This is a genomic window from Streptomyces sp. bgisy130 (assembly GCF_057708345.1).
The window spans coordinates 1-115,343 of the sequence record NZ_JBYISA010000021.1 but is presented as its reverse complement, the minus strand read 5'-3'; the positions used below and the strand labels follow the sequence as shown (position 1 = coordinate 115,343).

General features: G+C 71.8%; 92 protein-coding genes, 2 pseudogenes and 1 riboswitch (1 of these 95 running past the window's edge). Of the genes and pseudogenes, 62 read left to right on the top strand and 32 right to left on the bottom strand.

Annotated features, from left to right (window positions below; all coding sequences use genetic code 11):
• Both AC3EUV_RS25115 and AC3EUV_RS25110 read right to left on the bottom strand, forming a co-directional pair.
• Positions 1–568 carry the 5' portion of an Fpg/Nei family DNA glycosylase gene (locus tag AC3EUV_RS25115; RefSeq protein ID WP_432143986.1) on the bottom strand. It extends 242 nt beyond the left edge of the window, so 568 of the gene's 810 nt are visible here — the first part of the coding sequence; the start codon lies at positions 566–568; the stop codon falls past the left edge of the window.
• A 62-nt stretch (positions 569–630) separates the two neighbouring features.
• Positions 631–5,400 carry an Lhr family helicase gene (locus AC3EUV_RS25110; RefSeq protein ID WP_432143985.1) on the bottom strand — a complete coding sequence of 1,590 codons (4,770 nt, stop codon included), beginning with the start codon at positions 5,398–5,400 and terminating at the stop codon, positions 631–633.
• Between the two features lie 135 nt (positions 5,401–5,535).
• Between AC3EUV_RS25110 and AC3EUV_RS25105 the strand changes: the two genes are divergently transcribed.
• The 3 genes from AC3EUV_RS25105 (at position 5,536) to AC3EUV_RS25095 (ending at position 7,689) form a co-directional block, all read left to right on the top strand.
• Entirely contained in the window at positions 5,536–6,417 is an 882-nt protein-coding gene (locus AC3EUV_RS25105; protein ID WP_432143984.1) for a helix-turn-helix transcriptional regulator, read from the top strand.
• Between the two features lie 130 nt (positions 6,418–6,547).
• Positions 6,548–7,384, top strand: a complete 837-nt coding sequence (locus AC3EUV_RS25100; protein WP_432143983.1) for an AzlC family ABC transporter permease — start codon at positions 6,548–6,550, stop codon at positions 7,382–7,384.
• Positions 7,381–7,689, top strand: coding sequence for an AzlD domain-containing protein (locus AC3EUV_RS25095; protein WP_085925237.1), 309 nt, complete (start codon positions 7,381–7,383; stop codon positions 7,687–7,689). Before AC3EUV_RS25100 ends, AC3EUV_RS25095 begins: the two co-directional genes overlap by 4 nt.
• Positions 7,690–7,704: 15 nt before the next feature.
• Here the strand turns inward: AC3EUV_RS25095 and AC3EUV_RS25090 are convergent, their stop codons facing one another.
• A complete protein-coding gene (locus AC3EUV_RS25090) occupies positions 7,705–8,625 on the bottom strand; it encodes a hypothetical protein (protein ID WP_432143982.1) in 921 nt (306 codons plus the stop codon).
• Between the two features lie 77 nt (positions 8,626–8,702).
• Here AC3EUV_RS25090 and AC3EUV_RS25085 point away from each other — a divergent pair, with 77 nt between their 5' ends.
• From AC3EUV_RS25085 to recX, 4 genes are all read left to right on the top strand, one after another.
• The gene (locus tag AC3EUV_RS25085) at positions 8,703–8,897 is read left to right on the top strand and encodes a DUF3046 domain-containing protein (protein ID WP_432143981.1); all 195 of its coding nucleotides are present in this window, start codon (positions 8,703–8,705) and stop codon (positions 8,895–8,897) included.
• A gap of 114 nt (positions 8,898–9,011) precedes the next feature.
• Entirely contained in the window at positions 9,012–10,250 is a 1,239-nt protein-coding gene (locus tag AC3EUV_RS25080) for an AI-2E family transporter (RefSeq protein ID WP_432143980.1), read from the top strand.
• 265 nt (positions 10,251–10,515) lie between these two features.
• Entirely contained in the window at positions 10,516–11,634 is a 1,119-nt protein-coding gene (gene recA / locus AC3EUV_RS25075; RefSeq protein ID WP_432143979.1) for a recombinase RecA, read from the top strand.
• Positions 11,635–11,640: 6 nt separating this feature from the next.
• Entirely contained in the window at positions 11,641–12,297 is a 657-nt protein-coding gene (gene recX, locus AC3EUV_RS25070) for a recombination regulator RecX (RefSeq protein WP_432143978.1), read from the top strand.
• A gap of 123 nt (positions 12,298–12,420) precedes the next feature.
• Here the strand turns inward: recX and AC3EUV_RS25065 are convergent, their stop codons facing one another.
• From AC3EUV_RS25065 to AC3EUV_RS25030, 8 genes are all read right to left on the bottom strand, one after another.
• On the bottom strand, positions 12,421–12,810 hold the full coding sequence (locus AC3EUV_RS25065; protein WP_432143977.1) for a rhodanese-like domain-containing protein: 390 nt from the start codon (positions 12,808–12,810) through the stop codon (positions 12,421–12,423).
• Positions 12,807–13,349 carry a cupin domain-containing protein gene (locus AC3EUV_RS25060; RefSeq protein ID WP_432143976.1) on the bottom strand — a complete coding sequence of 181 codons (543 nt, stop codon included), beginning with the start codon at positions 13,347–13,349 and terminating at the stop codon, positions 12,807–12,809. The genes AC3EUV_RS25065 and AC3EUV_RS25060 overlap by 4 nt, the downstream gene beginning before the upstream one ends.
• A 78-nt stretch (positions 13,350–13,427) precedes the next feature.
• Complete coding sequence (locus AC3EUV_RS25055) at positions 13,428–13,514, bottom strand: putative leader peptide (protein ID WP_311044721.1); 87 nt, start codon at positions 13,512–13,514, stop codon at positions 13,428–13,430.
• Complete coding sequence (locus tag AC3EUV_RS25050; RefSeq protein ID WP_432143975.1) at positions 13,507–15,303, bottom strand: FAD-dependent monooxygenase; 1,797 nt, start codon at positions 15,301–15,303, stop codon at positions 13,507–13,509. Before AC3EUV_RS25050 ends, AC3EUV_RS25055 begins: the two co-directional genes overlap by 8 nt.
• Positions 15,304–15,486: 183 nt before the next feature.
• Complete coding sequence (locus AC3EUV_RS25045) at positions 15,487–16,422, bottom strand: amino acid ABC transporter permease (protein ID WP_432143974.1); 936 nt, start codon at positions 16,420–16,422, stop codon at positions 15,487–15,489.
• Positions 16,423–16,495: 73 nt separating this feature from the next.
• The gene (locus AC3EUV_RS25040; protein ID WP_432143973.1) at positions 16,496–17,143 is read right to left on the bottom strand and encodes an amino acid ABC transporter permease; all 648 of its coding nucleotides are present in this window, start codon (positions 17,141–17,143) and stop codon (positions 16,496–16,498) included.
• Between the two features lie 132 nt (positions 17,144–17,275).
• Positions 17,276–18,184, bottom strand: coding sequence for a glutamate ABC transporter substrate-binding protein (locus AC3EUV_RS25035; protein WP_432143972.1), 909 nt, complete (start codon positions 18,182–18,184; stop codon positions 17,276–17,278).
• 56 nt (positions 18,185–18,240) lie between these two features.
• Positions 18,241–19,026 (bottom strand): amino acid ABC transporter ATP-binding protein, encoded by a 786-nt coding sequence (locus tag AC3EUV_RS25030; protein ID WP_432143971.1) that lies wholly within the window; start codon positions 19,024–19,026, stop codon positions 18,241–18,243.
• A gap of 278 nt (positions 19,027–19,304) precedes the next feature.
• Between AC3EUV_RS25030 and AC3EUV_RS25025 the strand changes: the two genes are divergently transcribed.
• From AC3EUV_RS25025 to AC3EUV_RS25015, 3 genes are all read left to right on the top strand, one after another.
• Positions 19,305–20,045 (top strand): response regulator transcription factor, encoded by a 741-nt coding sequence (locus tag AC3EUV_RS25025; RefSeq protein WP_432143970.1) that lies wholly within the window; start codon positions 19,305–19,307, stop codon positions 20,043–20,045.
• A 16-nt stretch (positions 20,046–20,061) separates the two neighbouring features.
• Positions 20,062–21,477: a sensor histidine kinase gene (locus tag AC3EUV_RS25020; RefSeq protein ID WP_432143969.1), complete on the top strand. Its 1,416-nt coding sequence runs from the start codon at positions 20,062–20,064 to the stop codon at positions 21,475–21,477.
• 212 nt (positions 21,478–21,689) lie between these two features.
• Positions 21,690–21,893 carry a cold-shock protein gene (locus tag AC3EUV_RS25015; RefSeq protein WP_327224273.1) on the top strand — a complete coding sequence of 68 codons (204 nt, stop codon included), beginning with the start codon at positions 21,690–21,692 and terminating at the stop codon, positions 21,891–21,893.
• Between the two features lie 92 nt (positions 21,894–21,985).
• On the opposite strand, the gene AC3EUV_RS25010 is transcribed toward AC3EUV_RS25015, so the two are convergent.
• Positions 21,986–22,981, bottom strand: a complete 996-nt coding sequence (locus tag AC3EUV_RS25010; RefSeq protein WP_435603946.1) for a TAXI family TRAP transporter solute-binding subunit — start codon at positions 22,979–22,981, stop codon at positions 21,986–21,988.
• Positions 22,982–23,366: 385 nt separating this feature from the next.
• Between AC3EUV_RS25010 and AC3EUV_RS25005 the strand changes: the two genes are divergently transcribed.
• The 3 genes from AC3EUV_RS25005 to AC3EUV_RS24995 all read left to right on the top strand — a co-directional run bounded on the left by AC3EUV_RS25005 (position 23,367) and on the right by AC3EUV_RS24995 (position 26,297).
• Positions 23,367–23,909: a DoxX family protein gene (locus AC3EUV_RS25005; RefSeq protein WP_432143967.1), complete on the top strand. Its 543-nt coding sequence runs from the start codon at positions 23,367–23,369 to the stop codon at positions 23,907–23,909.
• 94 nt (positions 23,910–24,003) lie between these two features.
• Complete coding sequence (gene miaB / locus AC3EUV_RS25000; protein ID WP_432143966.1) at positions 24,004–25,518, top strand: tRNA (N6-isopentenyl adenosine(37)-C2)-methylthiotransferase MiaB; 1,515 nt, start codon at positions 24,004–24,006, stop codon at positions 25,516–25,518.
• Between the two features lie 68 nt (positions 25,519–25,586).
• A complete protein-coding gene (locus AC3EUV_RS24995; protein WP_432143965.1) occupies positions 25,587–26,297 on the top strand; it encodes a class III extradiol dioxygenase subunit B-like domain-containing protein in 711 nt (236 codons plus the stop codon).
• Positions 26,298–26,367: 70 nt separating this feature from the next.
• On the opposite strand, the gene AC3EUV_RS24990 is transcribed toward AC3EUV_RS24995, so the two are convergent.
• Positions 26,368–26,748, bottom strand: coding sequence for a hypothetical protein (locus AC3EUV_RS24990; RefSeq protein WP_435603945.1), 381 nt, complete (start codon positions 26,746–26,748; stop codon positions 26,368–26,370).
• A 181-nt stretch (positions 26,749–26,929) separates the two neighbouring features.
• Between AC3EUV_RS24990 and miaA the strand changes: the two genes are divergently transcribed.
• The 7 genes and pseudogenes from miaA to AC3EUV_RS24955 all read left to right on the top strand — a co-directional run.
• Positions 26,930–27,868, top strand: a complete 939-nt coding sequence (gene miaA / locus AC3EUV_RS24985) for a tRNA (adenosine(37)-N6)-dimethylallyltransferase MiaA (RefSeq protein ID WP_432143963.1) — start codon at positions 26,930–26,932, stop codon at positions 27,866–27,868.
• 108 nt (positions 27,869–27,976) lie between these two features.
• Entirely contained in the window at positions 27,977–28,504 is a 528-nt protein-coding gene (locus tag AC3EUV_RS24980; protein WP_432143962.1) for a hypothetical protein, read from the top strand.
• Positions 28,505–28,717: 213 nt separating this feature from the next.
• A complete protein-coding gene (gene dapF, locus AC3EUV_RS24975; RefSeq protein WP_432143961.1) occupies positions 28,718–29,593 on the top strand; it encodes a diaminopimelate epimerase in 876 nt (291 codons plus the stop codon).
• A 196-nt stretch (positions 29,594–29,789) separates the two neighbouring features.
• Entirely contained in the window at positions 29,790–31,982 is a 2,193-nt protein-coding gene (locus AC3EUV_RS24970; protein WP_435603944.1) for a RelA/SpoT family protein, read from the top strand.
• Between the two features lie 143 nt (positions 31,983–32,125).
• Positions 32,126–33,754 (top strand): M1 family metallopeptidase, encoded by a 1,629-nt coding sequence (locus tag AC3EUV_RS24965; protein WP_435603943.1) that lies wholly within the window; start codon positions 32,126–32,128, stop codon positions 33,752–33,754.
• Positions 33,755–33,934: 180 nt separating this feature from the next.
• On the top strand, positions 33,935–35,422 hold the full coding sequence (hflX, locus tag AC3EUV_RS24960) for a GTPase HflX (RefSeq protein ID WP_387239601.1): 1,488 nt from the start codon (positions 33,935–33,937) through the stop codon (positions 35,420–35,422).
• 121 nt (positions 35,423–35,543) lie between these two features.
• Positions 35,544–36,260 (top strand): annotated as a pseudogene (locus AC3EUV_RS24955) (IS30 family transposase); the annotation flags it as partial.
• Between the two features lie 113 nt (positions 36,261–36,373).
• Here the strand turns inward: AC3EUV_RS24955 and AC3EUV_RS24950 are convergent.
• On the bottom strand, positions 36,374–37,558 hold the full coding sequence (locus AC3EUV_RS24950) for a trypsin-like serine peptidase (RefSeq protein WP_435603942.1): 1,185 nt from the start codon (positions 37,556–37,558) through the stop codon (positions 36,374–36,376).
• A gap of 281 nt (positions 37,559–37,839) precedes the next feature.
• On the opposite strand from AC3EUV_RS24950, the gene AC3EUV_RS24945 reads away from it, so the two are divergent.
• From AC3EUV_RS24945 to AC3EUV_RS24925, 5 genes are all read left to right on the top strand, one after another.
• Entirely contained in the window at positions 37,840–39,228 is a 1,389-nt protein-coding gene (locus AC3EUV_RS24945; RefSeq protein ID WP_432143957.1) for a diaminobutyrate--2-oxoglutarate transaminase family protein, read from the top strand.
• Positions 39,225–41,249: an IucA/IucC family protein gene (locus AC3EUV_RS24940; RefSeq protein WP_432143956.1), complete on the top strand. Its 2,025-nt coding sequence runs from the start codon at positions 39,225–39,227 to the stop codon at positions 41,247–41,249. The genes AC3EUV_RS24945 and AC3EUV_RS24940 overlap by 4 nt, the downstream gene beginning before the upstream one ends.
• 108 nt (positions 41,250–41,357) lie before the next feature.
• Positions 41,358–42,065 carry a GNAT family N-acetyltransferase gene (locus AC3EUV_RS24935; protein WP_432143955.1) on the top strand — a complete coding sequence of 236 codons (708 nt, stop codon included), beginning with the start codon at positions 41,358–41,360 and terminating at the stop codon, positions 42,063–42,065.
• Positions 42,066–42,170: 105 nt separating this feature from the next.
• A complete protein-coding gene (locus AC3EUV_RS24930; RefSeq protein WP_432143954.1) occupies positions 42,171–43,937 on the top strand; it encodes an IucA/IucC family protein in 1,767 nt (588 codons plus the stop codon).
• Between the two features lie 41 nt (positions 43,938–43,978).
• The gene (locus AC3EUV_RS24925) at positions 43,979–45,955 is read left to right on the top strand and encodes an ATP-dependent DNA helicase (protein WP_432143953.1); all 1,977 of its coding nucleotides are present in this window, start codon (positions 43,979–43,981) and stop codon (positions 45,953–45,955) included.
• 79 nt (positions 45,956–46,034) lie between these two features.
• On the opposite strand, the gene lexA is transcribed toward AC3EUV_RS24925, so the two are convergent.
• Positions 46,035–46,832, bottom strand: coding sequence for a transcriptional repressor LexA (lexA, locus tag AC3EUV_RS24920; RefSeq protein ID WP_432143952.1), 798 nt, complete (start codon positions 46,830–46,832; stop codon positions 46,035–46,037).
• A gap of 546 nt (positions 46,833–47,378) precedes the next feature.
• On the opposite strand from lexA, the gene nrdR reads away from it, so the two are divergent.
• The gene (nrdR, locus tag AC3EUV_RS24915; RefSeq protein ID WP_432143951.1) at positions 47,379–47,909 is read left to right on the top strand and encodes a transcriptional regulator NrdR; all 531 of its coding nucleotides are present in this window, start codon (positions 47,379–47,381) and stop codon (positions 47,907–47,909) included.
• Positions 47,910–48,033: 124 nt separating this feature from the next.
• Positions 48,034–50,898 carry a vitamin B12-dependent ribonucleotide reductase gene (locus tag AC3EUV_RS24910; protein WP_432143950.1) on the top strand — a complete coding sequence of 955 codons (2,865 nt, stop codon included), beginning with the start codon at positions 48,034–48,036 and terminating at the stop codon, positions 50,896–50,898.
• A gap of 263 nt (positions 50,899–51,161) precedes the next feature.
• On the opposite strand, the gene AC3EUV_RS24905 is transcribed toward AC3EUV_RS24910, so the two are convergent.
• Together AC3EUV_RS24905 and AC3EUV_RS24900 are read right to left on the bottom strand one after the other, a co-directional pair.
• The gene (locus AC3EUV_RS24905) at positions 51,162–51,704 is read right to left on the bottom strand and encodes a TerD family protein (protein WP_432143949.1); all 543 of its coding nucleotides are present in this window, start codon (positions 51,702–51,704) and stop codon (positions 51,162–51,164) included.
• A gap of 184 nt (positions 51,705–51,888) precedes the next feature.
• Positions 51,889–52,476, bottom strand: coding sequence for a TetR/AcrR family transcriptional regulator (locus tag AC3EUV_RS24900; protein WP_432143948.1), 588 nt, complete (start codon positions 52,474–52,476; stop codon positions 51,889–51,891).
• A 139-nt stretch (positions 52,477–52,615) separates the two neighbouring features.
• Between AC3EUV_RS24900 and AC3EUV_RS24895 the strand changes: the two genes are divergently transcribed.
• A complete protein-coding gene (locus AC3EUV_RS24895; RefSeq protein ID WP_435603941.1) occupies positions 52,616–54,028 on the top strand; it encodes an amidase in 1,413 nt (470 codons plus the stop codon).
• A gap of 69 nt (positions 54,029–54,097) precedes the next feature.
• On the top strand, positions 54,098–54,703 hold the full coding sequence (locus tag AC3EUV_RS24890) for a YdbC family protein (RefSeq protein ID WP_042159834.1): 606 nt from the start codon (positions 54,098–54,100) through the stop codon (positions 54,701–54,703).
• A 12-nt stretch (positions 54,704–54,715) separates the two neighbouring features.
• On the opposite strand, the gene AC3EUV_RS24885 is transcribed toward AC3EUV_RS24890, so the two are convergent.
• Positions 54,716–55,426 (bottom strand): TetR/AcrR family transcriptional regulator, encoded by a 711-nt coding sequence (locus tag AC3EUV_RS24885; protein ID WP_435603955.1) that lies wholly within the window; start codon positions 55,424–55,426, stop codon positions 54,716–54,718.
• 83 nt (positions 55,427–55,509) lie between these two features.
• On the opposite strand from AC3EUV_RS24885, the gene AC3EUV_RS24880 reads away from it, so the two are divergent.
• The 5 genes from AC3EUV_RS24880 (at position 55,510) to AC3EUV_RS24860 (ending at position 60,628) form a co-directional block, all read left to right on the top strand.
• A complete protein-coding gene (locus AC3EUV_RS24880) occupies positions 55,510–57,156 on the top strand; it encodes an ABC-F family ATP-binding cassette domain-containing protein (RefSeq protein WP_435603954.1) in 1,647 nt (548 codons plus the stop codon).
• 163 nt (positions 57,157–57,319) lie between these two features.
• Positions 57,320–57,979 (top strand): histidine phosphatase family protein, encoded by a 660-nt coding sequence (locus AC3EUV_RS24875; RefSeq protein ID WP_432143945.1) that lies wholly within the window; start codon positions 57,320–57,322, stop codon positions 57,977–57,979.
• An 11-nt stretch (positions 57,980–57,990) separates the two neighbouring features.
• A complete protein-coding gene (locus tag AC3EUV_RS24870; protein ID WP_432143944.1) occupies positions 57,991–58,902 on the top strand; it encodes an ADP-ribosylglycohydrolase family protein in 912 nt (303 codons plus the stop codon).
• A 310-nt stretch (positions 58,903–59,212) separates the two neighbouring features.
• Positions 59,213–59,914, top strand: a complete 702-nt coding sequence (gene rnhB, locus AC3EUV_RS24865) for a ribonuclease HII (protein WP_085925276.1) — start codon at positions 59,213–59,215, stop codon at positions 59,912–59,914.
• 66 nt (positions 59,915–59,980) lie between these two features.
• Positions 59,981–60,628 (top strand): hypothetical protein, encoded by a 648-nt coding sequence (locus AC3EUV_RS24860; RefSeq protein ID WP_432143943.1) that lies wholly within the window; start codon positions 59,981–59,983, stop codon positions 60,626–60,628.
• A 152-nt stretch (positions 60,629–60,780) separates the two neighbouring features.
• Here the strand turns inward: AC3EUV_RS24860 and AC3EUV_RS24855 are convergent, their stop codons facing one another.
• Positions 60,781–61,482: a hypothetical protein gene (locus AC3EUV_RS24855; RefSeq protein ID WP_432143942.1), complete on the bottom strand. Its 702-nt coding sequence runs from the start codon at positions 61,480–61,482 to the stop codon at positions 60,781–60,783.
• Positions 61,483–61,697: 215 nt separating this feature from the next.
• Positions 61,698–63,863, bottom strand: a complete 2,166-nt coding sequence (locus tag AC3EUV_RS24850) for a RecQ family ATP-dependent DNA helicase (protein WP_432143941.1) — start codon at positions 63,861–63,863, stop codon at positions 61,698–61,700.
• Positions 63,864–63,988: 125 nt separating this feature from the next.
• Here AC3EUV_RS24850 and AC3EUV_RS24845 point away from each other — a divergent pair, with 125 nt between their 5' ends.
• The 6 genes from AC3EUV_RS24845 to AC3EUV_RS24820 all read left to right on the top strand — a co-directional run bounded on the left by AC3EUV_RS24845 (position 63,989) and on the right by AC3EUV_RS24820 (position 73,427).
• Positions 63,989–65,638, top strand: coding sequence for a DUF4192 domain-containing protein (locus AC3EUV_RS24845; protein ID WP_435603940.1), 1,650 nt, complete (start codon positions 63,989–63,991; stop codon positions 65,636–65,638).
• A 215-nt stretch (positions 65,639–65,853) separates the two neighbouring features.
• Positions 65,854–67,857 carry a glycogen debranching N-terminal domain-containing protein gene (locus AC3EUV_RS24840; RefSeq protein ID WP_432143939.1) on the top strand — a complete coding sequence of 668 codons (2,004 nt, stop codon included), beginning with the start codon at positions 65,854–65,856 and terminating at the stop codon, positions 67,855–67,857.
• Positions 67,858–67,905: 48 nt separating this feature from the next.
• Positions 67,906–68,667 (top strand): NUDIX hydrolase, encoded by a 762-nt coding sequence (locus AC3EUV_RS24835; protein WP_181018681.1) that lies wholly within the window; start codon positions 67,906–67,908, stop codon positions 68,665–68,667.
• A gap of 827 nt (positions 68,668–69,494) precedes the next feature.
• Entirely contained in the window at positions 69,495–70,496 is a 1,002-nt protein-coding gene (locus AC3EUV_RS24830; RefSeq protein ID WP_432143938.1) for a FadR/GntR family transcriptional regulator, read from the top strand.
• 403 nt (positions 70,497–70,899) lie between these two features.
• A complete protein-coding gene (locus AC3EUV_RS24825) occupies positions 70,900–72,453 on the top strand; it encodes an RNA polymerase sigma factor (protein WP_435603939.1) in 1,554 nt (517 codons plus the stop codon).
• Positions 72,454–72,587: 134 nt separating this feature from the next.
• Complete coding sequence (locus AC3EUV_RS24820) at positions 72,588–73,427, top strand: serine protease (protein WP_432143936.1); 840 nt, start codon at positions 72,588–72,590, stop codon at positions 73,425–73,427.
• Between the two features lie 92 nt (positions 73,428–73,519).
• On the opposite strand, the gene AC3EUV_RS24815 is transcribed toward AC3EUV_RS24820, so the two are convergent.
• A complete protein-coding gene (locus AC3EUV_RS24815) occupies positions 73,520–73,750 on the bottom strand; it encodes a DUF7455 domain-containing protein (RefSeq protein ID WP_003981845.1) in 231 nt (76 codons plus the stop codon).
• 442 nt (positions 73,751–74,192) lie between these two features.
• Here AC3EUV_RS24815 and AC3EUV_RS24810 point away from each other — a divergent pair, with 442 nt between their 5' ends.
• The 6 genes from AC3EUV_RS24810 to AC3EUV_RS24785 all read left to right on the top strand — a co-directional run bounded on the left by AC3EUV_RS24810 (position 74,193) and on the right by AC3EUV_RS24785 (position 81,038).
• Positions 74,193–76,313, top strand: coding sequence for a DNA gyrase/topoisomerase IV subunit B (locus AC3EUV_RS24810; RefSeq protein ID WP_432143935.1), 2,121 nt, complete (start codon positions 74,193–74,195; stop codon positions 76,311–76,313).
• Between the two features lie 156 nt (positions 76,314–76,469).
• Entirely contained in the window at positions 76,470–76,958 is a 489-nt protein-coding gene (locus AC3EUV_RS24805) for a DUF1453 domain-containing protein (protein WP_432143934.1), read from the top strand.
• Between the two features lie 30 nt (positions 76,959–76,988).
• The gene (locus tag AC3EUV_RS24800) at positions 76,989–78,155 is read left to right on the top strand and encodes a sensor histidine kinase (protein WP_432143933.1); all 1,167 of its coding nucleotides are present in this window, start codon (positions 76,989–76,991) and stop codon (positions 78,153–78,155) included.
• Positions 78,152–78,826 (top strand): response regulator transcription factor, encoded by a 675-nt coding sequence (locus tag AC3EUV_RS24795; protein ID WP_432143932.1) that lies wholly within the window; start codon positions 78,152–78,154, stop codon positions 78,824–78,826. The genes AC3EUV_RS24800 and AC3EUV_RS24795 overlap by 4 nt, the downstream gene beginning before the upstream one ends.
• Before the next feature lie 107 nt (positions 78,827–78,933).
• Positions 78,934–79,437 carry a DUF485 domain-containing protein gene (locus AC3EUV_RS24790; RefSeq protein ID WP_432143931.1) on the top strand — a complete coding sequence of 168 codons (504 nt, stop codon included), beginning with the start codon at positions 78,934–78,936 and terminating at the stop codon, positions 79,435–79,437.
• Entirely contained in the window at positions 79,434–81,038 is a 1,605-nt protein-coding gene (locus AC3EUV_RS24785; RefSeq protein WP_432143930.1) for a solute symporter family protein, read from the top strand. Before AC3EUV_RS24790 ends, AC3EUV_RS24785 begins: the two co-directional genes overlap by 4 nt.
• A 109-nt stretch (positions 81,039–81,147) precedes the next feature.
• Here AC3EUV_RS24785 and AC3EUV_RS24780 read toward each other — a convergent pair whose 3' ends face one another.
• The 4 genes from AC3EUV_RS24780 to AC3EUV_RS24765 all read right to left on the bottom strand — a co-directional run bounded on the left by AC3EUV_RS24780 (position 81,148) and on the right by AC3EUV_RS24765 (position 87,036).
• Positions 81,148–81,822, bottom strand: a complete 675-nt coding sequence (locus AC3EUV_RS24780; RefSeq protein ID WP_432143929.1) for a DUF7342 family protein — start codon at positions 81,820–81,822, stop codon at positions 81,148–81,150.
• Positions 81,819–83,474: a sensor histidine kinase gene (locus AC3EUV_RS24775; protein WP_432143999.1), complete on the bottom strand. Its 1,656-nt coding sequence runs from the start codon at positions 83,472–83,474 to the stop codon at positions 81,819–81,821. The genes AC3EUV_RS24780 and AC3EUV_RS24775 overlap by 4 nt, the downstream gene beginning before the upstream one ends.
• A 1,123-nt stretch (positions 83,475–84,597) precedes the next feature.
• The gene (locus AC3EUV_RS24770) at positions 84,598–85,599 is read right to left on the bottom strand and encodes a ferredoxin family protein (RefSeq protein WP_432143928.1); all 1,002 of its coding nucleotides are present in this window, start codon (positions 85,597–85,599) and stop codon (positions 84,598–84,600) included.
• Between the two features lie 189 nt (positions 85,600–85,788).
• Complete coding sequence (locus AC3EUV_RS24765; protein WP_432143927.1) at positions 85,789–87,036, bottom strand: citrate/2-methylcitrate synthase; 1,248 nt, start codon at positions 87,034–87,036, stop codon at positions 85,789–85,791.
• A 113-nt stretch (positions 87,037–87,149) separates the two neighbouring features.
• Between AC3EUV_RS24765 and AC3EUV_RS24760 the strand changes: the two genes are divergently transcribed.
• Both AC3EUV_RS24760 and AC3EUV_RS24755 read left to right on the top strand, forming a co-directional pair.
• Positions 87,150–88,319 (top strand): citrate synthase/methylcitrate synthase, encoded by a 1,170-nt coding sequence (locus AC3EUV_RS24760; RefSeq protein ID WP_435603938.1) that lies wholly within the window; start codon positions 87,150–87,152, stop codon positions 88,317–88,319.
• 114 nt (positions 88,320–88,433) lie between these two features.
• Positions 88,434–89,558 (top strand): CobW family GTP-binding protein, encoded by a 1,125-nt coding sequence (locus AC3EUV_RS24755; protein WP_435603937.1) that lies wholly within the window; start codon positions 88,434–88,436, stop codon positions 89,556–89,558.
• 64 nt (positions 89,559–89,622) lie between these two features.
• On the opposite strand, the gene AC3EUV_RS24750 is transcribed toward AC3EUV_RS24755, so the two are convergent.
• A complete protein-coding gene (locus AC3EUV_RS24750) occupies positions 89,623–92,070 on the bottom strand; it encodes a DNA gyrase/topoisomerase IV subunit A (RefSeq protein WP_435603936.1) in 2,448 nt (815 codons plus the stop codon).
• Positions 92,071–92,369: 299 nt separating this feature from the next.
• Between AC3EUV_RS24750 and AC3EUV_RS24745 the strand changes: the two genes are divergently transcribed.
• The 4 genes from AC3EUV_RS24745 (at position 92,370) to AC3EUV_RS24730 (ending at position 97,263) form a co-directional block, all read left to right on the top strand.
• On the top strand, positions 92,370–93,710 hold the full coding sequence (locus AC3EUV_RS24745) for a M16 family metallopeptidase (protein ID WP_435603953.1): 1,341 nt from the start codon (positions 92,370–92,372) through the stop codon (positions 93,708–93,710).
• Between the two features lie 38 nt (positions 93,711–93,748).
• The gene (locus AC3EUV_RS24740) at positions 93,749–95,131 is read left to right on the top strand and encodes a M16 family metallopeptidase (protein WP_432143997.1); all 1,383 of its coding nucleotides are present in this window, start codon (positions 93,749–93,751) and stop codon (positions 95,129–95,131) included.
• Between the two features lie 211 nt (positions 95,132–95,342).
• Positions 95,343–95,498: riboswitch (cyclic di-AMP (ydaO/yuaA leader) on the top strand.
• A gap of 12 nt (positions 95,499–95,510) precedes the next feature.
• On the top strand, positions 95,511–96,311 hold the full coding sequence (locus AC3EUV_RS24735; protein ID WP_432143923.1) for a M23 family metallopeptidase: 801 nt from the start codon (positions 95,511–95,513) through the stop codon (positions 96,309–96,311).
• 262 nt (positions 96,312–96,573) lie between these two features.
• The gene (locus tag AC3EUV_RS24730; protein WP_435603935.1) at positions 96,574–97,263 is read left to right on the top strand and encodes a GntR family transcriptional regulator; all 690 of its coding nucleotides are present in this window, start codon (positions 96,574–96,576) and stop codon (positions 97,261–97,263) included.
• Positions 97,264–97,584: 321 nt separating this feature from the next.
• Here AC3EUV_RS24730 and AC3EUV_RS24725 read toward each other — a convergent pair whose 3' ends face one another.
• Positions 97,585–97,866, bottom strand: a complete 282-nt coding sequence (locus tag AC3EUV_RS24725) for an HPr family phosphocarrier protein (RefSeq protein ID WP_026170334.1) — start codon at positions 97,864–97,866, stop codon at positions 97,585–97,587.
• Positions 97,867–98,072: 206 nt separating this feature from the next.
• On the opposite strand from AC3EUV_RS24725, the gene AC3EUV_RS24720 reads away from it, so the two are divergent.
• The 4 genes from AC3EUV_RS24720 (at position 98,073) to AC3EUV_RS24705 (ending at position 103,605) form a co-directional block, all read left to right on the top strand.
• On the top strand, positions 98,073–101,057 hold the full coding sequence (locus AC3EUV_RS24720) for a bifunctional acetate--CoA ligase family protein/GNAT family N-acetyltransferase (protein WP_435603934.1): 2,985 nt from the start codon (positions 98,073–98,075) through the stop codon (positions 101,055–101,057).
• A gap of 38 nt (positions 101,058–101,095) precedes the next feature.
• Entirely contained in the window at positions 101,096–101,686 is a 591-nt protein-coding gene (locus AC3EUV_RS24715) for a DUF5998 family protein (protein WP_006602644.1), read from the top strand.
• The gene (locus tag AC3EUV_RS24710) at positions 101,686–102,876 is read left to right on the top strand and encodes an alkaline phosphatase family protein (protein ID WP_432143920.1); all 1,191 of its coding nucleotides are present in this window, start codon (positions 101,686–101,688) and stop codon (positions 102,874–102,876) included. Before AC3EUV_RS24715 ends, AC3EUV_RS24710 begins: the two co-directional genes overlap by 1 nt.
• A 63-nt stretch (positions 102,877–102,939) precedes the next feature.
• The gene (locus AC3EUV_RS24705) at positions 102,940–103,605 is read left to right on the top strand and encodes a thymidine kinase (RefSeq protein ID WP_432143919.1); all 666 of its coding nucleotides are present in this window, start codon (positions 102,940–102,942) and stop codon (positions 103,603–103,605) included.
• A 50-nt stretch (positions 103,606–103,655) separates the two neighbouring features.
• On the opposite strand, the gene AC3EUV_RS24700 is transcribed toward AC3EUV_RS24705, so the two are convergent.
• Positions 103,656–104,441 carry a VOC family protein gene (locus AC3EUV_RS24700; RefSeq protein ID WP_435603933.1) on the bottom strand — a complete coding sequence of 262 codons (786 nt, stop codon included), beginning with the start codon at positions 104,439–104,441 and terminating at the stop codon, positions 103,656–103,658.
• 249 nt (positions 104,442–104,690) lie between these two features.
• On the opposite strand from AC3EUV_RS24700, the gene AC3EUV_RS24695 reads away from it, so the two are divergent.
• Positions 104,691–105,530 carry a sulfurtransferase gene (locus AC3EUV_RS24695; RefSeq protein ID WP_435603932.1) on the top strand — a complete coding sequence of 280 codons (840 nt, stop codon included), beginning with the start codon at positions 104,691–104,693 and terminating at the stop codon, positions 105,528–105,530.
• Between the two features lie 90 nt (positions 105,531–105,620).
• Here AC3EUV_RS24695 and sepH read toward each other — a convergent pair whose 3' ends face one another.
• Entirely contained in the window at positions 105,621–106,685 is a 1,065-nt protein-coding gene (gene sepH, locus AC3EUV_RS24690) for a septation protein SepH (protein ID WP_432143916.1), read from the bottom strand.
• A 495-nt stretch (positions 106,686–107,180) separates the two neighbouring features.
• Between sepH and AC3EUV_RS24685 the strand changes: the two genes are divergently transcribed.
• Positions 107,181–108,380, top strand: coding sequence for a hypothetical protein (locus tag AC3EUV_RS24685; RefSeq protein WP_435603931.1), 1,200 nt, complete (start codon positions 107,181–107,183; stop codon positions 108,378–108,380).
• A gap of 135 nt (positions 108,381–108,515) precedes the next feature.
• On the opposite strand, the gene AC3EUV_RS24680 is transcribed toward AC3EUV_RS24685, so the two are convergent.
• Together AC3EUV_RS24680 and AC3EUV_RS24675 are read right to left on the bottom strand one after the other, a co-directional pair.
• The gene (locus AC3EUV_RS24680; RefSeq protein WP_435603930.1) at positions 108,516–109,859 is read right to left on the bottom strand and encodes a D-arabinono-1,4-lactone oxidase; all 1,344 of its coding nucleotides are present in this window, start codon (positions 109,857–109,859) and stop codon (positions 108,516–108,518) included.
• Between the two features lie 357 nt (positions 109,860–110,216).
• The gene (locus AC3EUV_RS24675; RefSeq protein WP_432143913.1) at positions 110,217–111,494 is read right to left on the bottom strand and encodes an MFS transporter; all 1,278 of its coding nucleotides are present in this window, start codon (positions 111,492–111,494) and stop codon (positions 110,217–110,219) included.
• A 175-nt stretch (positions 111,495–111,669) separates the two neighbouring features.
• Between AC3EUV_RS24675 and AC3EUV_RS24670 the strand changes: the two genes are divergently transcribed.
• Positions 111,670–112,824 carry a ferrochelatase gene (locus tag AC3EUV_RS24670; protein WP_435603929.1) on the top strand — a complete coding sequence of 385 codons (1,155 nt, stop codon included), beginning with the start codon at positions 111,670–111,672 and terminating at the stop codon, positions 112,822–112,824.
• A gap of 41 nt (positions 112,825–112,865) precedes the next feature.
• Positions 112,866–113,711, top strand: coding sequence for an inositol monophosphatase family protein (locus AC3EUV_RS24665; protein WP_432143911.1), 846 nt, complete (start codon positions 112,866–112,868; stop codon positions 113,709–113,711).
• 81 nt (positions 113,712–113,792) lie between these two features.
• On the opposite strand, the gene AC3EUV_RS24660 is transcribed toward AC3EUV_RS24665, so the two are convergent.
• Positions 113,793–113,966: a hypothetical protein gene (locus AC3EUV_RS24660; protein ID WP_432143910.1), complete on the bottom strand. Its 174-nt coding sequence runs from the start codon at positions 113,964–113,966 to the stop codon at positions 113,793–113,795.
• A gap of 322 nt (positions 113,967–114,288) precedes the next feature.
• On the opposite strand from AC3EUV_RS24660, the gene AC3EUV_RS24655 reads away from it, so the two are divergent.
• Both AC3EUV_RS24655 and AC3EUV_RS24650 read left to right on the top strand, forming a co-directional pair.
• A complete protein-coding gene (locus AC3EUV_RS24655) occupies positions 114,289–114,942 on the top strand; it encodes a response regulator transcription factor (RefSeq protein WP_006602630.1) in 654 nt (217 codons plus the stop codon).
• Between the two features lie 5 nt (positions 114,943–114,947).
• A pseudogene (locus AC3EUV_RS24650) lies at positions 114,948–115,343 on the top strand (two-component sensor histidine kinase); the annotation flags it as partial.

Below are 115,343 nucleotides of genomic sequence, written 5' to 3'. Positions count from 1 at the left end.
CCGGCCGGGGGAGTGCCCCTATGGGGAGCCAGGGCGAGGCGTGCAGCAGGAAGCACAGCTCGCATTTGTAGACATTGCCGAGGCCGGCGAGATTGCGCTGGTCGAGCAGGGCCTCGCCGAGGGGGCGCTCCGGGTCGGCGAGCAGCCTGCGCAGCGCTTCGGCGGGGTCCCAGTCGGGGCCGAGGAGATCGGGTCCCAGATGGCCGACGACCCGGGGCTCGTCGGCGGTGCGCAGCAGGTCGAGCACGGGGAGGCGGTAGCCGACGGCGGTGTGGTCCGCGGTGCCGAGGATCGCCCGGATCTGGTGGGCGGGGCCGCCGCGCCAGTGCTCGGCCGGGGCGTAGATCTGCCATGCGCCGTCCATCCGCAGATGGGAGTGCAGGGTCAGACCGCCCTCGAAGCGGGTGAGGAGGTGCTTGCCGCGGGGGACGACGCCCAGCACCCCGCGGCCGGTCAGGTCCACCGCCGCCAGCCGGGGCATGCGAAGGTCGCAGCGGGTCAGCGGACCGCCGGTCAGTGCGTCGTGGAGCCGCTGGGCCACGCGCCAGACGGTGTCACCTTCGGGCATGCCACCATCATGCCGGGAGCCTTCGGCCAGTGGGGCGGGCCTTGCGCGGGGCGCCGCTGGTGTCATCCGCGCAGGCGCAGTCCCCGTGGGGTGGGGTGGAAGCCGGCGGACTCCAGGGTGACGGCGTAGGGGGAGGTGAGGGCCGCGACGCCGTTGATGCGTTCGGTGGTGATCGTGCCCAGGGCGCCGGCGCGGGCGGCGTCCGTGAGGGCCTCGACGGCGAGCTGGAGGCGGGGGGCCGTGGCGGGCCCGTCCGGTGCGGGGCCGAGCGGCCAGATGAGCAGGGTCTTGCCGCCGCGCTCCATGTAGAGCGTCAGCTCGCCGTCGACGAGGACCACCAGGGAGCCCGCCTTGCGGCCGGGCTTGTGGGTAGAGCCCTCGGGCGGCTCGGGCCAGGACAGGGCGGCGCCGTAGGCGTTGGCGGGGTCGGCGGCGGCCAGGACCACGGCGCGCTGCGGGCCGCCGCGCCGGGACTGCGCCGGGCCGCTCTCCGGCAGCGCGGCATCGGCGGTGCGCTCCCGCTGGGTGCTGACCGCGCGCAGCCGGTCCACCGCCCCGTCCATCGCGAACTGGGCCGCGCCCAGCCCCTCCACCACATAGCCGCGACGGGCCTGACCGGACTCCTCGAAGGCGGCCAGTACCCGGTACGCGGCGGAGAACCCGCCCTCGACGCCCTCGGCGGCGACCGCGCCCCGGGTGACGACGCCGTGCCGGTCCAGCAGCGCACGGGCCAGGGCGTGGGCGCGGTGGGTGGGGTCCGGCTCGGTGGTGGGCAGCAGCGACCAGCGGCCACCCACTGTCGGCGGGCCGGAGCGGGAGGCGGTGGGCCGGCCGCCGCGGCCCGGGGCCGCGGTCAGCGAGCCGTACCGGCCCCGGGGGACGGCGCGGCGGGCACGATGGGCGGTCGAGCCGGCCGTACGGCCCGAGCCGAGAAGGGCGCGCAGCGGGGCGAGGGTGTCGTTGGTCAGCCGGCCCGACCAGGCCAGGTCCCACAGCGCGTCGGCCAGCTGCGGATCGGTGGCTTCCGGATGGGTGGTGGCGCGGACCTGGTCGGCGAGCTGGCGGAAGAACAGCCCGTAACCGGGGGCGAGGGCGGTCAGCAACGACTCGTGCAGCGCGGTCAGTTCCAGCGGGAGCGGTGGCGGGAGCAGCAGCGGGGCGGAGTCGGCGAGATGGAGCGAGAGCCAGCCGTCCTTGCCGGGGAGCGCGCCGGCGCCGGCCCACAACACCTCACCGGTGGCGGTGAGTTCATCCAGCAGGGCGGGACTGTAGCCGCCGACACGGGACGGCAGCACCAGCTTTTCCAGGGCGGAGGCGGGTACCGGGGCGCCCTGGAGCTGCTCGATGGCGCGCACCAGACCGTCGATGCCGCGCAGGCTGTGCGAGGCGCCGCCAAGGGGCGCGGACATACCGCCGGCCGGCGCCGGGCGCGGTGCGCCGACGTGCTGCCACTGGGGGAGGAAGGCGGCGAGCGCGGCGGGCGGCACCGGCTCCAGCTCCTCGCGCAGCGCGGCCAGGGAGCGGCGGCGCAGCCTGCGCAGCACCTGGGCGTCACACCACTCCTGGCCGATGCCCGCGGGGTGGAACTCGCCCTGGACCACCCGGCCGGCGGCGGCCAGACGCTGGAGCGCCCCGTCGGCGACGGCTGTACCGAGGCCGAAGCGGGCGGCGGCCTGCTCGGAGGTGAACGGGCCGTGGGTGCGGGCGTAACGGGACAGCAGATCGCCGAGCGGGTCCTTGACCGGTTCGGTGAACGACTCCGGGACACCGACCGGCAGCGCGGTGCCCAGCGCGTCACGGAGCCGGCCGGCGTCCTCGACGGCGGCCCAGTGGTCGGCGCCGGCGATCCGTACCGAGAGGGCCCGGCGGGTGGCGGCCAGCTCCCGGGGCCAGGCCGGGTCCGCGCCGCGCTCGGCCAGCTCGGCATCGGTCAGCGGCCCCAGCAGCCGCAGGACGTCGGCGACGCCCTCGACGTCCTTGACCCGCCGGTCGTCCGTACGCCACTGGAGCTCGCGCTCCAGCTCGGCCAGCACCTCGGCATCCAGCAGCTCGCGCAGCTCGGCCTGGCCGAGCAGCTCGGCGAGCAGCCGGGAGTCCAGGGAGAGGGCGGCGGCGCGGCGCTCGGCGAGCGGGGAGTCGCCCTCGTACAGGAACTGGGCGACATAGCCGAAGAGCAGCGACCGGGCGAACGGTGACGGCTCGGGGGTGGTGACCTCCACCAGGCGGACCCGGCGGGCCTCGATGTCCCCCATCAGCTCCGCCAGGCCCGGGACGTCGAAGACGTCCTGAAGGCATTCGCGGACGGCCTCCAGCACGATCGGGAAGGAGCCGAACTCGCTCGCCACCTGGAGGAGCTGGGAGGCCCGCTGGCGCTGCTGCCACAACGGGGTGCGCTTGCCGGGGCTGCGCCGCGGCAGCAGCAGGGCACGGGCGGCACATTCCCGGAACCGGGAGGCGAACAGCGCGGAGCCGCCGACCTGGTCCGTGACGAGCTGGTCGACCTCGCCCTGGTCGAAGGCGACATCGGCGGCGCCCACGGGGGACTGCTCGGGGTCGTACTCCGCGCCATGGCCGGCCGGGCCGGCCAACGGGTCGAAGGCGCCGTCGCCGTCGAGGAGATCGAGGCCCATCAGTTCGGCGTCGGGCAGCCGCAGCACGATGCCGTCGTCGGCATGCATCACCTGGGCGTCCATGCCGTGGCGCTCGGCGAGGCGGGCGCCGAGGGCCAGCGCCCAGGGGGCGTGCACCTGCGCGCCGAACGGGGAGTGGATGACCACCCGCCAGTCGCCCAGCTCGTCGCGGAAGCGCTCCACGACGATCGTGCGGTCATCGGGGACATGGCCGCAGGCCTGCTTCTGCTCGGCGAGATAGCTCAGCACATTGGCCACCGCCCAGTCGTCCAGCCCGGCGGCGGACAGCCGGGCCCCGGCGTCCTCCGGCGCGAGCGAGCCGATCTCGCGGAGGAACGCGCCGAGCGCGCGGCCCAGTTCCAGGGGGCGGCCCAGCTGGTCGCCCTTCCAGAAGGGCAGCCGCCCCGGCACCCCGGGGGCGGGAGTGACCAGCACCCGGTCGCGGGTGATGTCCTCGATGCGCCAGGACGTCGTGCCGAGCGTGAAGACATCGCCGACGCGGGACTCGTAGACCATCTCCTCGTCGAGCTCTCCGACCCGGCGCCCGCCGCCCTTCCCGGAGTCGCCGCCCGCCAGGAACACCCCGAACAGGCCGCGGTCGGGGATCGTGCCACCGGAGGTGACGGCCAGCCGCTGGGCCCCGGGGCGGCCCGCGACGGTGTGTGCGACGCGGTCCCACACCAGGCGCGGCCGCAGCTCGGCGAAGGCATCGGACGGATAGCGGCCGGCGAGCATGTCCAGCACGGCCGTGAACGCCGACTCGGGAAGCGCGGCGAACGGGGCGGCCCGCCGGACCAGGGCCAGCAGCTCCTCGACGTCCCAGGTGTCCATCGCGGCCATGGCGACGAGCTGCTGGGCGAGCACGTCCAGCGGATTGGCCGGCACCCGCAGCGCCTCGATGGCGCCGGAGCGCATCCGCTCCGTCACCACGGCGGCCTGCACCAGATCGCCGCGGTACTTGGGAAAGACGATGCCCGTCGAGACCGCGCCGACCTGATGCCCGGCCCGTCCGACGCGCTGGAGCCCGGATGCGACCGAAGGCGGCGACTCCACCTGGACGACCAGATCGACCGCGCCCATGTCGATGCCCAGCTCCAGACTGGAGGTGGCGACCACGGCCGGCAGCCGGCCCGCCTTCAAGTCCTCCTCCACCTGGGCGCGTTGCTCCTTGGACACGGAACCGTGGTGGGCACGGGCCAGCACCGCCGGTGCGCCCTTGGCGGCCCCGGCCTCGGCCATCAGCTCGGCGGGGGAGTGGTGTTCCGGGAGCGCCTCGCCCGTGGTCCGCTCGTAGGCGATCTCATTGAGGCGGTTGCACAGACGCTCCGCCAGACGGCGGGAGTTGGCGAAGACGATCGTGGAGCGATGGGCCTGGACGAGATCGGCGATCTTCTCCTCGACCTGCGGCCAGATGGACGGCTTCTCACCGGTGTCGCCCTCCTGGACGGGCGAGCCGCCCAGCTCGCCCATGTCCTCCACCGGGACGACCACCGAGAGGTCGAAGCGCTTCCCGGACGGCGGCTGGACGATCTCCACCCGGCGCCGCGGCGACAGATAGCGGGCCACCTCCTCCACCGGGCGGACCGTCGCCGACAGCCCGATCCGTCGCGCCGGGCGGGCCAGAAGCTCGTCCAGTCGCTCCAGGGACAGCGCCAGATGCGCCCCGCGCTTCGTGCCGGCCACCGCATGGACCTCGTCCAGGATCACCGTCTCGACGCCCGCCAGCGCCTCCCGGGCCGAGGACGTCAGCATCAGGAACAGCGACTCGGGGGTCGTGATGAGGATGTCCGGCGGGCGGTTGGCGATCGACCGGCGCTCGGCGGGCGGGGTGTCCCCGGAGCGGATGCCGACCGTGATGTCCGGCTCCGGCAGCCCGAGACGGACCGACTCCTGGCGGATGCCCGTCAGCGGACTGCGCAGATTGCGCTCGACATCGACGGCCAGCGCCTTCAGCGGGGAGACGTACAACACCCGGCAGCGCTTCTTCGGCTCGGCGGGCGGCGGGGTGCTCGCCAGCGCGTCCAGCGACGCGAGGAAGGCGGCGAGCGTCTTGCCCGAACCCGTCGGCGCCACCACGAGGACATCGGAGCCCGCGCCGATCGCCCGCCAGGCACCCTCCTGCGCGGCCGTGGGCGCGCTGAAGGCCCCGGCGAACCAACCGCGGGTCGCGGGGGAGAACGTCTCGAACGCTGCCTCGGCCATGTCCCCCATCGTGCACCGGACCACTGACAACGCGGACCCGCGCGCCGCGCCCACCGCCGCCGACCGGGCCTTTTGCGGCCGTCCACGCTTCGGACGGGCGGGCCGGCCGCCGTCCGGCGGACGCAGAATGGCGGCATGGTCATGGTCAGCGGGGAGAGCGCGGCCGACGCCGGGCCCGGCGCGGCGGCCGTGCCGCGGGCACGCGGCGAGTGGGCGCGGCACTGGCGCTACGACGGGCTGCCCGGCCTCGACCTGCTGCGCGCCCGCTATGTCCGGCACTCCTTCCCCCGCCACGCGCACGACGGCTATGTGGTCTGCGTGGTGACCTCCGGCATCGAGGAGGTCGGGCTCCGTCAGGGCACCGTCCGGGTCGGCCACGGGGGCATCATGATGCTCAACCCGGAGGTCGCGCACACCGCGCGGGCGGGCGCACCCGAGGGCTGGACCTACGCCACGCTCTACCCGTCCTACGGGCTCGTCGCCGAGATCGCCGGGGAGACCACGGCGCTGCGCGGCACCCCGGGCTTCGACCGCACGACCGCCGAGGAGCCACAGCTCGGCCACCTGATCACCGAGATCCACCGGGCCGCCGAGACCGGCAATGCCCTGGCCGCCGACACCCTGCTGCGGACCGTCGTCGCCCGCCTGCTGCGCCGCTACGGAGGCCCGCTCCCGGCGCGTACGCCCCGCACCGCGGGCGCCCGGACCGCCGCCCGCGCCCGGACCGTCCTGGAAGAGCGGATGGCCGACCCGCCCTCCCTGGAGCGGCTGGCTCAAGAGCTCGGTACCAGCCCGTTCGCGCTGCTGCGGGCCTTCAAGAGCGCGTACGGCATGCCACCGCACACCTGGCTCACCGACGCCCGGGTGCGCCGGGCCCGCAAGCTCCTGGAGGCGGGCCGCACGCCCGCCGATACGGCCGTCACCGTCGGCTTCACCGACCAGCCGCATCTGAACCGGCACTTCACCCGGATCGTCGGCGTACCGCCCGGCGCGTACCGGAGGGAGCGGTCGGCCTAGGGGCGGGGGAGCGAGCGGGCGAGCCTCGCGAGGGCGGTGCGGGCGGTGCGGTGCATGGTCTGGGCGGTGCGTGCGCCGGGCGCAAGAACGTACAAGACCCGCGGCCGTCCTGGAGCCTAAGGTCCGGGGCGTGCCAGAACAGACAGAGATACGCACCACGGAGCGGGCCGCGCCACCGCCGCCGGCACCGCCCGCGACCTCCGACGCCGCCGTCATCAGGGACGCGCTCGGCGTCGGCATCGCCGTCGGCCTCTCCGGATTCGCCTTCGGCGTAACCTCGGCCGGCGTCGGGCTCAGCCTCTTGCAGACCTGCGCGCTCAGCCTGCTGGTGTTCACCGGGGCCTCACAGTTCGCCCTGGTCGGCGCGCTGGCGGCGGGCGGCAACCCGCTCACCGCCGCGGCCGGCGCGTTCTTCCTGGGGGCCCGTAACGCCTTCTACGGGCTGCGGCTGTCCGCCGTCCTCGGGTACCGGGCCACGGTCAAGCCGTTCGCCGCCCACTGGGTCATCGACGAAACCTCGGCCGTCACCCTGGCCCAGCCCGACCGGCGCACCGCCCGGCTGGGCTTCACCGTCACCGGGCTGAGCCTCTACGTCCTGTGGAACCTCACCACCCTCGCCGGTGCCCTGGGCGCCGAGGCGCTCGGCGACACCGAGGCCTGGGGCCTGGACGCGGCCGGCCCCGCGGTCTTCCTGGCGCTGCTCGCGCCGATGCTCGAGGAGACCGTCGAGCGGGTCGCGGCCGGTCTCGCCGTGCTGCTGGTCATGGTGACGCTGCCGCTGCTGCCCACCGGTGTACCGGTGCTGGTCGCGGCGCTCGCCGCACCCGCCGTCCTCCTCGTCCAGGGGCGCCGCGGGCGGGGGACGGCACCGGAGCCGGGCGTCGTCCGGGCTGGCCACGACGGGCCGCCCGCGCGCCCGGACGGAACCCCCGAGAACCGTCCCGCCACCGAGGAGGACCGGGCATGAACGTCTGGATCGCGATCGCCGTCACCGCCGTCGGCTGCTACCTGGTCAAGTACCTCGGGCTGGCGGCCCCCGCCGGCCTGCTGGAGCGCCCGCTGGTCAAACGGCTGGCCGCGCTGCTGCCGGTGGCTCTGCTGGCCGCGCTCACCGCTCAGCAGACCTTCAGCGACGGCCGGCACCTGATGCTCGACGCCAAGGCCGCGGGGGTGGCCGCCGCGGCCGTCGCGCTCGTCCTGCGGGCGCCGTTCCTCCTGGTCGTCGGCGTCGCCGTGGCCGTCACCGCGGGGGTGCGGGCCCTGGGAGGGTGAGCGCGGCGGGACGCCCTAGAGGCGGCGCCCGTACGCCCGGAGGGTGAGCAACGCCTTGAGCGTCACCATCGGACGGCTCTCCAGCGCTGTCCCGGGTGCCCACACCCGCCAGTTCACCGGCCAGCCGCCGTCCTCCTCCTGGAGCGCGACGAGATGATCCAGGGCCCGCTCCATCTCCTCGTCGGTGAACCAGTCCCGGGCCAGTGAGCCGGGCGCGGGCGCGAAGTCGTAGGCGAGGTGGTGCTCCCCGGGGGCGTACCCGGGTGCCACGGGGACGTCCGCGGCCTGGTCCGGGTCCAGCAGCACCAGACGCCGGTCCCGTACGAGCCGGCCGAGCCGCTGCGCCGCCGCGGCGGCCCGCGGCCGGTCCGGGGCGCCGTCCAGGAAGGCCACCGCCGCCTCGACCTCGTACGGGTGGGTCTCCTCCATCGACTCCACGGCCGCCCAGCAGTAGTCCGTGGCCCGGAACAGCCAGGCGTGCCACACCTCGTTGCGGTGCAGGACACCCACCACGGGACCGGTGGCCAGGAGGGCGCTCGGCGGATCGTCGACCACCGGGATCCAGGGCGCGGACGGATAGCCGCGCAGCGAAGGGTGCAGCGCGGGCAGCGCGCCCTCCGGGGTGGAGATCTTCGTCAGATAGCGGCAGATCCGCTCCACCTGGCGGCCGTCGCACCGCCCGATCAGATCGAGGACCTTCAGGGCGTGCGCGGTGTGCAGCGGCTGGCTGACCGGGCCGCGAAGATCGGGCTCCAGGGCGTGGCCGAAGCCGTCGTCGTCGTTGCGGTACGCGGCGAGCGCGGTCTCCACGGGGTCGGCCCCGCCGCCGAGGAAGTGGTACTCGAAGAGCCGCTGCTCGAGCACCCGGGCGGTCAGCCAGACGAATCGCTCGGCTCGCGCCAGAGGAGTCGAAAGTGAGCTTACGTTTTCGGCCATGGGCTGACCGTAGGGCCGTTTTCTCCTGGTGGCACCGGCTCGCGACCGCTGCCCTCCCAGGGCGGGATACTGAAGGCATGCGGTTGACGGTCTTCTGGCAGCGGATGGCGGATCACTTCGGTGCGGCGTATGCCGACTCCTTCGCGCGCGATCATGTGATGTCCGGCCTCGGCGGCCGGACCGTGCACGAGGCGCTGGACGCGGGGTGGAGCGCCAAGGAGGTGTGGCGGGTGGTCTGCGCGGTCATGGAGGTGCCGCCGGACCGACGCTGAACGGGGCCTTCGCAGGGCTCTGACCTGCGCGGAAGAGGGCCTGAGGGTCGAGCGGGGACGGCCGGGCACGGCCCAGGACCGGGAATGTCCTGACCGTACGCGACACTTGGCTTCGTGCCCGAGTCAGATGAGATCCCCAGCAACGACGTCCCACCTCCCCAGGACCGGTCCGATGCGCGGATGCCGCGCTGGCTGCCGCGCGCCATGGTGCTCGCGCTCGCCCTGGTGGCCTGCTACCAGCTCGCCACCTGGGGATTCCACCAGCTGATCACGCTGCTGCTGAACGTGCTGATCGCGTTCTTCCTCGCGCTGGCCGTCGAACCGGCCGTCGACTGGATGGCGGCCCGGGGCATGCGGCGCGGGCTGGCCACCGGTCTGGTCTTTCTGAGCATCCTCGTCGTCGCCGCCGGATTCTTCGCGCTGCTGGGCTCCATGCTCGCCGGCCAGATAGCCAACATGGTCGAGGAGTTCCCGCAGTACTTGGACTCCGTGATCAGCTGGATCAACAACACCCTGCACACCCACCTCTCGCGGGTCCAGGTGCAGAACAACCTGCTCAAGTCGGACTGGCTCCAGAAGTACGTCACGGACAGCGCCAACAACGTGCTGGCCGTCTCCGCGACGGTGCTGGGCAGTCTGTTCAACCTGCTGACGGTGGCGCTGTTCTCGTTCTACTTCGCCGCCGACGGCCCCCGGCTGCGCCGCGCGCTGTGCTCCGTGCTGCCGCCGCACCGCCAGACGGAGGTGCTGCGGGCCTGGGAGATCGCGGTCGCCAAGACCGGCGGATACCTCTACTCGCGCGGCCTGATGGCACTGATCTCCGGCGTCGCTCACTACGTGCTGCTGGAGATCCTGGGGGTCCCGTATGCCCCGGCACTGGGCATGTGGGTGGGCCTGGTCTCCCAGTTCATCCCGACCATAGGGACCTATCTCGCGGGCGCCCTGCCGGTCCTGATCGCGTTCACCGTCGATCCCTGGTACGCCCTGTGGGTCTTCGGCTTCGTCGTGATCTACCAGCAGTTCGAGAACTACCTCCTCCAGCCGCGGATCACCGCCAAGACCGTGGACATCCACCCCGCCGTCGCCTTCGGCTCGGTCGTCGCCGGCACGGCCCTGATGGGCGCGGTGGGCGCACTGATCTCGATCCCGGCGACGGCGACCCTGCAAGCCTTCCTCGGCGCGTACGTGAAGCGGTACGAGGTCACCGACGACCCGCGGGTACACGGCAGACGCGAGCGCGGGGTCCGGGCCCTGGCCCGGATGCGGCGGAACCTGCACGACGCGCAGCCGTCGGCTCCGCTGGAGGACCGGAAGGCGGACGACGCCCGGGCCGAGGGCCAGGACGCCGGCTGACGCAGGCGCACCATCGAAGGGGCGGGAGCGGCGTTGCCCGGGGCGGTTCCCCGCCCGTCGCGCGGGGCGTTCCCCGCCGACGACGCATGGGCGAGGCCGCTTGACACCAAAATCGAACATCCATTCTCATGGGAGTTCCGGCCGCTGTCCTCGGGCTTTTCGCGGAGTTATCCACAGGCCGGAGCCGGGTCCGGGCGCATTGTCAGTGGCAGGCGTTAGCGTCATGGACGTGAAGCGATCGACTCAAGCAAATCGGGTGGAACCCATGGCAGGCACTGACCGCGAGAAGGCGCTGGACGCCGCGCTCGCACAGATTGAACGGCAATTCGGCAAGGGCGCCGTGATGCGCATGGGGGAGCGGTCGAAGGAGCCCATCGAGGTCATCCCCACCGGATCCACCGCCCTCGACGTCGCGCTCGGCGTCGGCGGCCTCCCCCGCGGCCGCGTCATCGAGGTCTACGGCCCGGAATCCTCCGGTAAGACGACCCTGACCCTGCACGCCGTCGCGAACGCCCAGAAGGCCGGCGGCTCCGTCGCGTTCATCGACGCCGAGCACGCGCTCGACCCGGAGTACGCCAAGAAGCTCGGCGTGGACACCGACTCCCTGATCCTGTCCCAGCCGGACAACGGCGAGCAGGCACTGGAGATCACGGACATGCTGGTCCGCTCCGGCGCGCTCGACCTCATCGTGATCGACTCCGTCGCCGCCCTGGTGCCGCGGGCCGAGATCGAGGGCGAGATGGGTGACTCCCACGTCGGCCTCCAGGCCCGGCTGATGAGCCAGGCACTGCGCAAGATCACCAGCGCACTCAACCAGTCCAAGACCACCGCGATCTTCATCAACCAGCTCCGCGAGAAGATCGGCGTGATGTTCGGCTCGCCGGAGACCACGACCGGTGGCCGTGCGCTGAAGTTCTACGCCTCGGTGCGTCTCGACATCCGCCGCATCGAAACCCTCAAGGACGGCACGGACGCGGTCGGCAACCGCACCCGCGTCAAGGTCGTCAAGAACAAGGTCTCCCCGCCCTTCAAGCAGGCCGAGTTCGACATCCTCTACGGCCAGGGCATCAGCCGCGAGGGCGGCCTGATCGACATGGGCGTGGAGCACGGCTTCATCCGCAAGTCCGGCGCTTGGTACACCTACGAGGGCGACCAGCTCGGCCAGGGCAAGGAGAACGCCCGCAACTTCCTCAAGGACAACCCGGATCTCGCCAACGAGATCGAGAAGAAGATCAAGGAGAAGCTCGGCATCGGCGTGCAGCCGAAGGACCCGGCGGCGGAGCCCGGCACGGACGCCGCGGTGGCGGCGGCCGACCCGGCTGCGGCTCCGGCACCGGCGGCCAAGACCGCCAAGGGCTCCAAGGCCACCGCGGCCAAGAGCTAGCCCGCCATGACGCGGCGAACGGAATGGCCGGGCAGCGAGGACGAGACCGACAGCGCTGCCGGCGACGCCGAGACCCGTAGCGGCCGCAGGGGCCGTCATGGCCGTGAGGACAGCGGTGGCCCCTCCTCGTCGAGGGCCGAGTCGGGGCCACCGCGTACACCCGAGGAGCAGGCGCGGGCCATCTGCCTGCGCCTGCTCACCGGGAACCCGCGTACGCGCAAGCAGCTCGAGGACGCCCTGCGCCGGCGGGGCATCCCCGAGGAGGCCGCGGACGAGGTGCTGTCCCGCTTCGAGGACGTCGGGCTGATCGACGACGCGGCCTTCGCCGACGCCTGGGTGGAGTCCCGCCACCATGGACGCGGCCTGGCCCGGCGCGCCCTGGCCCGCGAACTCCGCACCAAGGGAGTGGATTCCGCCCTCATCGATGTGGCCGTCGGCCGCCTCGACTCCGAGCAGGAGGAGTCCACCGCCCGCGAACTGGTCGACCGCAAACTGCGTGCCACCAGGGGCCTGGACCGCGAAAAGCGCCTTCGCCGTCTGGCCGGAATGCTGGCCCGCAAGGGATACCCGGAGGGCCTCGCCCTCCGCGTCGTCAAACGGGCGCTGGAGGAGGAAGGCGAGGATCCGGATTTCCTGGAGCAGCACGGTCTGCCGGATGTGTGAGGGGCGACGGCCGGCCCCGTAGCCGTCAGCGAATCCGGCCGGCCGGTGACCGGGCGGCCGTGCACCGGGCTCGGCGGGGCACTGGGGCTGCCGGGGCACTGGACTCAAGGGCGACTGACCCCCTCAGCCTCCCCACCCCCTCACCCCCAACCCCGCCCCCCTCCACGCCTGGAACCCCCCTGCCAAATCGGTGGCCCGGTGCAGCCCCAGCTGGCGTAGGGAGAGGGCGGCGAGGCTCGATGCGTAGCCCTCGTTGCAGATGACGACGACCGGCAGATCGTGGTGCGTGGCTTCCGGGGCGCGGTGTGCGCCCGTCGGGTCGAGCCGCCATTCCAGCTCGTTGCGCTCGATGATCAGGGCGCCGGGGATGGTGCCGTCGCGCTCCCGCAGCTCCGCGTAGCGGATATCCACCAGCAGTCCGCCCGCTTCCTGGAGGGCGGCGGCCTCCAGGGGGTCCACCCGGTGCCCCAGTTGGCGCCGGGCGTGTTCCAGCAGTGCGTCGACCGCGCTCATGCCCACTCCTCCGGCTGCTCGACCGCTTCGAGCCGCAGCACCGGCCCGGTGCGGCTGTAGCGGCGCATCAGCGGCAGCGGCGGGTAGTAGGCGTGCACCGACACCGCATGGGTGTCCGCGGAGAGGTTGAGTACCTGATGCACATGGTGCGGGCCGAACGCCCGCCCGTGCCCGTCGCTGAGCCGGCGTTCCCGGTCCACGTCGTCGGCGAGTTCCAGGGTCTTCCAGCCCTCGGTGGGCAGGGCGGCGGTGAGCGACTGTTCCGTCAGCTCACCCGCGGCCGCCGCGAAGGCGCCGCGCGAGCCGCCGTGGTCGTGCCAACCGGTGCCGGTGCCGGGCGGCCAGCCGATCAGCCAGGCCTCGCTGCCGCCCGGCCCGTCCAGCCGGAGCCAGGTACGTCCTTCGGGGTCGAGCGGGAGGGAAGCGACCAGGGCCCGGTCGGTGGCGGCCCGGCGGGCGAAGTCGAGGAGTTCGGAGGCGCTGGGCCCGCCGTCCTTGCCGAGGGCAGGCGGGCGCGCAGGGGTGTGTACGTCGGGCACGGAAACCGTCCTGAGTGATCGCGAAGAGGCGCGGCTGCCGGTCGGAGGCGGGCGGCCGCGCGGGGCAGAAGATGCGGATCAGCAGGACGGACGACACATGCAGCCCGCGTAGCGGACCAGGTCGAGATGGACCCTCCGCCAGAATCGCGAGCTGTGATCAGTCATTCTCGGAGTGAAGCACGGAGCTTCCCACAGGGTCAACCGCGGCGGAGTCCCCCTCTCCGGCCGCGTCGCCCCCGGGTGCCGCGGCGTTACGGCCGGCCCCGGTCACCGGCCCGTGTGCCCCGCCCCGTACGGCGTTCGCGCACGCGGCCATCTCGGCCGGGCGGACGCCGGACAGCGCGGTGACCAGATGGCCGTCCGGCCGTACGAGCAGCACGGTGTGCGCGGAGGCACCCGGATAGGACTCGGTGACCAGGATCTCGGCGTCCATCGGCAACGCGTCGACCGCATCGGCCAGTCGGGGCATCAGGCCGGCCGACTGCCAGTGCCGACGGTCCCAGACGCCGGTGCCGGGGGCCACCAGCACCACGAGCAGACCGCGCCCGAGCCGGTCGCGCAGCCGCACCACCGAGCCGTCCGACGCGGTCACCGCCACATCCGTGACCGGCGCGCCGGGCGGTGTCTCGACGAGGATTCCGCCGGTCTGCCCGTCGGGCGGTCCCAGCGGGGTGCGGGCATAGACCGGCGGTGCGCCGAGCGGGCCGCGGCCCAGGTGGCCGTCGGTCAGCAGGGTGCTGCGGCCGCGCGCCGCGCCCGGAAGGACGGTGCGCCACCGGGCCGCGCCGCCGTCCCGCAGCAGCGGCAGCGCCTGGTCCGCGGCGCGCAGCCGGGCCGCGACCGCGCCCCGGCGCTCGGCCTGGTAGCTGTCGAGCAGCACCTCGGACGCGCCGTGATGCCAGGCCAGGCCCAGCTTCCAGGCGAGGTTCTCGGCGTCCCGCAGCCCCTCGTCCAGGCCCTGGGTGCCGAGCGCGCCCAGCAGATGGGCGGCGTCCCCGGCGAGGAAGGCCCGGCCCTGCCGCCAGTCCCGGGCCAGCCGGTGGTGGACGGTGTGCACGCCGGTGTCGAGGAGTTCGTACGGCGGGACCAGCCGACCGTGGCCGCGCCCGCGGGGGAGTGCGCCGTCGTTCTCGGCGCCGGGCTCGTCGGCGGGGCCGGCCGGGGACTCGCTGGTCCAGCCGGCCAGCGAGTCCCGGATCCGGGCGACCAGGGCGTCCGGGGTGACCAGTTCGCGCCCGGGCGGCAGCAGCCAGTCCAGCCGCCAGACATGGCCGGCCAGCGGGCGGGCCGAGACCTCGTCGCCCGGCCCGCCGCCCGGCCGGGGCGGCGAGCGGTGCAGCAGGGCCTCGCCGGGCCAGGGGAGCTCGCAGCGCAGCGCGGCCACCGCATGCCGTTCGACGGCCGTACGGCCCGGGAAGCGGACGTCCAGCAGCTTGCGGACGGTCGACCGGGGCCCGTCGCAGCCGATGAGGTAACTCCCGCGCCACCACGTGCCGTTGGGGCCGCGGGTGTGGGCGCTGATGCCGTGCTCGTCCTGTTCGAGGTCGGCGAGCCGGCTGCCGGTGACGATCTCGGCGAGCTTCTCGTGGGCGAGTGCGGTGCGCAGGGCGCGGGTGAGCGCGTGCTGCGGGAGGTGGAGCGGGGACGCGGTGGCGGGGGCGGCCGCGCCGTCCGGGGTCCGTGGTGGAGCGAAGGCGACGCGTTCCCGCAGGCGCCGGCGGCGCATGGTGCGCCAGGCGGTCCAGTGGGCGCCGTCGCTCTCCAGGGTGCCGGCGCAGCCGAGCCGGGCGACGAAGGCGGCGGTGTCCGGGCGGAGCACGACGGTGCGGGCGGGCCGGGCGTCCTCCTGGCCGGTGGTCTCGTCGAGGACGACGGTCGGGACGCCGAGGCGGGCGAGGGCGAGCGAGAGGGAGAGGCCGACCGGGCCGGCCCCGACGACGATCACCGGGTCCACGGCGCAGCTCCCCGGGGCCGCTGGTACGTACGGGACATGCGGGAACTGGCAGTTGGAGCCCGGTGCGTGATCACACAGCGTATGCAACCCACTGCGACCGCTCGCGTCAAGTGACGGAGGCGGTGGCGGGGGTGCCACCGCCTCCGGACGGATCGATATCGGCCGCGGGCGGCCTGGGGTGCGTCAGTCCTTCGTGGCGGCCGGGCCGTCCGGCACCGCGTCGGAGACCTCCATCGCGTCGGTGGCCGTGACCGGCTCACCGGCCGTGGCGACACCGATGCCCGTCTTGGCCCGCCGGCCGCGCCGCTCGATCCAGTTGGCGAGGGCGGACAGCGCCAGGCACATCGCGACGTAGATGGTGCCGGTGACGATGATGAACGGCACGTAGGTGTCATTGCCGTTGACGATGATGTTGGTGCTCATCTGGCGGGCGGTGAAGAGCAGTTCCTCGAAGGTGATGATGTAGCCGAGGGAGGTGTCCTTCAGCGTCACCACGAGCTGGCTGATGATCGTCGGCAGCATCGCCCGCACGGCCTGCGGGATCAGCACCGTCGTCATGACCTGCGTCTTGCTCATGCCCAGGGCGTACGCGGCCTCGCGCTGCCCCGTGGGCACGGAGTTGATGCCGGCCCGCAGCACCTCGGCCTGGACCGAGCCGTTGTAGACCGTCAGTCCGATGACCAGGGCCCAGAACTGCGGCTGGTCGCCGGTCAGACCGAGGCTTCCCCGGTTGCTGAGCAGGATCACCCACAGGGCATAGATGGTGATCAGCAGCGGTACGGCGCGGAAGAGCTCGATGAAGCCGGTCGCCAGCCAGCGGACCGGCCGGTGGTCCGAGAGCCGCGCCACCGCGAGCAGCACGCCCAGCGCCAGTGACAGCACCGCGGCGACCGCGAAGACCTGAAGCGTGGTCACCAGGCCGTCGCGGATGTTGGTCCGCACACCGGCGTTGTTGAAGATGTTCCACACCTCGGGCTCCAGCTGGCCCTGGGTGTTCAGCCGCAGCACGGTGAAGACGATCAGGGCCAGCACCGCGAGCGAGCCGGCCACGGAGTAGACGAGGTTGCGTGTCCTCGCCTTCGGTCCTGGTACGTCGTAGAGAACGCTGGCGCCGCTCATGCCCTTACCTCGCTTTGTTCCGCCGCGCCTGCGCGTGGCACCCACGTCGTGCTGATCCGCCCCTCGCGTCCGCTCATCGGGCCACCCCCATACGGCGCTCCAGTAGCCGGAAGAGGGCGCTGATGGCGAAGGTGATGATCAGGTAGGCGAGCGCGGTCCACAGGAAGATCCAGGCGATCGCGTAGCCCTTGTCGTTGAGCAGCTTGGAGACGTTGAACAGTTCGCCGTAGCCGAACGCTCCGGCGATCGCGGAGTTCTTCGTCAGCGCGATGAAGATGCTGCTCAGCGGGGGCAGTACGGTGCGCGTGGCCTGCGGGAGCACGATCTGGCCCAGCGTCTGGGAGAACGTCATACCCAGGCTGCGCGCGGCCTCCGCCTGTCCCAGCGGCACGGTGTTGATGCCGGACCGCACCGCCTCGCACACGAAGGAGGAGGTGTAGAAGCCGAGCGCCAGTGTGGCGAGCACGTAAGGGCTCGCCCCCTGGAAGAGGACCTGCGGTACGACGAAGAAGGCGACGAGGAAGAGCAGCGTCAGCGGTGTGTTGCGCAGCACCGTGACCCAGGCCGTCCCGAAGGCGCGCAGCGGCGGAATCGGAGAGACCCGGAAACCGGCTATGAGCACGCCGAGTACCAGCGCGAGCAGGGCGCTGGACGCGGTGATCGCCAGGGTTCCGAGGAATCCGTCCCGGAACTCGGGCAGATAATCGAGGAGTACGTTCATGGGGTCTCCGCGGTAGCGGTCATCGGGTCGACGGCGGGAAGTGGATCAGCAGCGGGCGAAGACACCGCGCGCCCCGCACACCCGCCGCGGCGGGCGTACGGGGCGGCATGGTCCGGTGGGTTCGCGGGCGCCTCAGTAGCGGGGCAGCGGCGTCTCCGGGGCGACGTACTTCGACCCGGACTTGCCGAGCGTGCCGTCGTACGCCTTCTTGTAGTCGTTGTTCTTGATGTGGTTCTCCAGCGCGTCGGTGATCGCGTCGCGCAGGGCCTTGTCGTCCTTGTTCATGCCGACGCCGTAGGGCTCCTTGGTGAAGGACTTGCCCACGACCCGCAGCTTCTCGGGGCGCTGTGCGGCGTAGCCCTTGAGGATCGCGTCGTCGGTGGTGACCGCGTCGACCTGGCCGTCCAGCAGAGACTTCACGCAGTCCGAGTACTTGGACTGCTCGCTGGTGTCGGCGCCGTACTTCTTCTTCTTGATCTCCTGGAGCGGAGTGGAGCCGACGATCGAGCAGACCTTCTTGCCCTTGAGGGTGTCCGGTCCGGTGATGGCCTTGTCGTCCTTGCGCACCAGGAGGTCCGCGCCGGCCGTGTAGTACGGGCCCGCGAAGCCGACCTGCTTCTTGCGCTCGTCGTTGATCGTGTAGGTACCGACGTAGTAGTCGACCTGTCCGTTGGAGATGGTGGTCTCACGGACGTTGGAGTCGATCGTCTTGAACTCGATCTGCTTCGCCGAGAAGCCGAGGTCGGCAGCGACCATCTTGGCGATCTCGATGTCGAAGCCGGAGTACTTGCCGGTGGTGTCCTTGAAGCCCAGGAACGGCTGGTCGGCCTTGACGCCGACGACGATCTTCTTGGCCTTCTGCGCCTTCTTCAGCACCGGCGAGTCGATCTTGGGCGCCGAGGCGACCTTGTACTCGCCGCTGAAGACATCCCCGCCGGCCGGCTTGTCGCCCGCCGCACCCTTGTCGCCGCCACAGGCGGTCGCCGTCGCCGCCAGCGCGAGCACCACCGCACCGGCCGCAGCCGTCTTACGAATCCTCATGGTGAACATCCTTTGGTTCAACAGGTGTTGGCAATGATGGTGGCCCGACTGCGGGCTCAGTGATGGAGGATCTTCGACAGGAAGTCCTTGGCGCGGTCGCTGCGCGGGTTGTTGAAGAACTGGTTCGGCTCGGCCTCTTCGACGATCCGGCCGTCCGCCATGAAGACGACCCGGTTCGCCGCGGAGCGCGCGAACCCCATCTCATGGGTGACGACGACCATCGTCATGCCGTCCCGGGCGAGCTGCTGCATGACATCCAGCACCTCGTTGATCATTTCCGGGTCGAGCGCGGAGGTCGGCTCGTCGAACAGCATCACCTTCGGGTCCATCGCCAGCGCACGGGCGATCGCCACCCGCTGCTGCTGACCGCCGGAGAGCTGCGCGGGGTACTTGTCCGCCTGGGTGCCGACACCGACCCGGTCGAGCAGGGCGCGGGCCTTCTTCGCGGCCTCCGCCTTGTCCGTTTTGCGGACCTTGGTCTGGCCCAGCATCACATTCTCGAGCACGGTCTTGTGCGCGAAAAGGTTGAAGGACTGGAAGACCATGCCCACGTCGGCGCGCAGCCGGGCCAGTTCGCGGCCCTCCTGCGGCAGTGGCTTCCCGTCGATCGAGATGCTGCCGCTGTCGATGGTCTCCAGGCGGTTGATCGTGCGGCAGAGCGTCGACTTGCCCGAGCCCGAGGGCCCGATCACGACGACGACCTCGCCGCGGTTGATCGTCAGGTCGATGTCCTGGAGCACGTGCAGCGCGCCGAAGTGCTTGTTCACGTTGTCCAGCACGACCAGCTGGTCCGCTGCCGGCGCGGGACCGTCGGCGTTCTTGGTCACCGATACTTCGCTCATCGGCGTGTAGCTCCGTCCTCCTCGGTTGGGAGGACCCTAGTAACGCCCCGCGACCAGCGTCATTACATCTGAGGGGAACTTGAGCATAACGATCCGGCCGCGACGGGACCCCGGGCGCGCAGCGCGGCATCCGCGGTGGACACGACGCCATGGTGGTGTGCGCGGAGTACCGGCTGGGTAACGGATGGCGGCGCGGAGGTGGCCACCTCTTGACGCATGGGCCTTCCATCGCCGTAGATGCCCTGTGGCCTGTACGCATGCACCCGGAAGGAGGCCAGATGAGACTGCTGCTCGTCGAGGATGACGATCATGTCGCCGCGGCCCTGTCCGCGGTGCTCGCCAAGCACGGCCTGGCCGTCGTGCACGCGCGCAACGGCGAGGACGCGCTCAAGGCCCTGCTGCCCGACGAGGGGGAACCGTTCGCGGTGGTGCTGCTCGACCTCGGGCTGCCCGACCAGGACGGCTTCGAGGTGTGCGGCCGGATCCGCAAGCTCTGCGCCACCCCCGTCATCATGGTCACCGCGCGCTCCGATGTGCGCTCGCGCATCCACGGGCTCAACCTCGGCGCGGACGACTATGTCGTCAAGCCGTACGACACCGGTGAGCTGCTGGCCCGTATCCACGCGGTGAGCCGGCGCAACGCCCCCGGCGGCGGTGAGCAGCCCGCCGAGGAGAGCACCGCCGATGAGGCGCTGCGCCTGGGTGCGGTCACCGTCGAACTCTCCACCCGCCAGGTGGCGGTGGACGGCGCCGCGGTCCCGCTCACCCGCAAGGAGTTCGACCTGCTCGCGCTGCTCGCCCAGCGCCCCGGTGTGGTCTTCCGCCGGGAGCAGATCATCAGCGAGGTGTGGCGCACGAGCTGGGAGGGCACCGGCCGGACCCTGGAGGTGCATATCGCCTCACTCCGGGCCAAACTGCGCATGCCCGCACTGATCGAGACGGTGCGCGGGGTCGGCTACCGCCTGGTCGTCCCGGCCGCCGGCCCGGGGGTGCGGACGTCTGCCGCCCCGGCCTCCTGAAGGCCGCCGCGACCACGTGCGCACCCGACTCCTCCCGCTCCTCATCGTCCTCATGGCCGGTGTCCTGCTCGCGCTCGGCATCCCGCTCGGCGTCATCACCGCCGGGGTCGAGCAGCAGCGGGTGGTCGTCGACCGGATCGACGACGCCGCCCGCTTCGCCTCCCTCGCCCAGTTCGTCACCGCCCGTCCCGACGCGGACGCCCACCACAAGACCCCGGAGGAGGACGAGCGGCGCGCCACCCTCCGTACCGAGCTCGCGCGCTACTACGACCTCTACGGCATACGTGCCGGTGTCTTCTACCGCGATCGCACCCCCATGGCCGCCGCCCCCGTCGGCCTGCCGGTACCCCAGGACGGTGAGGCCGCACGAGCCTTCAGCGAGGCGCTGGCCGGCCGCCGCAGTCATGACCCGCACCAGGTCTGGCCCTGGGACGACAAGGGCCGCATCCCGGTCGCCTCACCGGTGATCCGCGACGGCGACGTGGTAGCCGTCGTGATGACCGACTCGCCCACGGGGCAGCTGCGCTCGCACGTCCTGCGCGGCTGGCTGCTGATCGCGGCCGGCGAGTGCGCGGCGATGCTCGTCGCCGTCGCCGCGGCCTTCCGCCTCACGGGCTGGGTGCTGCGGCCCGTACGGGTGCTGGACGCGGCCAGCCACGACATCGCCACCGGCCGGATGAACGCCCGGGTCGCCGCCACCGCGGGCCCGCCCGAACTGCGCCGGCTGGCCCGCTCGTTCAACGAGATGGCCGACAATGTCGAGGACGTCCTGGAGCAGCAGCGCGCCTTCGTCGCCGACGCGTCCCACCAGCTGCGCAACCCGCTGTCCGCGCTGCTGCTGCGGATCGAGCTGCTGGCCCTCGAACTCCCCGACGGCAACGCCGAGATCGCCTCGGTCCGCACCGAGGGCAAGCGGCTGGCCCGGGTCCTGGACGATCTGCTCGACCTCGCCCTCGCCGAACACACCGCCGCCGACCTCCAGCTCACCGATGTCGCGGCGCTGGCCGCCGAACGCGTCGACTCCTGGCGCCCGCTGGCCGACGACAAGGGCGTCGGCCTCACCTATGAGGGGCACAGCGCCGTCACCGGCTGGGCCGACCCGGTGGCCCTCTCCAGCGCCCTGGACGCCGTGATCGACAACGCCCTGAAGTTCACCCCGGAGGGCCGTCCGGTCACCGTCGGCGTCGCACCGGACGGCGAGCGTGTCCACATCACCGTCGCCGACCGGGGCCCCGGCCTCACCGACGACGAGCTCGCCCGGGTCGGCGACCGCTTCTGGCGCAGCAGCCGCCACCAGAACGTCTCCGGGTCGGGACTCGGCCTGTCGATCACCCGCGCGCTGCTCACCGCGGGCGGCGCCGGCATCACCTACGCCCCGCATCCGCCGCACGGGCTGAAGGTCACCGTCACCGTGCCGCGCACCGCGCCGTGAGGGAGCCGGTGCGGAGGAGCCGGCGGCCCCGCCGACTGTGCTACCGTCGACGGCGTTGCAGTTGTGGTACCCATGAACTATGTGCGCGCCCGGAGGCTGGATGCCCCGGGCGTTCCTTGTTTTCCCGGACCTGTTCCGGTGTGGGGCAATCATCTCGGCGACAAGGAGGCCGTGCAGTACGGTCTCCCGTTTGCCCCATGAAGGAGAAAAACATGGCTTCCGGCACCGTCAAGTGGTTCAACGCGGAAAAGGGCTTCGGCTTCATCGAGCAGGACGGCGGCGGCCCCGACGTCTTCGCCCACTACTCGAACATCAACGCGCAGGGCTTCCGTGAGCTCCTCGAGGGCCAGAAGGTCACCTTCGACGTGACCCAGGGCCCCAAGGGCCCGCAGGCGGAGAACATCGCCGCTGCCTGACGCACCGCGTCCCGTGAGCGGGGCCCGCACCGGCACGTCCGGTGCGGGCCCCGCTCCGTTCGCGGGTCGGCCCCGGCGGACGCCTCAGGGCTTCAGGGCTTCTGCGACACGTAATAGCGCCGGGCCCCGGTGTGCAGCTCCAGCGGGTCGGTGAACACCGCTGTCCGCAGATCCACCTTCTGCGCGGCATGTACCTGGCGTCCGATCCAGTCCCGGCTGTCGATGACGGTCCGGGTGATGCCCTCGGTCAGCGCGGCGTCCTGGCGATCGGTCGTCACCAGCAGATTCGCCACCGCGATCGTCTTCACGGCCTGCCCGCCCTGGGCCCTCGGGTAGGCGTCGGCGGGCATCACCGCGGCCCGGTAGTAGCGGGTGCGCTCGCCCTGCCGGTGCAGCGCCTCGCTCAGATCCCCGAGCGGGACCAGCCGCACCGGGAAGCGCTGCGCCAGCTGCTGCACCGCCGTCGTCGGCAGCCCGCCGGACCAGAAGAAGGCGTCCAGCTTGTGCTGCTCCAGCAGCTGCGGCATCCGGTCGATGCCGACCCGCACCGGCTTGATGTCCGTGGCGAAGTCCAGCCCGGCCGCCTCCAGCAGCCGCCGGGTGATCAGCTGGACGCCGGAGCCGTCGGTCCCGACCCCGACCCGCAGCCGCCGCAGATCCTTCGTCGAGCGCACCGGGGAGTCCTTCGGCACCACCAGCTGCACGTAGTCGTCGTACAGCCGCGCGCAGGCCCGCAGCCGGTCCGCGCCCGGCTCGCCCCTGATCTTGTACGTGGCGACCGCGTCCGCCGTCGCGATGCTGTACCCCGCGCGCCCGGCGACGAGCTGCCGCAGATTGTCGATCGAGCCCTCGCTGCGGGCCAGCCGCAGATCCACCTCCGGCAGGTCACGGGCCAGATCCTGCTTCAGCAGCTCCCCGTAGCGCGCATAGACGCCGGTCGGGACGCCCGTCGCCAGCGTCACCCGGCCCCCGGGAGCCGGCGCAGCGCCCGTCGACATCAGCCACCACAGCACCGGCCCGAGGACGACCAGTGCCGCGATCGCCGCCTGGACGGCCCGGCGACCGGTGCGGGGGAGTGCTGTGACCATGGGCGGGATCCTGCCAGGACCGCGGCGGGAAAGGGAGGGGTGGGGCCCGTTCTGTGAGGTCACCGGTGTCCGGACCGGCTCTCCTGGCTGCCGGCGCGGTACGGTCCGCCGCCCTGGGGAGCCGGGAACGGACGGCGTCACGGCCCAGGGACCCGACCGCGCTTGCGCCCACCACAGCAGGAGTTACGGTGGCGACGTGGCGCCCGGTCCGCTCCGGCGGCAGCGGGCAGCCCCTCCCTACCTGGATCCAGCGGGGACCCGGCACGTCCCCCCACCGCGCGCCCGGCGGCGCGCACGCCAAGAGAATTCCTCCACCCTCAGCGCACCGGCGCCGGTGCCCCCACACCACGGCCCCCTGATGCGCCGGTGCGGGAAGCGACATCTCATGAAACCGCCCACCGCACTGCGGCCCGACACCCGTGCCCGGTCCGAGGCCGTCCGCCCACCCCCGGCTGCCGCCGATGCCGGGCTGCTCCTCCTGCGGCTGGCCGTGGGACTGATCCTGGCCGGCCATGGCGCCCAGAAGCTCTTCGGATTCTTCGGGGGCCGCGGGCTCGAAACCACCGGCAAGGGCTTCGAAGCCCTTGGATACCGCCCCGGCACCTTCTTCGCCGGCCTCGCCGGAGTCTCGGAGGTCCTCGGCGGCCTCGGCCTCGCCCTTGGACTGCTCACCCCCCTGGCAGCCGCCGCACTGATCGGCGTGATGATCAACGCCATGGTCCTCGCGGCGCCCAAGGGACTCTGGGCGGAGGCCGGCGGCCTCGAATATCCGCTGACCATAGCCGTCGTCGCGCTGGCCGTCGCGGCCACCGGCCCCGGCCGCTACGCCCTCGACCGGCCCTTCCGCTGGGGACACGGCGGCTGGCGCAGCGCCGCCTTCGCCCTGGGAGCCGGCGGCCTCGGCGCCGCCCTCGTACTGGCCCTCTGAGCGGACCGCCGGGCCTTCCCGCGCCCGGTGCCGGATGATCCCGGCCACGCCTCCGGCGTCCGGAGGTACTTCCGGCACCGCCTACCCTTGTGGCATGAGCAGCAGCGACCGGAGCCAGGCAGTGGGCGTCAGCAAGAGTTACGAGATCCGCACCTACGGGTGCCAGATGAACGTCCACGACTCCGAGCGGTTGTCCGGCCTGCTGGAAGAGGCCGGATACGTGCCCGCGCCAAAGGACGGCGACGGCGCCGATGTGGTGGTCTTCAACACCTGCGCGGTGCGGGAGAACGCCGACAACCGGCTCTACGGCAATCTCGGTCAGCTCGCTCCGAAGAAGGCCGCGCGGCCCGGCATGCAGATCGCCGTCGGCGGCTGCCTCGCCCAGAAGGACCGCGACACCATCGTCAAGAAGGCCCCCTGGGTCGACGTGGTCTTCGGGACCCACAACATCGGCAAGCTGCCGGTGCTGCTGGAGCGTGCCCGGGTCCAGGAAGAGGCGCAGGTCGAGATCGCCGAATCGCTGGAGGCGTTCCCCTCGACCCTGCCCACCCGGCGGGAGAGCGCCTACGCGGCCTGGGTCTCCATCTCCGTGGGCTGCAACAACACCTGCACCTTCTGCATCGTGCCCGCGCTGCGCGGCAAGGAGAAGGACCGCCGGCCCGGCGACATCCTGGCCGAGATCGAGGCGCTGGTCTCCGAGGGCGTCAGCGAGATCACCCTGCTCGGCCAGAACGTCAACGCCTACGGCTCCGACATCGGCGACCGTGAGGCCTTCAGCAAGCTGCTGCGCGCCTGCGGCGCGATCGAGGGCCTGGAGCGGGTCCGCTTCACCTCCCCGCACCCCCGCGACTTCACCGACGACGTCATCGCCGCCATGGCCGAGACGCCGAACGTGATGCCGCAGCTCCACATGCCGCTCCAGTCCGGCTCCGACCGCGTCCTGAAGGCGATGCGCCGCTCGTACCGCCAGGAGCGCTTCCTCGGCATCATCGAGAAGGTGCGCGCCGCCATGCCGGACGCCGCGATCTCGACGGACATCATCGTCGGCTTCCCGGGCGAGACCGAGGAGGACTTCGAGCAGACCCTGCACACGGTCCGCGAGTCCCGTTTCGCCCAGGCCTTCACCTTCCAGTACTCCAAGCGCCCCGGCACCCCGGCCGCCGACATGGAGGGCCAGATCCCCAAGGCCGTCGTCCAGGAGCGCTATGAGCGCCTGGTCGCCCTCCAGGAGGAGATCTCCTGGACGGAGAACAAGAAGCAGGTCGGCCGCACCCTGGAGGTCCTGGTCGCCGAGGGCGAGGGCCGCAAGGACGAGGCGACCCACCGTCTGTCCGGCCGTGCCGCCGACAACCGGCTGGTCCACTTCACCCGCCCCGAGGAGCCGGTCCGCCCCGGCGATGTGGTGACCGTCGAGGTCACCTACGCCGCTCCGCACCACCTCCTGGCGGAGGGCCCGGCCAAGGCGGTCCGCCGCACCCGCGCCGGGGACGCCTGGGAGAAGCGCAACGCCGCCCCGGCGGACAAGCCCCAGGGCGTACTCCTGGGCCTGCCCACCATCGGTGCCCCGGCACCGAGCCCGGCGCCCGCCGCCGGCTGCGGCTGCGACTGACCCGGTCCCGCGCAGGCGGCCCCAGGGCACGGCGACCGCCCCGCACCAGGGGCGTTACGCTGCGTGTCATGCTCGTAGCCGCCGCCCTCTGCCCCTGCCCGCCGCTGCTCGTCCCGGAGGTGGCCGCCGGGGCGGCGCCCGAACTCGACGCGCTGCGCGCCGCTTGTCTCGACGCGATCGGCGTGCTCGCCGCGGCCCGCCCCGACCTGCTGGTCGTCCTCGGCCCCACCGACGAAGCCGGCCAGGGCCGGTACCCCCAGGGCACCTTCGGCTCCTTCCGCGGCTTCGGGGTGGACCTGGAGGTGCCGCTGGGCGCCGCGGAGACCGTGCCGGACCGGGAACTCCCGCCGTCGCTGTCCGTCGGCGCCTGGCTGCTGTCCCGTACGGACTGGGACGACGCCCCCGTGGAGGGGCTGGGAGTGGCCGTGTCGACGCCCCGCGACCGCTGTCAGGGGCTGGGCCGGAAGATCGCCGCGGCCGCTCCCCGGGTCGCCCTGCTGGTGCTGGGCGACGGCAGCGCCTGCCGGACGGTGAAGGCGCCCGGCTACTTCGACGAGCGGGCCGAGCCCTTCGACGCCGAGGTGGCCGCCGCCCTGGGCGGCGCCGACACCGCCGCACTGGCCGCTCTCGACGAGCAGCGCGCCGCCGGCCTCCAGGCGTCCGGACGGGCCTGCTGGCAGGTCCTGGCGGGCGCGGCGGAGAACGCGGACCGGAGCGGCCGGCTGCTCCGTGAGGAGGCCCCCTACGGGGTGGGCTACTTCGTGGCGGCCTGGTCGTAGCGCACCCGCACGAGGGGGACGCCCACGGCCGCGGGGCGCCTCGCCCGCGGCCGTCGTGGTCGTGCTCCGGTCAGCGCGCCTGGTGCCGCGCGCCGTCGCTGTCCGCGGCGGCCTCCGCCGACTGCTGCCGGGGGATTCCGGCGCTCTCACCGGCCTGCTCCGCGCGCGGTGTCCCGGCGTCCGCCGCCTCCGCTGCCGCGTCGCCGGACGCCTCCGGAGCAGCCGCGGCCTCCTCCGCTTCCGGCGCCTCTCCGGCTTCCGGCGCGGCCGCCGCCGGGCGCTCGGCGCCGTCCGCGGCCTCTTCGGCGCGCTCGGCGGTTCCGGCGTCCCCGGTCTCCGCCGGAACCGCCGACGCCGTCGGCTCCGCCGCCTCGGCCGCCTCCGCCGTAGCGGCACTCTCCTCCGTCAACGCGTCGGACTGACGGCGGCGAAACCGCGAAAACACACCCATAACTGCTCCTACGCTCTTCATGTGGCGACATCCCGGCCCGCCCGGGAGCGGACCGTTGCGCCGCCCGCGGGCGCCGGGTGCTGCGCCGGCTCTCGGGACCTCGCAACAGGCAACGAGGTCATCGGTGGCCCGTCACGTCGCTCGTTCGGGATGGGGGCGTGATGTTTGCGAGACTGACGGGGTGAACACCGCCGTTCCCGCTCCGCGGGTCATCGCCGTCGTCGGCCCCACCGCGGCCGGAAAGTCCGATCTGGGCGTCGCGCTCGCACAACACGTGGGGGGCGAGGTCATCAACGCCGACTCCATGCAGCTCTACCGCGGCATGGACATCGGCACCGCCAAACTCACGCCCGAGGAGCAGCAGGGCGTCCCGCACCGCCTCCTGGACATCTGGGACGTGACCCGCGCCGCCAACGTCGCCGAGTACCAGCGGCTGGCCCGCGCCGAGATCGACCGGCTGCTCGCCGAGGGCCGCACCCCGGTCCTGGTCGGCGGCTCCGGCCTCTACGTACGCGGCGCCATCGACGCGCTCGACTTCCCCGGCACCGACCCGGAGGTGCGCGCCCGACTGGAGGCCGAACTCGCCGAACTGGGCAGCGGCCCCCTCCACGCCCGGCTGGCCGCCGCCGACCCCGAGGCCGGCCGCGCGATCCTGGCGAGCAACGGCCGCCGCATCGTGCGCGCCCTGGAGGTCATCGAGATCACCGGCCGCCCCTTCACCGCCAACCTCCCCGGCCATGAAGCGGTCTACGACACCCTCCAGATCGGCGTCGATGTCGCGCGCCCCGAACTCGACGAGCGGATCGCGCTGCGGGTCGACCGAATGTGGGAGGCGGGTCTGGTCGACGAGGTGCGCCGGCTGGAGGGCGCGGGGCTGCGCGAGGGCCGTACGGCGTCCCGGGCGCTCGGCTACCAGCAGGTGCTCGCCCAGCTCGCGGGGGAGTGCACCGAGCAGGAGGCGCGTGACGAGACGGTGCGCGCCACCAAGCGCTTCGCGCGCCGCCAGGACTCGTGGTTCCGCCGGGACCCGCGGGTCCACTGGCTCAGCGGCGCCGCCGAGCACCGGGGAGAACTTCCGGGACAGGCACTGGCGTTGCTCGAACGACCGGTCACAGCCTGATCACGTCATGGCATCGGGACGCTCCGGCCGTCATCCGGGCCCCTGAGGGCGTGTCATCATCGACCTTCGATCGAGGCATGCAGTCTGTAGTGGGGAGGGCGCGTGGCAATGGAGGCCGGCCCTCGCAACGGAGCGCAGCAACCGGACAGCGGCGCCGACACGGCTCCCCTGACCGACGACGGTCCCGACACCGACGACGGCTTGTCCGGCCCTGACGGCGTCGGCGGCGGACCGCTCACCGACCCGGACACCCTGGACGACTCCGACGCCCCGGCCGACGGTCCCGGGGAGGGCGGCGAGTCCTTCCGCGAGCTGCGCCCGCCGCGCCGGCTGCGGCTGTGGCAGCTGGCCCCGATCGTCGCGCTGGCTGCCCTCGGCTCGCTGATGTTCGCCTTCCCGCTCGCCTTCGAGCTGGGCGGCGACGGCGGCGCGATGATCGCGATGCTCGGTCTGCTGCTGTGCTGCTGCGCCGCGGGCTGGGGCATGATGGCCGCCCGCCGCGTCGGCTACACCTGGCCCGGCCTCCCCGCCCAGGGCTCCGGCCGCCGCGCCTGTTGGCGCGTGGTGCTGATCTACACCGTCCTGGTGGCCATCCCGGCGTCGCTGGCCATATGGCGCGTGGCCCGGCTGCGCTAAGGCGTGGCCTGGGGGAGCTTTGGCCCCTCCCGTTGTTTCCCCGCCGCCCACCCCCCTTCGGGGGGTGGGCGGGTACGGGCGAGCAGCCGGTACGGGCGAGCCGCGTGTTCGGCCGAGCAGTGGGTACGGGCGAGCACCTGGCCCCAGCGCCCCAACGCACCAGGCCCCCACACCCGCACACCCCCTCCCCCGCCCTCCCCGTACGATGCAGGGGTGACCAGCACGCAGCGCCTCGCCTTTCTCAAGGGCCACGGCACCGAGAACGACTTCGTGATCGTCCCCGACCCGGACGGGCGGCTCGACCTGCCCGCGGCCGCCGTCGCCAGGATCTGCGACCGGCGGGCCGGCGTCGGTGGCGACGGTGTGCTGCGCGTCGTCCGGTCCGCCGCGCACCCGGAGGCGCGTGCCCAGGCCGGCGAGGCCGAGTGGTTCATGGACTACCGCAACGGCGACGGTTCGATCGCCGAGATGTGCGGCAACGGCGTCCGCGTCTTCGCGCGCTATCTGCTGCACGCCGGCCTGGTCGAGGCCGGTGACCTCGCCATCGCCACCCGCGCCGGCGTACGCCGGGTACACCTCGACAAGGCCGGCGATGTCACGGTCTCCATGGGCCGGGCCGAACTCCCCGAGGAGGGTGTCGTCGTCACCCTCGGCGGCCGCAGCTGGCCGGCCCGCAACGTGAACATGGGCAATCCGCACGCGGTCGCCTTCGTCGAGGACCTGGCCCACGCCGGCGACCTGCTGGCCGTACCGCCGTTCAGCCCAGCGTCGGTTTATCCCGACGGCGTGAATGTGGAGTTCGTCGTCGACCGGGGTCCGCGCCATGTGGCGATGCGGGTCCACGAACGCGGTTCGGGCGAGACCCGCTCCTGCGGCACCGGCGCCTGTGCGGTCGCCGTCGCCACCGCCCGCCGGGACGGTCTGGACCCCGCCGAGACCGGTACGCCCGCCACGTACCGGGTCGATGTGCTCGGCGGCAGCCTGTCGATCACCGAGCGGCCCGACGGCACGGTCGAGATGACCGGCCCGGCCGAGATCGTCGCCGAGGGCACCTTCGACGCCGCCTGGCTGGCCGCCGCGCTCGCCTGACGCGCCCCGCTGCGCACCGCCTCCCGGGCCCGCTCCGGGAAAGGGTTCCGGCCAAAAGATTCGCTCGAACGGGTGATCCGGATCACGCTGAGCGAGAGGCGGACAGCGGTGCGTGATGGGCTCGGTAGCATCAAGCACCGGCCCGGGCGCCCGAACTGACGCGTTCCACCGCCGGTCGACGCTGCCGGAGGTGCCCATGAGCGCAGAGGCCACTAACCCTGGTAATCCTGGAGCAGCGGGCCGCCGGCGCGGCCGCCGCCGACTGGAGCTCAGCGGGCTGCGCCGCATCGGCCGCGCCGCACTGCTCGGCCCGGCCCCGCGCGACGGCCTCCCGCACGCCCTCGAACACGTCGCCAAGGTGCACCGCGGCCACCACCCCGACGCCGATCTGGACACCCTCACCAGGGCCTATCTGCTCGCCGAGTCCTCGCACCGCGGCCAGCTGCGCAAGAGCGGCGAGCCGTACATCACCCACCCGCTCGCGGTGACCCTGATCCTCGCCGAACTCGGCGCGGAGACCACGACCTTGACCGCCTCCCTGCTCCACGACACCGTCGAGGACACGGAAGTGACGCTGGATCAGGTCCGGGAGCTGTTCGGCGCCGAGGTCTGCTATCTCGTCGACGGGGTCACCAAGCTGGAGAAGGTCGGCTACGGCGCGGCCGCCGAGCCGGAGACCTTCCGCAAGATGCTGGTGGCGACCGGCAACGACGTCCGGGTGATGTCCATCAAGCTCGCCGACCGGCTGCACAACATGCGCACCCTCGGTGTGATGCGCCCCGAGAAGCAGGCCCGGATCGCCAAGGTGACCCGCGATGTGCTGATCCCGCTCGCCGAACGCCTCGGCGTCCAGGCGCTGAAGGCCGAGCTGGAGGACCTGGTCTTCGCGATCCTGCATCCCGACGAGTACGCCACCACCCGCGCCCTGGTCATGGAGTACACCTCCCGGCCCGACCCGCTCACCGCCCTCGCACAGCGGGTGCGTACGGTCCTCGACGAGGCCGGTATCGACGCCGAAGTCCTCGTCCGGCCCCGGCACTTCGTCTCCGTCCACCGGGTGCGCCTCGCGCGCGGTGCGCTGACCGGAGCGGACCTGGGTCGGCTGCTGGTGCTGGTGGCCGAGGACGCCGACTGCTACGCGGTCCTCGGCGAACTGCACACCTGCTTCACCCCGGTGATCTCCGAGTTCAAGGACTTCATCGCGGTTCCCAAGTTCAACCTCTACCAGTCGCTGCACACCGCGGTCACCGGCCCGTCCGGCGAGGTCGCCGAGACCCTGATCCGTACGCACCAGATGCACCGGGTCGCCGAGGCCGGGGTGATCGCGCTCGGCAACCCCTACGCCCCGACGGACGACGTGGACGCCCCTGAGGGCGAGCGGGCCGACCCGACCCGCCCCGGCTGGCTCTCCCGGCTGCTGGAGTGGCAGCGCACCACCCCCGACCCGGACACGTTCTGGACCTCGCTGCGCGACGATCTCGCCCAGGACCGGGAGATCACCGTCTTCTGCACCGACGCCCCGCCGGACGGCTCGTCCGGCGGCTCGGGGGGCGTGATCGGTCTGCCCGCCGGGGCGAGTTGCGTGGACGCCGCGTACGAACGGCACGGCGAGGGGGCGCACTGTTGCATCGGCGCGCGCGTCAACGGCCGGCTCGCCACCCTCGCCACGGTCCTGCACGACGGCGACAGCCTGGAGCTGCTGCGGGCACCGGAATCCGCGGCCGGTCCCTCGCCCGAATGGCTGGAGCATGCCCGGACCCCCGCCGCCCGGCTCGCCATCGCCCGGTGGCTGGCCGGGCCACGGGAGTCCGGCGCCCGCCCGGCGGCCCCCGGCGAGGGGCACGGCGCGGCGCCCCCCGACCGCCGCGCTGCGGGGCCCGACCACCCCGGAGCGGACCCGGTCGCCCCCGCCTCGGTCCTCGCGGTGGCGGATCTGCCCGGCGCCTCGGTCCGGCTGGCCCGCTGTTGTACCCCGGTGCCGCCGGACGCCGTCACCGGCTTCGCCGTGCGCGGCGGCACGGTCACCGTGCACCGCGCCCTGTGCCCCGTCGTGGCGCGGATGGCGGCCACCGGCCGGCAGCCGGTCGGAGTGCGCTGGCGCGGTGCCGGCCAAGGGGGCCACGGCTGCCGGGTCACCCTCCTGGCCGAGGCGTTCAGCCGGCCGCAGCTCCTGGCCGACCTCACCGAAGCCATCGCCTCCCAGGGCGCCGCCGTGGTGTCGGCCGCCGTCGAACCCCCGCACGAACAGCGGGTCCGCCACACCTACACGCTGCATCTGCCGAACGCCGCCGGGCTGCCGTCCCTGATGCGCGCCATGCGCCAAGTGCCCGGTGTCTTCGATGTGTTGCGCGCCGGACGGGCCCGGCAGCCCGCGGCTCTGCGTCCCTGAAGGGCCCGGGGGCCCGGAAGCTGACGCCCCGTCGGAGGCTCCTCCGTCCGGCGGCGTAAGACGGGTGGGCGATCCGCCGCCCGTTCGGGTGCCGTTTGCCCCGTCACCCGCGGGGGAGGGGGCCGCGTTGGTAGCCGTAGTTCATGTCCCTTCCCTTGCGCCGACCGTCCCGCGACCCCGACCGCCCCGCCCCCGTCCTGCCCCGTGGCCCGAGCGGGCGGGGGCGGTGGACCGGTCTGCGGGCCGCCGCCCTCGGGCTGGCCGCCCTGGCCACCCTCGGCGTGGCCGAGCCGCCGGCCGTGGGGCCGCAGGGCCTCGGCGACCGCCTCTTCCCCACCCTCGGCAACACCGGCTACGACGTCACGTCCTACGACGTCTCCCTGGACTACTCCGGCCACAACGACCGGCCGCTGAACGCCCTCACCGAGATCTCCGCCCGCGCCACCGGCGAGCTCGACCACCTCAACCTCGACTTCGCCCGCGGCGCCGTACGCTCCGTGAAGATCGGCGGCCTGCCCGCCCGGCACGAGCAGCACGGCGAGGACCTGGTGCTCACCCCGGCCTTCCACATCTCCCGGGGGCAGGACCTGAAGATCTCCATCGCGCACACCAGTGACCCCGGCAGTAAGAGCGACGGCGGCTGGATCCGCACCGCCGACGGGCTGGCGATGGCCAACCAGGCCGACGCCGCACACCGGGTCTTCCCCTGCAACGACCACCCCTCCGACAAGGCCCTCTTCACCTTCCACATCACCGCGCCCCGGCAGCTGACCGCCGTCGCCAACGGGCTGCCGCTGCGCTCCGGCGCCCGCGCGGGACGCCGCACCTGGACCTACCGCACGGACCACCCCATGGCCACCGAGCTGGCACAGGTCTCCATCGGGAAGTCCAGCGTGCTGCTGCGGCACGGGCCGCACGGCCTGCCGATCCGCGATGTCGTACCGACCGCGGACCGGGCCTCCCTGGCGCGCTGGCTGGCCAAGACCCCCGGCCACGTGTCCTGGATGGAGCGCAAGGTCGGTCCGTACCCCTTCGAGGCGTACGGGGTGCTGATCGCCAATGCCAGGACCGGCTTCGAGCTGGAGACCCAGACCCTGTCGCTCTTCGAGAAGGCCATGTTCACCACCGACCAGCTGCCCGCCTGGTACGTCGAGTCCGTGATGGTGCACGAACTGGCCCACCAGTGGTTCGGCAACAGCGTCAGCCCGCGCCGCTGGTCCGACGTCTGGCTCAACGAGGCCCACGCCACCTGGTACGAGTCCCTCTACGCCCAGGAGAAGGGCGACCACCGGGCTTCGCTGGAGACCCGTATGCGGCACGCCTACGAGCAGTCCGACGGCTGGCGCGCCGAGGGCGGGCCGCCCGCCGCGCCGAAGTCCCCCAGCCCGGGGGAGAAGATCAGCATCTTCCGTCCGATCGTCTACGACGGCAGTGCGCTGGTCCTCTACGCCCTGCGGCAGAAGATCGGCCCCGCTGCCTTCGACCGGATCGAACGCGAGTGGGTGGCCCGGCACCGCGACGGTGTCGCCGGCACCTCCGACTTCGTCGAGCTGGCCTCCCAGGTGGCCGGGCAGGACCTCACCGCCTTCTTCCAGGGGTGGCTCTACGGCGAGCGGACCCCGCCGATGCCTGGGCATCCGCAGTGGCAGCCCAGGAAGGCCGGGGACAAGCCCGGCGCCAAGGGAGCGACCCCCGCTCCCGGCGCCAAGAAGCCCGCTCCGCCCCCCGGCGGCCCCAAGGCGGCCGCCGGAAACCCCGGGAAACCCGCGTGACGGCCCTCTCCGGCCGTGGGACCATCGTCAGGTCGGCACCCGCCCGGCCCGGGAATCTCCCGGACCGCTCGGACGTTGACACCAGCGACGGTCGCGGCATCACCGCGGCGGTCGCCATGACGACAGTCCCGGTGGGGCCGCCAGGTCCCGTGAGGGCTTCCCAACGACGCGAAGGATCAAATGACCTCCTCTTCTTCCCTTCCGCAGGACCGGCAGCGCCTCCCCGAGAGCCTTCGGGCGAACGCCCTGATGGAAGAGGACGTCGCCTGGAGCCACGAGATCGACGGGGAGCGTGACGGCGACCAGTACGACCGCTCGGCACGCGCCGCACTACGCCGCGTAGCGGGCCTTTCCACCGAGCTCGAGGACGTCACCGAGGTCGAGTACCGACAGCTCCGCCTGGAGCGCGTGGTGCTCGTCGGTGTCTGGACCACGGGCACGGTCCAGGAAGCGGAGAACTCGCTCGCCGAGCTCGCCGCCCTCGCCGAGACCGCCGGCGCGATGGTGCTCGACGGCGTCATCCAGCGCCGGGACAAGCCCGACCCGGCCACCTACATCGGCTCGGGCAAGGCCCTGGAGCTGCGGGACATCGTCCTCGAATCCGGGGCGGACACCGTGGTGTGTGACGGTGAGCTCTCCCCGGGCCAGCTGATCCACCTGGAGGATGTCGTCAAGGTCAAGGTGGTCGACCGGACCGCCCTGATCCTCGACATCTTCGCCCAGCACGCCAAGTCCCGGGAGGGCAAGGCGCAGGTCTCGCTGGCACAGATGCAGTACATGCTCCCCCGCCTCCGTGGCTGGGGTCAGTCGCTCTCCCGGCAGATGGGTGGCGGTGGCTCCGGTTCGGCGGGCGGCGGGATGGCCACCCGTGGTCCCGGTGAGACCAAGATCGAGACGGACCGGCGGCGGATCCGCGAGAAGATGGCGAAGATGCGCCGGGAGATCGCGGAGATGAAGACCGGCCGGGACATCAAGCGCCAGGAGCGCCGGCGCAACAAGGTCCCCTCGGTCGCCATCGCCGGCTACACCAACGCCGGCAAGTCGTCCCTGCTCAACCGCCTGACCGGGGCCGGCGTCCTGGTGGAGAACGCCCTGTTCGCCACCCTGGACCCGACCGTCCGGCGGGCCGAGACCCCCAGCGGACGGCTCTACACCCTCGCCGACACCGTCGGCTTCGTCCGCCACCTTCCGCACCACCTCGTCGAGGCGTTCCGCTCCACGATGGAGGAGGTCGGCGAGTCCGATCTCATCCTGCATGTGGTCGACGGCTCGCACCCGGTGCCCGAGGAGCAGCTGGCCGCCGTACGCGAGGTGATCCGCGACGTGGGCGCGACGGACGTGCCCGAGATCGTGGTGGTCAACAAGGCCGACGCGGCCGATCCGCTGGTGCTCCAGCGGCTGCTGCGCCAGGAGAAGCACGCCCTCGCGGTCTCGGCCCGTACGGGCCAGGGCATGGCGGAGCTGCTGGAGCTGCTCGACGAGGAACTCCCCCGGCCGCAGGTCGAGATCGACGTCCTGGTGCCCTACACCCAGGGCGCCCTGGTCTCGCGGGCGCACGCCGAGGGCGAGGTCATCTCCGAGGAGCACACCGCTGAGGGCACGGTCCTCAAGGCGCGGGTGCACGCGGAGCTGGCCGCCGAGTTCGAGCCCTTCGTGCCGGCTGCCTGACGGGCCCGCACACCGCGACAGAAGGCCCGCCCCCGGGGAGCTTCCGTTCTAGTGGTCGTCGCAACACCCCAGTTCAAGGGGTGGGATGGACTTCAAGGTTCGAGAGATCCGGACGGCTCAGGGGCCGGAGCAGATCTGCCAGGCTCTGCGCGCCCAGTTTCCCGACCGGCCGGAGATGCACGTGGTCCACGAGACCGTCTACCAGGCCCTCTACGTCCAAGGCCGGGGTGAACTGCGCCGCGAGCTGGCCACCGCTCTGCGCACCGGCCGCGTCCGGCGCAAGCCCCGGCGCCTGGCCCAGCAGCGCCGGCCACGCTTCCGCGATCCGATGGTCATGATCAGTGAGCGCCCCTCAGAGGTGGAGGACCGGGCGGTGCCCGGCCACTGGGAAGGCGACCTGATCATCGGCAAGGACGGCGCCTCGGCCATCGGCACCTTGGTCGAACGGTCTACCCGATACGTGCTGCTGGTCCACCTGCCCGCCGGCCGGGGCACCGAGCTGGTCCGCGACGCGCTGGTCGAGACGGTCCAGACGCTGCCAACCCATCTGAAGCGGTCGTTGACCTGGGACCAAGGAGCGGAGATGGGACGCCACCGCGAGTTCACCGTCGCGACTGACATCCCGGTCTACTTCTGCGACCCGGCTAGTCCCTGGCAGCGCGGTTCGAACGAAAACACCAACGGCCTGCTGCGGCAGTACTTTCCCAAGGGCACCGATCTCAGGGCCCACGCCCCAGAGCACCTGGCCGCCGTCGCCGCCGAGCTCAACGGCCGCCCACGCAAAACGCTCGGCTGGGAAACCCCAGCCGAGCGCCTGCATAAACTGCTCGTGGCCTGACCAACACGACCACGTGTTGCGACGACCCCTGGAAAGCGCCGACCAGGGGCGGGCCTTCGTCCTGCGCACGGGCGGAGCGGGTGATGCCGTCGGGCACCACCCGCCTCAGGCGACTACTGCTTGCTCGCCTTCTTGCTCATGTTGTCGAACAGGCTCTTGGCCTCGGGGCCCAGGTGCGGACCGGCCGACCAGCGGGCCGGGCGCGGCCCCATCGACATGTTGGAGATCAGCACCTGCTTGCCGCTCGCGTCCTTGGCGAACCAGGGGCCACCGGAGGAACCACCGGTCATGGTGCAGCCGATCCGGTACATGGTCGGCTTCTTGGCGTCCATCGACAGCCGGGTCGGCTTGTCGGTGCACTGCTGCTGCGCCGCACCGTCGAACGGCGGCTCGGCCGGGTAGCCCTGCGCGGTCAGGCTCGGGATCTTGGCCATCGCCGGGGCGTTGAAGTCGACCTCGTAGGCGCCGCCGGCCGTCTCCTCCAGCGACTTGCCGCCGGTGCCCTGCTCCGGCTTCACATGCATCAGCGCGTAGTCGTACGGCGCCATCGGCACACCCGGGACGGCGCCGCCGGCCTTGATCCACTGCTGGGACGTCGCCATGTCGTCCGCCCACCACTTGCCCGACGGGACCCGGTCCTCGAAGGGCTTGTTCTTCAACTCACCGGCGGAACCACCGGTCTTGTTGAAGTTCGGCACGAACATCATGTTGCGGTACCAGCCGCCGCTCTTGCCGGCGTGCACACAGTGCGCTGCGGTCCACACCAGGTTGGACTTACCGGGGTGCGCCGGGTCCTTGACGACCGTGGCGGAGCAGCGCGAATCGCCCTGGGGGGTGCTGAACAGCAGCAGGCCCACGCCGGGGGCGGTGGAGGTGTACGGGGTCTTGACGGGCTGTGCCGGGACGGCGGACGGCTCGGGGTCGGTCTTCCCCTGGTCCTCGGAGATGTCCTCAGGCTTGCTGGGGTCCTGGGGCGGCTTGACCTTGTCGATCTTGTCCTTGTCCCAGAAGTCCTTGATGATCGGGTTGATGAACTCCCCGGCTTCCCGGAGCCACTTGTCGCGGTCCCAGTTCTTCCACTCGCCGTTCTTCCACTTGTCCAGGTCGACGCCGTGTTCCTTGAGCTTGTCCTGGATGTCCTGAGGGATCTTGAAGTCACCCCCGCCCGCTTCCTGGCCGGCGCCCTGGGTGGGCTTGGCGTCCGCGTTGTCGCCCTCCGGCCCGCAGCCGGTGGCGGTCAGCGCCATGACGGCGGTGAGAGCGGCGGCGGCCAGGAGTGGCCGACGTATGGATCGCATGGGTGAGTTCCCCCTGGTGAATCGGGCTGAGCCGGTGTGACGTGAGGTGATCTTGCGCCGGTCCGTTCTTTGTCATGAACCTCAAGATCCCGGCGCAACACCCCACTATGCCGGTGACGATGGGGACGGCGGTACTCGGGTACCCGGTTCCAGGCCGCCAAGGATCTTGGCGACAACCGTGATCCCACGTCGCCGCCGTCGTTGGTACGGACGGGGGACGGCCGGGCCGCCCGCAGGGCCCGCGGCCTTCCGCAGCTCACCAGCAGGAGGACACAACTGCCGTGGCGTTGACCGAAACCGTGCCGGCCGCGCCGGCCCACGAGGGGATCCTGCGCCGGCAGTCCCTGCGTGAGTCCGCCGCCCGCACCTACGCGCGCTCGCTGCCCATCGTCCCGGTCCGCGCCCGCGGGCTCACCATCGAGGGCGCCGACGGCAGGCGCTATCTCGACTGTCTCTCCGGCGCCGGCACCCTGGCGCTCGGCCACAACCACCCCGTGGTGCTCGAAGCGATCCGCACGGTCCTCGACTCCGGTGCGCCGCTGCACGTCCTCGACCTGGCCACGCCCGTCAAGGACGCCTTCACCACCGAGCTCTTCGCCACGCTGCCCGGAGAGTTGGCCGAAAAGGCGCGCATCCAGTTCTGTGGCCCGGCCGGCACGGACGCCGTCGAGGCCGCCTTCACACTCGTCCGCACCGCGACCGGGCGGGACGGCCTGATGGCCTTCTCCGGCGCCTACCACGGCATGACCGCCCAGGCGCTGGCCGCCTCCGGGGGAGCGCAGCACACCGGCGTGGCCCGGCTGCCCTATCCGTACGACTACCGCTGCCCCTTCGGGACCGGCGGCGAACGCGGTGCCGAACTCGCCGCGCGCTGGACCCAGAACCTCCTCGACGACCACAAGAGCGGGGTGCCCCGCCCGGCCGGGATGATCCTGGAACCCGTCCAGGGCGAGGGCGGGGTGATCCCCGCACCGGACGGCTGGCTGCGCCGGATGCGGGAGATCACCGCCGCCCGGCAGATCCCGCTGATCGTGGACGAGGTGCAGACCGGCGTCGGCCGCACCGGTGCCTTCTGGGCGGTGGACCACAGCGGCATCGTGCCCGACGTGATCGTGCTGTCGAAGGCGATCGGCGGCAGCCTGCCGCTCGCCGTGATCGTTTACCGCGAGGAACTGGACGCCTGGCAGCCCGGCGCGCACGCCGGCACATTCCGCGGCAACCAACTCGCCATGGCCGCCGGCGCCGCCACCCTCGCCTACGTCCGTGCGAACGGCCTCGACCGGCGGGCCGGGGAGCTCGGCGCCCGGATGCTCGCCCGGCTCAACTCCCTCGCCGCCGCCCATGACTGCATCGGCGACGTCCGCGGCCGCGGTCTGATGCTCGGCGTCGAACTCGTCGACCGCGACGCCGACGCCGATGCCACCGGCGCCCGCCCCGCCGCCCCTGAGCTCGCCGCCGCCGTCCGGGACGCCTGTCTGGACCGCGGCCTGATCGTCGAACTGGGCGGCCGGCACTCCGCCGTCGTCCGGCTGCTGCCACCCCTGACCATCACCGATGAACAGGCGGACGCGATCCTCGACCGCCTCGCCGACGCCATTACGGCGGCGGTCCGCACCACCCCCGGGCCGATGGGCTCATCCCCCACGACAATGCGAGGCACCACCCCATGAACGAACGCCCCGGTCCCGACGGCGGTCAGCCCGCCGAGCGCATCCCCGCCCACCAGGGCGCGGGCATCATCGAGTCGGTACCGCGCCAGCAGCGGCGGGCCCCGGACGAGACCTGCCACCAGCAGCCCCAGGAGCCCCCGGACCGCCTTGTGCCCCAGGGCGCCGCAGGCCCGCACGACCGCGCCCGCGGTGACCACGACCCGCTCGACCACCCGGACCCGGCGGTCGCCGCCGACGCCGCGGGCATCGAGCACCTCCTGCGCTGCTGGCTCCGGGAGAGCGGCACCCACCACCCAACCGAGGGCCGGCTGCGCGTCCCGCTGCGGGCCGCCGCCGCGCGCGCCCTGATCATCCCCGTCCGCTACTGGTCCCCCACGGGCTGGCACCGCCTGGGCGCCCCCACCCTCGAAGGCGCCCCGGCCGGCGCCGCCCCACTGGACGCCGTCACCCTCGCCGCGATGCTGCGCCGGGAGGCCGCGCACGGTGACCGGCGAGCCTCCGACGGTGGCGAGCACCGGGTGGCGGACGGCGGGGAGCGGCCGGAGCCGGACGCCACACCGCAGCAGGCACCGGACGGCGACGGCGCCGAACTCGTCGGCCGGGTCGCCGACTCCGTCCGCAAGGTCGCCGTCTTCCTCACCGACCGGCGCGCCCGGCCCGCCGACGACCACGGCGCCCTCTTCCTCGAAGCCGAACAGTCCCTCCTCCTAGGCCACCCGCTGCACCCCACACCCAAGAGCCGGGAGGGTCTCTCCGACGCCGAGACCCGCGCCTATTCGCCCGAACTGCGCGGCGCCTTCCCGCTGCACTGGATGGCCGTGCACCGCTCCGTCCTGGCCGCCGACTCCGCCTGGACCGTACGCGGCAAGCCCGTACCGGCCGACCGGCTCACCCGGGAGTTCGCGGGGAGCGGCTGCCAACTCCCGGACGAGACCGTGCCGTTGCCGCTGCACCCCTGGCAGGCCAGGGAACTCGCCGACCGCTCCGACGTCACCGCCCTCCGCGAGGCCGGTCTGCTGCACGACCTCGGTGTCCACGGCCCGCTCTGGTACCCCACCTCCTCCGTCCGCACGGTCTACCGCCCCGACGCGGACGCCATGCTCAAGCTCTCCCTCGGGCTGCGCATCACCAACTCCCGCCGGGAGAACCTCCGGAAGGAACTGGCCCGCGGGGTCGAGGTGCACCGGCTGCTGCGCACCGGCCTCGCCAAGCAGTGGCAGACCGTGCACCCCGGCTTCGACATCGTCCGCGACCCGGCCTATCTCGCCGTCGACGGCTTCGACGGCGAACCCGTCCAGGGCCTGGACGTCGTCATCCGCCACAACCCCTTCAGCACCACCGATGACGCCGTCTGCATCGCCGGCCTCACCTCCCCCCGGCCCTGGCCCGGCCGCTCCGGCGTGCGCTCCCGGCTCGAAGACCTTGTCGGCACGCTCGGCGCCCGCACCGGCCGCCCCCTGGGCGCGGTGGCCACCGAGTGGTTCCTGCGCTACCTCGAAGCGGTCGTCCGGCCCGTGCTGTGGCTCGACGGCACGGCGGGCGTCGTGCTGGAAGCCCATCAGCAGAACACCGTGGTGCTGCTGGACCCCGACGGCTGGCCGGTCGGCGGCCGCTACCGCGACAACCAGGGCTACTACTTCCGCACCTCGCGCCGCGCCGAACTGGAGCGACGGCTGCCCGGCATCGGCGCGGCAAGCGACTCCTTCGTCGCCGACGACGTCACCGACGAACGCTTCGCCTACTACCTCGGCATCAACAACGTCCTCGGCCTCATCGGGGCCTTCGGCTCCCAGCGCCTGGTCCGCGAGGAGATCCTGCTCGCCGCCTTCCGCCGCTTCCTCGCCGACGCCGCCACGGCCCCGCCGGCCCACCGCTCGCCGCTCCCGGGGCAGTTGCTCGCCGCCCGCACCCTGCGCTGCAAGGCCAACCTGGCGACCCGGCTGCACGGCCTGGACGAACTCGTCGGCCCGGTCGAAACCCAGTCCGTCTACGTCACCCTGCCCAACCCCCTCGCCCCGTAGCCGCCCACCACGGCCCCCGACAGCAGACCCCCGCATCCCGTCCCCGGCGCCGGCGCCCCGCGACCCATACGGCCACGCGGCACGCGGCCACGAGAGGAGAGCGTCGCCGTGCCACCCACCGACCCCGGCCTCAGCCTCAGCATCGGCTCCGACGACACCCCCGGCCGGCAGCACCCACCGGAACGCGGCGCGCGGTCCGACGGCGGCCCCCGGCCGGCGGTGTCCCCGGACGCCCCGGCCGCCGGCCCGCTGCTCGACAACCTGGCGGGCTGGGGCGCGGCCGAGACCTCCGCCGGGCCGTTCGCGCTGGTGCCCGTCCGGCCGGACCGCGATCTCGACCGGATCAGCGGCTGGATGAACGATCCGGCCGTCGCGGCCTTCTGGGAGCTGGCGGGTCCCCCGGAGATCACCGCCGCCCATCTGCGCGCCCAGCTCGACGGCGACGGCCGCAGCGTGCCCTGCCTGGGGGTGCTGGCCGGGGTCCCGATGAGCTACTGGGAGATCTACCGCGCCGACCTCGACCCCCTCGCCCGCCACTACCCGGCCCGGCCCCAGGACACCGGTGTCCACCTCCTCATCGGCGGGGCCGGCGACCGGGGGCGCGGACTGGGCGGCACCCTGCTGCGGGCCACCGCCGATCTCGTCCTCGACCACCGCCCGCGGTGCACCCGGGTCGTCGCCGAGCCCGATCTGCGCAACACCGCCTCCGTCGCGGCCTTCCTGAGCGCGGGGTTCCGCTACGCCGACGAGATCGAACTGCCCGCGAAACGCGCGGCGTTGATGGTCCGCGACCGCGCCCGCCGCCACCTGCTCTGACCCCGGGGTCGTCGGTCGACGGCCCCGCTCCGGTCCGCCGTCCACCACGCTGCCCCGGTTGTCCCCCGTACGAGCCGGGGCGGACCCGCTTCGAGGAGTCCCGCCTTGTCTCCTGAGCACCAGCCCTCGCACCGCGCCTGGCAGCACGCCGCGCGCCGACTGTTCGCCAAGATCCTGGCGGAGTTCGCCTACGAGGAAGTCCTCACCCCCGAGCCCGACGGCACCGCCCCCGACGGCACCCCGCAATACCGCCTGCCGGTCACCGAGGCCCTGGTCTACCGCTTCCGTGCCCGGCGCGGCGCCTACGGCCACTGGCGCGTCGACCCCGCCTCGATCACCCCGGACACCGACCCCTTCCACTTCCTCACGCATGCCCACGACACCGTGCTGGGCCTGTCCGGCGACACCACCGGCCACCTCATCCGCGAGCTGACCGCCACCCTCGCCGCGGACACCCGCCTCGACGCCACCGCGCTCAGCGCCGCCGAACTCGCCGACCTGGACTACGCCTCCCTCGAAGGCCACCAGACCGGCCACCCCTGGCTCGTCGCGAACAAGGGCCGGCTCGGCTTCTCCGCCACCGACGCGGCGACCTGGGCCCCCGAGGCCCGTACCGCCCGCCGCCTGCCCTGGCTCGCCGCGCACCACAGCATCGCCCACTACCGCGGTATCCCCACCCTGGCCACCCCCGACCGTCTCTACGGCGAGGAACTCACCCCCGCCACCCGGCACGCCTTCGCCCGCACCATCAGCCACGAGGGCTTGGACCCCGACGACTACCTCTATCTCCCCGTGCACCCCTGGCAATGGGACGAGACCATCGCCCCGCTCTTCGCCCCGCAACTCGCGGACAGATCCATCATCGCGCTGCCCACTGACAACGACCTCCGCCTGCCGCAGCAGTCGATCCGCACCTTCCTCAACCTCAGCCGGCCCGACGCCCGGACGGTCAAGCTGCCGCTGTCCATCCTCAACACCCTCGTCTGGCGTGGCCTGCCCACCGAGCGCACCCTCGCCGCGCCCGCCGTCACCCGCTGGGTGCACGGCCTGCGCGACGCCGACCCGTATCTGCGCGACGAGACCCGGGTGATCCTGCTCGGCGAGACCGCGTCCGTCACCGTCGAGCACCCCCTCTACGACCGGCTGCCCGGCGTCCCGTACCAGTTCAAGGAGCTGCTCGGCTGTATCTGGCGCGAGCCGGTCACCGGCCATCTGGACCCCGGCGAACGCGCCCGCACCCTGGCCGCGCTGCTTCAGACCGACCCCCGGGGCCGGGCCCTGACCGCGGAGCTGGTGCGCCGCTCGGGGCTGGCCCCGCGCGCCTGGCTGGCCCGGCTGTTCGCCGCGCTGCTGCCGCCGCTGCTGCACTTCCTCTACCGGTACGGCACGGTCTTCTCCCCGCACGGCGAGAACGCCATCGTCGTCTTCGACGAGCACGACGTCCCCACCCGCCTCGCGGTCAAGGACTTCGTCGACGACGTCAACACCAGCTCCGTGCCGCTCCCGGAGCACGACTCCATGCCGGACGACGTACGGGCGGTGCTGCTGACCGAACCGCCCGACTTCCTCACCCAGTTCATCCACTCCGGCCTGTTCGTCGGCGTCTTCCGCTACCTCGCACCGCTGTGCGCGGACCAACTGGGCGTGCCCGAGGCCGAGTTCTGGTCACTCGTACGGGCGGAGATCCTGCGCCACCATGAACGTTTCCCCGCCCTCAAGGAGCGGCACGAGACCTTCGACCTGCTCACCCCGCGGATCGAGCGGCTGTGTCTGAACCGCAACCGTCTGCATGTGGACGGCTACCGGGACCGCACCGACCGCCCGCACGCGGCCGTGCACGGCACCGTCCCCAATCCGCTCCACATGCCGTGACGGACCCGGCTGTCAGTGGTCCCGCGTAGGCTTGCAGCGCTATGACAAAGCCCTCCCTCCCCGATCTGCTCCACGCCGCCGTCACCGCCGTCGGCGGCACCGAGCGCCCCGGCCAGGTGGCGATGGCCGAGGCCGTCGCCGGGGCCGTGGACGAGAACTCCCACCTCCTCGTCCAGGCCGGCACCGGCACCGGCAAGTCCCTCGGCTATCTGGTCCCGGCGCTCGCCCATGGCGAGAGAGTGGTGGTCGCCACGGCCACCCTGGCGCTCCAGCGCCAGCTCGTGGAGCGCGATCTGCCGCGGACGGTCGAGGCCCTGCATCCGCTGCTGCGCCGCCGCCCGGAGTTCGCCATGCTCAAGGGTCGCTCGAACTACCTGTGTCTGCACCGCCTCCATGAGGGCGTCCCGCAGGAAGAGGAGGACGGCCTCTTCGACGTCTTCGAGCAGGCCACGCCGACCAGCAAGCTCGGCAAGGACCTGCTGCGGCTGCGCGACTGGGCGGACGAGACCGAGACCGGCGACCGCGACGCACTGACCCCCGGGGTCTCCGACCGCGCCTGGGGCCAGGTCTCGGTCTCCTCCCGGGAGTGCCTGGGTGCCTCGAAGTGTGCGTACGGGGCGGAGTGCTTCGCCGAGGCCGCCAGGGAGCGCGCCAAGCTCGCCGACGTGGTCGTCACCAACCACGCGCTGCTCGCCATCGACGCGATCGAGGGCGCCCCGGTCCTCCCGCAGCACGAGGTCCTGATCATCGACGAGGCCCATGAGCTGGTCTCCCGGGTCACCGGCGTCGCCACCGGCGAGCTCACCCCCGGCCAGGTCAACCGCGCCGTCCGCCGGGCCGCCAAGCTCGTCAACGAGAAGGCCGCGGACCAGCTCCAGACGGCGTCGGAGACCTTCGAACGCCTCATGGAGCTGGCTCTGCCCGGCCGCCTGGAGGAGATCCCCGAGGACCTCGGCTACTGCCTGATGGCGCTGCGGGACGCGGCCCGTACGGTCATCTCGGCGCTCGGCTCGACCCGCGACAAGTCGGTCCAGGACGAGGACGCCGTCCGCAAGCAGGCCCTCGCCTCGCTGGAGAACGTCCACGCCGTCGCCGAGCGCATCGCGAACGGCTCCGAGTACGACGTGGTCTGGTACGAGCGCCATGACCGCTTCGGCGCGTCCCTCCGGGTGGCGCCGCTGTCCGTCTCGGGCCTGCTGCGCGAGAAGCTCTTCGACGACCGCTCGGTGACTCTCACCTCCGCCACCCTCAAGCTGGGGGGCGACTTCAACGGGGTCGCCGCCTCCCTGGGGCTGGCCCCCGAGGGCACGGAGGGTGAGGACGTCCCGCCCTGGAAGGGCCTGGACGTCGGCTCCCCGTTCGACTACTCGAAGCAGGGCATCCTGTACGTCGCCAAGCATCTGGCCCAGCCGGGCCGGGAGGGCAGCCGTACGGACATGCTCGATGAGCTCACCGAGCTGATCGAGGCGGCGGGCGGCCGCACCCTCGGCCTCTTCTCCTCCATGCGCGCCGCCCAGGCCGCCGCGGAGGAGCTGCGCGGCCGGCTGGATCTGCCGATCCTCCTCCAGGGCGAGGAGACCCTCGGCGAGCTGATCCGCGCCTTCGCCGAGGACGCCCGCACCTGCCTGTTCGGCACGCTGTCCCTCTGGCAGGGCGTCGATGTGCCGGGGGTGAACTGCCAGCTGGTGGTGATGGACCGGGTGCCGTTCCCGCGTCCGGACGACCCGTTGATGAGCGCCCGGCAGAAGGCCGTGGAGGAGGCCGGCGGCAATGGCTTCATGGCGGTCGCGGCGACCCATGCGGCCCTGCTGATGGCCCAGGGCGCCGGCCGTCTGGTCCGCGCCACCGGCGACCGCGGTGTGGTCGCCGTCCTCGACCCCCGGGTGGAGCGGGCCCGCTACGGCTCCTTCCTCCGCAAGTCGATGCCCGAGTTCTGGTACACCACCGACCGCAACCAGGTCCGCCGCTCGCTGGCCGCCATCGACGCAGCGGCGAAGGCCGCAGACACCGACGCCTAGGCGGCGCCGGCTCAGGCGCACAAACAGAGCCCCGGAACCGGCGCAGTGGTTCCGGGGCTCGGTCGTGAGGGGCGGTGGGTCAGATGCGGCGCAGTACCGCCACCACCTTGCCGAGGATGGTCGCCTCGTCGCCGGGGATCGGCTGGTACGCGGAGTTGTGCGGCAGCAGCCACACATGGCCGTCCTCGCGCTTGAAGCGCTTGACGGTGGCTTCGCCGTCCAGCATCGCGGCGACGATGTCACCGTTCTCGGCGACCGGCTGGCGGCGGACCGTGACCCAGTCGCCGTCGCAGATGGCGGCCTCGATCATGGAGTCGCCGACGACCTTCAGCACGAACAGTTCGCCGTCGCCGACGAGCTGGCGAGGGAGCGGGAAGACGTCCTCGACCGACTCCTCGGCGAGGATCGGGCCGCCGGCGGCGATCCGGCCGACCAGCGGGACATAGGACGCGGCGGGCTTGCCCGCGGTCTCCGTCGCGGCGCTGCTGGCCTGGTCCGAGCCGCGGACCTCGTAGGCCCGGGGGCGGTGCGGGTCGCGCCGCAGGAAGCCCTTGCGCTCGAGCGCCATGAGCTGATGGGCGACGGACGAGGTGCTGGACAGCCCGACGGCCTGGCCGATCTCGCGCATGGACGGCGGGTAGCCGCGCCGCTGCACGGAATCCCGGATCACCTCGATCACCCTGCGCTGGCGGTCGGTGAGCCCCGAGCTGTCGGCGCGGATCCCCGGGGGGCGGCCGGGCAGGGCGCGGGGGGGCTTCTGCTCTTCGGAGTCCAACGTGGCGTCGTCCATCGGCCGCTGTGCCTTCTGCGGGTGCTCGAACCGGCTCTGGGAGTGGCTTTGTGCGGTGATGGTCGCGCTGTCTGCGGTGGTGGTCACGTCGGCCCCTCTCGAAATGTTCTCCCTAGTTAGCCAACGGTAGTTGCTTTCGAAAGGTTGCGCCAAACACACGTTCGAGTGAAATATTCGGCTATTGCCTACCCGGATCAAGTGGCTGGGTGTATGGCCGAGTGGCGTTCCGGGCCGCGACGGACCGCGTGCACCGGGTTTTCCGGCCGGGCGGCGGGCCGGACCGTCATCGCGCGAAGGGCTCGGCGGCCGGTCCTCCCGACCCGCTCGATTCTGTCATCCCGGCCCCGCCGCACCGCCGGCCGGGTGGCTTCCCGTACTCTCATGGGCGACCGCCCGGCCCGCCTCCGCCGCGACACGCGGTAGGCGGATGTAAGCGGGCCGACACCACATCTAGTGGTTTGATGCGGTCGGGTCCCCAGAAGTTGTGGTGCCTGGTCCCTCGGAGGGCCGGGAATCGCCTATGCTGGTGACTGCTCCGAAGGGCCCGTACGGACCGGCCAGAGGTCTGTCGCCGTACGTGGGGCTCGTTGGCGTACGTACGTCCGTATATCACAGGGTGAGGAGGGTGGAGCCATGCACTGCCCCTTCTGTAGGCACCCGGACAGCCGGGTCGTCGACAGCCGCACCACCGATGACGGGACGGCGATCCGCCGGCGCCGCCAGTGCCCCGACTGCTCCCGCCGTTTCACGACCATCGAGACGGCGTCACTGATGGTGATCAAGCGGAGCGGGGTCACCGAGCCCTTCAGCCGCAACAAGGTCATCGCGGGAGTGCGCAAGGCATGCCAGGGCCGGCCGGTCACCGAGGACGCCCTCGCCAAGCTCGGCCAGCGGGTCGAGGAGGCGGTGCGCGCCACCGGCAGTGCCGAGCTGTCCACCCATGACGTCGGGCTCGCCATACTGGGGCCGTTGCAGGAACTCGACCTGGTCGCGTACCTGCGCTTCGCCTCCGTTTACCGGGCCTTCGACTCGCTCGAGGACTTCGAGGCGGCCATTGCCGAGCTGCGCGAGCAGCGCGAGCTGGGACCGCCCGGGCAGGAATGCGGGACCGAGGGGGAGGCCGGCGGCCCGGCCGTCCCCGTGCCCGCCACCGCCGCCGACTGAGCTCGGCGCGCATCCAGGACCTGTACCGGGGCGAGAGCAGGGCGTCCCGGTATCGGAAAGACATACACCGTGCCACGGAATGCGTGCGCACATATGGGCGTTTGCCCGTATACAGGGAGGCGGAATGACAGAGACGACGAGCGGCCCGGCACGAGGCTCCCGCGCCAAGGGCAGCAAGGCGAGCAAGGGTCTGCGCATCGAGCGCATCCACACCACCCCCGGCGTGCATCCGTACGACGAGGTGGAGTGGGCGTCTCGTGACGTCGTCATGACCAACTGGCGCGACGGCTCGGTGAACTTCGAGCAGCGTGGCGTCGAGTTCCCCGACTTCTGGTCGGTGAACGCGGTCAACATCGTCACGAGCAAGTACTTCCGTGGCGCGGTGGGTTCCCCGACCCGTGAGTCCAGCCTCAAGCAGCTCATCGACCGAGTGGTCAAGACGTACCGGAAGAGCGGCGAGGAGAACGGTTACTTCGCCTCCCCGGCGGACGCCGAGATCTTCGAGCACGAGCTGGCGTACGCCCTGCTCCATCAGGTCTTCAGCTTCAACTCGCCGGTGTGGTTCAACGTCGGCACCCAGCAGCCGCAGCAGGTCAGCGCCTGCTTCATCCTCTCCGTCGACGACTCCATGGAGTCGATCCTCGACTGGTACAAGGAAGAGGGGATGATCTTCAAGGGCGGCTCCGGTGCCGGTCTGAACCTCTCCCGTATCCGCTCCTCCAAGGAGCTGCTCTCCTCCGGCGGCAACGCCTCCGGCCCGGTCTCCTTCATGCGCGGCGCCGACGCGTCCGCCGGAACGATCAAGTCGGGCGGCGCCACCCGCCGTGCGGCCAAGATGGTCGTCCTGGACGTGGACCACCCGGACGTCGAGGCCTTCATCGAGACCAAGGTGAAGGAGGAGGAGAAGGTCCGCGCGCTGCGCGACGCGGGCTTCGACATGGACCTGGGCGGCGAGGACATCACCTCCGTCCAGTACCAGAACGCCAACAACTCGGTCCGGGTGAACGACGAGTTCATGAAGGCCGTCGAGGCCGGCTCGAAGTTCGGGCTGCGTGGCCGGATGACCGGTGAGGTCATCGAGGAGATCGACGCCAAGGGGCTCTTCCGCAAGATGGCGGAGGCCGCCTGGGCGTGCGCCGACCCCGGCATCCAGTACGACGACACCATCAACCACTGGCACACCTCGCCGGAGTCGGGCCGGATCACCGCGTCCAACCCGTGCAGCGAGTACATGCACCTGGACAACTCCTCGTGCAACCTCGCCTCGCTCAACCTCCTGAAGTTCCTGCGCGCCGACGACCTGGGCAACCAGTCCTTCGACGCCGAGCGCTTCGCCAAGGTCGTCGAGCTGGTCATCACCGCGATGGACATCTCCATCTGCTTCGCCGACTTCCCCACCGAGAAGATCGGCGAGACCACCCGCGCCTACCGCCAGCTGGGCATCGGCTACGCCAACCTCGGCGCCCTGCTGATGGCCACCGGCCACGCCTACGACTCGGACGGCGGCCGCGCGCTGGCCGGTGCCATCACCTCCCTGATGACGGGCACCTCCTACCGGCGCTCGGCCGAACTGGCCGCGGTCGTCGGCCCGTACGAGGGCTACGCCCGTAACGCCGACGCCCACAAGCGCGTCATGAAGCAGCACTCGGACGCCAACGGCAGCGCCGTCCGCATGGACGACCTGGACACCCCGGTGTGGGCCGCGGCGACCGAGGCATGGCAGGACGTGCTGCGGCTCGGCGAGAAGAACGGCTTCCGCAACGCCCAGGCGTCGGTGCTGGCACCGACCGGCACCATCGGCCTGATGATGGACTGCGACACCACGGGCGTCGAGCCGGACCTGGCGCTGGTCAAGTTCAAGAAGCTGGTCGGCGGCGGCTCCATGCAGATCGTGAACAACACGGTCCCCAAGGCGCTCAAGCGGCTCGGCTACCAGCCCGAGCAGGTCGAGGCGATCGTCGCCCACATCGCCGACCACGGCAATGTCATCGACGCCCCGGCCCTGAAGGCCGAGCACTACGAGGTCTTCGACTGCGCCATGGGCGCGCGCTCGATCTCCGCCATGGGCCATGTGCGCATGATGGCCGCCGCGCAGCCCTTCCTCTCCGGCGCGATCTCCAAGACGGTCAACGTCCCCGAGTCGGCCACCGTCGAGGAGATCGAGGACGTCTACTTCCAGGGCTGGAAGCTCGGCCTGAAGGCGCTGGCGATCTACCGCGACAACTGCAAGGTCGGCCAGCCGCTCTCTGCCAAGAAGAAGGAGGAGGAGAAGAAGGCCGAGCCGGTCGCCGAGAAGAAGGTCGTCGAGTACCGCCCGGTCCGCAACCGCCTCCCCAAGGGACGTCCCGGCATCACCACCTCCTTCACGGTCGGCGGCGCCGAGGGCTACATGACCGCCAACTCCTACCCGGACGACGGTCTCGGTGAGGTCTTCCTGAAGATGTCCAAGCAGGGCTCGACCCTCGCGGGCATGATGGACGCCTTCTCCATCGCGGTGTCCGTGGGCCTCCAGTACGGCGTGCCGCTGGAGACCTACGTCTCGAAGTTCACCAACATGCGCTTCGAGCCGGCCGGTATGACGGACGACCCGGACGTGCGGATGGCGCAGTCGATCGTCGACTACATCTTCCGCCGCCTGGCCCTGGACTTCCTGCCGTTCGAGACCCGCTCGGCGCTCGGCATCCACTCCGTCGAGGAGCGCCAGCGCCACCTGGAGACCGGTTCGTACGAGCCCTCCGAGGACGAGGTCGATGTCGAGGGCCTGGCCCAGTCGGCGCCCCGCCAGACGGAGTCGACCCCGGCAGCGAAGATCGTCGAGGAGGCCGCTGCCCCGGCCCCCAAGCAGGCGCACACCAACGCCGAACTCGTCGAGATGCAGCTGGGCATCAACGCCGACGCTCCCCTGTGCTTCTCCTGCGGGACGAAGATGCAGCGGGCCGGCAGCTGCTACCTGTGCGAGGGCTGCGGATCGACCAGCGGTTGCAGCTGATCACGCACGGAACGGCGTCCGACGCGGCCTTGAGCAACTGCCGCTGAGGGCGCCGCACCGCGCCTGAGAGAGGGTGTCGACCAAGGTCGGCACCCTCTTTGGTGTCCTGCGAGGAGCAGGTACGGCGGGAGCGGGTGGCGGCGCACTGTCGCCGTGAACGGGCGGCCGACGGCGCGCGGCATGGCAAAGGGGGAGGCGGCACAGGGCCACCTCCCCCTCGCTGCGGCCCTCGGGCGCGCCGCCGTCCGCGTGCCGTCAGCCCGTCAGCGGCCCATTTCCGAGGTGAACGTGTGGGGGTCGGTGTCGAATCCCCGGAGCGCCGAGCGGAAGCGCCACTGCCCGCCCTCGTCCCGGGTGAATTCGGCCACCGTCGCGGCCGTCGCCCCCGCGACCTCGGTGAAGCCGTGCTCCGCCAGATCGGTGTACCCCTCGCGGATCCGTACGGCGGTGTTCGCGATATCGCCGAAGACCTTGCGGCCCTCGCCCTGCTGGATGGCCACCCCCACGAGCACCCGGGTGTAGGTCTCGGCCAGCCGGTCCAGCTCCAGCGTCATGATCTCGTCGAAGCCGAACCCCTGGCCGGTCCTGCTGTCCCGGTTGAGGGTGATGGTCCCGTCCGGCGACCGGCTGTCGAAGTGCACCAGATAGGCGGGCTCGCCGTGCGGCGCGTCGGCCGTATAGGTGGCCGCGACGATGTCGAGATCATTGTCCGGCGTCCCGAGGGGGCTCGGGTCCCATTTGAGCGTTACCTCGACCTTCTCGATCCCTTTGCTGAGCGTGCTCACCGGACACTTCCCTCCCGTCATCTCCCGGGGGCGTGGCGCGGCCTGCGCGGGCAGGCGGACCACTCCCCAGGGCTTCCCGTTGGCTGACCATCGTGCCACGCCTCACGGCCCGTGGGCGGGGTGAACTGCCCCTGGTCACCCGTGGTTTGTCTTCTGCTCGGGTGGCTGGAAAGCGCCGTCCGGCCCATGGAACGCCGGATGCCGCTCAGCTTGTCCGCGCGTCCCAGAGGTGGTTGAGCTGGCCGTCCAGTACGTCCAGCGCCTCGGCGGGGGAGAGGTGGCCGATCAGGACATGGGTGGTGAGGCCGTCGGCCAGGGCGAGCAGGGTGCGGGCCGCGCGGTCCGGGTCGGTGGTGTCGGAGGCCTCGGAGATCAGCCGTGCGAACACCGTCTGTAGACCGGCGTAGTTGGTACGCAAGATTCCGGCCAGGGGTGGGCTGACGGTGGCCTGCGCCACGAAGGCCAGCCAGACCCGCGCCTCGGCGCGATGCTCTTCCTGGAGGAGCGACACCTCCGTGGTGGCGTGCCCCAGTGCCGTACGGGCCGACTGGGCGGGTGAGGCGGCGAGCCGGGCCGAGACCCGGGCGGTGACCCGTTCGCCGATGTGGCCGAGCGCGAAGACCAGCATCTCCTCCTTGGTACGGAAGCAGCGCTGGACGGCGCCCATGGAGACCTGTGCGCGGGCCGCCACGTCGCGGAGCGTGACGCCCTCCAGGCCGCTCTCGTCGGCGAGTTGGCACACCGCCTCGGCGATCTGGCGGCGCCGGCTCTCGTGGTCGACCTGCTTGGGCATGCCCCGTACTCCGGTTATTCGATGCGTGTGTATCGGCAGCAAGGTTACGATGCCGAAGCGATGCAAGTGCATCGGAACGTTCGGAAACGGTCCGGGCGGCCCGGGGGAGGGCCGGCTGAGGCCGCGGGAAGGGGAGGACATGCGCGACGCACTGTGGACGATGACGGCCCGCGCCCAAGCGGCGGCGGTACGCGCCGGTGAGGTGTCGGCGGTGGAGCTGGTCGAGGCGCATCTGGAGCGGATCGCCGAGGTCAACCCGGCCGTCAATGCCGTCACCCAGCTGCTCGCCGAACGGGCGCGGGGCGAGGCGGCGGAGGCCGACCGCAGGCGGGCGGCGGGTGTGGAGCCGGGGCCGCTGGCCGGTGTGCCGTTCACGGTCAAGGAGACCACGGCCATCGAAGGGGTGCCGACGACCTACGGCGCGGAGCGCTTCCGTGACTTTGTCGCGCACTCCGATGCGCCCCCGGTGGCGCGTCTGCGCGCGGCGGGTGGTATCCCCGTAGGGCACAGCAATATGCCGACGCTCATCCTGGCCGGCATCCATACCCGTAGTGAGCTGTTCGGGGACACCGTGAATCCCTGGAGTGCCGCGGTCACTCCGGGCGGCAGTAGTGGCGGCGACGGCGCGGCCGTGGCGAGCGGGATGGCCCCGCTCGGACTCGGCAACGACTCCGGGGGTTCGGTGCGCATTCCCGCGTCCTTCTGTGGCGTCGCGGGTCTGAAGCCGACTTACGGGCGGTTCGCCGCCGATCACCGCATCGGCCCGGACGATCCCTCTCTCGCCGCCCAGTTCCTCGTGGTCGACGGCCCGCTGGCCCGTACGGTCGATGATCTCCGGCTCGCCTACGAGGTGCTGGCCGGGGCCGATCCGCGCGACCCACGGGCCGTGCCGGTGCCGCCCTACGGGGCGCCGCCGGGGCGTCCCCTCAAGGTGGCGATGGTGGCGGATCCCGGAGGCGGCGGAGTGCATCCCGCGGTGCGCCGGGCCGTGGAGAGCGCGGCGGACGCGCTGCGGGACGCGGGGTACGAGGTGCACGAAGTGGCGGACGTGCCGCGGCTGGACGACGCCCTCGACGCCTACGCCCGGATGACGCTCACCGAGTTCTCCACCACCTGGCCGGCGGTCAAACCGCTGCTCGGGGAGGGCGGCCAGCGCTATGTCGAGTGGGGGATGGCGAGGTCGGCCCCCGTGGAGCTGCCGGAGTATCTGCGGCTGACCGGGGTGCGGCTGGGTATCCAGCGGGACTGGGCGGCCTTCCTGGACGAGTATCCGCTGGTCCTGGGGCCGGTGTTCACCGATCCGCCGTTCGCTCCGGGGGAGGAGATACGGGACGAGGAGAGCCACCGGCGGGTACAGCACGCGATGCGGCTGTGCACCGCGACCAGCTTCGTCGGGGTGCCCGCGGTGGCCGTCCCCACCGGGGTGGCGGACGGGCTCCCGTACGGAGTGCAACTGATCGGTCGCTCCTACCGGGAGGACTGGTGTCTGGCGGCCGCCGAGGCGGTGGAGCAGCGGCTCGGTGTCCGTACGCCCATCGATCCGCGCCCGTAAGGAAGTTCGGGGTGGTGTGAATGTGACGCGCAGTGATCCCGGTCCGTCCTTGGGCCGTACGATGGCGCGGTGCTGGTCAAGTGGATTCGCCTCACCGTTGTGGACCGTCGAGGGTTCGAGCGGGGGCAGCGGAAATGGGCGGGGCTGCTGGGTGAGCCGGGGTTCCGAGGGCAGGGCGGCGGGTGGAGCCGGGGGCGGCCGGGCGTCGCGCATCTGGTCGCCTTCTGGGAGAGCCGGGCGTTCTACGACTCCTTCATGGCGCGCTCGCACGACCGGTTGGCAGCTTCCCAGGTCGGCACGTACAAGGACGCCCAAGTGCGGCTGTTCGAACACGAGTTTGATGTGAAGGTGGGCTTCCGCCCGTCGTTCGGCGATGTGGATGTCCTGCGGCTGGCGCACTGCCAGGTGCGCCAGGACCGGGTGGATCACTTCATGCTGATGCAGGAGAAGGTCTGGAACCCGGCGATGGCGGGTTCTCCGGGCATGCTGCGAGGGATGCTGGGGCGGGCTCCGGGGGAGGAGTTTTTGGTGCTGTCGATGTGGCAGTCGGCGGCCGAGCGGGGGAAGTACCGGCCCGAGCGGGTGGAGCGGCTGGCGCTGCGTGCCCAGATAGCCGCGGATGTCCGGGCCATCGCGGGGGACGTGGTGCAGCTCGAGCCGTCGTGGACGGTGTGAGGGGCGGCGCGGTCAGGGGGCCGCTCTGGGGGAGGCGCCCGGCCGGTCGACCGTGAACGCCCCGGCGCGGGCGGCCGCCAGTGTGGCCGCCACGGCCTGTTCGGCGACGGTGCCGTCGACCGGCTCGCGGGTGATGAACAGGCGGAAGAACAGCGGTGCGGAGACGGCGCGGACGAGCGCTCCGGCGTCGATGCCGCGGTGCGGGGTGGCGCCGTCGGCGTCCGCATCGGCATCTGGGTCCGCCGTCAACTCTCCGCGTTGCACGGCGCGTTCGACGAGGACCTCGCAGCGCGCGAACCGCTCGGTGTAGTAGGCGCGCAGGGCGTCGGCCGCCCGCTCCGACTGGAAGGCGGCGGCGATCATCGCCGAGCCCGACGCGGCCACCGCCGGGTCGGTGAACGAATCGACGACCTCCTGGGCCAGGGCGCGCAGATCGCCCTCCAGGGAGCCGGTGTCGGGCGGGACCCAGCTGTCCTCGCCCGCAAGATCCAGAGCGTCCGCCACCAAGCCCTCGACGTCCTTCCAGCGCCGGTAGAGCGTCGTCTTGTGCACACCGGAGTGGGCGGCGACATATTCGACGGTCAGGCCGGGGTAGCCGTGCTCGGTAAGGCCGGCCAGCACGGCGTCGCGGACGGCGGCGCGGGTGCGGGCGGTGCGGCCGCCGGGGCGCCGGGTGCCGGGGGAAGGCGCGGCACCGCCGCTCTCGCGGCCGTTGTCGGGCATCGTCTGATCAGGCAATTGCGACTCCGGTTGCATTAGCGAGTTCCCTCTGTCATCCTCATCGTAATGCGACGAAGGTTGCGTTTATCTCGGGGGGATGTGTGACCACTCAGATTTCCTTGCACGACATCACCAAGTCCTACGGCGACCGCCTGCTGCTCGACGGTGTCTCTTTGTCGGTGCGCCCCGGCGAGCGCGTCGGGATCGTGGGGGAGAACGGTGCCGGGAAGTCGACACTGCTCCGCATCGTCGCAGGTGCCGAGCGGCCCGATGAAGGCCAGGTGGTCCTCCGGGCCGAGGGCGGCATCGGCTACCTGGACCAGACCCCCGACCTCCCGCCGGACCGCACCGTCCAGGACGCGATCGACGCCGCGCTGGCGGACCTCAGGGACATGGAGCGCCGGCTCCGTTCCCTGGAGCGCGGGCTCGACCGGGCCACGCCCGGCCGGCTGGAGGAGTACGGCGATCTGCTCACCCTCTTCGAGCTGCGCGGCGGCTATGAAGCCGACGCCCGCGTCGACCGGGCACTGCATGCCCTGGGCCTGGCACAGCTGGGCCACGACCGGCTGCTCGGTAGCCTCTCGGGGGGCGAGCAGGCCCGGCTGGGGATCGCCTGCCTGATCGCCGCGGCCCCCGAGGTCATGCTTCTCGACGAACCCACCAACCATCTCGATGCCACCGCCCTGGACTGGCTGGAAGGCGCCCTGCTCGCCCACCGGGGCACGGTCCTCGCCGTCTCCCACGACCGGCTCTTCCTCCAGCGCATCGCCACCGCCGTCGTCGAGGTCGACGCCGACCGCCGGACCCTGGTCCGCTACGGCGGCGGTTACGGCACCTTCCTCGCGGCCAGGGACGCCGCCCGCCGGCGCTGGGAGCAGGACCATGCCCAGTGGTGCGCACAGATCACGCGACTCACCGACTTCGCCGGGGGCGCGGCGCGGAACGTCGCTCAGGGCCGGGCCATGAAGGACGGCAACAAGATGGCGTACGACCGGGCCGAGGGCCGCGTCCAGGCATCCGTGGCCGGCAGAGTGCGCAACGCCCAGGAGCGGCTGCGCAGGCTCCGGGAAGATCCCGTTCCCCGGCCGCCCGACCCGCTCCGGTTCCGTGCCGCGCCGGACCTCGGCGAGGCCGAGGGCGCCCTGGTCCGGCTCGACGGAGTGCGGGTGGGGGACCGGCTCGCGGTGGACTCCCTCACCGTCGCCGCCGGTGAACGGCTGCTGATCCACGGCGCCAACGGGGCCGGCAAGACCACACTGCTCCGCGTGCTGGCGGGGGTCACCACCCCGGACAGCGGCACGGTGCGGCGCCGAGGCCGGACCGGCTACCTCGCACAGGAAATACCGGTCTCCCGTCCCACTGAACCGCTGCTCTCGGTCTTCCGCCGCGGGCTGGCCGGGGACGTGGAGGAGCACACCGCCCTGCTGCTGTCCTTCGGCCTGTTCCGCGAACGTGACCTCGATGTCCCCGTGGGGGCGCTCTCCGCCGGGCAGCGACGCCGGCTCGCGCTGGCCCGGTTGCTGGCCCGCCCGGCGGACCTGCTGCTGCTCGACGAACCCACCAACCACCTGGCGCTCGGCCTCGTCGAAGAGCTCGAAGCCGCCCTGGCGGCATGGCCCGGCGCCCTGGTCGTCGTCTCCCACGACCGGCTGCTGCGGCGACGCTTCGGCGGCCGTTCCTACGAGATACGCGACGGCCGCCCGGCCCCGGCCGCCCTGACCGGCGCCCCCTGATCCGGTACGCCCGACGGTCCGGTGTGGCCTCCGCGCCGCCGCTGCCGCCGGACACCGACGCCGACCAGGGCGCCGGGCCACAGACATCCGACGGCGACGACCAGCCACGACCTCCCCTTGACCGCGTGCGACAGGCACAAGCCACCCGATTTAGGCTGGCGGCATGGCTCGGCCCCGACGCATCGTTCTCATCCGCCACGGAGAGTCGGAGGGGAATGTCGACGACACCGTGTACGAGCGGGAACCCGATCACGCGCTCGCCCTGACCGGGGCCGGGCTGCGGCAGGCGGCGGAGGCCGGCGGCGCGGTGCGGGAGATGTTCGGCGACGAGCGGGTCTCCGCCTATGTCTCGCCGTACCGCCGCACCCACCAGACCTTCCGCGAACTCCGTCTCGACCCCGCCAAGGTCCGGGTGCGCGAGGAACCCCGGCTGCGCGAGCAGGACTGGGGCAACTGGCAGGACCGCGAGGACGTCCGCCGGCAGAAGGCCTATCGGGACGCCTACGGCCACTTCTTCTACCGCTTCGCCCAGGGCGAGTCCGGAGCCGATGTCTACGACCGGGTCGGGGCCTTCCTGGAGAGCCTGTGGCGCAGCTTCGAGGACCCCCAGCACCCGCCGAACGTCCTGATCGTCACGCACGGGCTCACCATGCGGCTGTTCTGTATGCGCTGGTTCCACTGGACGGTGGCGGACTTCGAGTCGCTGTCCAACCCCGGCAATGCGGAGTGGCGCACCCTGCTGCTCGGCCCGGACGGCCGGTACACCCTCGACCGGCCCTTTGAGCGCTGGTGTGAACCCGTTCCTTATGGGGCCACCGGTTAGAGTGCACACCGATGACCCTCGACCACCGTGACGCAGACCGCTGTGAGCGGGCTCTGGCGAGCCTGCGCGGACTGTCCGTGGGTGATGCCCTCGGATCCCAGTTCTTCGTCCCCGCGAACTACCCCTCCCTCAAGCGCCGTGAGCCGCCTCCCGCCCCCTGGCAGTGGACCGACGACACCGAGATGGCCTGCTCCGTCCTAGCTGTCCTCACCGCGCACGGACGGATCGACCAGGACGCCCTCGCCCGCTCCTTCGCCGATCACCACGACTTCGACCGCGGCTACGGTCCGGCCGTCAACCGCATGCTGCGGCTGATCCGCGAGGGCGGCGACTGGCGCGAGCTGGCATCCGGGCTGTTCAACGGTCAGGGCTCGTGGGGCAACGGCGCCGCGATGCGCATCGCTCCCCTCGGCGCCTGGTACGCCGATGATCCCGAGCAGGCCACCCACCAGGCGGAGATCTCCGCCTACACCACCCACCAGCACCGCGAGGCCGTCGTCGGCGCCATGGCCGTCGCCGCCGCGGCCGCCCTGGTGGCCGACCCGACCCGCGACACCGGCCCCGAGCAGCTGCTCGACGGAGTGCTGGAGCTGATCCCGCGCAGCGCCGTACAGGCCGGACTGCGCCGGGCCCGCGACATGCTCGACTACGCCGACTCCGGCACCGTCGCCGCCGTCCTGGGCTGCGGACGACGCACCAGCGCCCATGACACCGTGCCCTTCGCCCTGTGGGCCGCCGCCCAGCATCTCGGCAACTACGAGCGGGCGTTCTGGACCACCGTTCAGGCGGGCGGCGACGTCGACACCACCTGCGCCATCGTCGGCGGCATCGTCGCCGCCGCCGGCCACACCGGCGCCCCGCCCGCGGCATGGCTGGACGGCACCGAGCCCCTCCCGTCGTGGGCCCCCGCCCTCGCCGACTGATCACCGCCGTACCGCCACACCCCTTGCCCCCTCCGCGCCCGTTGTGGGCCGACCCTCCGTGTCTGCCTTCGCGCCCTGCGATGCCTTCCAACAGGCAGTGCCGCACGGTGACTTCGACTCCCTACGGGTGCGTGCGAGGGGTCGGAACAGCGGCGTCCGGTACCGGCCCCCGCCCGCCCGTGCCCGCTTCGGCGTACCCGCCGGTAGCCGCTCCGCCCGGCGCCTCTCGCAGGTCCGCCGACACCGTTTGCCGCCAGGTTCGGATCCGATGCGGACGGCTGGGCCGAATAGGCGTAACCTTGCTGGCGCCATGCCGTACGAGCCCCCCACACATTCCGTCGAGCGATCATTGCGCGCCACGACGGGCGCCAAGATCGTTGCAGGTATCGACGAGGTCGGACGCGGAGCGTGGGCCGGTCCGGTCAGCGTCTGCGCCGCCATCACCGGTCTGCGCCGGCCGCCCGACGGACTCACCGATTCCAAGCTGCTGACTCCCAAGCGCCGCACCGAACTGTGCGATGTGCTCGGCGAGTGGGTCACGTCGTATGCCCTGGGGCACTCCTCACCGGAGGAGATCGACGAGCTGGGTATGACCGCTGCCCTGCGGCTCGCGGCCGTCCGCGCCCTGGAGGCGCTGCCGGTCCGGCCGGACGCGATCATCCTCGACGGCAAGCACAACTACCTGGGCGCGCCCTGGCGCGTCCGCACGGTCATCAAGGGCGACCAGTCCTGCATCGCGGTTGCCGCCGCGTCCGTGATCGCCAAAGTGCGGCGGGACGCGATGATGGCCGAACTGGGCCTGGCCTACGCCGACTTCGACTTCGCGGCCAACGCCGGCTACCCCTCTCCGACCCATCGCATCGCCCTGGAGGAGTACGGTCCTACGCCGCACCACCGAGTGTCGTGGTCCTACATGGACGCTCTGCCCCGGTGGCGGCATCTGAAGAAGGTGCGCATCACCCCCGAAGCAGCCGCTCTGCAAGCCGGTGGCCAACTCGGCTTCGACTTCTGAGCGGTGCGGACATGAATTCGGTACCCGATGACATGTTCCGCACTTACGTTTGATAGACATCCCTTTATGCCTCTCATCCCCGAGGAGCCTCAGATTCACGAGAGTGTCCCGGGTCCCCGCGCAACTCCGGCCGCCGGCCGTACCGCGCCGACCCCCCGCCCCGTTCCTGGCCCCGGTCCCCGCCCCGCACCTCCGCGTGGCGCGCCCGCGTCCAGTGTCCGTCCGGGCAAGCCCGGACCTGCTGCCCCGCCGCGTGGGCCTGTCGCCGCCCCGCCGGCGCAGCGCACCAACTCCCCGCAGCCTGCCGGTCAGCCCGGCACCGCCGCGGGAGCGCAGCTCCAGCTGATCCCGGCCCCTGCCGATGGCGCCGTCGACGCTGCCGACGAGGCCGTCGACCTGCTGCTGGACTCCGGGCGTGCGCCGGGCGAAATCCTGGTGCTGACCACCGGCGAAACCCACCCGTGGGCCGTGCATGAACGGTCCTTCGGTGAGGCGTCGTACTGGGCCCAACACGACGCCGCGGACGATGTGTTCTACGCGGACGCCACGGCCGAGCGCGCCACCGGCCGGCCCGTCGTGGTCGTCGCCGTCAACGGTGGTTCGGACGAGGTCGCCGCGCGGGCGCTGCCCGCGGCGATGGCCCGTGCCGGCACGCTGCTGATCGTCTGCGGTGACCCGCAGCGGATCAACGCCGTGCTCGGCGCCCACGCCTGACCGCTGCCGGTTCGCAACAGCCCGTCGGCCCTGGAGGCCGTCGGGCTCGCTTGCGTCTCCAACAGGCGAGGCCCGGTCGGCATGACGGTAACGGGCAGGGCTGCCCGCTACTTCCGTCGTGTGCGGGAACCCGGGGCGCCCGCCCGGTCCGCTCAGCGCGCCGCAGTGTGCCGGTGGGCTTCCGGGGCGCCGCCGCCGGAGCGTCGCGGCATCGACCGGTTCTGCGCGGGAACACCCACGGCCGTGCGTGGGGCATCCGGAAGTGCAGCCGTCGAGCGACGCATCTCCGGGCGGCTCACCCCGGCCGGTTCTCCGGGCAGTTCATCCATCGGAGACTGCCTGGGGCGGCGCCCGCCCCGGCCCTCTCCCAGTACCTGCCAGCGGTCCGGGGTCAGCGTGATGTACGCCCCGCAGCGCAGCCCGTGCAGGGTGCAGGCATCGCGCAGCCCCCACATCCACGCCCCGTCCGTCTCTGTCCAACGGGGCTCGCCCGCACGGCAGTAGAGCAGCACGGCGGTCCGCACCGGGGCCCGCAGCCGCAGGTCGTGCGGGGTGACCCGGCGCAAATGCGCCAGCAGCACATTGCGGAACCCCCAGCCGTCGGGAGCGGCCGCGAGCTCGGTGAACGAAGCGCTGGCCGTCACCCGCTCCTGCGCATCGAGCACCGCGACGATGGCCGTCGACGGCCCAGGGTGATGGCGATCGTGCAGGCCGGCGACGACCTCACGGGGGTTGCGCAGTAACGGGATGCCGGCCGAGGCCCATTCGGCGGGCTCCAGCATCCGTCCCAGTCGGGCGGAATCGGCGGACGCGGGCGGGGACACCTGCGAGGGCGAGGCGAAGTCGAAGGTCACGTTCCTCCCTTCGTCTACGCGTCCGCACGTCGGGCAGCGGCCGGGCGCGGTACGCACCACGACATGGCCCTGCCTGACCACGGACGGCCGGTAAGGGGAAGCACCTCCAATTCTCGCGGTCGTACACGCATGCGGCAACGAGCAATTTCCGCCCATGACCGGAATCACCGCAGGTATCCCAAATATCCCTGCGCGCCGCCGTGGTCGTCCCGCGCTCAGCCCTGGACGGCGAGGACCAGCGGAAACACCCCCTCAGCTCCCGCCCGGCGCAGCAGCCGGGCGGCCACGGCCAGGGTCCAGCCGGTGTCGGCGTAGTCGTCCACCAGCAGCACCGGGCCACCCGCCGCGGCCAGGGCCTGCGCCAGCTCCGGCGGCACACCCAGCGAACCGTGCAGGGCCCGCAGCCGCTGGGCGCTGTTGCTGCGCGGAATCCTGCCCTCGGCACCGTCGTCCGACGAGGTCACCGTGCCCAGGAACGGCATCCGGCCGACGTGGGCGATCCGCTCGGCCAGCGACCGGATCAGCTGCGGACGGCTGCGTGAGGAGAGCGCGACGACGCCCACCGGGCGGGCCGGTGCCTCCGCCGCCCCCGAGGCCCAACCACCGGGCCCCTTCGCCCAGTCGGCGAGAACCGTGACCACCGCGGCCGCCACATCGTCCGGGACCGGACCGTCGGCGGCCTGCGGGGCGAGCATCGGACGCAGCCGGTTGCCCCACCCGATGTCGGAGAGCCGTCCCAGGGCGCGGCCGGTCGCGGCCAGCTCACCAGCCGGGATGCGCCCCTTGAGATCGACACCGACGGCCGGCAGCCCGGTCGGCCACATCCGGCGCGGCTCTACCTCCACGCCCGGCCGCCCCAGCTCACCGCGCGCCGCGTCCAGCGAGGCCGCGGACACCTCGGTGGTGAACCGCGCCCCGGCGCAGTTGTCACAGCGGCCGCACGCCACCGCCGCCTCGTCGTCCAACTGCCGCCGCAGGAACTCCATCCGGCAGCCCGTCGTGGTGGCGTACTCCCGCATCGCCTGCTGTTCGGCTTCGCGCTGACGAGACACCCACGCATAGCGCTCGGCGTCGTACGCCCACGGCCGGCCGGTGGAGGTCCAGCCTCCCTTGACGCGCTGCACGGCGCCGTCCACATCGAGGACCTTGAGCATGATCTCCAGGCGCGAGCGGCGCAGTTCGACCTGGGGCTCCAGAGCCGGCAGTGACACCGGTCGGCCGGCGGCCGCCAGGACATCCAGGGTGCGCCGCACCTGCTCCTCGGGCGGGAACGCCAGCGAAGCGAAGTACTTCCAGATCGCCTCGTCCTCCCGCCCGGGCAGCAGCAGCACCTCGGCGTGCTCGACCCCACGGCCGGCCCGGCCCACCTGCTGGTAGTACGCGATGGGGGACGACGGCGAGCCCAGGTGCACCACGAACCCCAGGTCGGGTTTGTCGAAGCCCATGCCCAGCGCCGAGGTCGCCACCAGCGCCTTGACCCGGTTGGCGAGCAGATCGTCCTCGGCCTGCTGGCGGTCCGCGTTCTCCGTTTTGCCGGTGTACGAGGAGACCGTGTGCCCCCGGTGACGAAGAAACGCCGTGATCTCCTCGGCGGCGGCGACGGTGAGCGTGTAGATGATCCCCGAGCCCGGCAGCTCGTGCAGATGGTCCGCGAGCCAGGCGAGCCGGTGCGCGGCATCCGGCAGGGGGAGCACCGCCAGGCTCAGACTCTCCCGGTCCAGCGGCCCGCGCAGCACCAGCGCCTCCGTGGAGCCCTCGCCCGTACCGAGCTGTTCGGCGACATCGGCGGTCACCCGCGCGTTGGCCGTCGCGGTGGTGGCGAGCACCGGCACACCGGGCGGGAGATCGGCGAGCATCGTGCGCAGCCGTCGGTAGTCCGGCCGGAAATCGTGGCCCCAGTCGGAGATGCAGTGTGCTTCGTCGACCACCAGCAGCCCCGTCGCCGCGGCGAGCTTGGGCAGCACCTGATCGCGGAAATCGGGGTTGTTGAGCCGCTCGGGGCTCACCAGCAGGACATCCACGTCACCGGCCGCCACCTCGGCCTGGACGGTGTCCCACTCCTCGGTGTTGGCGGAATTGATCGTGCGCGCGCGGATACCGGCGCGCGCGGCCGCCTCGACCTGGTTACGCATCAGGGCCAGCAGCGGGGAGACGATCACGGTCGGGCCGCTGCCGCGCTCGCGCAGCAGCGCCGTCGCGACGAAATAGACCGCGGACTTGCCCCAGCCCGTGCGCTGCACGACCAGGGCGCGGCGGTGGTCGGCGACCAGGGCCTCGATCGCGCGCCACTGATCCTCACGCAGCCTGACGTCGCCGCCGGGATCCCCGACGAGACGGGTCAGGACGGCATCGGCTGCGGCACGCAGATCTTCGTTGCTCATGCCCCCATGCAACCCGATGCCACTGACATCGCGCGAACCCCCGCCCGAACCTGTGGATAACCTCATCGCCCGCGAGTTATCCACAGGGGTCGCGGCGCAGCGGCCGTCCGCGGGATCTTCGAGCCATGAATCCGCACAGCGAACCGAGCAAGCGCCCCGGCGACACCAACTCCGCCGCCACCTCCTCTCATTCGTCCGCTCCGACCCCCTCGAACTCCCCCCGCCCGCCCAAGCCGGCACCCCCTGCCAAGCCGCCGAACACCACCAGGCCCTCCCGCCCCATCGCACCTAGTGATCCCACTGACCCCACCCGCGCCGCTGAACCGCCCGGCCCGGCCGATCCCGCGCACACCACCGGCCCTTCCGCACTCTCCAACCCCGCCTACATCGCCGGCTCCGCGAGCCCGTCCGACCCCTCCCACTCCTCCGACTCCACCCACTCCTCCCACTCCGCCTCCGCCGATGAGGACCCCGCGCCGTCCGCCGACGCCCAGGTCACCCTGCGCAGCCCGGCCGAGCTCGCCGACGCCCTGCCGTATTTCTTGGGCTTCTATCCGGACGACAGCGTCGTGATGGTCGCTCTGCACGGCGAGCGCGGCCGCTTCGGCGGCCGGGTCAGGCTCGGCATTCCGACCGACACCGCACAGTGGCCGGATGTCGCCGACCAGCTCGCCGACTGTCTGATCTCCGCAGGTCAGGAGCGTGACGACCGACCCGCGGCGATCATCGTCTACCTCTGCCAGGAGCCCGCGGCGGGCGAGAGCGGCAAGGACGTCAAGAACCGGCTGCGCCCGCTCGCCCAGCGGCTGCGTACCGCCTGCGGCGCGCTCGACGTACCGGTCCTGGAAGCCCTGTGTCTCTCCAACGGCCGCTTCTGGTCCTACTGCTGTCCCGACTTCCGCTGTTGCCCCGCCGAGGGCACACCCATGGTCATGCCGGGGACGTCCGTGATGGCCGCGGCCGCCGCATACGCGGGAATGCAGGTGCGCGGATCCCTCAAGGAGATGGAGGCCAGGCTGAGGCCCCGCACCGGACCGCGGGCCGCCGAACAGGAGAAGGCGCTGGACACGGCAGCCGGTGCGCTGGTGCCGCACATGCTCCGGCGGGACGGGGCGGCGGCCGTCCGCCGTGACACCCTCGAGCTGGCCGGCGCCATGATCCACCGATTCCGCCTGGACACCCCCTCGGGCAGCAACCGGGCCAGGGACGCCTGCGACGACGCGCTGATCACCGACTCCGAGGCCGCCACTCTCATCCTCGGCCTCCAGGACCGGGTCACCCGTGACCGGGCGGCGGAGTGGATGGACGGCCCCGCCGCGGCGCCGGCCCTCCGGCTCTGGCGCGCCCTCGCCCGCCGCTGCGCCGGCGGCTACGCCGAACACGCGGTGGCACCGCTCACCCTGGCCGGCTGGGTCTGCTGGTCCACCGAGGACGGGCCCTCGGCGCGCGTCGCCCTCAGCTGCGCCCTGGCCCTCGACCCCGACTACACCTTCGCCCAGCTGCTGCACCGTGCCATCAACGAAGGCCTCGATCCGGAGCCGCTGCGCCGCTGTCTGCGCGAGCAGCACCAGGAGGAGGCGGCCGCCGCCACCGAGGTGCCCACGTCTTCCACCGCTCCCGCCAAGGAAACACCGCGGCCTACGAAACGCTCCGGGCCGACCCGCTCCGGATCCGCCGGCCGCCCCCGGGGACCGCGCCGCGCCACGGGGCCGGGCAGCCGTACCACCGACGGACGCGGCAGGCGCCGGGCCGGCCGGGACGGGAGCCGACGGTGACCGGGCCGCTGTTGCGAGGCCGGCGTGACCTGGGCGCCGGCCGGCGCGTTCACCCGAGTGGCGTAATCCGTACGGACCCCCGACCTCACCAGGGAGCACAGCGCGTGCCAGGCCTCGTCCCCACTGCTCAGCCGGCCCATCGGCGGCCCGGAGCGCGGTGCCCGGCACCGCCCCGGGCCCCACAACCGCAGCCCGTCCACTCGGCACTCGTCTGTGTGGCCCTCCCGTGCCTGGCCGTCTCCCCGGCGTCGGGGCAGCTGACCGGCCAGGGCATGGACGGCTTCTACCGCGAGGGCCGGCGGGTCCTGTCCCGCTGCGAGCTGCTGGTAGCGGGCGAGGAACCGCTCGTCGTCCAGGGGCGGTTGACCGGAGCGGACCGTGCCCGGTTCGTCGGGACGATCCGCAGGATCGGCGAGAGCGGGCCGGATCCGGAGCTCCACGTGGAGCGGCTGCGGACCGCCGACGGCACCGAGCAGATCACCTTCCGCAGCAGTGCCACACAGCCCGTCCGGCTTCCGGTCGAGCTCCGGCTGGGCACGGATCTCGCCGAGCTCGGGTCCGTCGCCGTCGGCTTCCCGGGCCCCGGCCTGCAAGCCACGGTCCACGGCTCCGGACTCCGCTGGTCCGGGCCCGGTGTGCACGCGGTGGTGTCCACGACACCAGGCCCCACGGACGCGCTGGCATCGGCGGGTCTGCTGCGCTGGGAACTGGAACTGCCGCCAGGCACCCGGCGAACCATCGAACTACGCGTCGCACTGGAGCGAGACAAGGGCGGGCCGGTCGGCGCTCGGGGCAACGGCCGGCTCCTCGGTGACGCCCGCATCCCCGGCCCCCGCACCGGACCGGTCGCCCGGCGGACGCGTGGCGACCGGCCACCGCGTCCCTGGTCGGCGGCCCGGCTGGCGTGCGACGACCATCGGGCCGGCGCGCTCCTGGCGGGCAGCCTCGACGATCTCCACGGCCTGCTGATGCGCGATCCGGCGGCCACGGCGGACCTGTATCTCGCCGGCGGGTTCCCCTGGCGTTGCGGCGTTGCACCGGTCGAGGCGCTGTGGGCTGCCAGAATGCTGCTTCCCCTGGGCACTCGGCTCGCCGCGGGCACACTGCGCGCCCTCGCTCGTAATCAACAAGCCGCTCCAGGGACGGATTTCGGCCGAATCCCCGGATCTCTCAGGGACGCCGGACCACACGCCCCACCGAGCTGCACCGGCATCGAGGCCACCCTGCTGTTCCCCGTCGTGCTCGCGGAGGCCCACCGCTGGGGCCTGCCCGAACGGGAGACGGAGCGGCTGCTCCCCGCGGCGGAGCGCTGTCTGCGATGGCTGAGGGTCGTCACAGACCCACCGGGCGGCGGCCCCAGGGGCTACGTCCCCGACCCTGCGCCCGACGGGCCGTACCGCTGCGAGACCCAGGCCCATGCCCATCGCGCCGCCCTCCTGGGCGCCGATCTCCTCGATGCCTTCGGATCCTCCGACGCGGCAGCGCTACGGGACTGGGCCGACGACCTGCGCACCCGTTTCCGTACGGACTTCTGGCCGGACGACGGCGCAGGCGGTCGCCCCGCCGCCCTGCTCACTGCCGACGGACGCCCCGTCCCGCACCTCGCCTCCACCGCCGCCTCGCTCCTCGACACCGGTCTGCTCGGCGGCGGCGCACTCGCCCCCGGCCTGCTGGACGCGGCCCGGACCGACCAGCTGGCCGGGCTGCTGGGCAGCCCGGCCATGGACTCCGGATGGGGCCTGCGGGGGCTGGGCGCCAAGGAGAGCGGCTACAACCCGTTCGGCCACCGCAGTGGCGCGGTCCGCGTCCACGAAACAGCCATCGCTGCCGCCGGATTGGCCGCGGCCGGTCACGAGCGGACAGCCGGCGCTCTGACCAAGGGGGTTCTCGATGCCGCGGAAAGCTTCGGGTACCGCCTCCCCGAGATGTACGCGGGGGAGCAGCGCACCGCGGGCAGCGCCCCCGTGCCGCATCCGGCGGCCTGCCGCCCCGCTGCCGTGGCGGCGGCCGGCGCGGCGCACATACTGGTCGCGCTCGCCGGCCTGCGCCCCGATGTCCCCGCCAAGACGGTGTCCGTGCGGCCGCCCGGTACGGCCCCGCTCGGCGCACTTCAGCTCACCGGCCTGAGCGTCGCGGAACAACCGTTCGCCGTACGGATCAGCAGACTCGGGACGGGGGTGGTGGAAACGGCAGCGGATGGTCTGCGGCTGGGTTCGTGAGGTGCTTCGGGCCTGTTTATCGTCAGGCGGACGACTATGATCACGCCCATGCCTCCCTACGACCCGTCGGCCTTCCCGCCCTTCGCTGTCACCGTCGACCTGGTCGTGCTCACCGTGCGCCGCCACGCCCTGTGCGCGCTGGCCGTGCGCCGCGGTGAGCCGCCGTTCCAGGGCCGCTGGGCCCTGCCTGGTGGATTCGTCCGGGCCGACGAGGACCTCGAGGCCGCGGCCGCCCGGGAGCTCACCGAGGAGACCGGTCTGCAAGCCCAGACCCCGGCGGGCGCGTCGCCGATCTACGGCGCGCACCTCGAGCAGCTCGCCACGTACGGCGACCCCAAGCGGGACCCCCGGATGCGGGTCGTCAGCGTCGCGCACCTGGTCCTCGCCCCCGACCTGCCCGCTCCCCGGGCCGGCGGCGACGCCCACAGCGCACGCTGGGCACCGGTCGAGACCCTCCTGGAGCAGGACGACACCACCCGGGAGGGCGAGCTTGCGGCCCCACTCGCCTTCGATCACGCCCGGATCCTCGGCGACGGCGTGGAGCGCGCCCGCTCGAAGATCGAGTACTCCTCGCTGGCCACGGCCTTCTGTCCGCCGGAGTTCACCGTCGGCGAGCTGCGCCGGGTGTACGAGGCCGTCTGGGGCGTCGCGCTGGACCCCCGCAACTTCCACCGCAAGGTGACCGGCACCCCCGGATTCCTGGTGCCCACAGGCGGTACGACGACGCGTCAGGGCGGCCGCCCCGCACAGCTGTTCAGGGCCGGTGGGGCGACCCTGCTCAACCCGCCGATGCTGCGCCCGGAGGTCTGAGCCCGGGGTGCAGCCCAGGCATCATGGGGCCGAAGTTCACCCGTGGTGACACGGCGAGCCATCAAGATCGATCAATTACGAGAAAATAGGACATATTGCGGTACCTTGACCGGGTGAGTCCTCTCGTATCTCCCGCAGCTCCCGACCGGCCTCACGCCCCGCGAGGGGTGCGATGCCTCGCACTGCCGCCGGGTCGCCCGGCGGCCCCTGTGGCGTGCATTCCGCCGCCGTCAGGCCCCCTGGTCGCGCAGCGCCGCTCGACCGGGGCGCCACCTCACTAGCGCGACCTGCCCCGGCCGGCCCGAACGAACCGTTCCCGACGCCCCGGCCCGTCGCTCGCCCACGTCTCGTCTCCCCGCCTCGGTCCGACGCCGGCCACGGGCGCCCTTCGTTGCCACCGTCACCGAGTGGCCTTTTCGCGGCCTCAGTTGGGCGGGCTGTCGCCAGTTTTTACCTGGGCCGAGGTTTGGGGCATTGGCGTATTCCGTTCCCTCGCAATGGGATTGTCCGCGGCGCCTCTCATAACGCTCGCCCGGGGTCGTCCTGCCGTTCCGTCGCCGCGTCAAGAGCTCGTTCGGAATCGACCAAGGTGCATCTGTTCGTGATGCGTTTCACGCGCCAACCCGCAGGCGGGGCAACGGCGTTGCCGTCGACCGGCCTGGTCTGCGGTGATGTGCCCACCGGGCCGGGCGGCTTCAGTCACTGATCGAGTAATGCATATGTTTTGGCGTCCTGTTGTTGTGGCCACTGCCCACAACTCGCCTCAGAGAGCGCATTTCTTTCCGATAAAGCGTCAATTCAGGGATGGGGGGCGATCACCCTTTCGTGTGCTTTTCACCAAAGACCTCAAGGGTGTTCAGGGTGTCGCCGACAAAAGATGCGTGAGTACCCTTGCGCACACCATGATGACCGCGGCTCGCCCCGGCGACACCGGCCTCGCAGGCCCGGGCGAGCTTGACCGCTACCCCTACGCCAACGCGGCCAACGCCGCGAACGCCAACAACGCAGCCGGCCAGGAACGTGCCGAGCGGGTTTCGCAGGTCTGGGACGGCTCCGAGGCAGACATCGGCCGGGTCGGCCGCCGCGCGGCCGGCAGCCGCGGCAGAGGTCTGCACGGCCAACTCGTCCAGCAGCTCGGCCAGATGATCGTCTCCGGCGATCTCGGCGCCGACCGCCCGCTCGTACCCGAGGAGATCGGCCAGCGCTTCGAGGTCTCCCGCACCGTCGTCCGCGAATCGCTGCGGGTTCTCGAGGCCAAGGGCCTCGTCAGCGCCCGCCCGAACGTGGGCACCCGAGTGCGACCGGTCAGCGACTGGAACCTCCTCGACCCCGACATCATCGAATGGCGGGCCTACGGGCCACAGCGTGACGACCAGCGTCGTGAGCTGTGTGAGCTCCGCTGGACGATCGAGCCCCTCGCCGCCCGGCTCGCCGCCGGCCACGGCCGTGAGGACATCCAGCAGCGGCTGGCGGACATGGTCGAGATCATGGGCCACTCCGCGGCCCAGGGCGACACCATGACCTTCTCCCGCGCCGACGCCGAGTTCCACTCGCTGCTGCTCCAGCTCGCCGGCAACCGCATGCTCGAGCACCTCTCGGGCATCGTCTCCGCCGCCCTGCATGTCTCGGGTGGCACCGCCGGCGGCTGCGAGCGACCGGTCGAGACGTCCGTGGGGCAGCACATGCGGGTCGTCGACGCCATCGGTTCCGGCGACGCCACGGCCGCCGAATCCGCGATGCGGCAGCTCCTCGCCGCCCACGGCGAGGTCGTCGGCCAGGGCTCCGGGGCGCCCGTGGATCACGTCGTCCCCGCGCCCCGCGAGCACTGAAGGCCGTACCCGACCGCGTACGGACAGTAGGCGCCGCGCGGCCCCCGTGCCCTGCACGCCCCTCCGGGCAGGGCACGCCGTGCGCGGCGATGGCGCACGAGATCGCCGGATCCGGGGCGTCAACCGGATCCGGCGAGAGACCTTGGGAGGGTTGCATGTCATATGACTGGGAATGGGTCGTTATGGGGTGTGACTCGGGCCACGCAGATTGGGCGTAACGCTCTTCAGGGAAGCGCGATGACTTAAGAGGTGATAGCCGAGGAGGGAATACGAGCGGCGTTCGTGACGCTGTTCAACTCCCCGGTTGCCCCTGCGCCGTCGGTCCATCCCCACCGGCGGTCGTCGGCTCCGATCCACAGTGGACGGGGTCGGAAGCCGTTTCCATCGTTCCGAGAGGTTGTTCGTGTCGGCCAGCACATCCCGTACGCTCCCGCCGGAGATCGCCGAGTCCGAGTCTGTGATGGCGCTCATCGAGCGGGGAAAGGCAGATGGGCAGATCGCCGGCGATGACGTGCGTCGGGCCTTCGAGGCTGACCAGATTCCGCCAACCCAGTGGAAGAACGTTCTGCGCAGCCTCAACCAGATCCTCGACGAGGAGGGTGTGACGCTGATGGTCAGTGCCGCAGAGGCGCCCAAGCGCACCCGCAAGAGCGTCGCAGCGAAGAGTCCGGCGAAGCGCACCGCCACCAAGACCGTCGCGGCAAAGGCCGCCACGGTCAAGAAGACGACCGCAGCCGCGGCCTCCGCCCCCGTGGCGGACCCGTCGGCCGGTGAGTCCGAGTCCGCGCCTGCGAAGAAGGCAGCGGCGAAGAAGACGACCGCCAAGAAGGCGGTCGCGAAGAAGACCACGGCCAAGAAGGCCACCGCAAAGAAGGCCGCGTCCAAGAAGGACGTCGACGAGCTGCTCGACGAGGACGCGACCGAGGAGACCCCGGCGCCCGGTAAGGGTGACGCCCCCGAGGCCGCCGAGGGTGCGGAGAACGCCGGCTTCGTTCTGTCCGACGACGACGAGGACGACGCCCCGGCCCAGCAGGTCGCCGCGGCCGGCGCCACCGCCGACCCGGTCAAGGACTACCTCAAGCAGATCGGCAAGGTCCCGCTCCTCAACGCCGAGCAGGAGGTCGAGCTCGCCAAGCGCATCGAGGCCGGCCTGTTCGCCGAGGACAAGCTGGCGAACTCCGACAAGCTCGCTCCGAAGCTCAAGCGCGAGCTGGAGATCATCGCTGAGGACGGCCGCCGGGCGAAGAACCACCTCCTGGAGGCCAACCTCCGTCTGGTCGTCTCCCTGGCCAAGCGGTACACCGGCCGCGGCATGCTCTTCCTGGACCTGATCCAGGAGGGCAACCTCGGTCTGATCCGTGCGGTCGAGAAGTTCGACTACACCAAGGGCTACAAGTTCTCGACCTACGCGACGTGGTGGATCCGCCAGGCCATCACCCGCGCCATGGCCGACCAGGCCCGTACGATCCGTATCCCCGTCCACATGGTCGAGGTCATCAACAAGCTCGCGCGCGTCCAGCGCCAGATGCTCCAGGACCTGGGCCGCGAGCCCACCCCGGAGGAGCTGGCCAAGGAGCTCGACATGACCCCTGAAAAGGTCATCGAGGTCCAGAAGTACGGCCGTGAGCCGATCTCGCTGCACACCCCGCTGGGCGAGGACGGCGACAGCGAGTTCGGTGACCTCATCGAGGACTCCGAGGCGGTCGTCCCGGCCGATGCGGTCAGCTTCACGCTTCTCCAGGAGCAGCTGCACTCGGTGCTGGACACCCTCTCCGAGCGTGAGGCCGGCGTCGTGTCCATGCGCTTCGGCCTCACCGACGGCCAGCCCAAGACGCTGGACGAGATCGGCAAGGTCTACGGCGTCACGCGTGAGCGGATCCGCCAGATCGAGTCGAAGACGATGTCGAAGCTGCGTCACCCGTCGCGCTCCCAGGTGCTGCGCGACTACCTCGACTAGTCCCACCCGTCCGGACGTCATCACGAGCCCGGTCCTCCTAGCCGGAGGGCCGGGCTCGCGCTCGTCCGGGTGCGCCGGGCGGCCGATTGTCTCACTCTGGGTATGCGTGTACTGCCCCAGAGTCAGGAGTCCGAATGCGTCCGACCGTCCACGCCGCCCTCGGAGCCCTTGCGCTGGTCCTCGCTCTGCCGACGCCGGCGGCCGCGGACGAGTCGGTGATCGGCGGGAAGCCCGCACCGCTGGCGCACAGCCCCTGGGCGGTGGCGCTGGCCTCCCATGAGCGTTTCGGGGCCCAGCGCTCCGGACAGTTCTGCGGCGGCGTGCTGGTCGGGCACTCGACGGTCGTGACGGCGGCGCACTGCCTGAGCAAGGAGGTGCTGGGCGTCCCCTGGCGGCAGGTACGGGACCTGAGGATCGTCGTCGGACGCGACAACCTCGCCGCCGGCGGCGGACAGGAGCTCAAGCCCGCGAAGATCTGGGTCAACCCGCGCTACAACACCTGGACCAACGACGGCGACATGGCTGTCCTGACGCTCGACAAGCCGATCCCGAACCGGCCCCTCCCGATAGCGGAACGGAACGACAGTGCCTACCGGCCGGGCAACGCGGCCACGGTCTACGGCTGGGGTGACACCACGGGCGGCGGCAGCTACGCGTCACACCTGCGGGCGGCACACGTCAATGTGCTGCGGGATGCGGTCTGTGCGCGGGCCTATCCGGGCAGTGCCGACGGCAAGTACAGAGCGCAGTCGATGCTGTGCGCGGGGGAGCCGACCGGCGGCCGGGACGCCTGCCAGGGGGACAGTGGCGGGCCGCTGGTCGTGCGCGGCCGGCTGGTGGGCCTGGTGTCGTGGGGGACCGGCTGCGGTCAGGCAGGCAGGCCCGGGGTCTATACGCGCGCCTCGGCGCTGCTCCCGGCCGTGGCCGCACACGGGGCCGACTGGGCGGCGCGGGGAGCTGTCAGCCATGGATGAGCGCACGAGTGCGGGCGGCCTCCCCGGTGGTGTCGGGGAGGCCGCCCGCAGTACGGCCTGGGCCGCTGCTCGCTCGTCGTGGATGCGAAGTGTCAGCGTTCCTCATCGGACGCGGACGCCGGAGAAGCGGTCAGCCGCTCCGTCTCGTCCTGTATTTCCGCGGCGATCTTCTTGAGTTCTGGCTCGAACTTGCGACCGTGGTGGGCGCAGAAGAGCAGTTCTCCGCCGGACATCAGGACGACGCGCAGGTATGCCTGGGCGCCGCAGCGGTCGCAGCGGTCAGCGGCCGTCAGCGGGCTCGCGGGTGTCAGAACAGTAGTCACGTCGCCTCTTCTCTAGCTCGACGAGCTGTCGTACCAGGGTCAACATCCAACCAGGCCGAAAACGTTCCCGCTCGTGCCTTTTCCTCGAAAAAATTCTTCGAGGGGGCCGGGTGCTGCCGGGTGGCGGCGAATGAGCCGTATTGCTTGGTGGTCTGATTCACGTTGGTTGTTGGTCTGTCCCCCCGGCTGGCTTGCCGGTTGTTGATGAGGACGTGCCCGGAGCCTAAATGGTTCATGCCTCGAAGGGAACGTGATGTGCACGTCACTCGGACGTCACCCCAACGAGGGATCGAACGTACGAGCGAAATTCTACTACCATGGCCATGCTTACGGGTGGCGTCACATCGGCTCTACCAGGCCTCGGTACCCTCTGACCGGCGACACCGCCACAACCGAGTCCGCGGAATGCGGACTGCCAGAAATTCAGCGAGGAGCGAACCGCGTGACCGCCGAGATGTCCGTGCCGTCCACCGCAGTGCTGACCGGGGCAGACCGGGACGGTTCCAACTACACCGCGCGGCATCTGCTCGTCCTCGAGGGGCTCGAAGCCGTCCGCAAGCGCCCAGGCATGTATATCGGCTCGACGGACAGCCGGGGGTTGATGCACTGCCTCTGGGAGATCATCGACAACTCCGTCGACGAGGCACTGGGCGGCTACTGCGATCACATCGAGGTGATCCTCCACGACGACGGGTCGGTCGAGGTCAGGGACAACGGCCGGGGCATCCCCGTCGACGTCGAGCCCAAGACCGGACTCAGCGGCGTCGAGGTCGTGATGACCAAGCTGCACGCCGGCGGAAAGTTCGGCGGCGGCTCGTACGCGGCCTCCGGCGGTCTGCACGGCGTCGGCGCCTCGGTCGTCAACGCGCTGTCCGCGCGGCTGGACGTCGAGGTGGACCGCAGCAGCAAGACGCATTCGATCAGCTTCCGCCGCGGCGTCCCCGGGATCTTCACCGAATCCGGCCCCGACGCCCCGTTCGATCCGGGCAACGGCCTGCTCAAGGGCAAGCGGATCGCCAAGACGAAGACCGGCACCCGGGTGCGCTACTGGGCCGACCGGCAGATCTTCCTCAAGGACGCCAAGCTCTCCCTGGAGACGCTGTACGCCCGCGCCCGCCAGACGGCCTTCCTCGTGCCGGGCCTGACCCTCGTGGTCCGTGACGAGCGTGGCATCGACGGCGCCGGAAAGACCGAAGAGACGTTCCGCTACGACGGCGGCATCAGCGAATTCTGCGAGTACCTCGCACAGGACAAGGCCGTCTGCGACGTGCTCCGGCTGGCCGGCCAGGGCACTTTCAAGGAGACCGTGCCGGTTCTCGATGACCGCGGTCACATGACACCGACCGAGGTCACCCGGGAACTGGGCGTCGATGTCGCGCTGCGCTGGGGCACCGGCTACGACGCGACGGTCAAGTCGTTCGTCAACATCATCGCGACGCCCAAGGGCGGTACCCACGTCTCCGGTTTCGAGCGGTCGGTCGCCAAGACCGTCAACGAGGTGCTGCGGTCGAGCAAGCTGCTCAGGGTCGCCGAGGACGACGTCGTCAAGGACGACGCCATAGAGGGCCTCACCGCCGTTGTGACCGTGCGGCTCGCGGAGCCGCAGTTCGAGGGGCAGACCAAGGAGGTGCTCGGCACCTCCGCCGCCTCGCGGATCGTCGCCCAGGTGGTGAGCCGGGAACTCAAGGCGTTCCTGACTTCCACGAAGCGGGACGACAAGCAGCAGGCGCGCGCCGTCCTGGAGAAGATCGTCGCCGCGGCCCGGACGCGCATCGCCGCCCGTCAGCACAAGGAGGCCCAGCGGCGGAAGACGGCGCTGGAATCCTCCTCGCTGCCGGCCAAGCTCGCGGACTGTCGCAGCGACGACGTCGACCGCAGTGAACTGTTCATCGTCGAGGGAGACTCGGCGCTGGGCACCGCCAAGCTGGCGCGCAATTCGGAGTTCCAGGCCCTGCTGCCGATCCGCGGCAAGATTCTGAATGTCCAGAAGTCGTCGGTTTCGGACATGCTCAAGAACGCCGAGTGCGGCGCCATCATCCAGGTCATAGGGGCCGGCTCGGGCCGGACGTTCGACATCGACACCGCCCGGTACGGCAAGGTCATCTTCCTGGCCGACGCCGACGTCGACGGCGCCCACATCCGCTGCCTGCTGCTGACCCTCTTCCAGCGCTACATGCGCCCGATGGTCGAAGAGGGCCGGGTGTTCTCCGCCGTCCCGCCGCTGCACCGTGTCGAACTGATCAACCCCAAAAAGGGCCAGGAAAGGTACATCTACACGTACTCGGACAACGAGTTGCGCCAGACCTTGCTCGAACTCCAGCGCAAGAAGGTCCGCTACAAGGACAGCATCCAGCGCTACAAGGGTCTGGGTGAGATGGACGCCGACCAGCTCGCCGAGACGACCATGGACCCGCGCCACCGCACCCTGCGTCGCATCAACATCAGCGACCTCGAGGCGGCGGAGAAGGCCTTCGATCTCCTCATGGGCAACGAAGTCGCGCCCCGTAAGGAGTTCATCACCAACTCCGCGTCCACTCTGGACCGTTCGCGCATCGACACCTAAGGGGGCAGCAGCTCCCGACGGGCGCCTCTCCACCCCTGGGTGGACAGGCGCCCGTCGCCGTTTCCACCCGGGCCCCACCCTGGCTCCGATCCGGGCGACAGCGCCGCTCCATAGCGTCGGGACGGTCGAATTCCCTGTCCCCAGGAGGGCCAGATCATGAGCGGCTTGCTCAACATCGTTGTGATCACCGCGGCTGTTGCGCTGGTTTTCGTCCGTCAGTTCACCACGCACCGCATCACTTCGGAGAGCAAGACGTGGTGGCTGATCCCGGTCGTCCTCGCGGTCATGGCGGTGCGGCAGTCCGGCTTCCTGGACCCTGCACACCACATGGCGTCCGCCGTTCTGCTGGGCCTGGAGATCCTGATCGGGCTGGCCTGTGGTGTGGGCTGGGCACGGACGACGCGCATCTGGACGGACGCGGACGGTGTCGTGTGGACCAAGGGCGGCTGGGCGGCGGCCGGCGTGTGGCTCTGCGGTCTGGTGCTACGCCTCGGCCTCCTGGGCATCGCCGCGGCCATGGGCGTTCACCAGGGCAGCGCGGTCGCCATGCTCTCCGTGGCCGCAATGCTGCTGGCCCGTGGAGGGGCCACCCTGTGGCGGGCTCAGACGGTGCAGCAGAAGTACCGTGTCCCCGTCGCGGGCTGAGGCCGTGAGCGCACCGCGAAAGGACCGTACGTGCTGCTGAACTCCTGGACGAGCTGGCCGCTGCGGGAGTCGCTGTCCCGTGGGGGGATGACCGGCGCCCGGATGTGGATCCGCCGTGTGGTGCGTGTCGTGGTGGTCGCGGCACTGATGTGGACCACCCTGGCGGGGAGGGCATTCACCGGCTGGGGCCTGGCCGCGGCGGGTGCCGGCATGGTCGGCACCGTCCTGGCGTTCCGCGCCCTCTACCGCACGACACTGGCGCGCCGTCTGTGGCCGTCCATCGGCCTGTTCGCCCTCTTGGAGGCCGCGGCCTTCGGCTTCGACCTCGCCGGGGCGCGGGTGCCCGCGATCGTCCTGTGGTGTGCCTGCGCCATCACCGCCATGGAGCGACTGCCGCTGAGCGTCGCCCTGCCGTGCTCCGCCGCCGCCCTGGGCGCGTACGCGGCGATGAACACCGGCAATTGGGTAGCGACCACGGCTACCACCGTGGGTCTGGCGCTGGCGGGCTACGTCATACGCCTTGACGCCGAGGCGCGTGGCAACGCCCAGCGGCTGCTGGCCCAGGAACGGACGGCTCACAAGGCGGAGGCCGAATCAGCGGCGCTGACCGAACGCGGGCGGATCGCACGGGAGATCCACGATGTGCTCGCCCACAGCCTCAGCGCCCAACTGGTGCACCTGGAGGCGGTACGGCTGCTGATACAGCGCAGCGCGGACCTCGAGGCTGACCGCGATCAGCTCCTGGAGCGGGTCACGGCGTGCCGGGGGATGGCCCGAGAAGGGCTGGAAGGCACCCGTGAGGCGCTTTCCGCACTGCGCGGGGAGATGATCCCGGTCGAGGACTTCCTGAGCCGCCTGGCCGCCGCTGAGGGCGCTCAGCTGCTGGTGATGGGCGAGGCCCGCACCGTGCCGGCCGAAGCCGGCCTCGCGGTCCGCAGGGTCGCCCAGGAGGCTTTGACGAACGTGCGCAAGCACGCTCCGGGAGCCCGGGTGAGCGTGCGGCTGGACTACGGGACGGAGGACGTGGGGCTTGAAGTGCGCGACTCCGGTGGCTGCGGGAAGCCCGGCGAGCTCGCCAAGAGCGGCTCCGGGTACGGTCTGCCCGGAATGCGGGAGCGCGCGGAACTGCTCGGCGGAACGCTGGAGTCCGGCCCTGATGGAGACGGTTTCGTGGTGAGATTGCGGGTGCCGGCATGACAGAGCGCACGGTGACACGGGTCGTCGTCGCCGACGACCAGACGGTGGTGCGCGAGGGAATCGTGATGCTGCTGGGACTGCTGCCGGGGATCGAGGTCGTCGGATCGGCTGCCGATGGCGCGGAGGCAGTCCGCCTCGTTGCGGAACTCGCGCCCGACGTCGTCCTGATGGATCTGCGGATGCCACGCTGCGACGGCGTCGAGGCAACGCGCCGCATCCGTCTCGAGCACCCTGGTACCCAGGTCGTGGTGCTCACCACTTATGCGGACGACGACTCGCTCTTCCCCGCTCTCCAAGCCGGCGCACGCGGCTACCTGACCAAGGACGCCGACGGCGACGAGATCGTCCGTGCCATCGACGATGTGCTCTCGGGTGAGGCCGGCCTGTCGCCCAAGATCCAACGCAGGCTCCTGGAGCGCTTCACAGAGCCCGTGCGTCCCCGGCCCCAGCCGTCGAATGAGCCGCCGGACGGGCTGACCGCCCGTGAGGTGGAGGTGGTGCGGCTGATCGCCGAGGGACAGTCCAACCCCGAAATCGCGCGCACGCTGCACGTTTCCACGGCGACCGTGAAGACCCACATCAACAATCTCTTCGCCAAAGCGGGGCTACGGGACCGGGTCCAGGCCATCCACTACGCCTACCGCCAAGGTCTCGCACAGCCGCCCGGGTGACTCCTCACCTGATGGGGTGAAGGATTCGCAATGAAGCATCCCGGATCTTCCTTTCTGTCCACCCTTGGGCCGCACGGACAACAGCCCCGTGTATCAAGGAGAGTTCGGTGGACAAGCAGGACGGCCGCTCGGTCGGTGATCCAGGGGCCCTACGGCTCGACGACCCCTGGTACGACACTCTCGCCTCCGGGTGGGGTGAACTGGACGACGCGGCGGAGACAACGGACGGGTGGGGTGGCACGCAGCCACCGGTGCCGATGCCGGTACCGGGACCGCGGTCCGGGCCGCATGACGAGGTCTACCTGGCGGTGCAGCGAAGCGCGGCCTTCCAGGAGGTGCGTCGCCGCTACCGGCGCTTCGTCCTACCGGGCACGGCGGTCTTCCTGGCTTGGTACCTCGCCTACGTGATCGCGGCGACCGCCGCGCCGGGCCTCATGGCCCACCGCGTCGCCGGCGCCCTGAACGTCGCGATGCTCGCCGGCCTCGGCCAGTTCGCCACCACCTTCCTGCTCACCTGGGCGTACGCGCGCCATGCCCGGCTGCGCAGGGACAGTGCGGCGCTCGACATCCGCTGGGAAACCCAGGAACTGACCGGAGGGAACACCCGGTGACCGGTGACCACCAGACCCTCGCGCTGCTTCTGTTCAGCGTGTTCATCGCCGTCACCCTGGCGATCACCACCTGGGTGAGCCGCCGCAGGCGCGGTTCCACAGAGGAGTTCTACGCGGGCGGAAGACTCTTCTCGCCCATGGAGAACGGATTCGCCATCGCGGGGGACTACATGTCCGCCGCATCCTTCCTCGGCATCTCCGGACTGATCGCCCTCTTCGGCTATGACGGCCTGCTGTACTCGGTCGGCTTCCTCGTCGCTTGGCTCATCGTCCTGTTCCTCGTTGCCGAACTCGTCCGCAACTGCGGCAGGTTCACCCTCGCCGATGTCGTCGCCGCCCGGATGCGGGAACGTCCTGTCCGGGTCGCGGCCGGCGCGGCTTCCGTCACCGTGTCGGTGCTCTACCTGGTGGCGCAGATGGTCGGTGCCGGCAGTCTGGTCGCCCTGCTCGTGGGCAGCGCGGGCCAGCAGGCCCGTACCTGGATGGTGATCGGGGTCGGCGCCCTGATGGTGGTCTACGTCGCCTTCGGCGGCATGCGGGCCACGACCTGGATCCAGGTCGTCAAAGCCGTACTCCTCATGGGCGGGGCGGTTGCACTCACCGTCCTGGTACTGGTCCGCTTCCACGGCGACATCAACGCACTGCTGAACACCGCCGCCGAACGCAGTGGCCACGGTCGCGACTTCCTCGCACCCGGTCTCAAATACGGCGGCGACTGGATCTCGCGGCTCGACTTCATCAGCCTCGGCATCGCACTCGTCCTGGGCACGGCCGGACTGCCGCATATCCTCTCCCGCTTCTACACCGTGCCCACGGCGCGCTCCGCCCGTCGCTCCGTCGTATGGTCCATCGGTCTGATCGGTGGCTTCTACCTGATGACCATCGTCCTCGGGTTCGGTGCCGCCGCAGTACTCGGCAGCGATGCCGTCCGCGCGTCCAATACGGCAGGCAACACCGCTGTCCCGCTGCTCGCCCTCGATCTGGGAGGCGGCGCCGGTTCGACCGGAGGAACGGTGCTCTTCGCCGTGGTGGCCGCGGTCGCGTTCGCCACCATCCTGGCCGTGGTCGCCGGCATCACACTCGCGTCGTCGGCCTCCGTGGCACACGACCTGTATGCCTCCCTACGACGTCCGCGCGACACCGCGCAGGACGCCCAGCGCGCCGAGGTGGCGGTGGCGCGCATCGCGGCGGTGGCCGTCGGCGCGGTCGCCATCGGCCTCGCACTGCTCGCCCAGGACTTGAACGTGGCCTTCCTGGTAGGGCTGGCGTTCGCCGTCGCCGCGTCGGCCAACCTGCCGGTCCTGCTCTTCACTCTCTTCTGGCGACGCTTCACGACCCGGGGCGCGGTGTGGTCCGTATACGGCGGCCTGATCCCTGCGATCACCCTGGTCATCCTTTCGCCGGTGGTCTCAGGGAGCCCGGAGGCCCTCTTCCCCGTACTGGACTTCGCCGTCTTCCCACTCGACAACCCCGGTGTCGTGTCGATCCCGCTGGGCTTTCTGATGGGCTGGCTGGGAACGGTGCTCTCCCCGGAGGCCGCCGACGAGGCGCGGCACGCGGAGACGGAGGTACGGGCGCTCACGGGGGCCGGGGCCGCTTAGGGCTTGCCCGGTAGGGCAGGTGGTGGACATGCCCGGCCAAGGAGGGCGGGGCGGGGCTGTTGCCTCCCCCCCCGCCCGTCGCCTGCCTTCCCGTGACCCTGTTGAAGGACTAGACCCACTCGTATCGGTGCTCGGGCCGGCCGGTCTCGCCGTACCTGAGTGTGAGGCGCACCCGCCCGGCGCGTTCCAAGAGTTTGAGGTAGCGCTGGGCGGTCTGCCGGCTCAGCCCTGCCTGAAGGGCGACGTCCTGCGCGGACAGTGGGGCGTCCGCGGAGCGCAGCACGGAGCGGACGCGGTCGGCGGTGGCGGTGGAGTGCCCCTTCGGCAACTCGGCGGAGCCGGCGTTGGCGGCTCCCAACGTCCCGAAGATCCGGTCCACTTCGGACTGCTCCGCTTGCCCGCCGCCGGCAAACGTGCGGTGCAGCGCCGCGTAGCCCTCCAACTTGGAGCGCAGGCCCGCGAAGGTGAACGGCTTGACCAGGTACTGCAACGCCCCGTGACGCATCGCCGCCTGCACCGTGGCGATGTCCCGCGCCGCAGTCACCATGATCACGTCGGTGAGCAGACCACGACGTCGCAGCTCGCTGACCAGTTGAAGCCCTGTTCTGTCGGGGAGATAGTGGTCCAGGAGGATGAGGTCGACGGGGTGCGTCTTAAGGGCGGTGAGGGCCTCCGCAGCGGTGTGCGCGAGGCAGCTGACACGGAACCCCTCGATTTTGGCGACGTATGCCGCATTGATCTTCGCGACGTGCACATCGTCGTCCACGACCAGTACGTCGATCATCGGCCGGCCTCCGTGGCGTCTTCGGGGCGGCGAGTGCGCGCTGCGGCCCGTCTGGTGGTGTGGGTGCCGCTGGTTTCCTTCTGCGTGGCTGCTTCACGGGGCTTGGGAAGCTCATCGGACAGTGCGTCGGGGACCGTCACCGTGAAGACCGCACCACCACCGGCGCGCTCGCCGACCTCGGCGCTGCCTCCGTAGCGCTCGGCGAGTCGGCGTACGAGAGCCAGGCCGATGCCGCGCTGTCCGTGGGCGGGTGGCTCCTTGGTTGTCCATCCCTCGGTGAAGATTTCCGCACGACGTTCCTCGGGCACGCCCGGTCCGTTGTCGCTGACACGCACGACGGCGGTCCGGCCTTCCGCACGGATCTCCGCCTCCAGTTGGGCGTCGCGCTCACCCGATGTGGCATCCAGGGCGTTGTCGACGAGGTTCCCGAGGATGGTGACCAGGCTGGGCGGGTCGATCAGACGATCGGGCAGGTGTGTACCGAGAGAGACGCTCAAGGAGACGCCGCGCTCGGTGGCGACGGTGGCCTTGCCCACCAGGAGGGCGGCGAGCAGTGGATCGTGGACGCGCTCGGTGACCTGCTCGGCGGTCGCGCGATGCACCCCCACGGCCTGTGTCACGAACTCCACGGCTTCCTCGTGCAGCCCGAGTTCGAGCAGGCCGAGCAGGGTGTGCAGCCGGTTGGCGTGCTCGTGGTCCTGGGCGCGGAGGGCGTCGATGAGGCCGCGGGTGCCGTCCAGTTCGCGGCCCAGCCGCTCCAGTTCGGTGCGGTCGCGCAGGGTGACCACGGCACCGCCGTCATCGGTCGGCATGCGGTTCGCCACCAGGACTCGCGGCCCGCTGACGGCCAGCAGGTCCGCCCCCGACACGCGACCGGCCAGAACATCGGTGGTGCGGCCCGGTGGCAGGGCTGCTTCCAGCGAGCGTCCGGTGTCCTCGGCGCGGAGATCCAGGAGGCGCTGCGCCTCGTCATTCATGAGACGGATGCGCCCGTGTTTGTCGAGCGCGAGGAACCCCTCGCGGATGCCGTGCAGCATCGCCTCCCGCTCGGCGAGCAGTGCGGAGATGTCGGAGAAGGCCAAGTCGTGGGTTCGGCGCTGGAGGCGGCGGGAAACGAGATAGGCGGCGAGAGCGCCCACGGCGAGTGCCCCTCCCGCGTAGGCGAGCAGCTGGGGAACGGTGGAGAGCAGCCGCTCCTGCACGCTTTCGTACGCGATACCGACGGAGACGGCGCCCACGACCTTGCCGTCCTCGTCACGGAGCGGGACCTTGCCGCGCGCGGACCGGCCGAGGGTGCCCTCGTCGATCTGCATGACGTCCTGGCCCGAGAGCGCGGCGCTCGGATCGGTCGAGACGTGGTGCCCAATCTCGTCAGGGTCGGTGTGGGACCAGCGCACACCCCGCGTGTCCATGATCACCACGTACTCGGCTCCGGTTGCGGCGCGAATCCGCTCCGCCTCGTTCTGTACGGGGCCGTGGCGCGTTGGACGGGAGGACTCCAGGGCGTCGTCGAGGTGTGTCTCAGCCGCGGTGGTCTGCGCGATCGCGAGAGCGCGGCGCATCGCCTGGTCGTCGAGCTGCGCACTGAGCGGGGCGAGGAACAGGCCGGTTGCCAGTGCGGTGACACCGGCAGCGATGGCCAGCTGCACCATCAGGACCTGGGAGAACACCCGCCGCGGCCAGCCCAGTCGTGGCCGGGTACGGCGCGGCCTGGGGGTTGCCGGCTCTTGGTTGACCGAGGCCGTGGCTTCCGCAGTCGGTCGACTGTCGGCCAAGTGCGAGGCGCTGCCCGGCTCGTCTGTAGTGGTGCCGGAGGACGGTGCGTCGGCGGGAAACGGCGCGGAACCCGAGGGCTCTGCACCGCTCGGGCGTGGAATCGGCTCTTCCTTTTCGCCCATACGAACGAACAGTAAGCGGGTCGGTGGTCGGGTGGTAACACCTGATGGAGGGAATTCGGAGGGTGCCCGGGCGGTGACCGGGATGGGACACCGCCTGTTCTCGAGCCTGGGACCCGGGTCGGATACGTCCCTCGCTGTGCTGTCGCCCTGGCCCAGGGCGAACACCAAGATCCCCCATGTCATCACGACCGCCCATGCCATGACGCCGGCGGCCACCACGAGGACGATGGCGCGGTTCACGGCTGCCATGGTCGGCTCGTCCTGCTCGTGGCTTTCAGCCTCCGGTTCATCCATGCGCCCCCGAGCAGGAGGTTATCGATGTGTCGGCGTCGTCATCGGCTGGCTGTCGCCCGGGGCCTGTCCATTGTGCGGAAGGTGCAGGTCAGGTGTGTGGAGGCCGGCGGGAGGAGCGCTGGGAGGAGTTATCCACAGGCCTTTCGGGTGCGGAGTGTGCGTGCTTAGCCTCGCATGGTGAGACCGATAGGGGCCTTGCGTGGGGCGGTCAGGACCGGCCAGAGCGAGAGTGAGGCGCGCAGCGGCGCGTAGGGGGCGTGCAATGAGTTCGGTGGGGGATGGCTGCGGTGCGTGGCGGCAGTGGTGGAAGGGGGCGGGCGGCGTACGGTTCGGCCGCCGAATCGGGGCTGTACGGGCTCGACGCAGTTGGTCAGTGCGTTTTGTCTGTCGCTTCGCCTGGTCCTGCGGCGGCCCTGCGCTACGGGAGGACCGCACTGGTGGGTCGGGCCCTGCGGCAGGTGGCCGGAGTAGCCGGCCCGAACGCAGCCTTCGATCCGGCAAGCGCGAGGCGCCGCACGTCGCGCGGATGGGGGAAGCGAAGGCTGCTGAAGTGCTCGCAGACTGTCAGGGAAAGCCCGCGAGATCACCTACTGGCGGCGGCCTGGGGCGTCCCGTGAAGCATGCCGGTCGCCGCAGTGACGGAGACAACCGCCATACGCGCCGGTGGACCGAGCGGCGCACCACAGCTAGCGGGCGCCGCAGCACCATCGGCCCGTTGTTCGACGGTGACCTGCCAGGTACGCCCGTCGGAGTGCGCGACGGTAACGAGCCAGGCAGGGGAGGATCCCGCAACCGTCGCGCTTTCGGGCGTCCGGCTGTCGGCAGACTTGGGTTCGGGCCACATCGGGTCGGTCCGTACGACGTTGAGTGCGTCCGCCCGGTCCTCCCCGATCAGCCCGCGGACGGCAAGGTCAGCGGCCTGGCCCGGCCGGTCCCAGGCCGAGCGCCCGCGGCAATGGTCGCTCGTGATCCGTCCGTCGCGCGCCGCCTCCACGGTCTCCTTGACCAAGGGAGCCGAGGCACGTCCGTAGGCGTAGCCGTAGGGGAGGACGAAAAGGGTGGGGGAGAAGCGGTGACCACCGATGTGGGTGACCTCCCAGACCTCGGACCCGCCGGCGGCGAGCTCGGCGGCGAGCGGGCGGCCGAGCAGGGCACAGCAGCGGTCCCGCTTGCCGTTGGTGCAGACGAGAACCAGCGGCTCACCGATGTACGGCTCCCACAGGCCGCGATGTTCTCCCGTGCCCAGGGACGTGAAGTCCAGGTCGAGGGCAGCCCGCGGGTCGGTGACGGTGGTCGTGCGGATCCAGGATCGCCCCGGGGCGGTGTGCGCGAGGAACATACGTCGCCGGGAGGTGCCGTGACAGTCGGCGTGACGCCCCGGCCGCCGGATAAGGGCGACGCGTACGCCCGTCCCCTCAGCCGCGGCTTCGAGGGCCCGGCCGACGTCAGGGTCCAGGTGACTGTCCGTCAGTGCATGGGCGCCCCAGGGTCCTGTCTGCTCGATGAGCAGCCAGGTCCGGGCAGGCGCCGCTGTTCCGGCGAGCGATTCGGCCGATTCACGGGAAGCGGTGGCGCAGGTACTCACATAGGTGAGCCTAACCTCATCCCCTGTGAGTCGGCTTTCGGGTGGGTATCTAGGGGACGAGGCGAAGCGGAAGGCCCCGAGCGTTAGTGGGTGTCACTCTGCGTGAGACCCGACGATGCCGATGTCGACCGTGTGGGTGCCGGTGTTGCCAGAGGTGACTCTGGCCCGCCTTCACTCGTGGGCCGTCTGTCATGGCAACGGCTGTGGCGGGCGGGGGCCGTCGTACTGGCCGCTGGGGCGCATGCGGAGTGGGCGCTCGGCGTATTCCTCCAGGGCGTGGGCGATCCAGCCGGCCGTGCGGGAGATGGCGAAGATGGTTTCGCCCGCCTCGGTCGGCATGCCCGTCGAGACGGTCAGTACGGCCAGGGCCAGGTCGACGTTGGCGTGCAGCTCCGTGTGTCGGGCCGTTGTGGTGATCACTTGGCGGGCGGCGTCCAAGGCGGGGCCGGCCTGAGGTACGTCTTCCAGGAGCTGGAAGAGGGTACGGGCCCGTGGGTCCTCGCCGCCGTAGAGGGGGTGGCCGAGGCCCGGTACCCGGCGGCCGGCCCGTAGGTGGTCGGCGACGACGGCGGCCGCGCTGCCGCGGTCCAGCACCTCCAGCAGCATCCGGTGGGCGAGCCCGCTTGCCGCGCCGTGCAGCACGCCGTCCAGCGCCCCGAAGCCGGCCGAGACGATCGCGTACGGATGGGCGCGGGCGGAGGCGGCGACCCGGACCGCGCAGGTCGAGGCGGCGAGGTCGTGGTCGATGAGCAGGACCAGCGCGGCGTCCAGGACGCGGAGTGCCGCCTCGTCGGCCGGTTCAGCGGTCAGCCGTGACCAGAGGCGAGGTGCGAGTGAGTCGGCAGCGCGTTGTTTCGGGGTGTGTGACGGCAAGGCGTCGACAAGGGTCGGGATGAGGCGGCGTGCGGTCTCGACGACCGTGGCCTCGGACAGGTCGAAGCGCAGGGGGTCGGCGGCCGCGGCGGCGATCACGGCGACCCGGAGCCGGTCCATCGGTCCGCTGTGGGCCGGCAGCGCCTGGACGGCTCGTTGGGCGGCGGTCAGGGCGTCCTGCGGCGCGGTGAAGCGGATGTCGGGCCGCAGCTCGCCGGTCCACAGCCACTCGGCGACTTCCTCGTAGCTGTAGTGGGCGGCGAGTTCCGAGGTGTCGACGCCGCGGAAGTAGCAGTGGTCGCGATCGATCAGGGTGATGCCCGTACGGACCGCCAACTCGCCACCCGAGGTGGACGGTTCGCGGCGTCCGGCGCGGCGGGCGAGCGCGTCGACCTCCTTCGCGTCGAAGGTGCTGCCGCGGCCGCCCGGCTCGCGGCGGCTGGTCAGCTGGCCGCGGCTGACGTACGCGTACACCGTCTCCGGCTTCACACCGAGCCGGTCGGCCGCCTCCCGGGTGCTCAGCCGCTTCCCGCCCGCATCCTGCGCCGTTTCTCGATCCGCCATGAGGTCACCGTATCCAGACGCATCCATATTGATTCAATCAACATTGACAATTATTGAGTCAAGCATGGACAGTCGGATCAATGTTCGGGTGAGGAAGAGCAAGGAGATCAGCAATGCCGACCGCCGAGGTGAACGCACCGATCGATGCTCCCCGGGGGCTTGCGGGCGTCATCGTCACCGAGACCCAACTGGGCGACGTACGGGGCACCGAGGGCTTCTATCACTACCGCCAGTACTCCGCCGTCGAGCTGGCCACCGCCCGCAGCTTCGAGGACGTCTGGTACCTGATGTTCCACGGGGAGCTGCCCGACGCCGCGCAGCTGGCGGCGTTCAAGGCCGAGACCGCCGAGCTGCGCACGCTGCCCGCGGCCGTGCGTGACGCGCTGCCCGCCCTCGCCCGTGCCGGTGCGCTCTCAGGTCCGCTCGCCGGGCTGCGCACCGCGCTGTCGCTGCTCGGCGCGACGGTGGGCTTCCGGCCGCTGTACGACATCGATGCCGGCCGCCGCCGTGCCGACGCGCTCGCCGCCTGCGCTGCCGTACCGACCCTGATCACCGCGCTGCACCGTCTCGGCCAGGGCCTGACGCCCGTCGAGCCGCGCGCGGACCTCGGCCACGCGGCCAACTACCTCTACATGCTCACCGGTGACGAGCCGGAGCCGGAGCAGGTCCGGGCCATCGAGGCGTATCTGATCTCCACCATCGACCACGGCTTCAACGCCTCGACCTTCACCGCACGCGTCATCACCTCCACCGGCGCCGACCTCGCGGCCTGTCTCGTCGGCGCCGTCGGTGCGCTCTCCGGGCCGCTGCACGGCGGTGCGCCCAGCCGTGCCCTGGACATGCTCGACGCCATTGGCACCCCCGACCGCATCGATGCGTGGATCCGTGACCGAGTGCAGCGCGGCGACCGGATCATGGGGTTCGGCCACTCCGTCTACCGCACCGAGGACCCGCGCTCCCGGATGCTGCGAGGTATCGCCGAGCGGTTCGGTGGCCCGCTGGTGGAATTCGCCGTCCAGGTGGAGGCGAGGGTCGAAGAGCTGCTGGCCGAGCTCAAGCCCGGCCGCGAGCTGCACATCAATGTGGAGCTCTACGCGGGCGTCGTCATGGAGCTGTGCGGACTGCCGCGCGAGATGTTCACGCCCACTTTCTGCGCGGCCAGGGTGGTCGGCTGGAGCGCCAACATCCTGGAGCAGGCCCAGGATTCGAAGATCATTCGCCCCGCGGCCCGGTATGTCGGGCCGCCCCCGCCACAGCCGGTGCCCGTTATCGCACCCCGCTAGCGGGGGCGGCCGCAGGGGGCGAGCCGGGCCCTTGGCGCCGGCGGTCCGTTACGATCGACAGCTCGTCCGCCGCCGGTCCGCGCGGCCCGCCACCCGCACCATGGAGGCGCCCCCTTGGCCACGCAACAGATCCCGGTCGTCGTGCTCGCGGGCTTCCTCGGGTCGGGCAAGACCACCCTCCTCAACCACCTGCTGGGCAACGGTGACGGCACCCGGATCGGCGCGATCGTCAATGACTTCGGCAGCATCGAGATCGATGCCATGACCGTCGCGGGGCAGGTCGACTCGATGGTGTCGCTCGGCAACGGCTGTCTGTGCTGCGCGGTCGACACCAGCGAACTGGACACCTACCTGGAGCGGCTGGCCCGCCCCGCCGCCCGTATCGATGTGATCGTCATCGAGGCCAGCGGGCTCGCCGAACCGCAGGAACTCATCCGGATGATCCTGTCCAGCGACAACGACCGGATCGTCTACGGCGGGCTGATCGAGGTCGTCGACGCCGCGGAGTTCGACGACACCCGCGTCCGGCATCCCGAACTGGACCGGCATGTGAGCATCGCCGACATCGTGGTGCTCAACAAGGCCGATCGCATGGGTGACGCGGCGCGGCAGTCACTCATGGACAGGCTCGCCGACCTGGCTCCCGGCCGCCCGGTGATCTGCACCGCATACGGGAGGGTCGATCCCGAGCTGTTCTTCGACCGCGGACCGGGCGAGGACCACGACGCGGCCGTCCGCCAGCTGTCCTTCGAGGACCTGCTGCGCGAGGCCGCGGCCAACGGGGCCCCCGCCCACGACTCCGACGACCACTGCGGTCACCCCGGTGAGTGCGGCCACCTCGGCCACACCCACCACGCCGGCCACCTCCACGCCGCCTACGAGAGCGTGGAGTTCACCTCCGCCGAGCCGATGCACCCGCGCCGTCTCATGGGCTTCCTCGACAGCCGCCCGGCCGGTCTCTACCGCATCAAGGGCTTCGTCCACTTCGACGTACCGGAGAACCGCCAGAAGTTCACGGTGCACGCCGTCGGCGACTTCCTGCGCTTCTACCCCGCGCCGTGGCCGAAGGGCGAGGAACGGTGCACCCAGCTCGTCATGATCGGCAGCGGTATCGATGCCCCGGCCCTGCGCAAGGAGCTGGAGAGCTGCCGGGACGGCGCACCCTCGGAAGCCGATCCGAACAGCATGTGGGGTGTGCTGCGGTACGTGGCGGCACACGAGGAGGCCGAAGACGCGTGACGCCGTCGGGCCGGTTCTCCACCGGCCCGACGGCGTCACGCACGTCTGCCCTCGCGGCTACCGGTTACACCGGCCCCGCCATCGCCGCCACCGGCTTCGTCAGCGGCACTCCCGAGCCGTCCCGGCGCGGATCCACCTCCGGCAGCTCGACCGGACTGCCCTTGGCGTCCGCGGCCCGTACCGGAGCGGGCACCGCCCACGCCTGGGTCAGACAGTCCTCGCCCTTCAGGAACCGCTGACAGCGCACCCCGCCGGTCGCCCGGCCCTTGCGCGGGTACTGGTCGAACGGGGTGAGCTTGGCCGTCGCCACTGAGTCGTCCAGCGTGCCGTGCGAGCCGGCGACCGTGAACACCATGGCGTCGGTGGCCGGATCGACCGCGGCGAACGAGATCACCGTCGCGCCCTCGCCCAGCTTGATGCCCGTCATACCGCCCGCGGGCCGGCCCTGCGGCCGCACCTGCGCCGCCGGATAGCGCAGCAGCTGTGCCTCGTTGGTGATGAAGACCAGGTCCTCCTCACCGGTGCGCAGCTCGACCGCGCCCACGATGCGGTCGCCCTCCCGGAGGGTGATGACCTCCAACTCCTCCTTGTTGGCCGGGTAGTCGGGCACCACCCGCTTGACGACGCCCTGTTCCGTGCCGAGCGCCAGGCCCGGTGAGGACTCGTCCAGCGTGGTCAGACAGACCAGCTCCTCGCCGTCCTCCAGAGTGAGGAACTCCGAAAGCTGCGCGCCACCGGAGAGGCTCGGCGCCGCCGCGGTCTCCGGGAGCTGCGGCAGGTCGATCACCGAGATCCGCAGCAGCCGGCCCAGGGACGTCACCGCCCCCACCTCGCCACGGGTCGTCCCCGGCACCGCCGAAACGATCACATCGTGCTTGACGCGCTTGGCGTCGACGTCGAAGGTCATGTCCCCGGTGACGGTCCGCGCCAGCAGCCCCGTCGAGGAGAGCAGCACCTGGCACGGGTCGTCGGAGACCTCCAGCGGCACCGCCCCGACCGCGGGGCCCGCCGACTCCAGCAGGACCGTGCGCCGGTCCGTGCCGTACTTCTTCGCGACCGCGGCCAGCTCGCCGGAGACCAGCTTGCGCAGCTCGGTGTCCGACTCCAGGATCACCGTCAGCTTCTCGATCTCGTCCTGGAGCCGGTCACGCTCCGACTCCAGCTCGATACGGTCGAACTTGGTCAGCCGGCGCAGCGGGGTGTCGAGGATGTACTGCGTCTGGATGTCGCTCAGCGAGAAGCGCTCGATCAGCCGCTCCTTGGCCTGTGCGCTGTTCTCGCTGGAGCGGATGAGGCGGATGACCTCATCGATGTCCACCAGGGCCGTCAGCAGGCCCTCGACCAGGTGGAGCCGGTCGCGCCGCTTGCTCCGCCGGAACTCGCTGCGCCGCCGCACCACATTGAAGCGGTGGTCGACATAGACCTCCAGCAGCTCCTTGAGCCCCAGCGTCAGCGGCTGGCCGTCCACCAGCGCGACGTTGTTGATGCCGAAGGACTCCTCCATCGGCGTGAGCTTGTAGAGCTGCTCCAATACGGCCTCGGGGTTGAAGCCGTTCTTGACCTCGATCACCAGCCGCAGGCCGTGTTCGCGGTCGGTGAGGTCCTTGACGTCGGCGATGCCCTGGAGCTTCTTCGACCCGACCAGGTCCTTGATCTTGGAGATGACCTTCTCGGGGCCGACGGTGAAGGGGAGTTCGGTGACGACCAGGCCCTTGCGGCGGGCGGTGACGGTCTCCACGGTGACCGTCGCACGGATCTTGAACGTGCCACGGCCCTTCTCGTACGCGTCCCGTACGCCGCCGAGCCCCACGATCCGGCCGCCCGTCGGCAGATCCGGACCCGGCACGAAGCGCATCAGGGTCTCGAGATCGGCGTTGGGGTGCTTGATCAGATGGCGGGCCGCGGCGATGACCTCGCCCAGGTTGTGCGGCGGCATGTTCGTCGCCATACCGACGGCGATGCCGGAGGCGCCGTTGACGAGGAGGTTGGGATACGCGGCGGGGAGGGCGGCCGGTTCCTGCTCCTGGCCGTCGTAGTTCGGCGAGAAGTCGACGGTGTCCTCGTCGATGGACTCCGTCATCAGGGACGTGGCGGACGCCATCCGGCACTCGGTGTACCGCATCGCGGCGGGCGGATCGTCATTGCCCAGGGAACCGAAGTTGCCGTGGCCGTCCACCAGGGGCAGCCGCATGGAGAACGGCTGCGCCATGCGCACCAGCGCGTCGTAGATCGAGGCGTCGCCGTGCGGATGGAGCTTACCCATCACCTCACCGACGACGCGGGCGCACTTGACGTAGCCGCGGTCGGGGCGCACCCCCATTTCGTTCATCTGGTACAGAATGCGGCGGTGCACGGGCTTGAGACCGTCGCGGGCGTCCGGCAGGGCGCGCGAGTAGATGACCGAATACGCGTACTCGAGGAAGGAACCCTGCATCTCGTCGACGACGTCGATGTCGAGGATCCTCTCCTCGAAGTCGTCCGGCGGCGGGGTCTTCGTGCTGCGGCGGGCCATCGCGGCTGCGGCTCCTTCTGCTGCGTCTACTGCCGATGTCGTGGAGGCGACATCGGAACAACGGTCAACCCGTCGGGTCAACCAGCTGGGGGATCGACCCGCGAGTATGTCTGAGTCTGACGCGGACCATTGTGGACCGCGCCACTGACAACGCCGACCGCGACTCCCCCTTCGGCCCCGCGGGAGCCGAGCGCGCCGTACGTTCGGGGCCGGTCGGACGGGAACTTCGCCAGATGCCGACGCGCTTGCATACAGTGACAGAACTTCCTCGCAAGCGGATCGAAGGGACGTACATGCCCATGGGTCACACGGCCACAGAACAAGCCGGCTCCGGCGGCCTGACAGCGACCGAGCACCGGCTGGCCAACGGCCTGCGCGTGGTGCTCTCCGAAGACCACCTGACCCCGGTCGCGGCGGTGTGCCTCTGGTACGACGTCGGCTCCCGCCACGAGGTCAAGGGCCGTACGGGCCTGGCTCACCTCTTCGAGCATCTGATGTTCCAGGGTTCCGCGCAGGTGAAGGGCAACGGCCACTTCGAGCTGGTGCAGGGCGCCGGCGGTTCGCTCAACGGCACCACGAGCTTCGAGCGCACCAACTACTTCGAGACCATGCCCGCCCATGAGCTGGAGCTCGCGCTCTGGCTGGAGGCGGACCGGATGGGCTCGCTGCTGACCGCGCTCGACGAAGAGTCGCTGGAGAACCAGCGCGACGTCGTCAAGAACGAGCGCCGCCAGCGTTACGACAACGTCCCGTACGGCACGGCCTTCGAGAAGCTCACGGCCATGGCCTACCCCGAGGGCCACCCGTACCACCACACCCCTATCGGGTCGATGGCCGACCTGGACGCGGCGTCCCTGGAGGACGCGCGGGCGTTCTTCCGCACGTACTACGCGCCCAACAACGCCGTCCTGTCGGTCGTCGGCGACATCGACCCCGAGCGGACGCTGGCCTGGATCGAGAAGTACTTCGGTTCGATCCCCTCGCACGACGGCAAGCAGCCGCCCCGGGACGGCACCCTGCCCGACGTCCTCGGCGGCGAGCTGCGCGAGGTCGTCGAGGAGGACGTGCCCTCCCGCGCCCTGATGGCGGCCTACCGCCTGCCGCACGACGGCACCCGTGAGGCGGACGCCGGGGACCTGGCGCTGACCGTTCTGGGCGGCGGCGAGTCCTCCCGCCTGTACAACCGGCTGGTGCGCCGCGACCGCAGCGCCGTCGCCGCCGGCTTCGGCCTGCTGCGGCTGGCCGGCGCCCCCTCGCTGGGCTGGCTGGACGTGAAGACGTCCGGCGGGGTCGAGGTTCCCGACATCGAGCGCGCGGTCGACGAGGAGCTGGCCCGGTTCGCCGCCGAGGGGCCGACGCCGGAAGAGATGGAGCGGGCGCAGGCCCAGCTGGAGCGCGAGTGGCTCGACCGGCTGGCCACGGTCAGCGGCCGCGCCGACGAACTGTGCCGCTTCGCCGTCCTGTTCGGTGACCCGCAGCTCGCGCTGACCGCCGTCCAGCGCGTGCTGGACATCACCCCGGAGGAGGTGCAGGCCGTCGCCAAGGCCCGGCTGCGCCCCGACAACCGCGCGGTGCTGGTCTACGAGCCCACCGAGCCGTCCGACGCCGTCGACACCGAGGAAGGGGAGGCGGACCAGTGAGCGACGCCACCACCCACGCCGATTCTCCCGTGAGCACCATGGACTTCCACCCGCAGCCCCAGGGGGGCGCGCCCAAGCCGTGGGCCTTCCCTGCCCCCGAGCGCAGCCAACTGCCCAACGGGCTCACCCTCCTGACGAGCCACCGTCCCGGCCAGCAGGTCGTCGCCGTCGAGATCAACCTCGTCGCGCCGCTGGACGCCGAACCCGAGGGCCTGGACGGCGTGGCCACGATCATGGCGCGTGCGCTGTCCGAGGGCACCGACACGCTCGACGCGGAGGAGTTCGCCGCCGAGCTGGAACGCTGCGGCGCCACTCTGGACGCGCACGCCGACCACCCCGGCGTACGGGTCTCCCTCGAGGTGCCGGTGTCCCGGCTGAACCGTGCGCTCGGCCTGCTCGCCGACGCGCTGCGGGCGCCCGCCTTCCCGGAGAGCGAGGTCGAGCGGCTGGTCCGCAACCGCCTCGACGAGATTCCGCACGAGCTCGCCAACCCGGCCCGCCGTGCCGCGATGTCGCTGTCCAAGGAGCTGTTCCCGGCCACCGCCCGTATGTCGCGGCCCCGGCAGGGCACCGAGGAGACCGTCGCGCGGATCGACGCCGCGGCCGTCCGGGCCTTCTACGACGCCCATGTACGGCCCGCCACGGCCACCGCCGTCATTGTCGGTGACCTCACCGGTGTCGACCTCGACGCGGCGCTCGCCGGCACCCTCGGCGCCTGGACCGGCTCCACGGCCGAGCCGCTGACGGCCGCGCCGATCGTCGCCGACGACACCGGCCGGGTGGTGGTCGTGGACCGCCCCGGGGCCGTCCAGACGCAGCTGCTCATCGGCCGTATCGGTGCCGACCGGCACGACCGGGTCTGGCCCGCGCAGGTCCTCGGCACGTACTGCCTGGGCGGCACCCTCACCTCCCGTCTGGACCGCGTGCTGCGGGAGGAGAAGGGCTACACCTACGGGGTGCGCGCCTTCGGCCAGGTACTGCGCTCCACCGCCCCCGGCTCCCCGGAGGGGTCCACGGGTGCCGCGCTGCTGGCCATCAGCGGCTCGGTGGACACCGGCTCCACCGTCCCGGCGCTCGAGGACCTGTGGAAGGTGCTGCGCACCCTCGCGGCAGAGGGGCTGACGGACGAGGAGCGGGATGTCGCCGTGCAGAACCTCGTCGGGGTCGCACCGCTGAAGTACGAGACCGCGGCTGCCGTCGCGGGCACCCTCGCCGACCAGGTGGAGCAGCAGCTGCCGGACGACTTCCAGGCGCAGTTGTACGCCCGCCTCGCGGAGACCGGCACGGTCGAGGCGACCGCGGCGGCGGTCAACGCCTTCCCCGTGGACCGGCTGGTGACCGTCCTGGTGGGCGATGCGGCACAGATCGCCGAGCCGGTCAAGACGCTGGGCATCGGTGAGGTGACCGTCGTCAGCGGCTAGTCCCGCCCGTGTGACGGAAGGTCATATATCGACATGCGGCTCCCGTGGTGCTTATCGGCCACGGGAGCCGCTGTATGTCCGGTTTATTGCGGCTGGTGCTCCGGTTCTTGTGGCATCCCGCACAAAAAAGCTGATCTGTTTGCCGATTGAAAGTTGCCCCGTTTAGCGTCGGTCCGGCTGTTCGTCACAAGTCCGCCACAACAGTGGCACCGGGCAGTCATCGCCGAGTCCCCGTACGGCGCGAGCCAGGGGAGCCGGGGACCCATATGTCCCTTGGGGTGAATCGGGCTCCTCTCTGAGGAGTCCGTAGGAGACCTTCCTGCTCCGAACCCGTCAGCTAACCCGGTAGGCGAGAAGGAGGGAAAGGACAAGCCACCACATGGCGCTCATCCGTGCCACCGGGAAGCACCGTCGCACGAGCCGCCCCGTCAAGACGGGCCGCAACATCGCCGGCATAGCCACCCTCGCGGCCGGTGGTGTGGTCGCTTCCGTGGCCTCGCCGGCAATGGCCGCGACGGACGAGGCGCGCCCGCACGACACCGGACTCCAGCAGGCCGTCGTGCTCGGAGACGAGCTCGCCAGCCGGGTCGAGGCCCAGGCCGACGCGCAGCAGGCCGACGCCGAGATCGCCGCGGCGCGGGCGAAGGCCGAGGCCGTCGCCAAGAAGCAGGCCGACGAGGCCAAGCGGCGTGCCGAGGCGGCGAAGAAGAAGGCCAAGGCCGCCCACGAGGCCAAGGTGCGCGCCGCCCGCGAAGCGGAGCGCAAGCGCCTCAACGCCTTCGTCGCCCCCATTGCCGACTCCTACGTCTCCACCTCCTACAAGGCCTCCAGCGGCCTGTGGTCCTCCGGCAGCCACACCGGCATCGACTTCCACGCCGCCTCCGGCACCAGCGTCCACGCGGTCGGCTCGGGCACCGTCGTCGAGGCCGGCTGGGGCGGCTCGTACGGCAACAACATCGTGATCAAGATGAACGACGGCACGTACACCCAGTACGGCCACCTGTCGTCGCTCGGTGTCTCGGTCGGCCAGCAGGTCACCCCGGGCCAGCAGATCGGCCTCTCCGGCGCCACCGGCAACGTCACCGGCCCGCACCTGCACTTCGAGGCCCGCACCGGCGCCGACTACGGTTCGGACATCGACCCGGTCGCCTACCTGCGCGGGCACGGCGTCAACGTCTGATCCCGCGCCGCGCCGGTGCCGCGCCTCTATGGGGCCTGCCACACGCCGAGCGTCCTTCCGGAGCCCCGGTCCCACGGCCGGGGCTTCGGCGTATCCGGAGTGCGGTGCGCGCGCACGGGTCACGCCGACGGCCCGCGACTTCCGGCCAAAAATTATCCATGAATAACCGGACGCCGTCGGAAAAGCCGTGCCGGTCGAATAGAGTCACGGAAAAGTCGCCGACCGGCGGCGTTTCCAGGGGATTACGGCGGAGGCACGGAAGATGCGAGGCCATATTTCCGCGCATGCGGTGTGCACGGCGATTCGCGACGACATTGTCTCCGGTGCGCTGGCGCCGGGGAGCCGGCTGATCGAGGAGATCCTGGCGGCCCGTTACGGCGTCTCCAGAGTGCCGGTGCGCGAAGCGCTGCGCACCCTTCAGTCCGAGGGCTTCGTCACCACCCGCCACCACGCGGGCGCCTGCGTCGCCGAGCCCACCGAGCAGGAGGCCGCCGATCTCCTGGACATCCGCGCCCTGTTGGAGCCGCTGGGCGCCGCCCGCGCGGCCGCCCGCCGCAGCCCGGCCCACCTCAAGGTGCTCCGCGGCCTGGTACGGCTCGGTCGCGAGCGGGCCCGACACGGCAATCCCGCGGATCTGCGCCAACTGGACGGCTGGTTCCACGAAACGCTTGCCCAGGCGGTCGGCAGTCCCAGCCTGACGGCGCTGCTGACCCAGCTGCGCCGCAAGATCGAGTGGATGTACACGGTGGAACTGCCGTCCCGGGCCGGCGAGTCCTGGGACGAACACGGCGCGGTGCTGGACGCGGTGGCCCGGGGAGACGCGGAACGGGCGCGCGCCCTGATGGCGGCTCATGTCGAGCGCTCGCTTCCGGTCCACCGGCTGCGGCGCCCCGCCGTCCCCGAGGTGAGGGATCCGAAACGACCCGTCAACACGGCGCGCGTCCGCCCTTAACAATCGCCCCGTATACAAAGAGGCGCGAAATAAGCAGCCGCGGCGTGTGCCGGTGCTTTATTGAATCCGGGCCCTTATGTGGCGTTCCTGTTTATGCTGGGGCCGCGTGCGCTCAATGGTGTGCGCTTTTCCCGGCGGCTCGCGGAGAGCGGTCGCGCGCCGATCTCGCAAAGCGGTCGTCATCGCCCCCGGAGAGCTGTCTTCCCGGAATTTCCGCGCATTTGTCCCCCATGGGAATGCGGGCAGCGAAACGGCCCCACAGCGGCAACCGATCCGGTCACCACTGCGGGGCCGCCGCATGCAGCAGAAGTCCTGGTGGACTCAGACCGTCTCGGGGAGCTCCTCGAGGCCCTCGGCGACGAGCTTGGCGAGACGGTCCAGTGCCGCCTCGGCGCCCTCGGCGTCGGAGGCCAGCACGATCTCCTCGCCGCCCTGGGCGCCGAGGCCGAGGACCGCGAGCATGGAGGCCGCGTTGACGGGGTTGCCATCAGCCTTGGCGATCGTCATCGGGACGCCGGAGGCGGTGGCCGCACGGACGAAGATCGACGCGGGGCGGGCGTGCAGGCCCTCGGCCCAACCGACATTGACGCGGCGCTCTGCCATGGTGTTGCCCTTCAAAGTCGTGACAGTTGTCTAGACCAGTCTCTCATGCTGTCGTGCGTGGTCCACAGCCCTGCGTTCCGGTCTGTGTGGCCGTGATGCCCGGGGAGACCCGGCAGGCCGTACGTCCTACGGGGCCCCAGGCTGCCCCGCACCCCGAGCGTACGCGCGCCGGGTCGGTTGTCGGTGGCCGGTCGTACGCTGTCCGCATGCAGACGCCGCCGGAGCATGCGTACCCGACCCACTGGGAAGCCGACGTGGTGCTGCGTGACGGCGGCACGGCGCGGATCCGCCCCATCACCCCCGACGACGCCGAGCGGTTGGTCTCCTTCTATGAGCAGGTCTCGGACGAATCGAAGTACTACCGCTTCTTCGCGCCCTACCCCCGCCTGTCCGACCGCGATGTGCACCGTTTCACCCACCACGACTACATCGACCGGGTCGGGCTCGCCGCCACGGTCGGCGGCGAGTTCATCGCCACCGTCCGCTACGACCGGATCAACGACCAGGGCCTGCCCGCCAAGGACCCCGAGGATGACCAGGCCGAGGTCGCCTTCCTCGTCCAGGACGCCCACCAGGGCCGCGGGGTCGCCTCCGCCCTCCTGGAGCACATCGCGGCCGTCGCCCGAGAACGCGGCATCCGCCGGTTCGCCGCCGAGGTGCTCCCCGCGAACTCCAAGATGATCAAGGTGTTCACGGACGCCGGCTACACCCACAAGCGCACCTTCGAGGACGGTGTGGTCCGTCTCGAGTTCGACCTGGAGCCGACCGAGCAGTCCATGGCCGTGATGCGCGGCCGTGAGCAGCGCGCCGAGGCCCGCTCCGTACAGCGGCTGCTCGCGCCGGGCTCGGTCGCCGTGATCGGCGCCGGCCGGACCCCCGGCGGCGTCGGCCGCACCGCCCTGCGCAGCCTCCTGGACTCCGGCTTCACGGGTCGGGTGCACGCCGTCAACCACGCCTTCCCCGAGGGCCTGCGGCGGCTCGACCCCGAAGGCGTGCCGGCCGTCCGCGCCCTGCGGGAGATCACCGACCCGGTCGACCTCGCCGTCATCGCCGTCCCCGCGGACAGCGTCCCCGAGGTGATCCGTGACTGCGGCGAGCACGGGGTCCAAGGCGTGCTGGTCCTGTCCTCCGGGTACGCCGAGGCGGGCCCGGAGGGCCGGGAGCGGCAGCGTGACCTGCTCCGGCAGGCCCGGTCGTACGGCATGCGGCTGATCGGGCCCAACGCCTTCGGTCTGATCAACACCGCCCCCGACGTCCGGCTGAACGCCTCGCTCGCCCCGCGGATGCCCGGCGCCGGCCACATCGGCCTGTTCACCCAGTCCGGGGCCATCGGCATCGCCCTGCTCAGCGGACTGCATGCGCGCGGCCCCGGTGACGGCGGGATCGCCGGTGTCTCCGCCTTCGTCTCGGCCGGCAACCGCGCCGACGTCTCCGGCAACGACCTGCTCCAGTACTGGTACGAGGACCCGGACACCGATGTCGTGATCCTCTACCTGGAGTCCATCGGCAACCCCCGCAAATTCGCCCGCCTCGCCCGCCGCACCGCCGCCGTCAAACCGGTGGTGGTCGCCAAGGGAGCCCGGCACAACGGCACCGCCCCGCCCGGCCATGCGGTGCCCACCGTCCGGGTCCCCGACAGCACCGTCGCCGCCCTGATGCGCCAGGCCGGTGTGATCCGCGTCGACACGGTCACCGAACTGATCGACGCCGGGCTGCTGCTGGCCTCCCAGCCGCTGCCGGCCGGCCCGCGGATCGCCATCCTCGGCAACTCCGAGTCGCTGGCGCTGCTCGCGTACGACGCCTGCCTGACCGAGGGGCTGCGCCCGCAGCACCCCCGCGTCCTGGCCTCCGCCGCGACACCGGACGACTTCCGGGCCGCGCTCGCCGAGGCGCTGTCCGCCGACGGCTGCGACGCCGTGGTCGTCACGGCCATCCCCTGGGTGGGGGAGGGGGCCGCCGTCTCCCCGGGCGGCAGCGAGGGCGCCGCACTCGCCGACGCCCTGCGCACCGCCGCGACCGCCCACCCCCAGAAGCCGGTCACGGTCGTCCACCTCGCGATGGACGACCTGGCGGAGACGCTCGCCGCACCGGCCCAACCGGCCGGGACCACAGCTCCCGCCGGGGACGCCCCCGAGCCGGCGGCCCGCCCCGCGGCCCCGGCCCCGGCGCCCCCGTCCGTCCCGGCCGCCCCGTCCCGCTCCCCACGCCCCCCGGCCCCCACGGGCCCGCCTCCCACCCTCACCGCACGCCAGACGCCCCCGGCCCGCGACGCCGAGGCCGACCCCCCGCGCCGCCCCCGTCGGGAGCCCCTCCGGATCCCTGCCTACCCGGCCGCCGAGCGCGCCGTCCGCTCGCTCGCCGAGGCCGTCCGCTACGCCGCCTGGCGCCGGGAGGCCGCCGACCCGGGCCGGGTGCCGGAGTACGACGACATCCAGGAGGCCCAGGCCGGCGCCGACATCGAGCGCCTCCTGGACCGGCTCACCCCCGACGTCCCCTCCAGCCGCTCCGTCCCGGTGCCGCCCCAGGACGCCGAGGCCCTGCTCGCCCGTTACGGCATCCACACCCTCCCCGTCCTCCCGGCCCCCGACCCCGACACCGCCGTCCGCGCCGCCGCCCGCCTCGGCTATCCGGTGGCCCTCAAGACCACCGCACCCCATCTGCGCCACCGCCCCGATCTCGGCGGCGTACGCCTCGACATCGCCGGCGAGGCCGAACTCCGCCGGACCTATGCCGAATTGACCGACTTCCTCGGCTCCCCGGAGGAGCTGCGCCCGGTCGTCCAGTCCATGGTGCCGCGCGGCGTGGACACGGTCGTCCGTGCCGCCATCGACCCGGCCGCCGGCGCCGTACTCTCCTTCGGCCTCGCCGGGGCGCCCTCCCAGCTGCTCGGCGACATCGCCCACCGCCTCATCCCCGCCACCGACCGCGAGGTCGCCGAGCAGATCCGTTCGATCCGGGCCGCCCCGCTGCTGTTCGGCTGGCGCGGCTCCCAGCCCGTGGACACCGCCGCCCTGGCGGAGCTGCTGCTGCGCGTCTCCCGGCTCGTCGACGACCACCCCGAGGTCGTCGGCGTGGACCTCGAACCGGTCGTCGTCGCAGCCCACGGCCTCTCCGTCCTCGGCGCGACCGTCCGGCTGGCCAGGCCCCCCGCCACCACCGACCTCGGCCCCCGCCGGCTGCCCGTCTACTGAGGCTCTCGCGGCCCGGTACGCCCCGTAAGATGGACTCCATGGCTAAGACCGGTACGACGACCCAGGGGCTGCGCGCGGCGATCGAGCGCAGTGGCTATTACCCGACGCTCGTGGCCGAGGCGGTGCAGGCCGCGGTCGGCGGTGAGCCGGTGGTGTCGTACCTCGTCCATCAAGAGACGACCTTCGACGCCAACGAGGTCCGCCGCCATGTCACGGTCCTGGTCCTGACCGGCACCCGCTTCATCGTCAGCCACACCGACGAGCAGGCCGCCGACGCCACCTCCCCGTCGCCGTACGCCACCACCTCCACGGAGTCCGTCAAGCTGGGCCGGATCTCCTCCGTGGTGCTCAGCCGGGTGGTCGCCAACCCGGAGTCGTACACCCCGGGCCAGCTGCCCCGCGAGGTCGTGCTGACCATCGGCTGGGGCGCGGTCGCCCGCCTGGACCTGGAGCCGGCCGCCTGCGGCGACCCCAACTGCGAGGCGGACCACGGCTACACGGGCTCCTCCACCGCCGACGACCTCTCGCTGCGGGTCAGCGAGGCCGGGGACGGACCGGACTCGGTGCGCGAGACGCTCACCTTCGCCCAGGCGCTCTCCGAGGCCACCGCGGCCACCACCACCCGCTGATGGTCCACACCGCCCCCGCCTGGCCGGAACCCGAACCGCTCGACCCGCTCAGCGCCCCGGTACCGCAATACGGCACCGCCTCCCTCGCCGATCTGCTGCCCACCATCGCCACCGGGCTGGGCATACCCGGCACCGCCGGCGCGATGGAGCTGGCCCCCGCCGACCGGGCCTGTGTCTTCCTGATCGACGGCCTCGGCTGGGAACTGCTGCGTGCGCACCCGGAGGAGGCACCGTTCCTCACCTCGCTCCTGGGCACCTCGTTCAACGGCAGCGGCCGTCCGCTCACCGCGGGCTTCCCCTCCACCACCGCCACCTCCCTCGCCTCGGTCGGCACCGGACTCCCGCCGGGTGCCCACGGCCTGCCCGGCTACACCTGCGAGGACCCGGCGACCGGCGCCCTGATGAACCAGCTGCGCTGGTACCCGTGGACCGACCCCTACGTCTGGCAGCCGTATCCGACGGTCTTCCAGCTCGCGGACGCCGCCGGCATCCACACCTGCCAGGTCTCCGCGCCGACCTTCCAGCACACCCCGCTCACCAAGGTTGCGCTCAGCGGCGGCACCTTCCACGGCCGGCTCTCCGGCGAGGAGAGGATGGACCTCGCCGCCGAGCAGCTCGCCGCCGGTGACCGTTCGCTGGTCTACACGTACTACTCCGAGGTCGACGGCAAGGGACACCGCTACGGCGTCAACTCCGACGCCTGGCGCGGCCAGTTGATGTACGTCGACCGGCTCGCCCAGCGGCTCGCCGAGCAGCTGCCGCCGCGCAGCGCCCTCTACATCACCGCCGACCACGGCATGATCGACATCCCGTTCGACCCCGATTCCCGGATCGACTTCGACGAGGACTGGGAACTGCGCGCCGGCGTACGCCTGTTGGGCGGCGAGGGCCGGGCCCGGCATGTGTACGCCCACCCCGGCGCGGCCGCCGATGTGCTCGCCGTATGGCGCGAGGTGGTCGGTGAGCAGATGTGGGTGGCCAGTCGCGAAGAGGCCATTGCCGCAGGGTGGTTCGGGCCGCGGGTTGACGACCGGGTGCGTGCCAGGATCGGTGATGTCGTCGCGGCCGCCCATGCCGACATGGTGATCATCGCGACGGAACGAGAGCCCCGGGAGTCGGAGATGGTCGGGATGCACGGCTCCATGACCCCGGTGGAGCAGCTGGTGCCGCTCCTGGAAGTCCGCACCTGACCCGTACGGCTGCCCGTCCGCCGCCCCACCCCCCTCACGAGCCCGAAAGGCCCGCAACTACCCATGCCCGAGCTGGTGTTCTTCTCCGGAACGATGGACTGCGGTAAGTCGACACTGGCTCTACAGATCGAGCACAACCGCTCGTCCCGTGGCTTGCAGGGAATGATCTACAGCCGCAACGACCGGGCCGGCCACGGCAAGCTCTCCTCCCGCCTCGGTCTGGTCACCGAGGCCGTGGAGGCGGCGGACGACATGGACTTCTACGCGCATGTCGTCGGCCAGCTCTCCTCCGGCGGCCGGGTCGACTACGTCATCGCCGACGAGGCCCAGTTCCTCGCCCCCGAACAGATCGACCAGCTCGCCCGGGTCGTCGACGACCTCGAACTGGACGTGTTCGCCTTCGGCATCAGCACCGACTTCCGCAGCAAGCTCTTCCCCGGATCACAGCGCCTGGTCGAACTGGCCGACCGGGTAGAGGTGCTTCAGGTCGAGGCGCTGTGCTGGTGCGGCGCTCGCGCCACGCACAACGCCCGCACGGTCGGCAACCGGATGGTCGTCGAGGGCGCCCAGGTCGTGGTCGGCGATGTCGTCGGTGACGCCGACGGCCCACCGGCCGAGGTCGGCTACGAGGTGCTGTGCCGGCGTCACCACCGCCGCCGCCAGACCTCGGCGTCCGCCCGCGCGGTCGCGCTCTCCCCGGACGTCCTGCCGGTCGACAGCACGAGGTAACAGCTGCCGGCGGACGGAAGCCGGCCTCCGGCGGATGAGGTGACCGGCCGTCAGCGCCGCTGGATGAGCGTGAACACGGCGCCCTCACTGTCGGAGACGGTCGCCAGCCTGCCGTGCGCGGAGTCGTGGGGGCCGTCCAGCACATGCCCGCCCAACTCGGTCACCCGGCGCGCCGCCGCGTCCGTATCGGAGACGGCGAAGTACGTCATCCAGTGGGAGCCCCGGTCACGTGGCAGGGCGCCGCCCACCCCGTGGATGCCCGCGACCGGATGGTCCTTGAGATGCAGCGTCAGATAGTCGAAGTCGGCGGAGTCGTCCGGGGACAGAGGCTCCGCCTCGAAACCGAAGACATGCTCGTAGAACGGCCCGACGGCGGCGGTGTCGCGGGTGACCAGCTCGTTCCACACCGCGGTGCCCGGCTCACCGGTGAACGCGGTGCCCATCATCGACCTGCCCTGCCAGACACCGAAGATCGCCCCCTGCGGGTCGGAGGCGATGGCCATCCGCCCCGTGTCGTCCTCGGCGTCCAGCGGTCCGACGCCCACCGTCCCACCGCAGGAACGGATCTGTTCGGCGGTCACATCCGCGTCGTCGCTGGCCAGATACGTGGTCCAGGAGACCGGGAGATGGCGGTCGGGCGCCAGTTCGCCGACCCCGGCGACTTCCCGGCCGTCGAGGAAGGCCCGGGAGTACGGACCGAAATGCTGCGGCCCCGGACGGAACTCCCAGCCGAACAGCGCCCCGTAGAACTCCTGCGTCACGGGCAGGCTGTGGGCCAGGAGGCTCACCCAGCAGGGCGCGCCGGGCATCCGCCGGGTCGCTGCCTCGGTCGTCATTGTCACTCTCTCCTCGGAGCATCGGGCGCTGACCATGTGCGGTACGGGCGCGGGTCCCGTGCAGATGCTCGCACCCGGTGACCTCGTGTGCGCCCCGGCCGCGCCGTCCATGACACGTTCGCGAGGGAGAATGCCCGTTTTAGGGTTCCCCAGCCGTTTCAGCGGAGTTACGGCAGGGTGTAACTGCGCCATACGGAGGGTGGGCTCCCACCTTCTGTACGTAGTCGTCGCTACGCAAGGATGAGTCCTATGAATGCCATCATCACCGCTACCGAACTCGCGAGCGAGTTGGCGCGGCCCACCCCTCCGGTGCTTCTGGACGTCCGCTATCAGCTCGGCGGGCCGCCCGGCCGCCCCGAGTATGCGGCCGACCACGTACCCGGCGCGGTCTATGTCGACCTCGACAGTGAACTGGCCTCACCCCCCGGCCCGGCCGGCCGTCACCCGCTGCCCGACCTCGATACCTTCGCCGAGGCCATGCGGGCCGCCGGGGTCCGCGCGGACCACCCCGTGGTCGTCTACGACGGCGGCCAGGGCTGGGCCGCCGCCCGCGCCTGGTGGCTGCTGCGCTGGACCGGTCACCCCGAGGTGCGGGTGCTGGACGGCGGTCTCGCCGCCTGGCAGGCGTCCGGCGGCGCGCTGAGCACCGAGCAACCGGCCCCGCCGGCCGGTGACTTCACGCCGCTGCCCGGCGCGCTGCCGCTGCTCATGGCGGACGACGCGGCCGCCGTCGCCCGTCGCGGCATCCTGCTGGACGCCCGGGCCGCCGAGCGCTACCGCGGCGAGGTCGAGCCCATCGACCGGGTCGCCGGCCACATCCCGGGCGCCGTGTCCGCGCCGACCACCGAGAACGTTGTCGAGGGTGACACCGTCTTCCGTGACGCCGCGGACCTGGCCAAGCGGTTCGCGTCGCTGGGTGCCACCGCGGACGTCGAGGTCGGCGTCTACTGCGGTTCCGGGGTCTCCGCGGCGCATCAGGTGCTGGCCCTCGCGGTCGCCGGCATCCCCGCCGCGCTGTACGTCGGCTCCTGGAGCGAGTGGTCGGCCGACCCGTCCCGCCCGGTCGCCACCGGCCCGCAGCCCGGCTGAGCACCCGCGGGGCCCGTAGCACGCGCGTCCGCCCGCCCCGGTAAACCGGGACGGGCGGACGAAGTGATGCGCTCGGGGCAGGCGGCCCCGTTACTCCGGCTTCTTGCGCCGGGTGCCGAAGACGATCTCGTCCCAACTGGGCACCGCGGCCCGGCGCCCGGGGCGTACACCGTCCGCCTCGGCCTGCCGGTCCGTCGTCCCGGTCAGCCGGTCACGATGCCCGGCCACCGCGCGCGGCATCAGCACATCGGCGTACGCGGAACCCGCGCCCGCACTCGCCGCCGGGGCGGGCGGCTCCTCGACCTCGGCCTCGGACTCCTCGTCGCTCTGCGGCGACTTCACGCTCTCCGGTACGACCATGTCGCCACGGAAGCTCGGCACCGCCTCCAGCAGGCTGGTCAGCGAATCCCGCTCCCGCTCACCGGTGGCTTCCTCCGCGACCCGCGGCTCGTCGTCCTCACCGCCGGACTGCGCCGCGCGCTCGCCACGCTCGGACGTCTGCCGGTCCAGGGCGCGGTCCAGCGGCCGGTCACGGGGGAGCCGGGCGATCCGCGGTACGAACGGGAAGCTCGGCTCGGGCGTGTCGTCGCTCTCGCCGATCAGGGCCCGCGCCTCGTCGTCCACGGCCTGGACGAGCCGCCGCGGCGGGTCGTAGGTCCAGCTCGCCGAGTGCGGTTCGGTCGCGACGCGGTAGACCAGCAGCACCTCCCAGGTGCCGTCGTCCCGGCGCCAGGAGTCCCACTGGACGCTCTCCTTGTCGGCGCCGCGCAGCAGCAGCCGCTCCGCGACCGCCTCACCGAGCTGCGGGCCGGTGTTCTCGCCTGGACGCCGTACCGGGGTCTTACGGGCCCGCTCGGCCATGAACGCACGCTCGGCGAGCACCGGGCCCTCGAAGCGGCGCACCCGGTCGACGGGGATGCCGGCGAGCTGGGCGACCTCTTCCGCGGAGGCACCTGCTCTTATACGCGCCTGGATGTCCCGCGGGCGCAGATGGCTCTCGACCTCGATCTCGATCTGGCCGAGCCGCGCACGGTCGTTGCGGACGGCGGCGCGCAGCCGTTCGTCGATCGGAAGCGTGTACTCGGTGCTGTCCGCAGCTTTGAGCACCAGCCGTGTGCCGTCGTTGGAGACGGCCACGACACGCAGTTCGGGCATGGGGACCTCCCGGGTGGTGCCTGCCGACGTCACGTGCGTCGCTGCTTCCGCTAGTCGAGTGTGGCCTGCCCGGGTGCAGCCTGCCACAACATTGCCGAGTTGCCCGGCGTGTCGGGGCTTGGCCCTGAAACGCCGTTATGACACGGTTACCTGTTCGCCACGCTCAGTGACCGTGTCCCTTGCCTGTCGCCGTGCACCCGTGCCGAGCGGCGGCGCCCCCGGTGAGTGCCGCCTTCAGGGCCCCTCCCGCGGGTTCCGGGCAGCCGGACGGGAACCGGGGCCAGGGCTCGCCACAGTACTCCATTTGGACCACTTAGGTGGACCGCCGCGCCGCCGAACTTCTGGGCTGGCAAGGGTGTTCGGTCGTCTTGTCGACCTCTCTACCTGGAGCTCAGGTGGCGAGTTTCACAGATTCCCCAAATTCGGAACCAATGGCTCCGCCGAATGGTCACTTCTCCATGCAAGATGGATCGAAGGGGCTATCAAAGGTAGGAGATGGACGAAGAAACCGAAACCGACACGAAGAAGAAGGAGAAGCGGATAGACCTGAGCGTGGCTCAGGTTGCCGGCAGCGCGCTCGCTGCGGCCGTCGCCGCGTACCTCGCGGGCCGGCTCGGCGTCTACGGGACCATCATCGGCGCGGGTCTGGTCAGTGTCGTGGCCACGACCGGCGGCTCGATATTCCACCACCTGTTCCGGCGCACCGGCGAGCAGATCAAGGAGGCGACGGTCACGACCCGGCCGAAGCCACGCCGCTCCTCCGTCACCCGCAATCGATCCACCGCACCACACGCTCGGCAGGCCGGTTCCACGATGGTGCTGCCGACCTTCGACAAGCAGGGCACGGAGGACCAGGTCACCTCCGTCGCCGCCAGAACACCCGGGCGCGACACGGCCCGTACCCAGCTGATCCCGCGGGCCGAGCAGGCCCGCCGCCGCGATCCGGCGGGTGCCCACCCGGAACAGTCCGACGACGCGACGCGGATGCTGCGGCCCGCCGACAGCGGCGGGATCGGCGCCCAGCGCACGGCGGACGGCGCGGGCCCGGAGCGGCCCGCCGACCGGACGCAGCTGGTACCGCGCCTCGACGAGCGGACCATGGCGCCGGGCCGGACACCCGACCGGACCGCCGGCCGGCCGGCACGGCACCCGACCGGACCGCCCGAGGAGCTCAGCACCGCGACGTACGGCACCCGGCTGCGCGGCTGGAAGCGGCCGGCGCTCGGTGCGCTCGCGGTGTTCGTGCTCGCCATGGGGGTGGTCACCGGCACCGAGCTGATCACCGGGCAGACGCCGAGCGGCGAGAAGGGCACCACGCTGAGCCACCTCACCCAGACCGGGGGAGGCAGCCGGCAGCAGCCCGGCACGCCGCATTCGCCCGACCCCGGTTCCCCGGAGAAGGGCAAGCGCCACGGCAACAGCGGTGAGCCGAGCCCGGACCGGGGCACGTCGGAGGACGACGGCACCGGCAAGGGAACGGACGGCGACTCCCCGTCGCCGAACCCGAGCCCGTCCGACGGCGACAAGACGTCGCCGGACCCCGGCACGCCCCCGTCCCCGAAGCCGTCACCGAGCGGGTCCGCCGACGACGGTGACGCCGGCCGCGGCGACGGTTCGACCGGCGGCGAGGACCAGGGAGGCCGGGACAACCAGCAGGAGTCCGCCCCCCAGGCCCCGGAGCCCGGCGCCTCCTGACCCTCGTTGTCTCCCGACCCATGGGGGCCGTCCCTACGGACGGACCGCCGGGTCGGGTGGACCCGCGACGGCCTTACCCGCGACGGCCGTACCCCGGTGCCCCCTACGGGTGCCGGGGTACGGCCGTCGTCGCGGTCAGTCCCCCAGGACCCGCCGCAGATACGGGTTGGCGAACCGGCGCTCCGGGTCCAGCCGGTCGCGGATCGCGGTGAACTCACCGAACCGCGGATAGACGTCGGCGAGATACTCGGCGTCGCGGGTGTGCAGCTTCCCCCAGTGCGGGCGCCCGTCGTGCGCCGTCATGATCCGCTCGGCGGCCGCGAAGTACGCCTGGTGCGGCGTTCCCCGGTACATGTGCACGGCGAGGTAGACGGTGTCCCGGCCCGAAGCGGTGGACAGCGGGAGGTCGTCGGCCGGCGCGGTGCGCACCTCCACCGGGAAACTGATCCTGAAGTCGGAGCGCTCCACCAGGGCCTTCAGCTCACCCAGCGCCGCGACCGCGGCCGCGCGGGGCAGCGCGTACTCCATCTCCACGAACCGCACCCGCCGCGGCGAGGTGAACACCTTGTAGGGGATGTCGGTGTACGTACGGGCCGACAGCGCGCGGCTGGAGATCTTGGCGATGCCCGGTATGGCGGCCGGCACCGCCCGTCCCACGGAGCAGGCGAGCTGGAAGACCCCGTTGGACAGCAGCTCGTCCTCGACCCAGCCGCTGACCTTCCCGGGGGGCGCCGCCGGGCCCTGGCTGCGGTTGTTGCGCTTGGTGTTGCAGCTGCCGGTGTGCGGGAACCAGTAGAACTCGAAGTGCTCGTTCTCGGCGACGAGCTCATCGAACCGGTCGGTCACCTCGGCGAAGGGCATCGGCTCCTCGCGGGCGGTCAGCAGGAACTCCGGTTCCACGGCGAAGGTGAGTTCGCTGATCACACCGAGCGCGCCCAGGCCCAGCCGCGCCGCGGTGAAGACCTCCGGGTTCTCGCCGGCGGAACAGGTCAGGACCGAGCCGTCGGCGGTGACCAGTTCGAGGGCGGTGATCTGGGCGGCGATCGACGCCGAGTCGCGGCCCGTCCCATGGGTGCCGGTCGCGGCCGCCCCGGAGACGGTCTGCTCCATGATGTCGCCCATGTTGGTCAGCGACAGCCCGTGCGCGGCCAGCGTCGCGTTGAGGTGCTTGAGCGGGGTACCGGCCGCCACGGTCACGGTCCCGGCCTCGCGGTCGACCCTGCGGACCCCGGTGAGCCGCTCGGGGCGGATCAGCAGCCCGTCGGTGGCGGCCACCGGCGTGAAGGAGTGCCCGGTGCCGGCCGCCTTGACCGTCAGCCCGTCCGCGGCGGCGGCGCGGACCGCGGCCGCCAGCTCCTCGGTGCTCCCCGGGGCCACGCTCCGAGTAGGGCGGGCGGTGACATTGCCCGCCCAGTTGCGCCAGGGCCCGGTGGCCGGCCCCCGCCCTCCCGAGCCGCCGACGGCGCTGCTGACTGCCATGGTGACGTCCCCTCCCTGCGCGCGGTCGGCCGCATGCGGCCGCCGTTGGTGTGAGCGCATGATGTCAGTCACCGACACGACATCCGGGTAGGGTGACGGGAATCACAGGGGCGGGAAACCGGCTGGAACCGACCGGCTCCCGGACATGTCGTACCGCCGGTAACAGGCAAGCGGGCGGCGCCCGTTCACGCCGTACGCCGGAACGGCCGGGTCCGGTCCGGGCGTCACGGTGACGGCCGGGTCGCCCCGGGCTCCGCCGTGACGGCCGGGTCCGGCCCGAGGTCCGCCGCCGTAACGGCCCGGTCCGGCCCGAGCTCCGCCGTACCGGCCGGATCGGCGAGCTCCGCCGGACCTCCGCTACGCGACGCGCTCCTCGTCCTGCCGCTCCCCGACCGGTCCGTCCTGGCCGGGCGGCGGCCCGCCGGCTGCGGCCGGGTCCGCCACCGGAGACGTGGGCTGCGGACGGAGCCTGCGGTAGCCGGCGAACGCCACCAGCGCGGCGAGCAGACCGGCGGCCCCCGGCACCAGATAGCCCCGGGCGGCACCCGCGGCGTCAACCACCCAGCCGGCCGCCGACGAACCCAGCGCGACGCCCACCGCCATGCCGGTGCTGGTCCAGGTCATGCCCTCGGTCAGCTTCGACCGCGGGACATGCTCCTGGATCAGCGCCATCGTGGTCACCATCGTCGGGGCGATGGACAGCCCCGCGACGAACAGCGCGACGGCCAGCAGCGGCAGCGAACCCACCAGTTGGAGCGGCACCATGCTCACCGCCATCCCGCAGACCCCCACCACCCACCGCCGGGACGCATGCCCCTTGAGGTGCAGCAGCCCGAAGACGGCACCGGCCAGACAGGAGCCGAGTGCGTAGACCGCCAGCACCAGACTGGCCGCGGTCTTGTGCCCGACCTCTTCGGCGAACGCCACGGTCACCACGTCGATGGCCCCGAAGATCGCGCCGGTCGCCACAAACGTCACCACCAGCACCTGAAGCCCCCGGGAGCGCAGCGCCGACCCCTTGGTGTGCTGCTCCCGCGGATGCGGCACCGGCTCCGTCGCCCGCTGCGCCGTCAGCCAGAACACCCCGGCGGCCAGGAAGACGGCGGCCAGCAGCGGCCCGGCCTCCGGGAACCAGGCGGTGGACAGGCCGATCGACAGGATCGGCCCGAAGATGAAGCACGCCTCGTCGACGATCGACTCCCAGGAGTACGCGGTGTGCAGCTCGCGCGGGGAGCCCCGGTAGATCTCCGTCCAGCGCGCCCGGATCATCGAGCCGACGCTCGGCACACACCCCGCACAGCCCGCGAAGACGAACAGCAGCCAGTCCGCCCAGCGCTGCTGTGCGCTCAGCAGCAGACCGGCGACCGCGGCGAGCGACACCAGGGTGGCCGGGCGCAGCACCTGCCGCTGCCCGTACCGGTCCACCAGCCGGGAGATCTGCGGGCCGAGGACCGCGGCGGACAGCGCGAGGGTCGCGGAGAGCGCGCCCGCCAGGCCGTAGCGGCCGGTGAGCTGGGAGACCATCGTGACGACGCCGATGCTCATCATCGCCAGGGGCATCCTCCCCAGCAGTCCGGCGGCGGAGAATGACTTGGTGCCGGGGCGGCCGAAGATGGCGCGGTAGGGACTGGGCAACGAGGATGCTCCGCCGGTGAGGACCGAAGATCGGTAAGGGATGTCTTTGGCCGATACAGCTTACGGGCGGTGAGCCGCCGGCCGCCTCCGGTTTTCGGGCGCCCCGGAGCCGCCGGTCCGGCCCGCGCCGGGGCCTGCCCGTCGCCCCCGTGGGAAGGGTGGCAGGATCGATGGCATGCCCGAACAGCGTGATCCCAGCCCCTATGACGCCCTGCTGCTGCTCTCGTTCGGCGGCCCCGAAGGCCCCGACGACGTGGTCCCGTTCCTGGAGAACGTCACCCGCGGCCGTGGCATCCCCCGTGAGCGTCTCAAGGAGGTGGGGCAGCACTACTTCCTGTTCGATGGCGTCAGCCCGATCAACGCCCAGAACCGGGAGCTGCTGGACGCGCTGCGCGGCGACTTCGCCGCACACGGCCTGGACCTGCCCGTCTACTGGGGCAACCGCAACTGGGCGCCCTACCTGACCGACACCCTGCGCACCATGGTGCGGGACGGCCACCGCCGGATCGCCGTCCTGGCGACCAGCGCCTACGCCTCGTACTCGGGCTGCCGGCAGTACCGCGAGAACCTCGCCGACGTGCTCGCCGCCCTGCGCGCCGAGGGCCTGCCCGTGCCGCAGGTCGACAAACTGCGGCACTACTTCAACCACCCCGGCTTCCTCCGCCCCATGATCGACGGGGTGCTGGCGTCCCTCGCCGGACTGCCCCAGGACGTGCGGGACGGCGCCCACCTCGCCTTCACCACGCACTCCATCCCCACCACCGCCGCCGACACCTCCGGCACGCCCGGCGACCACACCCGGGACGGCGAGGGCGGCGCCTACGTCGCTCAGCACCTGGACGTGGCGCGGACGATCGCGGACGCCGTCCGCGCGGAGACCGGGGTGGCGCACCCCTGGCGGCTCGTCTACCAGTCCCGCAGCGGCGCCCCGCACATCCCCTGGCTGGAGCCGGACATCTGCGACCACCTGGAAGAGCAGCACGCCGCGGGCGTCCCGGCCGTCGTCATGGCCCCCATCGGGTTCGTCTCCGACCACATGGAGGTCAAGTACGACCTCGACACCGAGGCCACCGCCAAGGCCGCCGAACTGGGACTGCCGGTCGCCCGGTCCGCCACTGTGGGCGCCGACCCCCGCTTCGCCGCGGCGGTCCGTGACCTCCTCCTGGAGCGCGCGGCCACCGAACGGGGCGGCACCCCGGAGCGCTGCGCTCTGGGCGCCCTCGGCGCGAGCCACGACCTGTGTCCGGTCGGCTGCTGCCCCGCCCGCGCGGCGCGCCCGGCGGCGGCCGGCGCCGACTGGCGGGGCCCGGTCGCCGAGGCCCCCGTGTAGGCCCGTACGCCCGCCCACCGTTCGTCCGAGCAAGGAGCATCGTGCCCGATCCGCAGCACCCCGACGCCCCGCAGACCGACCCGGCGCAGACCGCAGCGCTGTACGACGAACTGCTCGACCTCGCTCTGGAGGCCGCCCGCCGCGCGGGGACGCTGCTGCGCGACGGCCGGCCCGCCGACCTGGGCGTGGCCGCCACCAAGTCCAGCCCCATCGACGTCGTCACCGAGATGGACATCGCCTCCGAGAAGCTGATCACCGGCTTCCTCGGGGAGCGCCGTCCCGAGGACGGCTTCCTGGGGGAGGAGGGTGCCAGCACCGACAGCACCAGCGGCGTCCGCTGGGTCATCGACCCCGTCGACGGCACCGTCAACTACCTCTACGGCCTGCCGTCCTGGTCCGTGTCCATCGCGGCGGAGAAGGACGGCGAGGTGGTCGTCGGGGTCGTCGCTGCCCCGATGCGCGGCGAGACCTACCAGGCCGTCCTGGGTCGTGGCGCGTTCAACAACGGCGAGCGCATCCGGCACCGGCCCGCCCCGCCGCTCTCCCAGGCACTGCTCGGCACCGGCTTCTCCTACCTCGCCGAGCGCCGGGCCGCCCAGGCCGAGGTGCTGCGCACGATGCTGCCGCAGGTCCGTGACATCCGGCGCGGCGGCTCGGCCGCGATCGACCTGTGCGATGTGGCCTGCGGCCGGCTCGACGCCTACTACGAGCGCGGACTGAACCCCTGGGACTTCGCCGCCGGCGCCCTGATCGCCCGCGAGGCCGGTGCGCTCACCGGTGGCCGCCCCGGCCGGGAGGCCGCCCTGGAGCTGACCCTCGCGGCCTCCCCGGAGCTCTTCGCGCAGCTCCAGCCCCTGCTGGACGAGCTCGGCGCCTGGCACGACTGAGCGGACGCCCGTCCGGGCACGACAGCGCCCCGGCACCATCCCCTGGATGCCGGGGCGCTGTCGTCATGCGCGAGGGAGCGGTCAGGCGCTGACCGCTCCAAGGCGCACACCGTGCTCGGTCGCCAGTCGCTGAAGATCTTCAAGCTCTGCCTGCTCGACCTCGGCGAGGAAGTCATCGCCCGCAGCGCGGGCCCGGTCCAGATCGGCTTCGGTGTTCTCTATGCGCTGCAAAATGCCTGCGGTGAAAGCGTCCATGTGCGCCCCCTCGTCGTGGGTCGGTGGGCACGGGGGTGTGCCGACGGGTGGGTCGATCACGGCGTGATCCCTGCGATGGAGCAGTCCATGGCAAGTAGCCGAAGAAACAGGGCGTGATCGCGGGTGTGCAGTCGTCCTCCCCACCCGCCACCTCAGGGAAACCTCAACCCGCCCAGGAATCCTGTGCGTCGGGCCCCAGGCCCCGCCCGCCGGCCACCGCGCACCCCTCTTACTGCCGGTTTACGGCTCTTCGGGGCAGGATGGAAGAGCTTTCGGACAGTGTTGTACCCGCCCGTAAGGGCCCTGAGGAAGGACTAGCGACGTGCGTGTTCTCGTCGTCGAGGACGAGCAGCTGCTCGCCGATGCGGTGGCCACCGGACTACGCCGGGAGGCCATGGCGGTCGACGTGGTCTACGACGGCGCTGCCGCTCTGGAACGGATCGCGGTGAACGACTACGACGTCGTCGTCCTCGACCGTGACCTCCCGGTCGTCCACGGCGATGACGTCTGCCGCAAGATCGTCGAACTGGGGATGCCCACCCGCGTCCTGATGCTCACCGCCTCCGGCGACGTCAGCGACCGCGTCGAGGGCCTGGAGATCGGTGCGGACGACTACCTTCCCAAGCCGTTCGCCTTCACCGAGCTGACCGCGCGGGTGCGCGCCCTGGGCCGCCGTACGACCGTCGCACTGCCGCCCGTCCTGGAACGGGCCGGGATCAAGCTCGACCCCAACCGGCGCGAGGTCTTCCGCGACGGCAAGGAGGTCCAGCTCGCACCGAAGGAGTTCGCGGTGCTGGAGGTCCTGATGCGCAGCGAGGGCACGGTCGTCTCGGCCGAGCAGCTCCTGGAGAAGGCCTGGGACGAGAACACCGACCCGTTCACCAACGTCGTCCGGGTCACGGTCATGACCCTGCGGCGCAAGCTCGGCGAGCCCGCGGTGATCGTCACCGTCCCCGGCTCGGGATACCGGATCTGACGGCGATGCCTTCCCTGCCCTCGTTCTCCAAGACGGCCGGCCCGCCGCCGGCCGCTCCGCCCAAGCCCACCTGGGACCCCCGGCCGGTCAACGTCCGGCCCTTCCCGTGGCTGCGCCCCACCATCCGGATACGGCTGACGCTGCTGTACGGCGGCATGTTCCTGATGGCCGGCATCGTGCTGCTGACGATCATCTACATGCTGGCCGCGGACGCGCTGCACGACGGCAGTGCGCTGCCGCTGAAGATTCTCGGCGGCAAGTTCGAGTCGACCAGCGACATCTGTGACCTGCCCACCCAGACGTCCGGGCAGCTGCTCCAGGAGGCCGTCAACAGCTGTCTTCAGCATCAGCGGGCGGTGGCCCTCAACAGCCTCCTCAACCGCTCCCTGCTGGCCCTGCTC

What these genes read in the sequence shown, in the direction of transcription:
- AC3EUV_RS25110 (WP_432143985.1), bottom strand. Translation starts at nt 5,400, where the DNA reads ATGGCCGAGGCAGCGTTCGAGACGTTCTCCCCCGCGACCCGCGGTTGG.
- AC3EUV_RS25105 (WP_432143984.1), top strand. Translation starts at nt 5,536, where the DNA reads ATGGTCATGGTCAGCGGGGAGAGCGCGGCCGACGCCGGGCCCGGCGCG.
- AC3EUV_RS25095 (WP_085925237.1), top strand. Translation starts at nt 7,381, where the DNA reads ATGAACGTCTGGATCGCGATCGCCGTCACCGCCGTCGGCTGCTACCTG.
- AC3EUV_RS25090 (WP_432143982.1), bottom strand. Translation starts at nt 8,625, where the DNA reads ATGGCCGAAAACGTAAGCTCACTTTCGACTCCTCTGGCGCGAGCCGAG.
- AC3EUV_RS25085 (WP_432143981.1), top strand. Translation starts at nt 8,703, where the DNA reads ATGCGGTTGACGGTCTTCTGGCAGCGGATGGCGGATCACTTCGGTGCG.
- recA (WP_432143979.1), top strand. Translation starts at nt 10,516, where the DNA reads ATGGCAGGCACTGACCGCGAGAAGGCGCTGGACGCCGCGCTCGCACAG.
- recX (WP_432143978.1), top strand. Translation starts at nt 11,641, where the DNA reads ATGACGCGGCGAACGGAATGGCCGGGCAGCGAGGACGAGACCGACAGC.
- AC3EUV_RS25065 (WP_432143977.1), bottom strand. Translation starts at nt 12,810, where the DNA reads ATGAGCGCGGTCGACGCACTGCTGGAACACGCCCGGCGCCAACTGGGG.
- AC3EUV_RS25055 (WP_311044721.1), bottom strand. Translation starts at nt 13,514, where the DNA reads ATGACTGATCACAGCTCGCGATTCTGGCGGAGGGTCCATCTCGACCTG.
- AC3EUV_RS25045 (WP_432143974.1), bottom strand. Translation starts at nt 16,422, where the DNA reads ATGAGCGGCGCCAGCGTTCTCTACGACGTACCAGGACCGAAGGCGAGG.
- AC3EUV_RS25040 (WP_432143973.1), bottom strand. Translation starts at nt 17,143, where the DNA reads ATGAACGTACTCCTCGATTATCTGCCCGAGTTCCGGGACGGATTCCTC.
- AC3EUV_RS25035 (WP_432143972.1), bottom strand. Translation starts at nt 18,184, where the DNA reads ATGAGGATTCGTAAGACGGCTGCGGCCGGTGCGGTGGTGCTCGCGCTG.
- AC3EUV_RS25030 (WP_432143971.1), bottom strand. Translation starts at nt 19,026, where the DNA reads ATGAGCGAAGTATCGGTGACCAAGAACGCCGACGGTCCCGCGCCGGCA.
- AC3EUV_RS25025 (WP_432143970.1), top strand. Translation starts at nt 19,305, where the DNA reads ATGAGACTGCTGCTCGTCGAGGATGACGATCATGTCGCCGCGGCCCTG.
- AC3EUV_RS25015 (WP_327224273.1), top strand. Translation starts at nt 21,690, where the DNA reads ATGGCTTCCGGCACCGTCAAGTGGTTCAACGCGGAAAAGGGCTTCGGC.
- AC3EUV_RS25010 (WP_435603946.1), bottom strand. Translation starts at nt 22,981, where the DNA reads ATGGTCACAGCACTCCCCCGCACCGGTCGCCGGGCCGTCCAGGCGGCG.
- AC3EUV_RS25005 (WP_432143967.1), top strand. Translation starts at nt 23,367, where the DNA reads ATGAAACCGCCCACCGCACTGCGGCCCGACACCCGTGCCCGGTCCGAG.
- miaB (WP_432143966.1), top strand. Translation starts at nt 24,004, where the DNA reads ATGAGCAGCAGCGACCGGAGCCAGGCAGTGGGCGTCAGCAAGAGTTAC.
- AC3EUV_RS24995 (WP_432143965.1), top strand. Translation starts at nt 25,587, where the DNA reads ATGCTCGTAGCCGCCGCCCTCTGCCCCTGCCCGCCGCTGCTCGTCCCG.
- AC3EUV_RS24990 (WP_435603945.1), bottom strand. Translation starts at nt 26,748, where the DNA reads ATGGGTGTGTTTTCGCGGTTTCGCCGCCGTCAGTCCGACGCGTTGACG.
- AC3EUV_RS24980 (WP_432143962.1), top strand. Translation starts at nt 27,977, where the DNA reads ATGGAGGCCGGCCCTCGCAACGGAGCGCAGCAACCGGACAGCGGCGCC.
- AC3EUV_RS24970 (WP_435603944.1), top strand. Translation starts at nt 29,790, where the DNA reads ATGAGCGCAGAGGCCACTAACCCTGGTAATCCTGGAGCAGCGGGCCGC.
- AC3EUV_RS24965 (WP_435603943.1), top strand. Translation starts at nt 32,126, where the DNA reads ATGTCCCTTCCCTTGCGCCGACCGTCCCGCGACCCCGACCGCCCCGCC.
- hflX (WP_387239601.1), top strand. Translation starts at nt 33,935, where the DNA reads ATGACCTCCTCTTCTTCCCTTCCGCAGGACCGGCAGCGCCTCCCCGAG.
- AC3EUV_RS24950 (WP_435603942.1), bottom strand. Translation starts at nt 37,558, where the DNA reads ATGCGATCCATACGTCGGCCACTCCTGGCCGCCGCCGCTCTCACCGCC.
- AC3EUV_RS24940 (WP_432143956.1), top strand. Translation starts at nt 39,225, where the DNA reads ATGAACGAACGCCCCGGTCCCGACGGCGGTCAGCCCGCCGAGCGCATC.
- AC3EUV_RS24925 (WP_432143953.1), top strand. Translation starts at nt 43,979, where the DNA reads ATGACAAAGCCCTCCCTCCCCGATCTGCTCCACGCCGCCGTCACCGCC.
- nrdR (WP_432143951.1), top strand. Translation starts at nt 47,379, where the DNA reads ATGCACTGCCCCTTCTGTAGGCACCCGGACAGCCGGGTCGTCGACAGC.
- AC3EUV_RS24910 (WP_432143950.1), top strand. Translation starts at nt 48,034, where the DNA reads ATGACAGAGACGACGAGCGGCCCGGCACGAGGCTCCCGCGCCAAGGGC.
- AC3EUV_RS24905 (WP_432143949.1), bottom strand. Translation starts at nt 51,704, where the DNA reads ATGACGGGAGGGAAGTGTCCGGTGAGCACGCTCAGCAAAGGGATCGAG.
- AC3EUV_RS24900 (WP_432143948.1), bottom strand. Translation starts at nt 52,476, where the DNA reads ATGCCCAAGCAGGTCGACCACGAGAGCCGGCGCCGCCAGATCGCCGAG.
- AC3EUV_RS24895 (WP_435603941.1), top strand. Translation starts at nt 52,616, where the DNA reads ATGCGCGACGCACTGTGGACGATGACGGCCCGCGCCCAAGCGGCGGCG.
- AC3EUV_RS24885 (WP_435603955.1), bottom strand. Translation starts at nt 55,426, where the DNA reads ATGCCCGACAACGGCCGCGAGAGCGGCGGTGCCGCGCCTTCCCCCGGC.
- AC3EUV_RS24875 (WP_432143945.1), top strand. Translation starts at nt 57,320, where the DNA reads ATGGCTCGGCCCCGACGCATCGTTCTCATCCGCCACGGAGAGTCGGAG.
- AC3EUV_RS24870 (WP_432143944.1), top strand. Translation starts at nt 57,991, where the DNA reads ATGACCCTCGACCACCGTGACGCAGACCGCTGTGAGCGGGCTCTGGCG.
- rnhB (WP_085925276.1), top strand. Translation starts at nt 59,213, where the DNA reads ATGCCGTACGAGCCCCCCACACATTCCGTCGAGCGATCATTGCGCGCC.
- AC3EUV_RS24860 (WP_432143943.1), top strand. Translation starts at nt 59,981, where the DNA reads ATGCCTCTCATCCCCGAGGAGCCTCAGATTCACGAGAGTGTCCCGGGT.
- AC3EUV_RS24850 (WP_432143941.1), bottom strand. Translation starts at nt 63,863, where the DNA reads ATGAGCAACGAAGATCTGCGTGCCGCAGCCGATGCCGTCCTGACCCGT.
- AC3EUV_RS24845 (WP_435603940.1), top strand. Translation starts at nt 63,989, where the DNA reads ATGAATCCGCACAGCGAACCGAGCAAGCGCCCCGGCGACACCAACTCC.
- AC3EUV_RS24835 (WP_181018681.1), top strand. Translation starts at nt 67,906, where the DNA reads ATGCCTCCCTACGACCCGTCGGCCTTCCCGCCCTTCGCTGTCACCGTC.
- AC3EUV_RS24820 (WP_432143936.1), top strand. Translation starts at nt 72,588, where the DNA reads ATGCGTCCGACCGTCCACGCCGCCCTCGGAGCCCTTGCGCTGGTCCTC.
- AC3EUV_RS24805 (WP_432143934.1), top strand. Translation starts at nt 76,470, where the DNA reads ATGAGCGGCTTGCTCAACATCGTTGTGATCACCGCGGCTGTTGCGCTG.
- AC3EUV_RS24795 (WP_432143932.1), top strand. Translation starts at nt 78,152, where the DNA reads ATGACAGAGCGCACGGTGACACGGGTCGTCGTCGCCGACGACCAGACG.
- AC3EUV_RS24780 (WP_432143929.1), bottom strand. Translation starts at nt 81,822, where the DNA reads ATGATCGACGTACTGGTCGTGGACGACGATGTGCACGTCGCGAAGATC.
- AC3EUV_RS24775 (WP_432143999.1), bottom strand. Translation starts at nt 83,474, where the DNA reads ATGGTGCAGCTGGCCATCGCTGCCGGTGTCACCGCACTGGCAACCGGC.
- AC3EUV_RS24765 (WP_432143927.1), bottom strand. Translation starts at nt 87,036, where the DNA reads ATGGCGGATCGAGAAACGGCGCAGGATGCGGGCGGGAAGCGGCTGAGC.
- AC3EUV_RS24760 (WP_435603938.1), top strand. Translation starts at nt 87,150, where the DNA reads ATGCCGACCGCCGAGGTGAACGCACCGATCGATGCTCCCCGGGGGCTT.
- AC3EUV_RS24750 (WP_435603936.1), bottom strand. Translation starts at nt 92,070, where the DNA reads ATGGCCCGCCGCAGCACGAAGACCCCGCCGCCGGACGACTTCGAGGAG.
- AC3EUV_RS24745 (WP_435603953.1), top strand. Translation starts at nt 92,370, where the DNA reads ATGGGTCACACGGCCACAGAACAAGCCGGCTCCGGCGGCCTGACAGCG.
- AC3EUV_RS24740 (WP_432143997.1), top strand. Translation starts at nt 93,749, where the DNA reads ATGGACTTCCACCCGCAGCCCCAGGGGGGCGCGCCCAAGCCGTGGGCC.
- AC3EUV_RS24735 (WP_432143923.1), top strand. Translation starts at nt 95,511, where the DNA reads ATGGCGCTCATCCGTGCCACCGGGAAGCACCGTCGCACGAGCCGCCCC.
- AC3EUV_RS24730 (WP_435603935.1), top strand. Translation starts at nt 96,574, where the DNA reads ATGCGAGGCCATATTTCCGCGCATGCGGTGTGCACGGCGATTCGCGAC.
- AC3EUV_RS24725 (WP_026170334.1), bottom strand. Translation starts at nt 97,866, where the DNA reads ATGGCAGAGCGCCGCGTCAATGTCGGTTGGGCCGAGGGCCTGCACGCC.
- AC3EUV_RS24720 (WP_435603934.1), top strand. Translation starts at nt 98,073, where the DNA reads ATGCAGACGCCGCCGGAGCATGCGTACCCGACCCACTGGGAAGCCGAC.
- AC3EUV_RS24715 (WP_006602644.1), top strand. Translation starts at nt 101,096, where the DNA reads ATGGCTAAGACCGGTACGACGACCCAGGGGCTGCGCGCGGCGATCGAG.
- AC3EUV_RS24710 (WP_432143920.1), top strand. Translation starts at nt 101,686, where the DNA reads ATGGTCCACACCGCCCCCGCCTGGCCGGAACCCGAACCGCTCGACCCG.
- AC3EUV_RS24705 (WP_432143919.1), top strand. Translation starts at nt 102,940, where the DNA reads ATGCCCGAGCTGGTGTTCTTCTCCGGAACGATGGACTGCGGTAAGTCG.
- AC3EUV_RS24700 (WP_435603933.1), bottom strand. Translation starts at nt 104,441, where the DNA reads ATGACGACCGAGGCAGCGACCCGGCGGATGCCCGGCGCGCCCTGCTGG.
- AC3EUV_RS24695 (WP_435603932.1), top strand. Translation starts at nt 104,691, where the DNA reads ATGAATGCCATCATCACCGCTACCGAACTCGCGAGCGAGTTGGCGCGG.
- sepH (WP_432143916.1), bottom strand. Translation starts at nt 106,685, where the DNA reads ATGCCCGAACTGCGTGTCGTGGCCGTCTCCAACGACGGCACACGGCTG.
- AC3EUV_RS24685 (WP_435603931.1), top strand. Translation starts at nt 107,181, where the DNA reads ATGGACGAAGAAACCGAAACCGACACGAAGAAGAAGGAGAAGCGGATA.
- AC3EUV_RS24680 (WP_435603930.1), bottom strand. Translation starts at nt 109,859, where the DNA reads ATGGCAGTCAGCAGCGCCGTCGGCGGCTCGGGAGGGCGGGGGCCGGCC.
- AC3EUV_RS24670 (WP_435603929.1), top strand. Translation starts at nt 111,670, where the DNA reads ATGCCCGAACAGCGTGATCCCAGCCCCTATGACGCCCTGCTGCTGCTC.
- AC3EUV_RS24660 (WP_432143910.1), bottom strand. Translation starts at nt 113,966, where the DNA reads ATGGACGCTTTCACCGCAGGCATTTTGCAGCGCATAGAGAACACCGAA.